At 47.4% G+C, this 115,343-nt stretch carries 102 protein-coding genes and 3 pseudogenes (1 of these 105 cut by a window edge); 59 read left to right on the top strand and 46 right to left on the bottom strand.

Annotated features, from left to right (window positions below; all coding sequences use genetic code 11):
• Positions 1-487: 487 nt before the first annotated feature.
• Both polA and spfP read left to right on the top strand, forming a co-directional pair.
• Positions 488-3,283 (top strand): DNA polymerase I, encoded by a 2,796-nt coding sequence (polA, locus tag AOT11_RS06360; RefSeq protein ID WP_026050264.1) that lies wholly within the window; start codon positions 488-490, stop codon positions 3,281-3,283.
• A 193-nt stretch (positions 3,284-3,476) separates the two neighbouring features.
• A complete protein-coding gene (gene spfP / locus AOT11_RS24265) occupies positions 3,477-3,524 on the top strand; it encodes a small protein SpfP (protein ID WP_438356636.1) in 48 nt (15 codons plus the stop codon).
• Between the two features lie 577 nt (positions 3,525-4,101).
• Here spfP and yihA read toward each other — a convergent pair.
• On the bottom strand, positions 4,102-4,752 hold the full coding sequence (gene yihA / locus AOT11_RS06355; protein WP_017420519.1) for a ribosome biogenesis GTP-binding protein YihA/YsxC: 651 nt from the start codon (positions 4,750-4,752) through the stop codon (positions 4,102-4,104).
• A 158-nt stretch (positions 4,753-4,910) separates the two neighbouring features.
• On the opposite strand from yihA, the gene AOT11_RS06350 reads away from it, so the two are divergent.
• The 5 genes from AOT11_RS06350 to hemN all read left to right on the top strand — a co-directional run bounded on the left by AOT11_RS06350 (position 4,911) and on the right by hemN (position 9,484).
• Positions 4,911-5,528 carry a c-type cytochrome gene (locus AOT11_RS06350; RefSeq protein WP_017420518.1) on the top strand — a complete coding sequence of 206 codons (618 nt, stop codon included), beginning with the start codon at positions 4,911-4,913 and terminating at the stop codon, positions 5,526-5,528.
• Between the two features lie 739 nt (positions 5,529-6,267).
• A complete protein-coding gene (locus AOT11_RS06345) occupies positions 6,268-6,906 on the top strand; it encodes a class I SAM-dependent methyltransferase (protein ID WP_026050265.1) in 639 nt (212 codons plus the stop codon).
• Entirely contained in the window at positions 6,906-7,451 is a 546-nt protein-coding gene (gene yihI / locus AOT11_RS06340) for a Der GTPase-activating protein YihI (RefSeq protein WP_011078963.1), read from the top strand. The genes AOT11_RS06345 and yihI overlap by 1 nt, the downstream gene beginning before the upstream one ends.
• An 8-nt stretch (positions 7,452-7,459) precedes the next feature.
• Positions 7,460-7,948 (top strand): DUF2489 domain-containing protein, encoded by a 489-nt coding sequence (locus AOT11_RS06335; protein ID WP_011078962.1) that lies wholly within the window; start codon positions 7,460-7,462, stop codon positions 7,946-7,948.
• Positions 7,949-8,092: 144 nt separating this feature from the next.
• On the top strand, positions 8,093-9,484 hold the full coding sequence (gene hemN, locus AOT11_RS06330) for an oxygen-independent coproporphyrinogen III oxidase (protein ID WP_017420516.1): 1,392 nt from the start codon (positions 8,093-8,095) through the stop codon (positions 9,482-9,484).
• A gap of 77 nt (positions 9,485-9,561) precedes the next feature.
• Here the strand turns inward: hemN and gepA are convergent, their stop codons facing one another.
• The 5 genes from gepA to glnA all read right to left on the bottom strand — a co-directional run bounded on the left by gepA (position 9,562) and on the right by glnA (position 16,969).
• Entirely contained in the window at positions 9,562-12,093 is a 2,532-nt protein-coding gene (gepA, locus tag AOT11_RS06325; protein WP_017420515.1) for a phosphodiesterase GepA, read from the bottom strand.
• 123 nt (positions 12,094-12,216) lie between these two features.
• The gene (gene glnG / locus AOT11_RS06320) at positions 12,217-13,626 is read right to left on the bottom strand and encodes a nitrogen regulation protein NR(I) (RefSeq protein WP_017420514.1); all 1,410 of its coding nucleotides are present in this window, start codon (positions 13,624-13,626) and stop codon (positions 12,217-12,219) included.
• Between the two features lie 18 nt (positions 13,627-13,644).
• Positions 13,645-14,697 carry a nitrogen regulation protein NR(II) gene (glnL, locus tag AOT11_RS06315; protein WP_017420513.1) on the bottom strand — a complete coding sequence of 351 codons (1,053 nt, stop codon included), beginning with the start codon at positions 14,695-14,697 and terminating at the stop codon, positions 13,645-13,647.
• 128 nt (positions 14,698-14,825) lie between these two features.
• Positions 14,826-15,362 carry a DUF4124 domain-containing protein gene (locus tag AOT11_RS06310; protein WP_017420512.1) on the bottom strand — a complete coding sequence of 179 codons (537 nt, stop codon included), beginning with the start codon at positions 15,360-15,362 and terminating at the stop codon, positions 14,826-14,828.
• 197 nt (positions 15,363-15,559) lie between these two features.
• A complete protein-coding gene (gene glnA / locus AOT11_RS06305; RefSeq protein ID WP_017420511.1) occupies positions 15,560-16,969 on the bottom strand; it encodes a glutamate--ammonia ligase in 1,410 nt (469 codons plus the stop codon).
• 530 nt (positions 16,970-17,499) lie between these two features.
• On the opposite strand from glnA, the gene typA reads away from it, so the two are divergent.
• Positions 17,500-19,329 carry a translational GTPase TypA gene (gene typA, locus AOT11_RS06300; protein WP_011078955.1) on the top strand — a complete coding sequence of 610 codons (1,830 nt, stop codon included), beginning with the start codon at positions 17,500-17,502 and terminating at the stop codon, positions 19,327-19,329.
• A 76-nt stretch (positions 19,330-19,405) separates the two neighbouring features.
• Positions 19,406-19,927 (top strand): AAA family ATPase, encoded by a 522-nt coding sequence (locus AOT11_RS06295; protein WP_017420510.1) that lies wholly within the window; start codon positions 19,406-19,408, stop codon positions 19,925-19,927.
• Between the two features lie 65 nt (positions 19,928-19,992).
• Here the strand turns inward: AOT11_RS06295 and AOT11_RS06290 are convergent, their stop codons facing one another.
• Positions 19,993-20,634: a DUF2959 domain-containing protein gene (locus tag AOT11_RS06290; protein ID WP_017420509.1), complete on the bottom strand. Its 642-nt coding sequence runs from the start codon at positions 20,632-20,634 to the stop codon at positions 19,993-19,995.
• A 131-nt stretch (positions 20,635-20,765) separates the two neighbouring features.
• On the opposite strand from AOT11_RS06290, the pseudogene AOT11_RS06285 reads away from it, so the two are divergent.
• The 3 genes and pseudogenes from AOT11_RS06285 to AOT11_RS06275 form a co-directional block, all read left to right on the top strand.
• A pseudogene (locus tag AOT11_RS06285) lies at positions 20,766-21,531 on the top strand (virulence factor BrkB family protein); the annotation flags it as partial.
• A 63-nt stretch (positions 21,532-21,594) separates the two neighbouring features.
• Entirely contained in the window at positions 21,595-22,029 is a 435-nt protein-coding gene (gene dtd / locus AOT11_RS06280; RefSeq protein ID WP_013572578.1) for a D-aminoacyl-tRNA deacylase, read from the top strand.
• 42 nt (positions 22,030-22,071) lie between these two features.
• Positions 22,072-22,998, top strand: a complete 927-nt coding sequence (locus AOT11_RS06275; RefSeq protein ID WP_017420507.1) for a bifunctional GNAT family N-acetyltransferase/hotdog fold thioesterase — start codon at positions 22,072-22,074, stop codon at positions 22,996-22,998.
• A 15-nt stretch (positions 22,999-23,013) separates the two neighbouring features.
• On the opposite strand, the gene AOT11_RS06270 is transcribed toward AOT11_RS06275, so the two are convergent.
• The 4 genes from AOT11_RS06270 to hslR form a co-directional block, all read right to left on the bottom strand.
• Positions 23,014-24,954 carry an AsmA family protein gene (locus AOT11_RS06270; RefSeq protein WP_017420506.1) on the bottom strand — a complete coding sequence of 647 codons (1,941 nt, stop codon included), beginning with the start codon at positions 24,952-24,954 and terminating at the stop codon, positions 23,014-23,016.
• A 123-nt stretch (positions 24,955-25,077) separates the two neighbouring features.
• Positions 25,078-26,706, bottom strand: coding sequence for a phosphoenolpyruvate carboxykinase (ATP) (gene pckA, locus AOT11_RS06265; protein WP_017420505.1), 1,629 nt, complete (start codon positions 26,704-26,706; stop codon positions 25,078-25,080).
• A 334-nt stretch (positions 26,707-27,040) separates the two neighbouring features.
• Positions 27,041-27,916 carry an Hsp33 family molecular chaperone HslO gene (gene hslO, locus AOT11_RS06260; protein ID WP_017420504.1) on the bottom strand — a complete coding sequence of 292 codons (876 nt, stop codon included), beginning with the start codon at positions 27,914-27,916 and terminating at the stop codon, positions 27,041-27,043.
• Positions 27,917-27,947: 31 nt separating this feature from the next.
• Entirely contained in the window at positions 27,948-28,334 is a 387-nt protein-coding gene (hslR, locus tag AOT11_RS06255; RefSeq protein WP_011078946.1) for a ribosome-associated heat shock protein Hsp15, read from the bottom strand.
• A 384-nt stretch (positions 28,335-28,718) separates the two neighbouring features.
• Between hslR and gspC the strand changes: the two genes are divergently transcribed.
• The 12 genes from gspC to AOT11_RS06195 are packed head-to-tail and all read left to right on the top strand — an operon-like array spanning position 28,719 to position 39,984.
• Entirely contained in the window at positions 28,719-29,594 is an 876-nt protein-coding gene (gspC, locus tag AOT11_RS06250) for a type II secretion system protein GspC (protein ID WP_157401904.1), read from the top strand.
• A 36-nt stretch (positions 29,595-29,630) separates the two neighbouring features.
• The gene (gene gspD, locus AOT11_RS06245; RefSeq protein ID WP_017420503.1) at positions 29,631-31,652 is read left to right on the top strand and encodes a type II secretion system secretin GspD; all 2,022 of its coding nucleotides are present in this window, start codon (positions 29,631-29,633) and stop codon (positions 31,650-31,652) included.
• Positions 31,652-33,151 carry a type II secretion system ATPase GspE gene (gspE, locus tag AOT11_RS06240; RefSeq protein WP_011149205.1) on the top strand — a complete coding sequence of 500 codons (1,500 nt, stop codon included), beginning with the start codon at positions 31,652-31,654 and terminating at the stop codon, positions 33,149-33,151. The genes gspD and gspE overlap by 1 nt, the downstream gene beginning before the upstream one ends.
• Positions 33,151-34,368 carry a type II secretion system inner membrane protein GspF gene (gspF, locus tag AOT11_RS06235; protein WP_017420502.1) on the top strand — a complete coding sequence of 406 codons (1,218 nt, stop codon included), beginning with the start codon at positions 33,151-33,153 and terminating at the stop codon, positions 34,366-34,368. The genes gspE and gspF overlap by 1 nt, the downstream gene beginning before the upstream one ends.
• A gap of 53 nt (positions 34,369-34,421) precedes the next feature.
• Positions 34,422-34,865: a type II secretion system major pseudopilin GspG gene (gene gspG, locus AOT11_RS06230; protein ID WP_017420501.1), complete on the top strand. Its 444-nt coding sequence runs from the start codon at positions 34,422-34,424 to the stop codon at positions 34,863-34,865.
• A complete protein-coding gene (gspH, locus tag AOT11_RS06225; RefSeq protein ID WP_017420500.1) occupies positions 34,792-35,496 on the top strand; it encodes a type II secretion system minor pseudopilin GspH in 705 nt (234 codons plus the stop codon). The genes gspG and gspH overlap by 74 nt, the downstream gene beginning before the upstream one ends.
• On the top strand, positions 35,489-35,851 hold the full coding sequence (gspI, locus tag AOT11_RS06220) for a type II secretion system minor pseudopilin GspI (protein WP_017420499.1): 363 nt from the start codon (positions 35,489-35,491) through the stop codon (positions 35,849-35,851). Before gspH ends, gspI begins: the two co-directional genes overlap by 8 nt.
• Positions 35,838-36,539, top strand: coding sequence for a type II secretion system minor pseudopilin GspJ (gene gspJ, locus AOT11_RS06215; RefSeq protein WP_017420498.1), 702 nt, complete (start codon positions 35,838-35,840; stop codon positions 36,537-36,539). The genes gspI and gspJ overlap by 14 nt, the downstream gene beginning before the upstream one ends.
• Positions 36,532-37,554 carry a type II secretion system minor pseudopilin GspK gene (gene gspK / locus AOT11_RS06210; protein ID WP_026050269.1) on the top strand — a complete coding sequence of 341 codons (1,023 nt, stop codon included), beginning with the start codon at positions 36,532-36,534 and terminating at the stop codon, positions 37,552-37,554. The genes gspJ and gspK overlap by 8 nt, the downstream gene beginning before the upstream one ends.
• Complete coding sequence (gspL, locus tag AOT11_RS06205) at positions 37,523-38,722, top strand: type II secretion system protein GspL (RefSeq protein WP_017420496.1); 1,200 nt, start codon at positions 37,523-37,525, stop codon at positions 38,720-38,722. The genes gspK and gspL overlap by 32 nt, the downstream gene beginning before the upstream one ends.
• Positions 38,723-38,729: 7 nt before the next feature.
• Positions 38,730-39,221 carry a type II secretion system protein M gene (locus AOT11_RS06200; protein ID WP_017420495.1) on the top strand — a complete coding sequence of 164 codons (492 nt, stop codon included), beginning with the start codon at positions 38,730-38,732 and terminating at the stop codon, positions 39,219-39,221.
• Position 39,222: 1 nt separating this feature from the next.
• Entirely contained in the window at positions 39,223-39,984 is a 762-nt protein-coding gene (locus AOT11_RS06195) for a type II secretion system protein N (protein WP_017420494.1), read from the top strand.
• 116 nt (positions 39,985-40,100) lie between these two features.
• On the opposite strand, the gene cysQ is transcribed toward AOT11_RS06195, so the two are convergent.
• The 4 genes from cysQ to AOT11_RS06175 all read right to left on the bottom strand — a co-directional run bounded on the left by cysQ (position 40,101) and on the right by AOT11_RS06175 (position 43,038).
• Positions 40,101-40,928, bottom strand: coding sequence for a 3'(2'),5'-bisphosphate nucleotidase CysQ (gene cysQ, locus AOT11_RS06190; protein ID WP_017420493.1), 828 nt, complete (start codon positions 40,926-40,928; stop codon positions 40,101-40,103).
• 14 nt (positions 40,929-40,942) lie between these two features.
• On the bottom strand, positions 40,943-41,497 hold the full coding sequence (nudE, locus tag AOT11_RS06185) for an ADP compounds hydrolase NudE (RefSeq protein WP_011078932.1): 555 nt from the start codon (positions 41,495-41,497) through the stop codon (positions 40,943-40,945).
• A gap of 115 nt (positions 41,498-41,612) precedes the next feature.
• The gene (nfuA, locus tag AOT11_RS06180) at positions 41,613-42,197 is read right to left on the bottom strand and encodes a Fe-S biogenesis protein NfuA (RefSeq protein WP_026050270.1); all 585 of its coding nucleotides are present in this window, start codon (positions 42,195-42,197) and stop codon (positions 41,613-41,615) included.
• A gap of 130 nt (positions 42,198-42,327) precedes the next feature.
• Complete coding sequence (locus AOT11_RS06175) at positions 42,328-43,038, bottom strand: ComF family protein (protein WP_026050271.1); 711 nt, start codon at positions 43,036-43,038, stop codon at positions 42,328-42,330.
• Positions 43,039-43,126: 88 nt separating this feature from the next.
• Here AOT11_RS06175 and bioH point away from each other — a divergent pair, with 88 nt between their 5' ends.
• Together bioH and AOT11_RS06165 are read left to right on the top strand one after the other, a co-directional pair.
• Positions 43,127-43,894: a pimeloyl-ACP methyl ester esterase BioH gene (gene bioH, locus AOT11_RS06170; protein ID WP_026050272.1), complete on the top strand. Its 768-nt coding sequence runs from the start codon at positions 43,127-43,129 to the stop codon at positions 43,892-43,894.
• A gap of 137 nt (positions 43,895-44,031) precedes the next feature.
• Entirely contained in the window at positions 44,032-44,502 is a 471-nt protein-coding gene (locus tag AOT11_RS06165) for a hypothetical protein (RefSeq protein WP_011078928.1), read from the top strand.
• 215 nt (positions 44,503-44,717) lie between these two features.
• On the opposite strand, the gene AOT11_RS06160 is transcribed toward AOT11_RS06165, so the two are convergent.
• On the bottom strand, positions 44,718-47,042 hold the full coding sequence (locus tag AOT11_RS06160) for a Tex family protein (RefSeq protein WP_017420490.1): 2,325 nt from the start codon (positions 47,040-47,042) through the stop codon (positions 44,718-44,720).
• A 235-nt stretch (positions 47,043-47,277) separates the two neighbouring features.
• On the opposite strand from AOT11_RS06160, the gene greB reads away from it, so the two are divergent.
• The 3 genes from greB (at position 47,278) to envZ (ending at position 50,072) form a co-directional block, all read left to right on the top strand.
• Complete coding sequence (gene greB / locus AOT11_RS06155; RefSeq protein WP_011078926.1) at positions 47,278-47,760, top strand: transcription elongation factor GreB; 483 nt, start codon at positions 47,278-47,280, stop codon at positions 47,758-47,760.
• Between the two features lie 201 nt (positions 47,761-47,961).
• On the top strand, positions 47,962-48,681 hold the full coding sequence (gene ompR, locus AOT11_RS06150; RefSeq protein WP_011078925.1) for an osmolarity response regulator transcription factor OmpR: 720 nt from the start codon (positions 47,962-47,964) through the stop codon (positions 48,679-48,681).
• 92 nt (positions 48,682-48,773) lie between these two features.
• On the top strand, positions 48,774-50,072 hold the full coding sequence (envZ, locus tag AOT11_RS06145) for a two-component system sensor histidine kinase EnvZ (RefSeq protein WP_017420489.1): 1,299 nt from the start codon (positions 48,774-48,776) through the stop codon (positions 50,070-50,072).
• 76 nt (positions 50,073-50,148) lie between these two features.
• Here the strand turns inward: envZ and AOT11_RS06140 are convergent, their stop codons facing one another.
• From AOT11_RS06140 to AOT11_RS06080, 13 genes are all read right to left on the bottom strand, one after another.
• Positions 50,149-51,555, bottom strand: coding sequence for a uracil-xanthine permease family protein (locus AOT11_RS06140; protein WP_017420488.1), 1,407 nt, complete (start codon positions 51,553-51,555; stop codon positions 50,149-50,151).
• Positions 51,556-51,808: 253 nt separating this feature from the next.
• Entirely contained in the window at positions 51,809-53,890 is a 2,082-nt protein-coding gene (gene recG / locus AOT11_RS06135) for an ATP-dependent DNA helicase RecG (protein ID WP_017420487.1), read from the bottom strand.
• A gap of 126 nt (positions 53,891-54,016) precedes the next feature.
• The gene (gene trmH / locus AOT11_RS06130) at positions 54,017-54,703 is read right to left on the bottom strand and encodes a tRNA (guanosine(18)-2'-O)-methyltransferase TrmH (RefSeq protein WP_017420486.1); all 687 of its coding nucleotides are present in this window, start codon (positions 54,701-54,703) and stop codon (positions 54,017-54,019) included.
• 87 nt (positions 54,704-54,790) lie between these two features.
• A complete protein-coding gene (gene spoT, locus AOT11_RS06125) occupies positions 54,791-56,911 on the bottom strand; it encodes a bifunctional GTP diphosphokinase/guanosine-3',5'-bis pyrophosphate 3'-pyrophosphohydrolase (protein WP_017420485.1) in 2,121 nt (706 codons plus the stop codon).
• 34 nt (positions 56,912-56,945) lie between these two features.
• Positions 56,946-57,218: a DNA-directed RNA polymerase subunit omega gene (rpoZ, locus tag AOT11_RS06120; RefSeq protein WP_017420484.1), complete on the bottom strand. Its 273-nt coding sequence runs from the start codon at positions 57,216-57,218 to the stop codon at positions 56,946-56,948.
• A 127-nt stretch (positions 57,219-57,345) separates the two neighbouring features.
• A complete protein-coding gene (gene gmk / locus AOT11_RS06115; protein ID WP_011078918.1) occupies positions 57,346-57,969 on the bottom strand; it encodes a guanylate kinase in 624 nt (207 codons plus the stop codon).
• Positions 57,970-58,254: 285 nt separating this feature from the next.
• A complete protein-coding gene (locus tag AOT11_RS06110) occupies positions 58,255-59,472 on the bottom strand; it encodes a tetratricopeptide repeat protein (protein ID WP_017420483.1) in 1,218 nt (405 codons plus the stop codon).
• Positions 59,473-59,482: 10 nt separating this feature from the next.
• A complete protein-coding gene (locus AOT11_RS06105; protein ID WP_011149230.1) occupies positions 59,483-60,115 on the bottom strand; it encodes an energy transducer TonB in 633 nt (210 codons plus the stop codon).
• Between the two features lie 4 nt (positions 60,116-60,119).
• Positions 60,120-60,527, bottom strand: coding sequence for an ExbD/TolR family protein (locus tag AOT11_RS06100; protein WP_011078915.1), 408 nt, complete (start codon positions 60,525-60,527; stop codon positions 60,120-60,122).
• An 81-nt stretch (positions 60,528-60,608) separates the two neighbouring features.
• Positions 60,609-61,136, bottom strand: a complete 528-nt coding sequence (locus AOT11_RS06095) for a MotA/TolQ/ExbB proton channel family protein (RefSeq protein ID WP_017420482.1) — start codon at positions 61,134-61,136, stop codon at positions 60,609-60,611.
• A gap of 9 nt (positions 61,137-61,145) precedes the next feature.
• A complete protein-coding gene (locus AOT11_RS06090; protein ID WP_017420481.1) occupies positions 61,146-62,507 on the bottom strand; it encodes a MotA/TolQ/ExbB proton channel family protein in 1,362 nt (453 codons plus the stop codon).
• Between the two features lie 2 nt (positions 62,508-62,509).
• Positions 62,510-63,274, bottom strand: a complete 765-nt coding sequence (locus tag AOT11_RS06085; RefSeq protein ID WP_026050274.1) for a DUF3450 domain-containing protein — start codon at positions 63,272-63,274, stop codon at positions 62,510-62,512.
• A gap of 83 nt (positions 63,275-63,357) precedes the next feature.
• Positions 63,358-65,946 carry a TonB-dependent receptor gene (locus AOT11_RS06080; protein ID WP_017420479.1) on the bottom strand — a complete coding sequence of 863 codons (2,589 nt, stop codon included), beginning with the start codon at positions 65,944-65,946 and terminating at the stop codon, positions 63,358-63,360.
• 833 nt (positions 65,947-66,779) lie between these two features.
• Here AOT11_RS06080 and AOT11_RS06075 point away from each other — a divergent pair.
• The 7 genes from AOT11_RS06075 to AOT11_RS06045 all read left to right on the top strand — a co-directional run bounded on the left by AOT11_RS06075 (position 66,780) and on the right by AOT11_RS06045 (position 74,140).
• Complete coding sequence (locus AOT11_RS06075; protein ID WP_017420478.1) at positions 66,780-67,805, top strand: ABC transporter permease subunit; 1,026 nt, start codon at positions 66,780-66,782, stop codon at positions 67,803-67,805.
• 1 nt (position 67,806) lies between these two features.
• Entirely contained in the window at positions 67,807-68,850 is a 1,044-nt protein-coding gene (locus AOT11_RS06070; protein ID WP_017420477.1) for an ABC transporter permease, read from the top strand.
• A gap of 41 nt (positions 68,851-68,891) precedes the next feature.
• Positions 68,892-70,718, top strand: a complete 1,827-nt coding sequence (locus AOT11_RS06065) for an extracellular solute-binding protein (protein ID WP_017420476.1) — start codon at positions 68,892-68,894, stop codon at positions 70,716-70,718.
• A gap of 26 nt (positions 70,719-70,744) precedes the next feature.
• On the top strand, positions 70,745-71,614 hold the full coding sequence (locus tag AOT11_RS06060) for an ABC transporter ATP-binding protein (protein ID WP_017420475.1): 870 nt from the start codon (positions 70,745-70,747) through the stop codon (positions 71,612-71,614).
• Between the two features lie 10 nt (positions 71,615-71,624).
• Positions 71,625-72,464: an ABC transporter ATP-binding protein gene (locus AOT11_RS06055; protein ID WP_080586378.1), complete on the top strand. Its 840-nt coding sequence runs from the start codon at positions 71,625-71,627 to the stop codon at positions 72,462-72,464.
• A 143-nt stretch (positions 72,465-72,607) separates the two neighbouring features.
• The gene (locus tag AOT11_RS06050) at positions 72,608-73,033 is read left to right on the top strand and encodes a phosphate-starvation-inducible protein PsiE (RefSeq protein ID WP_026050275.1); all 426 of its coding nucleotides are present in this window, start codon (positions 72,608-72,610) and stop codon (positions 73,031-73,033) included.
• Positions 73,034-73,135: 102 nt separating this feature from the next.
• Positions 73,136-74,140 (top strand): YecA family protein, encoded by a 1,005-nt coding sequence (locus AOT11_RS06045; protein ID WP_017420472.1) that lies wholly within the window; start codon positions 73,136-73,138, stop codon positions 74,138-74,140.
• Positions 74,141-74,337: 197 nt separating this feature from the next.
• On the opposite strand, the gene AOT11_RS06040 is transcribed toward AOT11_RS06045, so the two are convergent.
• Entirely contained in the window at positions 74,338-75,510 is a 1,173-nt protein-coding gene (locus AOT11_RS06040) for a MerR family transcriptional regulator (protein WP_017420471.1), read from the bottom strand.
• A gap of 229 nt (positions 75,511-75,739) precedes the next feature.
• Here AOT11_RS06040 and AOT11_RS06035 point away from each other — a divergent pair.
• A pseudogene (locus AOT11_RS06035) lies at positions 75,740-75,931 on the top strand (hypothetical protein); the annotation flags it as partial.
• A gap of 148 nt (positions 75,932-76,079) precedes the next feature.
• On the opposite strand, the gene AOT11_RS06030 reads toward AOT11_RS06035, so the two are convergent.
• Positions 76,080-76,946 (bottom strand): YicC/YloC family endoribonuclease, encoded by an 867-nt coding sequence (locus tag AOT11_RS06030; RefSeq protein WP_017420469.1) that lies wholly within the window; start codon positions 76,944-76,946, stop codon positions 76,080-76,082.
• A 192-nt stretch (positions 76,947-77,138) separates the two neighbouring features.
• Here AOT11_RS06030 and rph point away from each other — a divergent pair, with 192 nt between their 5' ends.
• Complete coding sequence (gene rph, locus AOT11_RS06025) at positions 77,139-77,855, top strand: ribonuclease PH (RefSeq protein ID WP_011078901.1); 717 nt, start codon at positions 77,139-77,141, stop codon at positions 77,853-77,855.
• A 228-nt stretch (positions 77,856-78,083) separates the two neighbouring features.
• Positions 78,084-78,725 carry an orotate phosphoribosyltransferase gene (gene pyrE, locus AOT11_RS06020; RefSeq protein WP_011078900.1) on the top strand — a complete coding sequence of 214 codons (642 nt, stop codon included), beginning with the start codon at positions 78,084-78,086 and terminating at the stop codon, positions 78,723-78,725.
• A gap of 162 nt (positions 78,726-78,887) precedes the next feature.
• Here the strand turns inward: pyrE and AOT11_RS06015 are convergent, their stop codons facing one another.
• From AOT11_RS06015 to coaBC, 3 genes are all read right to left on the bottom strand, one after another.
• The gene (locus tag AOT11_RS06015; protein ID WP_017420468.1) at positions 78,888-79,826 is read right to left on the bottom strand and encodes a Kdo(2)-lipid IV(A) acyltransferase; all 939 of its coding nucleotides are present in this window, start codon (positions 79,824-79,826) and stop codon (positions 78,888-78,890) included.
• 3 nt (positions 79,827-79,829) lie between these two features.
• On the bottom strand, positions 79,830-80,420 hold the full coding sequence (gene slmA / locus AOT11_RS06010) for a nucleoid occlusion factor SlmA (protein ID WP_011078898.1): 591 nt from the start codon (positions 80,418-80,420) through the stop codon (positions 79,830-79,832).
• A gap of 150 nt (positions 80,421-80,570) precedes the next feature.
• A complete protein-coding gene (coaBC, locus tag AOT11_RS06005; protein WP_026050276.1) occupies positions 80,571-81,776 on the bottom strand; it encodes a bifunctional phosphopantothenoylcysteine decarboxylase/phosphopantothenate--cysteine ligase CoaBC in 1,206 nt (401 codons plus the stop codon).
• Between the two features lie 283 nt (positions 81,777-82,059).
• On the opposite strand from coaBC, the gene AOT11_RS06000 reads away from it, so the two are divergent.
• The 7 genes from AOT11_RS06000 to AOT11_RS05970 all read left to right on the top strand — a co-directional run bounded on the left by AOT11_RS06000 (position 82,060) and on the right by AOT11_RS05970 (position 88,907).
• Complete coding sequence (locus AOT11_RS06000) at positions 82,060-83,727, top strand: methyl-accepting chemotaxis protein (RefSeq protein ID WP_038969595.1); 1,668 nt, start codon at positions 82,060-82,062, stop codon at positions 83,725-83,727.
• Between the two features lie 113 nt (positions 83,728-83,840).
• The gene (gene radC / locus AOT11_RS05995) at positions 83,841-84,515 is read left to right on the top strand and encodes a RadC family protein (RefSeq protein ID WP_017420465.1); all 675 of its coding nucleotides are present in this window, start codon (positions 83,841-83,843) and stop codon (positions 84,513-84,515) included.
• Between the two features lie 311 nt (positions 84,516-84,826).
• A complete protein-coding gene (gene rpmB / locus AOT11_RS05990; RefSeq protein WP_011078894.1) occupies positions 84,827-85,063 on the top strand; it encodes a 50S ribosomal protein L28 in 237 nt (78 codons plus the stop codon).
• Positions 85,064-85,078: 15 nt separating this feature from the next.
• On the top strand, positions 85,079-85,249 hold the full coding sequence (gene rpmG, locus AOT11_RS05985) for a 50S ribosomal protein L33 (RefSeq protein ID WP_011078893.1): 171 nt from the start codon (positions 85,079-85,081) through the stop codon (positions 85,247-85,249).
• A gap of 197 nt (positions 85,250-85,446) precedes the next feature.
• A complete protein-coding gene (locus AOT11_RS05980) occupies positions 85,447-85,944 on the top strand; it encodes a hypothetical protein (protein ID WP_017420464.1) in 498 nt (165 codons plus the stop codon).
• Positions 85,945-85,973: 29 nt separating this feature from the next.
• Positions 85,974-86,783, top strand: a complete 810-nt coding sequence (mutM, locus tag AOT11_RS05975; RefSeq protein WP_026050278.1) for a bifunctional DNA-formamidopyrimidine glycosylase/DNA-(apurinic or apyrimidinic site) lyase — start codon at positions 85,974-85,976, stop codon at positions 86,781-86,783.
• A gap of 147 nt (positions 86,784-86,930) precedes the next feature.
• Entirely contained in the window at positions 86,931-88,907 is a 1,977-nt protein-coding gene (locus AOT11_RS05970; RefSeq protein WP_017420462.1) for an LTA synthase family protein, read from the top strand.
• Between the two features lie 76 nt (positions 88,908-88,983).
• On the opposite strand, the gene coaD is transcribed toward AOT11_RS05970, so the two are convergent.
• Positions 88,984-89,478 (bottom strand): pantetheine-phosphate adenylyltransferase, encoded by a 495-nt coding sequence (coaD, locus tag AOT11_RS05965; protein WP_017420461.1) that lies wholly within the window; start codon positions 89,476-89,478, stop codon positions 88,984-88,986.
• A gap of 86 nt (positions 89,479-89,564) precedes the next feature.
• On the opposite strand from coaD, the gene AOT11_RS05960 reads away from it, so the two are divergent.
• Positions 89,565-90,599: a glycosyltransferase family 9 protein gene (locus AOT11_RS05960; protein ID WP_017420460.1), complete on the top strand. Its 1,035-nt coding sequence runs from the start codon at positions 89,565-89,567 to the stop codon at positions 90,597-90,599.
• Here the strand turns inward: AOT11_RS05960 and AOT11_RS05955 are convergent.
• Positions 90,568-91,368, bottom strand: coding sequence for a glycosyltransferase family 2 protein (locus AOT11_RS05955; protein WP_017420459.1), 801 nt, complete (start codon positions 91,366-91,368; stop codon positions 90,568-90,570). The two genes, AOT11_RS05960 and AOT11_RS05955, sit on opposite strands and share 32 nt — an antisense overlap.
• Positions 91,353-92,414, bottom strand: coding sequence for a glycosyltransferase family 9 protein (locus AOT11_RS05950; protein WP_017420458.1), 1,062 nt, complete (start codon positions 92,412-92,414; stop codon positions 91,353-91,355). Before AOT11_RS05950 ends, AOT11_RS05955 begins: the two co-directional genes overlap by 16 nt.
• 101 nt (positions 92,415-92,515) lie before the next feature.
• Here AOT11_RS05950 and AOT11_RS05945 point away from each other — a divergent pair, with 101 nt between their 5' ends.
• From AOT11_RS05945 to AOT11_RS05935, 3 genes are read left to right on the top strand one after another with little or no spacing between them, the layout of a single operon-like run.
• The gene (locus AOT11_RS05945; protein WP_026050279.1) at positions 92,516-92,908 is read left to right on the top strand and encodes a diacylglycerol kinase; all 393 of its coding nucleotides are present in this window, start codon (positions 92,516-92,518) and stop codon (positions 92,906-92,908) included.
• A 3-nt stretch (positions 92,909-92,911) separates the two neighbouring features.
• Positions 92,912-93,619: a 3-deoxy-D-manno-octulosonic acid kinase gene (locus tag AOT11_RS05940; protein ID WP_017420456.1), complete on the top strand. Its 708-nt coding sequence runs from the start codon at positions 92,912-92,914 to the stop codon at positions 93,617-93,619.
• A gap of 47 nt (positions 93,620-93,666) precedes the next feature.
• Complete coding sequence (locus AOT11_RS05935; protein WP_017420455.1) at positions 93,667-95,502, top strand: DUF3413 domain-containing protein; 1,836 nt, start codon at positions 93,667-93,669, stop codon at positions 95,500-95,502.
• Positions 95,503-95,542: 40 nt separating this feature from the next.
• Here the strand turns inward: AOT11_RS05935 and AOT11_RS05930 are convergent.
• Positions 95,543-96,872, bottom strand: a pseudogene (locus tag AOT11_RS05930) (IS4 family transposase).
• A 119-nt stretch (positions 96,873-96,991) separates the two neighbouring features.
• Here AOT11_RS05930 and AOT11_RS05925 point away from each other — a divergent pair.
• A protein-coding gene (locus AOT11_RS05925) for an IS3 family transposase (RefSeq protein WP_392396600.1) occupies positions 96,992-98,526 on the top strand; the annotation gives its coding sequence in 2 pieces (ribosomal slippage) (positions 96,992-97,454 and positions 97,454-98,526; 1,536 coding nt in all).
• 140 nt (positions 98,527-98,666) lie between these two features.
• On the opposite strand, the gene AOT11_RS05920 is transcribed toward AOT11_RS05925, so the two are convergent.
• Complete coding sequence (locus tag AOT11_RS05920; protein ID WP_140398710.1) at positions 98,667-99,410, bottom strand: hypothetical protein; 744 nt, start codon at positions 99,408-99,410, stop codon at positions 98,667-98,669.
• On the opposite strand from AOT11_RS05920, the gene AOT11_RS05915 reads away from it, so the two are divergent.
• The 8 genes from AOT11_RS05915 (at position 99,399) to pseI (ending at position 109,224) form a co-directional block, all read left to right on the top strand.
• On the top strand, positions 99,399-100,736 hold the full coding sequence (locus tag AOT11_RS05915) for an IS4-like element ISVvu3 family transposase (protein WP_011149570.1): 1,338 nt from the start codon (positions 99,399-99,401) through the stop codon (positions 100,734-100,736). The two genes, AOT11_RS05920 and AOT11_RS05915, sit on opposite strands and share 12 nt — an antisense overlap.
• A 555-nt stretch (positions 100,737-101,291) precedes the next feature.
• Positions 101,292-102,299 carry a UDP-N-acetylglucosamine 4,6-dehydratase (inverting) gene (gene pseB / locus AOT11_RS05910; RefSeq protein WP_017420730.1) on the top strand — a complete coding sequence of 336 codons (1,008 nt, stop codon included), beginning with the start codon at positions 101,292-101,294 and terminating at the stop codon, positions 102,297-102,299.
• Positions 102,300-102,307: 8 nt separating this feature from the next.
• Complete coding sequence (gene pseC / locus AOT11_RS05905; protein ID WP_017420729.1) at positions 102,308-103,471, top strand: UDP-4-amino-4,6-dideoxy-N-acetyl-beta-L-altrosamine transaminase; 1,164 nt, start codon at positions 102,308-102,310, stop codon at positions 103,469-103,471.
• The gene (gene pseF, locus AOT11_RS05900) at positions 103,471-104,166 is read left to right on the top strand and encodes a pseudaminic acid cytidylyltransferase (protein WP_017420728.1); all 696 of its coding nucleotides are present in this window, start codon (positions 103,471-103,473) and stop codon (positions 104,164-104,166) included. Before pseC ends, pseF begins: the two co-directional genes overlap by 1 nt.
• Positions 104,166-105,290: a UDP-2,4-diacetamido-2,4,6-trideoxy-beta-L-altropyranose hydrolase gene (gene pseG / locus AOT11_RS05895; protein ID WP_017420727.1), complete on the top strand. Its 1,125-nt coding sequence runs from the start codon at positions 104,166-104,168 to the stop codon at positions 105,288-105,290. The genes pseF and pseG overlap by 1 nt, the downstream gene beginning before the upstream one ends.
• Entirely contained in the window at positions 105,277-107,466 is a 2,190-nt protein-coding gene (gene pseH, locus AOT11_RS05890; RefSeq protein WP_017420726.1) for a UDP-4-amino-4,6-dideoxy-N-acetyl-beta-L-altrosamine N-acetyltransferase, read from the top strand. Before pseG ends, pseH begins: the two co-directional genes overlap by 14 nt.
• A gap of 10 nt (positions 107,467-107,476) precedes the next feature.
• The gene (locus tag AOT11_RS05885) at positions 107,477-108,178 is read left to right on the top strand and encodes a VOC family protein (RefSeq protein ID WP_223848411.1); all 702 of its coding nucleotides are present in this window, start codon (positions 107,477-107,479) and stop codon (positions 108,176-108,178) included.
• An 8-nt stretch (positions 108,179-108,186) separates the two neighbouring features.
• On the top strand, positions 108,187-109,224 hold the full coding sequence (pseI, locus tag AOT11_RS05880) for a pseudaminic acid synthase (RefSeq protein ID WP_017420724.1): 1,038 nt from the start codon (positions 108,187-108,189) through the stop codon (positions 109,222-109,224).
• Between the two features lie 33 nt (positions 109,225-109,257).
• Here the strand turns inward: pseI and AOT11_RS05875 are convergent, their stop codons facing one another.
• The 7 genes from AOT11_RS05875 to rfaD form a co-directional block, all read right to left on the bottom strand.
• Positions 109,258-110,262 (bottom strand): polysialyltransferase family glycosyltransferase, encoded by a 1,005-nt coding sequence (locus tag AOT11_RS05875; protein WP_017420723.1) that lies wholly within the window; start codon positions 110,260-110,262, stop codon positions 109,258-109,260.
• Between the two features lie 4 nt (positions 110,263-110,266).
• Positions 110,267-110,560 (bottom strand): hypothetical protein, encoded by a 294-nt coding sequence (locus AOT11_RS05870; RefSeq protein WP_017420722.1) that lies wholly within the window; start codon positions 110,558-110,560, stop codon positions 110,267-110,269.
• Between the two features lie 150 nt (positions 110,561-110,710).
• Positions 110,711-111,190, bottom strand: a complete 480-nt coding sequence (locus tag AOT11_RS05865; protein ID WP_017420721.1) for a glycosyltransferase family 2 protein — start codon at positions 111,188-111,190, stop codon at positions 110,711-110,713.
• A 1-nt stretch (position 111,191) separates the two neighbouring features.
• A complete protein-coding gene (gene waaA / locus AOT11_RS05860) occupies positions 111,192-112,454 on the bottom strand; it encodes a lipid IV(A) 3-deoxy-D-manno-octulosonic acid transferase (protein WP_017420720.1) in 1,263 nt (420 codons plus the stop codon).
• Positions 112,448-113,506 (bottom strand): lipopolysaccharide heptosyltransferase II, encoded by a 1,059-nt coding sequence (gene waaF / locus AOT11_RS05855; RefSeq protein ID WP_017420719.1) that lies wholly within the window; start codon positions 113,504-113,506, stop codon positions 112,448-112,450. Before waaF ends, waaA begins: the two co-directional genes overlap by 7 nt.
• Before the next feature lie 2 nt (positions 113,507-113,508).
• Positions 113,509-114,489 (bottom strand): lauroyl-Kdo(2)-lipid IV(A) myristoyltransferase, encoded by a 981-nt coding sequence (gene lpxM, locus AOT11_RS05850; RefSeq protein ID WP_013572539.1) that lies wholly within the window; start codon positions 114,487-114,489, stop codon positions 113,509-113,511.
• Positions 114,490-114,633: 144 nt separating this feature from the next.
• A protein-coding gene (gene rfaD / locus AOT11_RS05845) for an ADP-glyceromanno-heptose 6-epimerase (protein ID WP_011078866.1) crosses the window boundary here: on the bottom strand, positions 114,634-115,343 show its 3' portion. It continues 232 nt past the right edge of the window; only the last 710 of its 942 coding nucleotides appear in the window; its start codon lies beyond the right edge, outside the window — the gene reads right to left on this strand; the stop codon is at positions 114,634-114,636.

Below are 115,343 nucleotides of genomic sequence, written 5' to 3'. Positions count from 1 at the left end.
ATGATACAAATTGCTCTGAACTTGCACGAATTCTTTTTGACACGACATTGCTCACATTGCTTCCAGTGTAATTTATAGCTTTATGGTTAAGCTGCCGTATTCAACGAATTAGCTTCACCGCAATTTTGCTAGGCGACATCAAACGATGTCGCTTTTTTTATTGGTTTTTTTCTGTACAGAAAGACTTATTTTTTCTCAGTGATTATCTTTGTCCACAATGGAAGATCGCTAAATGATCGTTTTTCCTTGGTTCGATCTTGATATTTTGTCTTATTTTTCAATGGCATATTTGTATTTTTATGTTGATTTTAATGACTTGAATATCCGGTGGATAATTAATATAAACAGACTTATCCACAGCGGGAGAGGGAAATGTGAGCGAATTGAGACATCTTAGCTAACGGATTTTATGCGAGAGCGTGGATTCACTGGATTAGACGTGGCATCCTTAGCAGATGATTTTATTCTCTGCTGGATAACGACAACTATGGCCACTATTCCTGAAAATCCATTAATTCTTATTGATGGCTCTTCTTACCTCTATCGAGCGTTTCATGCCTATCCTGGCACCATGAGTAATGGTGATATCCCAACCAATGCGGTCTACGGTGTAGTGAACATGCTGCGCAGCATGATGCGTCAGTTTGCTTCTGATCGTATTGCGGTGGTATTCGACGCCAAAGGCAAAACCTTCCGTGACGATATGTATCCGGAATATAAGGCCAACCGACCACCGATGCCGGACGATCTGCGTTGCCAAATAGAACCTCTTCACCAAGTTATTAAAGCGATGGGCCTTCCTCTTATTGTGATTGAAGGGGTAGAAGCGGACGATGTGATTGGTACGCTGGCCTATCAAGCCTCCCAACAAGGGATGCCAGTGCTGATCAGTACCGGTGATAAAGATATGGCTCAGTTGGTGGACGACAACATTACCCTGATCAACACCATGACCAATGTCGTGATGGACAGAGAAGGGGTCATTGAGAAATTCGGTATTCCACCTGAATTGATCATCGATTATCTCGCGTTAATGGGTGACAAGGTCGATAACATTCCTGGTGTGCCTGGAGTGGGTGATAAAACTGCTACAGCATTGCTTCAAGGTATTGGTGGCTTGAGTAAATTGTATGACCACCTTGATGACATCGCCGCGCTCGGTTTCCGCGGCTCAAAAACCATGGCGCAGAAGCTGGTGGACAACAAAGACAATGCGTCGCTGTCTTATCAGTTAGCGACGATCAAGCTTGATGTGGCATTGCAAGAAACACCAGAATCCCTTTTAAAAACAGAGCCAAATAAAGATGAGCTGATCAAGCTCTATGGCCAACTGGCCTTTAAATCTTGGCTCAATGAGCTACTCGAAGGTGGCAGTGGTGTCGTTGAAGCGGATGAAAAAGCACAAACATCGGCACGCAGTGGCGCTTCTCCTGTTGAAAGTGAAATCAACAATGCGGCGGCGAATATTGACCGTAGCCAATATCAAACCATCTTCGATCAAGCGACATTCGACATTTGGTTGGACAAACTGAAAGCGTCAGAGCTGTTTGCCTTCGATACCGAAACGGACAGCCTTGATTACATGGTCGCTAACTTAGTGGGCCTGTCATTTGCTGTGGCAGAAGGTGAAGCCGCCTATGTGCCTGTCGCGCACGATTATCTGGATGCTCCGGAGCAACTTGATCGCGATTGGGTGCTGGCTCAGCTTAAGCCATTGCTGGAAGATGATACCAAGGCAAAAGTTGGCCAAAACTTGAAGTACGATGCCTCAGTGCTGGCTCGCTATGGTATTGAGATGAAGGGCATCAAGCACGACACCATGCTGGCTTCTTATGTGTACAACAGCGTGGGCGGCAAGCACGACATGGATAGCTTGGCACTGCGCTTCCTACAGCACAGCTGTATTTCGTTTGAGCAATTGGCTGGCAAAGGCAAGAATCAGCTGACTTTCAATCAAATTGATCTAAATGAGGCCGCGGTTTATGCCGCCGAAGACGCGGATGTCACCTTGCGCTTGCACAACCGCCTGTTTGCCAATATTGAACAAGATGAGAAGCTCAAAGCCATCTATCAAGAGATTGAAGTGCCATTGGTGCCAGTGTTATCGCGTATGGAGCGGACTGGCGTGTTGATTGATGACATGAAACTGTCTGCGCAATCTCAAGAGATCGCCGTGCGCTTGGGAGAGTTAGAGCAAAAAGCGTATGAAATTGCAGGCCAGCCATTCAATATGAATTCGCCAAAGCAGCTGCAAACCATCTTGTTTGAGCAAATGGGCTTACCTGTTATCAAGAAGACGCCGTCAGGTTCCCCTTCCACAGCAGAAGAAGTGTTGCAAGAACTCGCGTTGGACTACCCACTGCCGAGCGTCATTATGGAATACCGTGGCTTAGCGAAGTTGAAATCGACTTACACCGATAAGCTGCCGAAAATGATTAACCCACACACAGGACGCGTACATACGTCTTACCATCAAGCTGTGACGGCGACTGGCCGTTTATCGTCAACCGATCCAAACTTGCAAAATATTCCAATTCGTAATGAAGAAGGACGCCGTATTCGTCAAGCGTTTGTAGCGCCACATGGCTATAAAATTCTTGCGGTCGACTATTCACAGATTGAATTGCGTATTATGGCGCACTTGTCTGGTGACCAAGCACTGCTTGATGCCTTCCAGCAAGGTAAAGATATCCACGCGGCAACCGCGGCAGAAATCATGGGCGTGTCGATTGAACAAGTCTCCAGTGAGCAGCGTCGTCGAGCCAAAGCCGTCAATTTTGGTCTTATCTATGGCATGAGTGCGTTTGGTCTAGCGAAACAGCTTGGGATTCCACGTGGTGAAGCACAAGCTTATATGGATAAATATTTCGAGCGTTACCCTGGTGTCATGCAATACATGGAAGACACACGCTCAAATGCTTCTCAGCATGGTTATGTTGAAACCATTTTTGGCCGTCGTTTGCATCTACCGGAAATTACCTCTCGCAATGTGATGCGTCGTAAAGCAGCAGAACGTGCGGCGATCAACGCTCCAATGCAGGGAACAGCAGCAGACATCATCAAGAAAGCGATGTTGTTGGTGGAGCAGTGGATTCAAGAGGAAGGCAATGGTCGAGTCAAATTGCTGATGCAAGTACACGATGAACTGGTGTTTGAAGTGGAAGAGTCCTGTTTGACCGAAATTGAAAGTAAAGTACAACAATTGATGGAATCTGCAGCACAGCTAAATGTTCCGTTGGTGGCGGAAGCTGGCCATGGTGACAACTGGGATCAAGCACATTAAGCATTTTTTGTACAAAAATGAATGAATATCATGAGCCAGAGCACAAACTCTGGCTTTTTTTTATCATCAAAAAAGTTTGCAGAAATATTGTTTAGTTGTAGTTAAATAAAAAATTCATGAAAAAAAACTACAGAAAAAGTTTGCAATTCTGACCAATTGTTGTACATTAGTACGCGTAGGGTACAGAGGTAAGATGTTCTATCTTTCAGACCTTTTGTTTCACGTTATTGGATTAGGCTGATTCAGCCGCCCCAGTCAGGTTATTTGACTGGGGCGTTTTTTATTGGGCTAAATAAAATTTCAATTAAATCATATCTATATCGCATCTCCATTCTTAACGCCTCTTGTTTGTTTCTTTTTATACGGTTTCAGATTGAAAAACGAACGCAACAGAGTGTTATATCAATATGTAAATTTACACCACTCACACTCTGATTATTTCTCTTGGAAAACTAAGTGCATATATAAATAGGATGTTTTTGATGTATTTCTTATTTTTATCAGTCAGTTAGATGTGCTTCTTGGGGTGAAAACTTAGAGGGAGTGTCATTTTGAACAATGACTGAGCTATTGAAATAGAAACAAACATCGGTAATGCTTCAAAGCATAACAATAACTACCGATTTTTCTCTCCCGTTTCCCTGCCAGGATGGCGGGGATTTTTGTATCTAAAAGAGAGAAATTTGCGCTGAGCAATGACTGAAAGGCGTATTCAGTGATGACCAATCAGCAAAGGAAGAAGAGACACAAAGAACTGTTTATAAAAAACCCTGCTTATAAACAGCAGGGCTTTGAGAGCGAAGCGATGGTTATCCGTTTTACTCGGCTGAGTTTGACCCTTCTGCGTCTTCCTGCAGGTGAGCAAGCGCAGGTGCAAACCAGGTATCCAGTTTGGCTCTAAGCTGATCCACCCCAAGCCCTTTGAGGGAAGAATAGACATCCACTTGTACGTCACCACCGAAGGTTTCCGCCAACTTGCGCACTTTGAGCAATTCCGCTTTACGCGCACCGCTCTTCAGTTTGTCAGCTTTTGTTAGCAGTACTTGAACAGGGATACGACTTTCAATTGCCCAAAAGATCATCTGTTGGTCGAGATCTTTCATTGGATGACGAATGTCCATCAGTACCACTAAGCCCTTCAAGCATTCGCGTTTTTGCAAATACTCACCAAGTGATTTTTGCCACTTATTTTTCATTTCAAGTGGCACTTGTGCAAAGCCGTACCCAGGTAGGTCGACAATGTGGCAACCTTCTGTGACTTTAAACAAGTTAATCAACTGAGTGCGACCTGGGGTTTTCGAGGTCTTAGCTAAGTTTTTCTGATTGGTTAAGCGATTCAGTGCACTGGACTTACCAGCATTTGAGCGTCCTGCAAACGCAATTTCGATCCCTTCATCAGCGGGTAAATGGCGAATATCGGGTGCACTAGTGATGAAATGCGTGTTTTGGTAATGAATTTTTACGCTCACTGTTAACTCCATCTCGACTTTGTGTAGTCGATTGATTACTTTTTTGTGAAATTGTGTAAAATAACCGTGCTCGGCATAAGGTCGCCTATTGTACCATGAGTGTACTCGGTATGTTCACATCCGTGGTACTGGAAGCTTGATAATTATAATGGAATGTCATGAAGAAATTAGCGCTAATTTTGAGTCTTATAGCCAGCTGCTCAGTATGGGCCCAAGGTAATATTGAAGCTGGTAAAGCAAAATCCCAAACGTGTGTTGCGTGTCACGGTGCTGACGGCAACAGTGCAATCACTACTTACCCAAAACTGGCAGGTCAACACGCCAAATACCTTGAGAAGCAGTTGAAAGATCTCAAATTAGGTATGGAAAGTGCTGGTAAGCAAGGTCGTTACGATCCGGTTATGAGTGGCATGGCGATGCCATTAAGTGAACAGGACATGGCGGATCTCGCGGCTTATTATGCCTCACTGCCAATTTCTCACAACACCACACCAGAAAATGTGGTGGAGCAAGGTAAAGTGCTTTATACCGCAGGCGACGCCAAGCGTGGTATTGCAGCATGTATTGCTTGTCATGGCCCTCGTGGTAACGGTACTGAGCTTTCAGGTTTCCCTAAAATTTCAGGTCAGCATGCTGACTACATCAAAGCTCAACTTGTTAAATTCCGCGACGCGTCACGTGGCAATGATATGAATGCAATGATGCGTGACATCGCAAAGAAACTGACCGACGAAGACATTGAGATTCTGTCTAAATACGTTGGTGGTCTTCACTAATTAGCCTGAACCGCTCGAGCAAAGGTTGTATGAAAACGCCCTGGTACTGCTGTACTAGGGCGTTTTCTTTTTTGAGAACCAGGCACCCACATGGCTTAGCTAGAAAAGAAGAGAAAAGACAAATTGCCTTAGTCTTTGTAAGACATTTGCCATTTCTTTTCCCGCCTTTGTCTAAGCGCTTTTCTTAATGCATTGATAAATAGAAAAAAATAAAAATTGAGTCAAAAACGTCGACGAAATCGTTTTCACTCGCTTGTTTCATTTTGATGACAAGGTAAATTAGGCATCACCAGCAGGGAGTTGGTGAAGGATTCAGACCAAGATGGTCTCCAAGGATGCAAGCAACGGATCGCTTGGTAGTCGGAGAAAAGGACGTTAGACCTGTAGGATACTGGTCAGATAAGGATGGTCATCTCGTCTAAAGGTTAAGACAGGGTAAAGGATCAGGCTTAGGGAGTAAGCCGTGATACAGGAAGTCGATGGAAAGCCAAAAATCATCAGGAAGATGACGAACAACACCTTTTGGCATGGAAAGCACGAAAAACAAATGGATTATTGGTGCACTGAATGAGTGCAACACAGTTTTGGCCACTCAGTGGCCGTTCGGAAAGCGACAGCATGGCTGTCGCTTTTTTTATTTTGGCCGTTTTTTTACGAAATTGGTGATTATTTACCCGTTGGCTCTCCAATCTGGGTCGACTTTCTGGTATGTTTCGCATCCCTATTTGAGGAAGTCCGAATGCATACTTGTCCTTTATGTCAGCATGATCAGATTCTGCGCTATTTTACTGACAAGCGTCGTGAGTATCTGCAATGTGCGCGGTGTGAGTTAGTGTTTGTTCATCCCGAGCAACGCTTGGATGCAAAAACTGAAAAATCTCACTATGATCTGCATGAGAACAATCCATTGGACCTCGGTTATCGCCGCTTTTTATCGCGTATTACCGATCCTCTTTTAGAACGAATCGCACCCCAATCAAATGGACTGGATTTTGGTTGTGGACCCGGGCCAACGCTCTCACTGATGCTAGAAGAGCATGGTCACGTTATGTCGTTGTACGATCTCTATTATCATCCAGACCGTTCAGTGCTGGGAAGAGAGTATGACTTCATGACGGCTACTGAGGTGATCGAGCACCTCTATGAACCCAATGTGGTGTGGCAACAATGGTTGAATTTAGTTAAACCCAGAGGCTGGATCGGTTTAATGACCAAAATGGTGATTGATCGAGAAGCGTTTGCGAACTGGCACTATAAAAATGACCCCACTCATGTGATCTTTTTTAGCCAGGCAACGTTTCAGTATCTGGCAGAGCGAGATAAGCTCGAACTTGAATTTATTGGCAAAGATGTAATTTTACTGAGGAAGACCCAGTAATGAGTCGTAAGAAAAAATCGAGAAAGCCGGGTGCCGCTGGCGCCCCAGAATTTATGGTTACCCGTAATCGTTCAGAATCAGATGTCGCTGGTCGTTTACGCAAGAAAGATAAAAAACGTAAAGGCCTAAAAGCGGGCGGTCGCAATTCGGAAGAAGGTGCGCAGCAAAAACACGGTTCTTCGCAGGTTCGTGATCCGCGTTTAGGCAGCAAAAAGAAAATTCCATTGATTGTTGAGCCAGCGAAAAAACTGACGAAACAAGAGCGTCGTTTGTCTGCAGAGCAAGAGCTTGAGATGCTCGAAAATGATGCGAAACTGAACGTGTTGCTTGACCGTATCGAATCAGGTGAAAACCTAGGTCGTGGTCTACAGCAATACGTGGATGAAAAACTGGATCGCATCGAACAGTTGATGAGCCAGCTTGGTCTGCTCGAACCAGAAGCGGAAGAAGAGTTTGAAGAAGAAGCGCCTGTGCGCAAATCACGCTCTGATGATGATCTGCTGGCGGATTTTGAAGACTTTGATATGGATGATTACAAAGGATAAGCGAACGGATGAGTGTAACCCTACTGGCCATTCTTGGTGGCGCAATCATTCTTGGTTTAGCGTCGTATGCTGGTTACCTTCTACTCCAGCTTAAAAAGCAAAAGGAGTTGCAGCTCCAGCATCAAAAATTGGCGATAGAGAAGCGCAACGCCAATATCTTTGATAGCGTAAATACCCTATGCCTTGCGGGCATTCAGGGTCAGTGTGACTTATCCGAAATTGCGATTCGGGTTTATTGCATCATGGACTACGTTCAAGGTGAGGAACGCGTCGACTTCGATGCCACTTATCCCGCCATTGCGGAGCTTTACCACATCGTAAAAGATATGGCGCGTGGTGAAGAGAGACAAAAGCTGGAGAAACAGCAACGCATGAAGCAAAACCTTGAGCGCCATAAAGCGGAAGGTCGCCTCAGCGAAGCGGTGATTGAAGAGTTAAAAACTCTGCAACAGAAAGTGAAGCCGCTGAATAATCAAATTCATATTCAGATGATCTAATCCATAGCCCTGCTTTTGAGTAGGGCTATCGTGATCAGGCTAGCACTTCTAAAAATTGGCGATAAAAAAGCCATATCACAGCGCCATGAGCGTCTCATTGATGTGGCAAAATAGCGCCCCACAGCATTTTATGGAAGTACCACCATGTCGAATCAGAACCTTGAATCGAACCAACAAATTGTTTGGGACCAAGCGGTATTAGACAAATATAACTATTCAGGTCCGCGTTATACGTCTTACCCAACGGCGCTTGAGTTTCATGAAGCATTTACCATTTCTGACTACGATATGGCTTGCACGCAATACCCAGAGCGACCGCTGTCCCTGTACATTCACATCCCGTTTTGCCATAAGCTGTGCTACTACTGTGGCTGTAATAAGGTGATAACACGTCATTCGCACAAAGCGGATGAGTATTTGGATGTGTTGGAGCATGAGATTCGCCAACGTGCGTCTTTACTGCAAGGTCGTCGCGTAACGCAATTGCATTTTGGTGGTGGTACACCAACATTTCTCAGTGCCAAGCAAATTACCCGCTTGATGACACTGCTGCGTGAAGAGTTCACCTTCACAGCGGAAGCCGAAATCAGTATTGAAGTTGACCCACGAGAAATTGCGTTGGAAATGCTGGACCATCTACGTGCAGAAGGCTTTAACCGCCTGAGTATCGGCGTGCAAGACTTCAACAAAGAAGTGCAAAAGCTGGTCAATCGCGAGCAAGATGAAGCGTTTATTTTCGCGATGGTTGAGCGCGCGAAGCAGCTCGGCTTCCGTTCGACCAACCTCGACTTGATTTACGGTTTGCCTAAGCAAGATCGAGATTCTTTTGCCAAAACGCTGGAACAAGTCCTCACCATGCAGCCTGGCCGATTGTCGGTGTTTAACTACGCTCACATGCCTCAGCTTTTTGCTGCGCAGCGCAAAATCAAAGATGAAGATTTGCCGAAAGCGGAAGAAAAAATGGCGATTCTGCAAAACACCATCGCGACGTTGACTGATGCGGGTTATCAATTCATCGGCATGGACCACTTTGCGTTGCCCGACGATGAACTGGCGGTGGCTCAGCGCAATGGCGTGCTGCATCGCAACTTCCAAGGCTACACAACGCAAGGGGAGTGTGACTTGGTTGGCTTTGGTGTATCGGCCATTTCCATGATTGGCGATGCCTATGCGCAAAACCAAAAAGAGCTGAAAAAGTACTACGCACAAGTGAATGATTTACGTCATGCGCTGTGGAAGGGGGTTGCGCTGGATGGTGACGATTTATTGCGTCGAGAAGTGATCAAACAGCTGATTTGTAACTTCAAACTCGACAAAGTGGCGATTGAGAAGCAGTTCGCTGTGACGTTCAATCAGTACTTTAAAGAAGACTTACAATTGCTACAGACCTTTATTGACGATGCGCTGGTGGACGTTGACGAACAAGCGATCCGCGTGACACTTCGTGGCCGTTTGCTAATTCGCAATATCTGTATGTGCTTTGATAAGTACTTGCGAGCCAAGGCGCGTCAGCAGCAGTTTTCTCGCGTGATCTAAACACAGCATCGATGCCTCTTTAAATAAAAATGCCAGCGAAAACGCTGGCATTTTTAATGTATCTCAACGGTTTGTGCTTATAGCGATGGCCACTCATCAAATGGCACCGGGCGGCTATAGAGATAACCTTGCGCTAGGGTGCATCCTAATTCCATCAGCAGTTCGGCTTGCAAGCTGGTTTCAACCCCTTCAGCCACAACATTAACATTGAACCCTTTTGTAATGTTCACCACCGCGGCGACAACGGAATTGTTCATTTCTTGGCGATTTAATTTTTCGACAAACGTTCGGTCTATCTTCAGGCAATCAAACGGCAGCGAATGCAGATAGGCGAGAGAGGAATAGCCGGTACCAAAATCGTCAATGGCAATGCCGATGCCCAAAGCACGGAGCTTGTGCATGTTGTCCAATGTGCCATGCGCGCTTTCAACCAAGCGCGATTCGGTGATTTCTAACGTAAGGTTAGTGGCGGCTAACCCCGTTTCCTGCAAAATTTGTGAAACCTCAGCGACAAAGTCATCGCGAAGCAGTTGATTGACGGAAATGTTCACATGCAATTGAAAGCGAGCATCCCAGCGCTGAGCGGCGATCGCTTTGGCGCAATCATGGCAGGCTTGGCGTAAAATCTGACTGCCAATTTTTTGAATCAGGCCACTGTCTTCTGCGATAGGGATAAAATCGAGGGGGGAGATAATCCCTTGTTTGCTAAGCCAGCGTGCCAGTGCTTCAGCACCGATCACTTTGCCGCTCTTAAGCTCAATAATGGGTTGGTAATAGGGGATAAATTCTTGGCTGTCGATACCATCTTGGATTTTTGCCAGCATTTGAGTGCGAAATTTCGAAGCGTCGGCCATTTCAGGACGATAGTAACTGACACCCGAGACATCTTGTTTGGCATTGCTCAGCGCGATGCTGCCATTCCGTAGCCAGCGTGTCATGTTGCTGTCACTGTCGGTGATCACGACACCAATCGACACCTTTATCACCACACTTTCATCATTCATATAAAACGGGGCGATGAAGAGTTGCTGAAGGCGATTCACCGTCAACGTTACTTCTTCGCTTTGATTGATATGGGGAGCGTATATCGCAAATTCGTCTCCTCCAGTGCGAGCGAGCAAAAACTGATCGTCAAACAAGGTTTGGATTCGTTCAGAGACTTTGATCAGCAGTTGGTCACCGTTGTGATGCCCCAAGCTGTCGTTGATATCACGAAAGCGATTCACTCCAAGCATAAATAAACTGCCAGACTCAGTAAGTTTGCGCTTACTTACATCAATCAATCCTTCTCGGCTGTACAGCTTGGTCAGAGAATCAAACACCAGTTGATTATGCAGGGCTTTAAAGGACGCTTTTAGGTTATTGGCCATTTCGTTAAAGGCGTTGACCAGTAAGCTGGTTTCACGAATGCGGCCAGGTTTTGGCATCGAGCTATCCCAATTGCCGTTGGCCAAATTTCTTGCTGCCGTGGCGGTGGTCGTAATAGGACGAGTGATACGGCTGAAAATGACTAAGCAGAAAGACATCCCAATCGCGCTCACCAGTATGCCGATCAGCCAGCTTTGCTGTTGCGACTTCGGCAATACGCCAAGAAGCTCGGTTTCAGAGATGGAAATGCCAATAAACCACGTGAGGCCATATTGGTCGGTGTATGGCGACAAGAGGCTGAAATAACGTCCGTTTTTGGTTTCGAACTCAAACTGTTGTGCATCTTCGTGTTGCAACATGCGTTCTGCTTTCGCTCGTTCTGCGTGCTGCTTAATGATGGGGTCGGCACTTTCGGTGGCTAACAGTCGGTCGCCTTTTTTCGACCACTCAGTACCCCATGACACCACGCTGCCTTGAGCGGAGTGTGCGACGAGGCGCTGGTCGTTATCCATGATGTAGACAGTCGCCTTGGTTTTCTCTTGCAAGCGATTTAAAAACGCGTTGAAGGTATTGATGCGAATGTCGGTGACCATCACGCCGACAAACTGTTGCTTGTCGTAAACCGGCGAGAGGGCGGAAAGGGTGATTTCTTGGCGCTCGTCAGCATTGGCATAGATGGATGACCACATCACCTGGCGCTTTTCAGCAACGGGGGCGTACCAAGGTCGCACGCGCGGATCGTAGTTGGGGATCACCGAGACAATCTCTTTGCTGATTTTATCGCCGCGATAAATGACCAATTTGCTGTCGGTGCGGTCATCTTGAATCATTAATGTGTGCGTGCCATTGCTCTCTTTGCGAAAGCCGATGTAATCCGCCGCTTCCGAGCCAAAACCGATCACATCCAGTTGTGGGATATCGGCGTACAGGGTTTGAAAAGCATTCAAGAAATAGTCTTGCAACTGTGAGGTATCATCAGCTTTGTAGAGGTGATTGAAGCTGATGGTGTGTGCCATCGCCAAACCGGCATCAAACGGTGCGCCTAAATACTCAGTGAGATGAGTTTGTACATTCTCCGTTAACGCAGAGAGTTGCTTGTTACTGAGATCAACCACGGCACGTTCATAGCTGTGTCGTTGAACGAGGATGACCAAGCTGATCGATAAGAGAAAAATCACCACAAAAGGGGTGATGACGGCTGCTTTGAGAGAAATTTTGCTGCTGTCGTTGAGTTCGTACATAGAAAAAGCGTCTCTCCTTGAGTGCTTGGGTTTTGCACCGGTGTTCGAACGTGTCGAAACAGAGGCGCAAAACCGAATAAGCCAAATGGGCAGACGCGACGGTACGGTATCGGGCGAGTGTGGTTAGTACAGCTCTTTTAGTTTTCTCGTCAACGTGTTGCGTCCCCAGCCTAAAACCTTGGCGGCATCCTGCTTGTGTCCATTGGTGTGCTTTAGTGCTGCTTCTAATAGTATACGTTCGAATTGAGGAAGTGCATAAGCCAGCAGTTCTTTTTCTCCAGATTCCAAAGCATGCTCAGCCCAGTTCGACAAGGTTTCTTGCCAAGTACCAGAAGCGTTGTTGTCATCCACCACGCGTTTTTCATTGACCAACTCGCTCGGCAAATCACTTGGCAACACTTCGCTGCCACTGGCCATGACGGTAAGCCAGCGACAAATGTTTTCCAACTGACGTACGTTGCCTGGCCAGTTCAAACGGTTAAGTATTTCCACCGTGCTACCATGCAGTGTTTTGGCTTCTACACCGAGCTCTTCTGCGGCTTTCAGCAAGAAGTGCTGGGTCAGTTTTTCGATGTCTTGCTTGCGCTCGCGAAGGGCTGGGATCTGCACGCGAATGACGTTGAGGCGATGAAAAAGGTCTTCACGAAATTTGCCTTGTTGCACCAAACGTTCGAGATTTTGGTGGGTCGCCGCGACAATACGTACATCCACTTTAATTGGTGAGTGGCCACCGACACGATAGAACTGACCGTCTGCGAGCACGCGCAGGAGGCGGGTTTGAATATCAAGCGGCATGTCGCCGATCTCATCGAGAAACAGCGTGCCCCCGTTGGCCTGTTCAAATCGACCTTGGCGCACCGAGTTGGCACCCGTAAACGCGCCTTTTTCGTGGCCAAACAGTTCGGACTCAATCAAATCCTTTGGGATGGCTGCCATGTTCAACGCAATAAAGGGTTTGCTTGAGCGAGGGCTGTGGCGGTGCAAAGCATGGGCGACGAGCTCTTTACCAGTGCCTGACTCACCATTAATCAGCACTGAAATGGAAGAGCGAGACAGGCGACCAATGGCGCGGAAAACCTCTTGCATCGCCGGTGCTTCACCGATGATTTCTGGGGTATGCGCGGTGTGGGTCTGCGCTGAAGCCATTTGTTCACGTTTTTGCTCTTGGCCATGCGCGATGGCGCGCTCAACCAGCGTCAGCGTCTCATCGATATCAAAGGGTTTTGGCAGGTACTCAAACGCCCCTTTTTGGTAAGCGTTAACCGCTGCATCCAGATCCGAATGTGCGGTCATGATGATGACGGGCAAATTCGGGCACTTCTCATGCACTTGACGCAGCAGTTCAATGCCATCGATACCTGGCATGCGAATATCGGAGACTAAAACATCCGGGACTTCACGTTCTAGCGCCATCAACACACTTTCGCCGTTGGCGTAGGTTTCGCATTTGATGTTGGCAGAGGATAAGGTTTTTTCCATTACCCAGCGAATCGAACTGTCGTCGTCGACAACCCAAACATAGCCTTTACTCATGACGTATTCCTTGCAGCGTTAAATTGGCAGATAAATCGTAAAATTGGTGTGTCCTGGCCAGCTTTCGACATCAATTTTGCCGTTATGCTGATCAATCAGGTTTTGTGAGATAGAGAGACCTAATCCTGTGCCGCCTTCTCGACCACTGACCATGGGGTAAAACAAAGTATCTTGAAGCTCAACGGGGATACCTGGCCCGTTATCCATAATTTCAATCCGGGCTGCCACTTTGCAGCGTTGACCATGGATATTAGCCTGATGCACCGTTCTGGTGCGAATGGAGATTTTTCCATCCTCTTGGTGAGCCAAAATTTGCGAAGCATTGCTAACGATATTGAGCATCGCCTGCTCTATTTGGTCAGCATCAATGTAAATATCGGGCAAGCTTGGATCATAGTCTCGCTCGATGACCAGCGTTTGTTCGGACTCCAGCTCCACAAGTTGCCGAACTTTTTCGAGAACTTGGTGAAGATTGGTTTGTTGTTTTTTGCCCGGTTTTTGTGGGCCGAGTAGTCGATCGACTAACGCGCGCAATCGGTCTGCTTGCTCAATAATGATCTGGGTGTATTCCGTTAATGAAGGATCGGGCAGCATTTTTTCCAGCAGTTGTGCTGCGCCACGTAGACCTCCTAGCGGGTTTTTGATTTCATGAGCTAGGCCTCGCACCAAGAGCTTTGCGGCTTGTTGTTGGGCGTGCTGGTTCATCTCCTGAGTGATTCGGCGCTGTTGGTCGACTTTACGCATCTCCATCAAGAGCATCAGCTCTCTTTCGATTGAAATCGGGCTGACCGTCACCTCCAGCAACAAAGGTTTGCCATCCACCACGAAAGTGACGTCACTGTCGGTAATGCTTTGTCCGCTTTGTAATGGCTGTGAAAGCAGGGCGAGATCGAGCGACGCATGCTGAATCAACTGCGAGAGTGGGTGGTGCACAATGCGCTTGGCACTTTGAGCAAACAATTGCTCTGCCGCAGGATTGGCGTGGTGTATTTGCAGCTCATCATCCAAGATGAGCGTCGCAGTCACCATGTTGCTGAGTATGGTATTTGAGAGAGCGGAATTCACCTTCACATCCTTGTCTTTGTTATCTTCTGGTGCATTGCACTAAGTTGGTGCAAATGAATTCAGTATGGCGGATTACAAAGACAAGAGAAAGGAGAATTTCCGTCTATCAGCTACTTAATATTGCCTGTAAGCCGCTATTTTATCTTGGTGCGATGAAGATGCACTGATATAGGGCTAGTTGATGCAATAAGCTTGCCGCTTCGTACGGCCTGAATGGCAATAATGTGCGTGCCGCGGTCGATGTTTTTGAGCTGCCACAAGGTTGAGGTTTGTGGAGCACCGTAGCGATTGCCATCAAACACCAGTTGCAGTTGCTCGCCAATGTCCAGCTTACGGTTGGTTTGAACCTGAATGGTGATGATCCCTTGATTACTGCGAATGGTGGCATCGTGGCTGGGAGACGCCAGTGTCAATGCAAGAGGTACCGCCTCTTGCTGTTGGCTTTTCGGTTTCTCTTTGGCCAGCTCTGCCGGTTTATCGAGTGATTGGGTTGATTCCACTTGAGGAGGGGGAGCGCTGGCTTCGAGATCAGGAAGTTTGACGGTTTTAGCGCCATTGTTGGGGGTATCGCTCATGTGGAGCACACCGTTGTCATCGACCCAAGTGTAGACAGTTTGGGCGCACACCAACGGGGCGCTCAAAGAGAGAACCAGAGCAAAAAGCAATTTCATTGTTCACCTCCAAAGAGATGCGAGTTCACGTTAATAAAACGAAGCCTCTGCGGAGCGCAGGGTTCCGATATCGTTTTTGTTATAGCAAGGTTATGTTATTACTCGGTTTACATTTGGAAAATAAAAGAAAGGCTCGCCTGCGAGGCGAGCCTTAAAATTGATGTAACTAAGGTTACAAAGTTTACATAGTGAGCAAATTATACTGAGTAGTATAGTTCGAACTCTAGTGGGTGAACCGCAACGTTTACGCGCTCAACTTCTTTTGTTTTCAGCTCGATGTAAGAATCGATGAAATCATCAGAGAATACGCCACCTGCAGTTAGGAACTCACGGTCATTGTCTAGGTACTCTAGTGCTTGTTTTAGCGATTCCGCTACTTTTGGAATCTCTGCCGCTTCTTCCGCTGGTAGATCGTACAGATCTTTGTCCATTGCTTCGCCTGGGTGGATCTTGTTCTTGATACCGTCAAGACCAGCCATCAGCATGGCTGCAAACGCTAGGTATGGGTTTGCAGCTGGATCTGGGAAGCGAACTTCGATACGACGTGCTTTCGGGCTTGGTACCACTGGGATACGGATAGACGCAGAACGGTTACGCGCAGAGTAAGCCAGCATTACTGGTGCTTCGTAGTGAGGAACCAGACGCTTGTACGAGTTGGTCGCTGGGTTAGTGATCGCGTTCAGTGCACGTGCGTGCTTGATGATGCCGCCGATGTAGTAAAGCGCCATTTCAGAGAGACCGCCGTACTTGTCACCCGCAAATAGGTTCACGCCATCTTTGGCTAGTGATTGGTGAACGTGCATACCAGAACCGTTGTCGCCGACGAGTGGCTTAGGCATAAAGGTTGCTGTTTTGCCAAATGCGTGTGCAACGTTGTGTACCACGTACTTGTAGATTTGGATCTCGTCCGCTTTAGTCGTTAGTGTGTTAAAGCGAGTTGCGATCTCGTTTTGACCCGCTGTTGCTACTTCGTGGTGGTGCGCTTCAACAACAAGGCCCATCTCTTCCATCACTAGACACATTGCAGAACGTAGGTCTTGTGAAGAATCCACTGGAGCTACAGGGAAGTAACCACCCTTCACGCCTGGACGGTGACCTTTGTTACCGTTTTCGTAGTCAGAACCTGTGTTCCATGCTGCTTCTACGTCATCGATCTTGAAGAAAGAACCCGACATGTCAGTTGCGAATTTTACATCGTCAAACAGGAAGAACTCTGGCTCTGGACCAACTAGAACGGTGTCTGCAAGGCCAGTAGAGCGCATGTACTCTTCAGCGCGTTTCGCGATAGAGCGTGGGTCACGGTCGTAACCTTGCATCGTTGCAGGTTCTAGGATGTCACAACGGATGTTTAGCGTTGCTTCTTCAGTAAATGGGTCTAGAACCGCTGAAGATGCGTCAGGCATCATCACCATGTCTGATTCGTTAATACCTTTCCAGCCAGCAACAGACGAACCATCGAACATTTTACCGTCTTCGAAGAAGTCAGCATCGATTTGGTGAGAAGGAATAGAGATGTGCTGCTCTTTACCTTTAGTATCGGTAAAACGCAGGTCAACAAACTTAACTTCGTTTTCTTGGATCAGCGATAAAACGTTTTCTACTGACATCTTGGATAACCTCCAGTGTTATTAAAGCGGTAATAGTCAGATTCGGTTTGGAATCCAGCATTGATTAATTTCATTTCATTCTTATTAATCGATGCTGATTCTTACAAAGCTAAAAGCGTGCCAATTTTTTAAGTTCATATTAATCATGCACTTGCTTTGTTTTGTGTGCGTTTGCTCTTCCTTTATGCACCAAAATGATCCTCGAGCGCACCTTAATGGTGCGAAACAATGTTCGTTGCACCATTGTGAATCATAAGCGCGATCCATTTCGCCCCTGTTTGTTGCTTTTGTCAACGATCGTGTGCTCATCTTTGCATAAAAGCTTGATAGAGTGAGGCGGCTCGAGAAATGGTTGGGGTTGAAGAGGGGCGATTAGCGTCAATAAAAGAAAAATACTCACGAATAGATCACATATTTCTGGGTTTTTTATCAAAATCTGGTACATTATGGCCGTTTTTTTAATCAAACTGGGCTTTGTTTAAAAAGTGAACGGTTTGAGTAATATTGTCTAAACAAGTGAATCAGAATCCATGACGACTCCACAGATTGATAAATTAAGAAATATCGCGATCATCGCGCACGTTGACCACGGTAAAACAACACTGGTTGATAAATTGCTGCAGCAATCGGGCACTTTACAATCTCGCGGCGATGTAGAAGAGCGAGTCATGGACTCGAACGACATCGAAAAAGAGCGTGGCATTACCATTTTGGCGAAAAACACCGCTATCCGTTGGAATGACTACCGCATCAATATCGTAGATACCCCGGGACACGCGGACTTCGGTGGCGAAGTTGAGCGTATTATGTCGATGGTAGACTGCGTGCTACTTATCGTTGACGCAGTAGATGGTCCAATGCCACAAACGCGTTTTGTAACGCAAAAAGCATTCGCACACGGCCTTAAGCCAATCGTTGTAATCAACAAGATCGACCGTCCAGGTGCGCGTCCTGATTGGGTTATGGACCAAGTGTTTGACCTATTCGACAACCTAGGCGCAACTGATGAACAGCTTGATTTCAAAGTGGTTTATGCTTCAGCACTTAACGGTTGGGCTTCTCTAGAAGAAGGCGAAACTGGCGAAGACATGGAACCACTATTCCAAACGATCGTTGATGTGGTTGATGCGCCAAATGTTGACCTTGACGGCCCACTACAGATGCAAATCTCTCAGCTCGATTACAGCTCATACGTGGGTGTTATCGGTGTTGGTCGTGTGACTCGCGGTAAAGTGAAAGCAAACCAACAAGTGACCATCGTTGGTGCTGATGGCAAAACACGTAACGGTAAAGTGGGCACGGTACTGGGTTACATGGGCCTTGAGCGTCACGAAGTTGAACAAGCAACCGCGGGCGACATCATTGCAATCACTGGTCTTGGCGAGCTAAAAATCTCAGACACCATCTGTGATGTAAATAAGCCAGAAGCGTTGCCAGCATTGTCTGTTGATGAACCAACCGTCACCATGACGTTCCAAGTAAACACCTCTCCGTTTGCGGGTCTTGAAGGTAAATACGTGACTTCACGTAACATCCTTGAGCGTCTTGAGAAGGAACTGGTTCACAACGTAGCACTGCGCGTTGAGCAAACAGAAGATCCAGACAAATTCCGCGTTTCAGGCCGTGGTGAGCTTCACCTATCTATCCTGATCGAGAACATGCGTCGTGAAGGCTTTGAGCTTGCAGTATCGCGTCCAGAAGTAATCCTGAAGGAAGAAAACGGCCAGCTAATGGAACCGTTCGAAACCGTAACCATCGACGTTCAAGAAGAACACCAAGGTGGCATTATGGAGAAGATCGGTATGCGTAAAGGCGAACTGAAAGACATGTCTCCAGATGGTAAAGGCCGTGTTCGTTTGGACTTTATGATGCCATCTCGTGGTCTGATCGGTTTCCAAACGGAGTTCATGACACTGACTTCAGGTTCAGGTCTTCTTTACCATACGTTTGATCACTACGGCCCACACAAAGGCGGTAACATCGGTCAACGTATCAACGGTGTATTGATTGCGAACGCAGCGGGTAAAGCGCTAACCAACGCGCTATTTAACCTGCAAGAGCGTGGTCGTCTCTTCATCGGTCACGGTGTGGAAGTGTACGAAGGTATGGTTATCGGTATTCACAGCCGTGATAACGACCTAACCGTAAACGCACTGAAAGGTAAGCAGCTAACCAACGTTCGTGCTTCTGGTACGGATGACGCACAGGTGCTAACGCCACCAATCACGATGACCCTAGAACAAGCACTAGAGTTCATCGATGACGACGAGCTAGTAGAAGTAACGCCGGAAAACATCCGTATCCGTAAGAAGTTCCTAACGGAAAGCGATCGTAAACGTGCTTCTCGCGAAGCGAAGTAATTACGCTTTCGGTTAATTAAATGAGAAACCCTGAGTTGGCAACGACTCAGGGTTTTTGTTTAGTTAGGAGCAAAACATGGATTTGGTGATCATCAGTGGTGGCCCTGGAGCGGGTAAAACCACATTAATTAATGCGCTGTCGGCGCAGGGTTACATGACTTTTGCGGAAGGCTCTCGCACATTGATCGAGGAGCAAAGTGTACGCGCTGACGGCATTCTGCCCTGGACCAATCTTCCCGCTTTCGCTGAGTTGTGTTTGGCGTTGATGAGTGAGCAAAAACGGCAAGCCAGTGGTGCCACCGTCGCGTTTTTCGACCGCGCCATTCCCGATATTATTGGCTACCTCAAAATGGGGCGCTGTGAGGTACCCACCGCGTTGCATCACGCCAGCCAGGGTTATTACGCCAAAGTGTTCGTCTGCAAACCAGAGTCGTCCATTTATGTCCAAGACGAAGTGCGGCCACACACGTTTGCCGAAGCGCTGCAGATTCATCAAATGTTGGTGGAGTGCTACCGTGAGCTAGGCTATCAAGTGGTGGAAGTGCCGTGGGGAAGTGTGGCTGAGCGGGTGGCGTTTATTCTGCAGCATGTAGGGTGAACACGGTTAACCGACCCTAGCGAGGCACAACTAAAAACCTCCCGAAAGTGGGAGGTTTGAGAAGCTTACTGCTGGTTGAGTTTTTGCAAGAACTTGTCGGATTCGGCTATTGCAGCGTTCATTTGCGAGATGGCATTGGCGATCTCTTTTTCCAAGTTCATGAACTCGCCTTGCAACGAACCAACGGCGCTGGCGTTGAGGTTGTGTTTCAAATACAAGGTATTGTCGCGCAGCGTGTTGAGCACTGGCGTCATTTTTTGCTCTGCTCGTTTCATCGCTTTGAGCATCTGTTGGTAAGAGGCTTTGGTCTCCTTGAGCTTTTGTTCGCTAGAGCGGCGCAGCTTGGCATTGGTGTACAGTGCGAGCTCTTGTTGCCATTCATCGAACAAAGCATCCGAGACATCTTCAATCGCAGCAATGCGATCGCGTACTTCCTGCGCGGCTTTTTCACTGTCTTGGTACTGGTCGTTGATTTGGTTATACACCTCCTCCAATTCACCGCCATTAAATTGGGTTAGGCTGGATAAAGCCTGTAAGGCGCTGGTAAACTCTTGTTGGGCCTCTTGCTGAGATTCTTTGGCGTCTTCGACTCGGTCGACCATGATCTCACGTTTGTGGTAACCCACTTTTTCCATTGCAGAGTAGTATGCGGACTGACAACCAGTCAGGGCAAAAACCGTTAGTAGTATGGTGATTAAATAAGGCATGCTTATTTCTCAATGATCTATTTAAGTTACGTATGGTTAGGACTATGAACCAGTTGTTTGGCAGAGACAAGTTGAGATTGCCGCAAAGGGCGCAAGCGGGCATTGCATTTGTTCGTTATTTGATAGCGCGCATGAATCATGACCGAACTAATGTGAATGCCGGTTACTTGGCGTATATCACGTTACTTTCGATTGTACCTATGCTCACTGTTCTCTTATCCATTTTGTCGAAGTTTTCCGTTTTTGAGAACGTTGGTAGCGTATTGCAAAGTTTCATCATCAATAACTTTGTTCCCGCATCGGGAGACGCTGTTCATGCGGCATTGCAAGATTTTGTCGCGAACACGGGCAAAATGACGGCGGTGGGGGCGGCGTTTCTGTTTGTGGCAGCGTTGATGCTGATTTCCAACATCGACAAGAATCTCAACTATATTTGGAGAGTGAAGAAGAAGCGTCGTGCGGTGTTCTCGTTTTCGATGTATTGGATGGTGTTGACGCTTGGGCCGATTTTGGTCGGAGCCAGTATTGCGGCCACCTCTTACATCACCTCACTGCGTTTACTTGATAGTGAAGCGATCTCGACCGTTTACGATCAGTTGCTGCGTTGGCTGCCATTTATCCTCTCTTCTTCGGCCTTCGTTGGCCTTTATTTGTTGGTGCCGAATAAGAAGGTGCAGTTTTCTCATGCCGTCGTTGGTGCCATGATTGCGGCGGTGTTGTTTGAGCTTAGTAAAAAAGGCTTTGCTGCGTACATTACACAGTTTCCGTCGTATCAACTGATTTACGGCGCTTTGGCCGCCATTCCGATTCTTTTTGTTTGGGTGTATCTCTGCTGGTTGATTGTTTTAATCGGTGCTGAAGTCACCGCTGCACTCGGTGAGCGGGAGCACTGGAGGCCAACGGTGGACGTGATACAATCGCCGCCAGACAATGACACAGAATTAGAAAAGGATACTCAACGTGATCGCTTTGATTCAGAGAGTTAGTGAAGCAGCTGTACGCGTCGATGGTGAAGTGGTTGGTCAGATAGACAAGGGACTTTTGGTGTTGCTCGGCGTAGAAAAAGACGACGATGAGGCCAAAGCCAAGCGTTTGATGGAGAGAGTCACGACCTACCGCGTGTTTGAAGACAGCGAAGGCAAAATGAACCTCAATGTGCAGCAAGTGGACGGTAAGGTGTTGGTGGTATCGCAATTTACTTTGCCTGCCGATACCAAAAAAGGCACGCGTGCTGGTTTTTCTCGTGGTGCGCATCCGGCTGAAGCTGAGCGTTTATACGACTATTTCTCCGACTTGTGTCAGCAAGTGCTACCAACGGAGCGTGGACGATTCGCTGCGGATATGAAAGTCTCGTTAATTAACGATGGCCCAGTGACGTTTTGGTTACAGGTATAGTGAGCCAAAGAACGGGCGAATAATGCATGGAAAAGGAATTTTATGTTTAAACTGATCACCCCAGAAACGGACAATCAACTGAACAAGTATTTCCACTTCCGTTGGCAAATGCTGCGTGAGCCTTGGCGCATGCCGATAGGCTCTGAGCGCGATGAATACGATCCGATGAGCCATCATCGCATGATTGTTGATGGCCGAGGTCGTCCGATTGCGATTGGCCGTCTTTACATCACGCCGGACAATGAAGGGCAAATTCGTTATATGGCGGTCAAAGGCAATCGCCGCAGCAAAGGCATGGGTTCATTAGTGCTGGTGGCGTTAGAGTCTCTAGCGCGCCAAGAAGGGGCGAAACGCTTGGTGTGTAACGCGCGCGAAGATGCCATTTCCTTTTATCAAAAGAATGGTTTTGAACGTCGCGGCGAGCTGACCGATGAGCGTGGGCCTGTTCGTCACCAACAAATGGTGAAACCACTAGACCCGATGGCGAATGTGCTGCGTAAACCAGAATGGTGCACCGAGCTGCAAGACCGCTGGGAAAAGCAAATCCCGATCGCCGACAAAATGGGCATCAAAATTAACCAATACACCGGTTATCAATTTGAGTGCTGCGCGCAGCTCAATCCCAATCTCAATCCCCACAACACCTTGTTTGCGGGTTCAGCCTTTACCTTGGCGACACTAACGGGGTGGGGGATGGCGTGGCTGCTACTCAAAGAGCGTGGTTTGAAAGGCGATATCGTGTTGGCAGACAGCAACATTCGTTATCGTCATCCCGTGGATAAGACCCCGATTGCGAGCACTTCGCTCGATGGGATCAGTGGCGATTTAGATCGCCTTGCCAGTGGCCGTAAAGCGCGCATTGTTATCTTGGTGACCATTTACAGTGGCGATGTTGCGGCGGTGGAGTTTACTGGTACGTACATGCTGCTGCCGAACTATAAAAAGCAGTTGCAACAGCAGCAGGCGTAATGAAGTTTGAGTGCATTAAGAGGCCGCGTTTGCGGCCTCTTCTGTTTGGGCTGGCGGAGTTTCTTGTGCCGCTTGGCTTTGCTCTGGGCATTGATTTACGCGTTGATGTTCGTCTGACATCATATCGCCACTCAATTGTTGGCAGCCCATTTTCACCTGATAGCGAATGCCACCTTGTTCCGGCGCAGTAAGATCGCTCGCACCACCGATCGTGCCCTCGATATCGGGCCCTTGCAGTTTGACGGGGGCGAGGGTGAGTTTGCCTCTCTCCATACTTAAGCTGATTTCAGAGACTTGCAGAGGGAGAATGTTTCCTTCATCAAATGGTGTGTAGGCTTCGTGTAGGCGAGCATGAATGCCACCTGTCAGTGAATGGGAAAACATTGCCCAGTCGCCACCCAACCCCGTTGCACTGACATCAATACTGCTGATGGCATTGAGATCAAAAGGCAACGGCAGCTGTGACAGCAATAAGCCCATGGGTAAACCATCGGCATTAAGTGTTGCTTGCCATGGTTTGCTTAAACTATTGAGCTGCAATTGACCATAAGCCTCAATATAACCCTGTTTGAGCGGTGCAAAGAGACGGTCAAGTTGCCAAAGCCCATCGTCGCTGTGCATTTCCACCAGAGGATGGGAGCTCAATATATCTTGATAACTGGCGTTGGCCGCGGTAGCCCGCAGCTTGCCTTGCCACAATCCGAGTTGTTGCTCTTGTTTGAGCCGTAATTTTTCCCCATCGATATTGAGACCAGAGAGCTGCCAGTATGGCTGGCGAATCAGTTGTATAAACTGACTGCGCTCGATGTTCAAGCGTTCTACGCTCACGTATGACGCATTTTCAAGCCATTGCCAAAGCCATGCGCCTTCGCCAGGTTGCTCTGCCGCCCATTTCACGTTGTTGACCATGAGCTGATCCAGCGCTATCGCATCGGGTTTGATCGTGCCAGAGAAGAGAAGGTTCCCTTGCTGCCACTGAGCAGACGCTTCCTCGACGTTGATTGTGTTGGGATCGAGGGTGAGTTTGATACGCGGCTCTACCCACACGTTGTGCTGATCTTGCACGCTCTCTGCTGAGAAGGAGATGAGCCCCTGTTGCTGCTGCCAAAGTGAAAAAGGCAAGGTCAAATTTTCACTGCTCAGTTCAAAGTTGATCAAGCGGTAATCTTCTAACGCGAGTGAACTGCGCAAGATGTCCAAGCTGTTGATGTGGGTAATCTGCGATCCAAACCTCTCCCATGGCTTCGCCAAAATGGATGTGAGTTGCTGCTGTGACAAATCGAGACCTTCAACGGTGACATTGACCAATGACCAACCTTGCGGGTATTGCTCCGCTTGTCCTGAGACTTTCGCGCCACGCCAAGATAAGGACAGACCATAAAGAGTGCTGTCTTGGGGTTTGTAATCGATATCGAGCAAAGGCTGGTTAAACGCTTCGCCCTGCCAGTAAAGCTGCTCTGCGGAGAACTGAATCTCACCGAAAGGAATGAACTGATCGCTGCGTTGCCATTGAGGTTGCTTTACCTGAAACTTAATACCGCGCGCACTCAACTGGTTGTCGGCGTAATCGAGGTTTGAAATGGCCAATTGGTGAATCTGAACGGTGCTGGGAATAAACGTTTTTGGCGAGCGAGAAAGACCCGTTTGTAGACTCAAACCATCCAGTAACACACTGGCAACTTGCACACGTCCGTTGGCATACAGCTCTGGGCTTAGCCAAATCTCCAACTGTTCAACGTAGCTCATTTCATTATGCGTAAAAGAGACATTCTTAAACGAAAAATGGTCAGGATACTGATAGTGGACCGACTCAGCTTGCATACCAAGCCCGCTGAACTGACTGAGCTGATTAAACACTTGGCTGGCATAGCGCGTTTGTAAGCTCACTAGAATGCTGATTGGAATTAGAGCGATGACAATCAACAAAAGCGCGACACTGATTAGTGCTTTTTTCATCCCTGCCTACTGATCACTAACGTTTGCAAATAAGTGCAGATAAGCTTGGCTTAATTTTCGCAACGATTCAATAAAAAAGCCCCTCAGGAGAGGGGCTTAAGTTTGCTTTTCGTAGCTAGGTCACTAATCGAGTTGTGGGCCTGCAGCCACAAGTGATTGACCTTCCGCATTGTCGGTGTACTTAGCGAAGTTGTTGATAAAGCGCTGAGCAAGGTCTTGCGCTTTGCTTTCCCACTGTAGCGGGTCAACGTAGGTGTCGCGTGGGTCAAGGATGGTTGGATCCACACCAGGCAACGATGTTGGTACTTCTAGATTGAAGATAGGCACGTGTTTGGTTGGTGCTTCTTCAATAGAACCATCAAGGATCGCATCGATAATACCGCGCGTATCTTGGATTGAGATACGTTTGCCACTGCCATTCCAACCGGTATTGACGAGGTAGGCTTCTGCGCCTGCTTCTTCCATACGTTTTACCAGTACTTCAGCGTACTTGGTTGGGTGAAGCGTCAGGAACGCAGCACCAAAACACGCAGAGAAGGTGGGTGTTGGTTCAGTAATACCACGCTCAGTACCAGCCAACTTCGCAGTAAAACCAGAGAGGAAGTGATACTTCGTCTGTTCTGGAGTCAGTTTAGACACGGGAGGCAACACGCCAAACGCATCGGCAGAAAGGAAGATCACTTTGTTCGCATGACCGCCTTTTGATACGGGCTTAACGATGTTTTCAATATGATGGATTGGGTAAGAAACGCGAGTATTTTCGGTTTTTGAACCATCATCAAAGTTGATCGAGCCGTCATTGCGAACGGTCACGTTTTCTAGCAGTGCATCGCGGCGGATGGCATTGTAAATATCAGGCTCAGCTTCTTTGGACAGCTTGATGGTTTTCGCGTAACAACCACCTTCGAAGTTAAACACGCCGTCGTCATCCCAGCCGTGCTCGTCATCGCCAATCAGTGCGCGTTTTGGATCGGTCGACAGCGTCGTTTTACCAGTACCAGATAGACCGAAGAAGATCGCCACATCACCTTCTTTGCCCATGTTGGCAGAACAGTGCATCGACGCAATGCCTTTAAGAGGCAGGAAGTAGTTCATCATCGCGAACATGCCTTTCTTCATCTCACCGCCGTACCAAGTACCGCCGATCAACTGCATGCGCTCAGTTAGGTTAAACACCGTGAAGTTTTCAGAGTTCAGACCGTGCTCTTTCCACTTTTGGTTGGTGCATTTTGCACCATTCATCACCACGAAATCAGGCTCAAAGCTGGCCAATTCTTCTTCGGTCGGACGAATGAACATATTCTTAACGAAATGCGCTTGCCACGCCACTTCGGTGATGACTCGAATGCTAAGACGGGTATCAGGGTTAGCACCACAATAACCATCAATGACAAAAACGCGCTTGCCAGAAAGCTGGTTAGTGACCAGTTGTTTTAGGTCATTCCACACTTCTTGTGTGATTGGCTTGTTATCGTTTTTTACCGCATCAGTGGTCCACCACATATGTTCTTCGGTGGTGGCATCCTTCACAATGTATTTGTCTTTTGGTGAGCGGCCAGTGAAGATGCCTGTGTCTACAGCCACCGCGCCGAGCTCTGTCACTACGCCTTTTTCGTAGCCTTCGAGATCAGCTCGAGTCTCTTCTGCAAACAGTATTTCGTAACTTGGGTTGCGTACAACCTCTTTTACGTTGCGAAGACCATGCTTGGTTAGATCAATTGATGCAGCCTTTGTATGTTCCATAACGGTCATAGGTGCTCCTTATAGGATTTTTGTAGGGATTTTGTAAGAATTTATTAATTTTTTCTGCTCACCATGCTAACAACGGGTGGGGGAGAAAACAGGGATATAGTTCAAAAATTGCCCTTAATTTTCCTATGGTTTTAGGTGTCCCGTCACATATTGGCTGAGATAGTTTATCGCGCACGCAAACCTTTGCGCTAGATCAAAAGAATTATTAATTGCCAAAAATTAAGGGGTTATTTAATTACGTATAAACCCATGTTTTATCGGGTTTTGATCACAAAAAGGCCAGCATAAGCTGGCCTTTTGATGGGTAAATTACGTGCTTGGTAAAGCGGGTAAATTAATGCAACGTTTTTGGCTCCGATGCTGCCTCTTCGTACAGCTTGTTGACGTCAGATTCATCAAACGAATAAGTCGTGCCGCAGTAATCACAATGTAAAGAAACGGATCCATCAGACGCCAAAATGTCATAAATTTCATTTTTGTCGACGGTCACGATCGCCGCGCCACTGCGTTCACGTGAACAACCACAACGGAACTCGACATTTTGCGGTTCAAACAAGCGCACTTGTTCTTGATTGTAGAGACGGTAAAGCAGCTCGTTTGCTGGTAGCGTGAACAGCTCTTCATTTTTTACCGTATTGGTCAATTGCTCCAGATGCTCGAAATCATTTTCTGAACCAGTGCCGTCAGGCACTACTTGAATCAGCATACCCGCTGCGTGTGCTTTGCCTTCGTGCTCGCCCGTGCGGATCCAGATGCGAGTTTTCAACTGCTCAGAGCGTTCAAAATAGCCTTCCAGAACTTGCTCAAGGTTGTCACCTTCTAGGCCAACAATACCTTGGTAACGCTCGCCTTTTTTCGGTTCGATGGTGATGACCATATAACCTTTGCCCATCATGTCGTGTAGGGTTGCGTCGTCGGCAATATGGCCTTCCCAGCGAGCCACACCACGAATTTTCTGCTCATTGTCACCATTGATCACGGCCAGTGAAACAGGGCCATCGCCTTGTAGCTGAATGGTGATAGAGCCTTCAAACTTTAAAGTTGCAGTCAGAAGAGTGGTAGAAACCAATAGCTCACCAAGCAGTTTTTGTAGGGCTGCCGGATAATCCTTGCTAGAAATAATTCGCTGATACGCTTCATCCAGTTGTACCAACTCGCCACGTACTGAAAGATCTTCAAATAAGTAGCGATTCAAAACATTGCTTGCCATTTAGCGATTCCTCGTAGGTATTTTCCGGCTTTTACTGGTGTTTAAATTTGATAATGTCGCGGCGCTGCTTTTTATCTGGGCGGCGGTCTGGACTTGGGTTATGCGCGTTGAGTTTACGTTGCATTGCTTGTGCTTCGCGCTTTGCTTGGCTCTCTTGCGTTTCGCTATAAAGCGTCTGTGCTTCTGGTGCGCCACGTCGCTGGGTGGATAGCTTTTCTATCACAACCGTTTTTTCTTCATTGCCTTGGCGAAGTTTCAATACCGCGCCTACTTCGACAATCTTACTGGGCTTTGCACGTTGGCCATTATAGTGGACTTTACCGCCATCGACCATATCGCGAGCGATTGAACGGGTTTTGTAAAATCTTGCAGCCCACAGCCATTTATCGAGCCTAACGGCTTCATTTGGGGAACTCATGGTCACTTTTACTCTCTAATCACTGCTGTGAATGATTGAATCTTGCACTTTACAATGGTGACTTACCGCAAATTTTTCAAGGCAGTTGGCAAAATCGTAATCAGAGAGGCGTGTCACAAGCAAGCTGTGATATAGTGCAAAGCTCTGTGTCGAAGCGAGATTTATCGACGCAACAACAGCATAACGTGCTGTTTTAGGAGAGCATTTTTCCACCTTGATCAGGAAAAGTGCGAGCGATTTTCTTCAGTCGAATAAAGAAAGATAGATCGCAGTGCGTTCAAGCAAAGAAAGCGAGAGCGCAAAATTTAAACAGTGAAAGGAACCGATTGAGTGAAACCATCAGAGCTGAGTGCCGGATTGGCCAATAGCCCATTGCTGACGCGGATGATTGCCAACAACGGCATGATTCAGAGTCGAGCGAGTGCTTTATTAGCTGGCGTGCTGGTGGCTTTGACAGGCTGGACTTTAGGACAAGTCGTCTGGCTAACACAAGAGAGCAATACGCAGATCGTCGCTTGGCGACCTGCACCGCAGCAAAACGCACAAGGTAAGCAAGGTGAGCGATTAAACCTTGCTGATCTGCAAGCCATCAACTTGTTTGGGGTTTACAACGAGAATAAACCTAAGCCTGTTGTCAGCCAACCGGTGGTGCAAGACGCGCCTAAAACGCGGCTAAATTTGGTGTTAGTTGGGGCGGTGGCGAGCAGCAATCCTCAAACCAGCTTGGCCGTTATCGCCAACCGTGGTCAGCAAGCAACCTACGGGGTTGGGGAAGAAATCGAAGGCACTCGCGCTAAGTTAAAAGCGGTTCTGGTCGATCGTGTGATCATCGATAATGAAGGGCGTGACGAGACCCTGATGCTTGAAGGCGTGGAATACAAGAAATTGTCTGAATCTGCTCCGCGTGTCATTCCGTCATCGACGATCGCTAAGAATAACCCGCCAGATACGGATGAACAGCTAGCGCAAATTCGAGAAGAAATTACCGCCGATCCGCAGAAGATTTTCCAATACGTGCGTTTGTCTCAAGTGAAGCAAGAAGACAAAGTGATTGGTTATCGCGTGAGTCCGGGAAAAAGCCCACAACTGTTTGAAGCCGTTGGGTTACAAGATGGGGATATTGCCGTGCAGTTAAATGGCAACGATCTCACCGACCCAGCCGCCATGGGCAAAATTTTTAATGCTGTTTCAGAGCTCACCGAGTTGAACCTCACGGTGGAACGAGACGGACAGCAGCATGATATTTACATCCAGTTTTAACACTTAGGCTCAAAGCGTAAGTTCAGGGAGATAAACGTGAAACATTGGTTTAGCAAAAGCGCTTGGCTACTCGCAGGTACCTTAGCCTGCTCAAGCGGCGTGCTGGCAAACGAGTTTAGTGCAAGCTTTAAAGGCACCGATATTCAAGAGTTCATCAATATTGTCGGTCGAAACTTAGAAAAGACCATCATTGTCGACCCTTCGGTGCGAGGCAAAATTGATGTACGCAGCTACGACGTATTAAATGAAGAGCAGTACTACAGCTTTTTCCTAAACGTACTTGAAGTGTATGGCTACGCGGTGGTTGAAATGGAAAATGGCGTACTGAAAGTCGTCAAATCCAAAGATTCCAAAACCTCCGCCATTCCCGTGGTCAGTGATGACACCGTGAAGGGCGACAATGTCATTACACGCGTGGTTGCGGTGCGTAATGTCTCTGTGCGAGAGCTGTCTCCTTTGTTACGCCAACTGATTGATAATGCGGGCGCTGGTAACGTGGTGCACTATGATCCGGCCAATATCATCTTGATCACGGGCCGTGCAGCGGTAGTGAATCGTTTGGCAGAAATCATCAAACGCGTGGACCAAGCGGGCGATACGGAAATCGAAGTGGTAGAGCTAGGTAATGCGTCGGCGGCGGAAATGGTTCGTATTGTTGATGCGCTAAACCGCACTACCGATGCGAAAAACACCCCAGAATTTTTGCAGCCAAAATTGGTGGCCGATGAGCGCACCAATTCGATTTTGATTTCGGGTGACCCTAAAGTCCGTGATCGCTTGAAGCGTTTGATTCGCCAACTCGATGTGGAAATGGCGAGCAAAGGCAACAACCGTGTTGTTTACCTCAAATACGCCAAAGCGGAAGATTTGGTTGATGTGCTTAAAGGGGTCTCTGATAACCTGCAAGCAGAGAAAAACTCTGGTCAAAAGGGCGCGTCTTCACAGCGCAACGATGTGGTGATCGCCGCTCACCAAGGCACCAACTCGCTGGTACTGACCGCGCCACCCGATATTATGTTGGCGTTGCAAGAGGTGATTACTCAGTTAGATATTCGCCGCGCACAAGTACTGATTGAAGCCTTGATTGTCGAAATGGCAGAGGGCGATGGTGTGAACTTGGGTGTGCAATGGGGTAACTTGGAAACGGGTGCTGTCATCCAATATAGCAATACCGGTACGCCAATTGGCAAAGTGATGGTTGGCCTGGAAGAGGCAAAAGATAAAACAGTAACAGACAGTCGTTGGAATAGTGACACTGGTAAGTATGAACCATATTCACGTACAGAAGCTGGAGACTATTCGACCCTTGCTGCAGCACTCGCTGGTGTAAACGGTGCGGCAATGAGCCTTGTTATGGGGGACTGGACAGCCCTGATCAGCGCTGTTTCGAGTGATTCCAACTCCAATATTCTGTCTTCACCAAGTATTACCGTGATGGACAATGGTGAAGCGTCTTTCATTGTTGGCGAAGAAGTTCCTGTTATTACCGGTTCAACCGCGGGCTCGAACAACGATAACCCGTTCCAAACCGTCGATCGTAAAGAAGTGGGCATCAAGCTTAAAGTGGTACCGCAAATTAACGAAGGCGACTCGGTTCAGCTTAATATCGAACAAGAAGTATCTAACGTTTTGGGTGCTAATGGGGCGGTGGACGTTCGTTTTGCTAAACGTCAGCTCAATACCTCAGTGATTGTGCAAGATGGCCAAATGTTGGTGCTTGGTGGTTTGATCGATGAGCGTGCGTTAGAGAGTGAATCAAAAGTACCGCTACTGGGCGATATTCCAATTTTGGGGCATTTGTTTAAATCCACCAATACTCAAGTAGAAAAGAAAAATCTAATGGTGTTCATCAAGCCGACCATCATTCGTGATGGTATGACGGCGGATGGTATTACCCAGCGTAAGTACAACTACATTCGCGCCGAGCAGCTCTACAAAGCAGAGCAAGGGCTAAAACTGATGGATGATGGCCACATTCCTGTGTTGCCGAAATTTGGTGAAGACAAACGCCACCCGGCTGAAATTCAAGCCTTTATCGACCAAATGGAACAGCAGTAATGGTAGATATACTGGATACGGCGCCATCGTATCGCCGTTTACCGTTTAGTTTTGCTAACCGCTTTAAAATGGTGCTGGAAATCGAGCATCCAGAAAGGCCGCCGGTACTTTACTACGTTGAGCCTCTCAATGCGCAGGCGTTAGTTGAAGTGCGTCGTGTGCTCAAACAGACCTTTGTCCCTCAAGCCATTGCCGCTGAAGCGTTTGAAAAAAAACTGACCGAAGCGTACCAACGCGACTCGTCAGAAGCGCGTCAGCTAATGGAAGATATTGGCTCGGATGATGACTTCTTCTCTTTGGCCGAAGAGCTGCCGCAAGATGAAGATTTGCTCGAAACGGAAGACGATGCACCGATCATCAAATTGATCAACGCCATGTTGGGCGAAGCGATCAAAGAAGGTGCGTCGGATATTCACATCGAAACGTTTGAGAAAATTTTGTCGATTCGTTTCCGTGTCGATGGCGTTTTACGCGATGTGTTGTCTCCGAGCCGCAAACTGGCGCCGCTGTTGGTCTCTCGCGTTAAAGTCATGGCCAAACTCGACATCGCGGAAAAACGAGTGCCACAAGATGGTCGTATTTCACTGCGTATCGGTGGTCGCGCGGTCGATGTGCGTGTATCGACCATGCCTTCATCACACGGAGAGCGTGTGGTGATGCGTTTGCTCGACAAAAACGCCACTCGTCTTGACCTGCATAGCTTGGGCATGACGCCGGTGAACCACGACAATTTCCGTCATCTTATCTCGCGTCCTCACGGCATTATTTTGGTCACAGGTCCAACGGGTTCGGGTAAATCCACCACCTTGTACGCTGGCTTGCAAGAGCTGAACAGCAACGAGCGCAACATCTTAACGGTGGAAGACCCGATCGAATTTGATATTGATGGCATTGGCCAAACCCAAGTGAACCCAAAAGTCGACATGACCTTTGCACGCGGTCTGCGAGCCATTTTGCGTCAAGACCCAGACGTGGTGATGGTCGGGGAAATTCGTGACTTGGAAACCGCGCAAATTGCCGTACAAGCGTCATTGACCGGTCACTTGGTGATGTCAACCTTGCACACCAACACCGCCGTAGGTGCGATTACCCGTCTGCGAGACATGGGCATTGAGCCTTTTTTGATCTCATCTTCACTGCTGGGCGTGCTGGCTCAGCGCTTGGTGCGGACCTTATGCCAAGATTGTAAAGAGCCGTATGAGGCCGACAAAGAGCAGCGCAAACTGTTTGGCGCGAAGAAGAAAGATGCGCTGACTTTATATCGTGCCAAGGGGTGTGAAAAATGTAACCACAAAGGTTATCGTGGCCGTACGGGTATCCATGAGCTGTTGATGGTGGACGATAAAGTCCAAGAGCTGATCCATGCAGAGGCGGGAGAGCAGGCGATGGACAAATACATTCGTGAACATACCCCGAGCATTCGCAGCGATGGTTTAGACAAAGTGTTGCAAGGCGTGACCTCACTGGAAGAAGTGATGCGAGTGACCAAGGAATCTTAATGGCGGCGTTTGAATACAAAGCGCTCGACGCAAAAGGGCGCACCAAAAAAGGCACCTTGGAAGGCGACAATGCCCGCCAAGTACGCCAGCGCTTGAAAGAGCAAGGCATGGTGCCCATCGAGGTGATGGAAACCAAAGCCAAGTTGGCTAAAAGCAAATCTTCAGGTGGCTTTAAGCGTGGCATTTCCACTCCCGAACTGTCGTTGATTACTCGTCAGATCTCTACCCTAGTGCAATCGGGTATGCCGCTGGAGGAGTGTCTCAAAGCGGTATCGGATCAAGCAGAGAAGCCTCGTATTCGAGGTATGTTGGCAGCGGTGCGGGCCAAAGTCACCGAAGGTTACACCTTGGCAGACAGCCTGTCAGACTATCCGCATATTTTTGATGAACTGTATCGCTCTATGGTGGCGGCAGGGGAAAAATCGGGTCATTTGGATGCGGTGTTAGAGCGCTTGGCCGATTACTGTGAAAATCGCCAGAAGATGCGTTCTAAGTTACTGCAAGCAATGATTTACCCGGTGGTATTGGTGGTGTTTGCTGTCACGATTGTGGCGTTTTTGCTCGCCACTGTGGTACCCAAAATCGTCGAGCCGATTATCCAAATGGGTCAAGAGCTGCCACAGTCGACACAATTTTTGTTGGCGGCGAGTGAGTTTGTTCAAGAGTGGGGATTATTGCTGTTGGGAAGCATCGTGTTTGCCATTTACCTACTCAAAACGGCCTTGAAAAAGCCTAATGTTCGCATGGCGTGGGATCGCCGCATACTGAGCCTGCCACTGCTGGGCAAAATATCGAAAGGGTTGAACACGGCACGATTTGCTCGCACTTTATCCATTTGTACCTCCAGTGCGATTCCCATTTTGGAAGGGATGCGTGTGGCGGTCGATGTAATGTCGAACCAATTCGTCAAACAACAGGTCTTATTGGCGGCAGAAAGTGTGCGTGAAGGGGCCAGTCTGCGTAAAGCTTTGGATCAAACTCGCCTTTTTCCACCAATGATGTTGCACATGATTGCCAGTGGAGAACAAAGTGGTGAGTTGGAAAGCATGCTGACGCGTGCCGCGGACAACCAAGACCAAAGTTTTGAATCAACGGTCAATATCGCGCTGGGTATTTTTACCCCAGCGTTAATTGCGTTAATGGCGGGATTGGTGTTGTTCATTGTGATGGCGACACTGATGCCGATGCTGGAAATGAATAATTTAATGAGTGGCTGATTTTGGGGTGCTGAGTGGCTTGGTCATTCGGCCTCATTATTCTGGAGAAAACAATGCAAAATAAAGCAAAAAAACAGGCGGGTTTCACCCTGCTTGAAGTCATGGTTGTGGTGGTGATTCTGGGCATTTTGGCCAGTTTCGTTGTCCCTAACCTGCTAGGTAACAAAGAAAAGGCTGACCAGCAAAAAGCCATTACCGACATCGTCGCGTTGGAAAATGCGCTGGACATGTACAAGTTAGACAACAGCGTGTATCCAACTACCGATCAAGGTTTGGAAGCGTTGGTGACTAAACCAAGTAGCCCAGAGCCACGCAACTACCGCGATGGTGGTTACATCAAGCGTTTGCCAAAAGACCCTTGGGGCAACGAATACCAATACATGAGCCCTGGCGACAAAGGCACGATTGATATCTTCACCTTAGGTGCAGATGGTCAAGAAGGCGGCGAAGGCGCGGCGGCAGATATTGGCAACTGGAATATGCAAGACTTCCAATAATGGGACGTCGAGTCGAAGAGGCAACCACTTGAAACCACGTTTTTCATCCCGCTTAGCGGGTTTTACACTGATCGAAATTCTGTTGGTGCTGGTGTTGTTGTCTCTGACTGCGGTGGCGGTTATCGCCACCCTTCCCACTCGCAGCGACGAGCGGGGCAAGAAATACGCGCAGAGTTTTTACCAACGATTACAGCTACTCAACGAAGAAGCGGTACTCAGTGGTAAAGATTTTGGTGTTCGGGTAGAGGAAGAAAAATCGCGCTACACCTTACTCAAATTGGAAGCTGATGGTTGGCAGACGTTGGAGTTGAATAAAATTCCAGCCACTACCGAGCTTGAAGATGAAGTAGCGATGCAACTGACCTTAGGGGGAGGGGCATGGCAGCAAGACGATCGCCTGTTCAAGCCGGGCTCTCTGTTTGATGAAGAGATGTTTGCCGAAGAAGAAAAAGAGAAAAAACAGCGACCGCCGCAGATTTTCATTTTATCCAGCGGAGAATTGACGCCGTTTTCATTGTCTTTTTATCCCGACGATCAGGACGCGACCGAAAATGGTTGGCGAGTACGAGCCAAAGACACAGGGCAGATTATTCTGCTGGCTCCCGGTGAAGAAGAGCAAGACGATGGTTAAACGACGCAAATACGCAGGCATGACCTTGCTTGAGGTGCTGGTGGCGTTGGCGATATTTGCCACTGCGGCGATGAGCGTGATCCGTGCCGTTAGCCAGCACATCAACACCGTCGGTTATTTGGAGCAGAAGATGTTTGCTGCCATGGTGGCAGACAATCAAATGGCGATGGTCATGCTCAACCCCAAAAATCTAAAAGCCAGCAACGGTGAAGAAGAGTTAGCGGGGCAAACTTGGTATTGGAAAGTGACTCCTGTAGCCACGACTCAACCGCTGCTGAAAGCGTTTGATGTGAGCGTGGCAGCAGAAAAGCAGGCCAGCCCAATGATTACGGTGAGAAGCTATGTGGCGAAGTAAAACGTGGCGAAAGAAAAGCACGCGCCAACGTGGCTTTACCCTCATCGAAGTGTTGGTGTCGATTGCCATTTTTGCCACCTTAAGTGTGGCCGCTTATCAGGTGGTCAATCAGGTGCAACGCAGCAATGAGTTATCACAAGAGCGCACCGGACGATTGAATGAACTGCAACGAGCCTTGGTGATGATGGACAGCGATTTTCGCCAGATAGCGCTGCGTCAAACCCGCACCAACGGTGAAGAGCCGAGCAAAAAACTGCTGCATTGGGCGGATTACCTCTTAGATTCAGACAGCAAAGGCATCATGTTCGCGCGTTTAGGTTGGCACAATCCGCAGCAGCAATTCCCTCGCGGGGAGGTCACTAAAGTGGGTTATCGCATCAAAGATGAGCGCTTAGAGCGAGTATGGTGGCGTTACCCAGATACCCTTGCAGGGCAAGAAGGGGTCGTGACTCCGTTACTCAGTGACGTGGAAGAGCTCAATGTGCGTTTTTATGACGGCAAACAGTGGAGCAATGAGTGGAGCAACGAGTTAACCTTACCTGCGGCGATCTCGGTAGAGCTGACGTTGAAAGATTACGGAAAGATCGCGCGAACCTACCTCACTCCAGAGGGAAACTTGCAAAAACAAGCGTCAGGTAGCGAAGACTCCGGGCAAAACAATAGTGGTGGAGCAGGCAACAATGGCTAAATCGAACCGCTCGCGCCAATCTGGAGTGGCACTGATCATCATTTTGCTGTTGCTGGCCATTATGGCGACCATCGCCGGCAGTATGTCTGAGCGTTTGTTTGCACAGTTTAAGCGCGGTACCAACCAGATCAGCTATCAGCAAGCTTACTGGTATGCGATTGGTGTGGAAGCGTTGGCGAAGGTGGGTATTGAGCAAAGTTACAAAGACAGTGACACCATTAACTTAAACCAGCCTTGGGCATTGGAAGAGAAAACCTATCCCTTGGACTATGGTCAAGCGAAAGGACGTATTTTTGATAAGCAAGCGTGCTTTAATCTCAATGCCCTCTCTCCCGTGGTGATGCAAGACGCAGCGGTAGAGCGTCCTTATTTGGTGAAAGTCTTTCGTGCTTTGCTCGAAGAGTCAGGCGTAGAGAGTTATGAATCCGAAGTGATTGCTGACTCCATGTGGGAGTTTGTCGATCCCAATGATGCGGTGCGCTCTGCTTCTGGGGTCGAAGACTCGACTTATGAAGGGATGAAACCCGCCTATTTGGCGGCGAATGGGTACATTGCCGACAGCAGTGAACTGCGCGCGGTTTACCAAGTGTCGGGTGAAATGATGGCAACGCTGCAGCCTTTGGTCTGTGCTTTACCGACCGATGAGTGGCGCTTGAACGTCAATACCATCAGCGCTGAGCAAGCCGCTTTGCTGGTGGCGCTGTTTTCACCTGCGTTGAGTGAATCTGATGCCAAGCAACTGATAGAAAAACGCCCCTTTGATGGCTGGGTGAGCATTGATGCTTTTCTTTCAGAATCCGAAATGGCGGGCATCAGCGAAGAAATCAAAAAACAAGCAAAAGCGTATCTTGGCGTTGATAGCCGATACTTTGAATTGGATGCACAGGTGTTAGTCGAGGACTCTAGGGTGAGAATTCGCAGCCTTATGTACAGTAAAAACAGAGAAACCGTGACCGTTGTGCGTCGCCGTTTTGGAGGAATCAGTGAGCGAGTTTCTGACCGTTCGGCTGAGTAGCGAACAATATAGCCCCATTCCTTGGTTGGTTTGGTCATCAAGCCAACAAGAAGTGATCGCCAGTGGGGAGTTGTCGGATTGGCAACAACTGGACGATCTCAAAAATTATGCCGATCAGAGGCCGATTGTGGTGCTGGTCGCGGCCAGCGATGTGGTGTTAACCGAAGTGGAGATCCCACCGGGTGCCTCACGTCAGTTTGAGTCGATGCTGCCTTACTTGCTGGAAGATGAAATCGCCCAAGATGTGGACGATTTGCATTTCTCTGTGTTGGCCAAAGAGAATGGTAAAGCGCAAGTGTGTGGTGTGGATCGCCGTTGGTTGCAACATATGCTTGATGCATTTCGCGCTCAAGGTTTAGATGTCAAACGCGTGCTGCCAGACTCATTGGCGCTGCCACTCGACGACGAAGGCATCAGCGCCGCGCAATTGGGGGAGCAGTGGTTGTTCCGTCATTCTGCGTGCCAAGGCAGTGCGGTAGACGACAGCTGGATGCCCGTCTATTTGAATGCCCTTGCCGGCGAGCAACCCCTTTCTGTGGCCTGTTTTAGCTCGTTGCCTGAGCAGCAAGGTCAGGCTCATTGGCTAAGTCGCCCAGTGGAAATGACCATGGCGTTACTCAGCCAAGGCGTTGCCGATGGTAAATTCTCGCTGTTAACCGGTGAATTTAAGCCGAAAAGCTCGTTCTTTAAGCACTGGAAAGTGTGGCAGAAGGTCGCGATCAGTGGCAGCTTATTGATTGCCGCGTTGGTCGCGCAACAAGTGCTCACAATTCAGCGCTATGAGTCGCAAGCGCAAGCGTATCGAGAAGAGAGCGAGCGCATTTTCCGTCAAGTGATGCCGGGCCGAAACAAGATCCCAACCGTGAGTTACCTCAAACGCCAAATGGAAGACGAAATTCGCCGTTTGTCTGGAGGTGGCGCGGGTGATTCGATGCTGCAGTGGATGGCACAATTGCCGGGTACCATTGGCCAAGTGAAAAACTTTGAAGTGCTGAGCATCAAATACGATGGTAATCGAGGTGAAGTCCGCATTCAGGCGAAAAGTAACGATTTCCAAATTTTTGAGCAGGCACGCGTGAAGTTGAGCGAGCAGTTCCAAGTGGAACAAGGGCAGCTTAACCGCACTGGCGACGCTGTGATTGGCAGCTTTGTGTTAAAACGTAAGTGAGGAGCAGATGACAAATTTACTCAATATGTTCCAAGCTTGGTGGAGCAGCATTAGCCAGCGTGAGCAACGTTTAGTCGTGGTGTGTGGTGTATTCGGTCTTATCGGGCTGATTTACTGGGGTGTTTTGCAGCCCATCAATGCGCGCGCTGAACAAGCTCAGTTACGCATCCAAAGTGAGAAACAGCTACTCAGTTGGGTGAGTGAGAAAGCCGATGAGCTCACCGGTTTACGTGCCAGTGGCGGCGTGTCGTTTTCCGATCAGCCACTTAACCAAGTCATTGCTTCGTCCGCGCGTCAATTTAAGGTGGAGCTACAACGCGTTCAGCCCCGCAATGAGATGTTGCAAGTGTGGGTCGCTCCGATGCCATTTAACCGTTTAGTGGACTGGTTGGCTTTTTTGAAAGAGAAGCAAGGCATTGAAGTGGAATTCATGGACATCGACCGTGGTAAAGAGTCCGGTCTAGTGGAAGTTAACCGATTACAGTTTAAGCGAGGCTAGGGTGAAGCGCGCGATTATTTACAGCCTGATTTTTGTTCTCTTTTTTAGCATCAGTTTGCTGTCGAGCATTCCAGTTAGCTTTGTGCTCAATTACTTGCCGCCAGTGCGTGGCCTGACGATTGAGGGCACCTCTGGGTCGGTGTGGCAGGGCAGCGCAAGCACCATTCGTTGGCAAGGTCAGAGCTTTGGCGAGGTGCATTGGGATTTTCAAACCAGTAAATTGTTCACCGGTAACGTGCAATACGCATTGCGCTTTGGTCGCGGGAGCGATTTGAATCTGCGTGGTAAAGGTTTGGTCGGCTATGGTCTTGGCCAAGGGGCGTATGTGGAAAATCTTGTCGCTTCGTTACCCGCGGAAAAAGTGGCCTCACGTTTGCCCATGCCTTTGCCTCTGCAAGTGGAAGGGCAATTGGAAGTGAATGTGCGTCACGCGGTTTACCAAGCACCTTGGTGCGTCAGCGGCACGGGCACGTTAGTGTGGAGTGCCAGTAAAGTCGGCACCCCGATTGGCGCATTGGATTTGGGGCCGGTGATTTCCGATTTCACGTGTGAAAACAGCCAATTGTCGGTGAAGGGCGAGCAGCAAAGCGCCCAAGTCAGCGCGCAATTCAGTGCTCAAGTGACGCCAAATCTTCAATACACGACCTCGGCTTGGTTTAAACCAGGTGCAGAATTCCCCGCGGCGATGAAATCACAGCTGAGCTGGCTAGGGAACCCGAATGGTCAGGGGCAATATGAGTTTGACTACCAAGGGCGTTTTTAGCGAGCTTGCCTTGGCGTTGAACGCAAAGAAAGATTCATGACACAAAAAAGCGAGCAGAGCTCGCTTTTTACTTTTCAATCGGCACTTTTTGTCGGCAGCGACTGGGTCATCAGACCCTAGCCTTTGACCTGCAAAATGTCGTTCCACGGTAAGTCGGCATCGCCTAATACGATGAAGTTCGGATTTTCCAAGGTGTCTCGTTCGTTATAAGAAAGCGGTTCCAAGTAGGTGCTGAGGATGCGTCCACCGGCTTCTTCCACGATACATTGTGTCGCCGCGGTGTCCCACTCCCCAGTCGGACCAAGGCGCAAATAGCAATCCACGGCTCCTTCTGCGACCAAGCACGCTTTCAATGCCGCTGAGCCTAACGGCACCAAATCGTAATTCCAACTGCTGCTCATACGGTTGGTGATGCGATTGATGTCCTGACGGCGGCTGATGGCAATCGCAATGTTTTGTCCGGGCAGTTCATGTTTGTGGGTTTGAATTTTCAAGCTTTCGTTCATCTCGGGGATCTTCCATGCGCCTTTGCCTTGATACGCATAGTAAGTTACGCCTGAAACCGGACCATACACTACGCCCATTACCGGCTTGTTGTTCTCCACTAAGGCGATGATGGTGGCAAAATCGCCACTGCGGGCGATAAATTCCTGCGTCCCGTCAAGAGGGTCCACCAGCCAGTAACGGTTCCATTGCGCGCGTTTTTCCAAGCTGATATCCGCTGCTTCTTCAGACAGCACTGGAATGTCTGGGGTTAACTCACTCAGTCGTTGGGTGATCAGTTTATGCGCGGCGAGATCGGCGCTGGTGACCGGCGTCTCATCGCTTTTGGTGTATTCTTGGTACTGCTTACTTTGGTAGATATCCAGAATCAATTGCCCCGCGGTGCGAGCAATATCGATAACTTGCGGCAACAGTGCCGATAAATTCTGTGAGGTAGGCATAGCTCTCTTCCTTACTACTTGGCCGGTCGAAGTGCTCTCAGTGCCAATAGTAGCGCTGTGATACTGCGGGATTCACAAAAATCTAAGTGATGAAGAAGTTCTTCTGCCTGCGCGAGTGGCCAACGAACCACTTCAAGTGGCTCTGGCTCATCGCCTTCCAATGTTTCTGGGTACAGATCTTGTGCCAAAAACAGCGTCATTTTGCTTGAGAAATAGGAAGGAGCCAGCACCACTTGCTTCAATGGCGTTAATTGTTTCGCGCCAAAGCCGATTTCTTCTTTCAATTCCCGATCCGCTGCTTGTTCGGCGCTTTCCCCCTGATCAATAAGCCCTTTAGGGAAGCCAAGCTCATAGCGCTCTGTACCTGCAGCATACTCTCTCACTAATAATAGGTCACCTTGCTCAGTAACGGGAACCATCATTACAGCATTTTTACCGCTCGGTTTGAGGCGTTCGTAAATTCGCTCTTCGCCGTTGGAGAAACGCAGTTCAAGGCTTTCGATAGAAAAGAGTCGTGATTGGGCAACGACATTACGATTGAGAATATCGGGTTCTTTCCTTCTGCTCATGACGTTGATTCCTCCTGCAAAACATTGATGACTGGAATATATACTAAAAGAAAAGGTTGGCCCAAGTGTGCCAACCTTTAAATTTCGTCTCAGTTATAACCAAAATGAGAATAACTTAGTAGTATGAGTGATCGCCGCGATCGTGCTCTGTGGCATCGCGAACCGCTGTTAGCTCACCTGAGAATTGTTGTAGTAACTCTTTCTCGATGCCTTCTTTTAGCGTCACGTCGACCATTGAACAACCGTTACAGCCGCCACCAAAGGCAACAATCGCCACGCCTGCGTCAGTGATTTCCATCAGTTTTACGTGGCCGCCGTGACCAGCAAGTTGTGGGTTTACTTGAGTTTGAATCGCGTATTCAACGCGCTCAAGCAGTGGCGCGTCGTCCGCGACTTTACGCATTTTGGCGTTGGGTGCTTTCAGCGTTAACTGTGAGCCCATTTTGTCGGTCACGTAGTCAATTTCCGCATCTTCTAAAAACGGCAAGCTGAGCTCATCAACGTAGGCAGAAAAGCTTTGGTATGGGATTTCGGTATCGGTAGCTTCTACCGCTTCAGGTGGGCAGTAAGAGACGCCACATTCTGCGTTTTGTGTGCCTGGGTTGACGACGAAAACACGAATGTTGGTTCCATCAGGCTGCTGGCCCAATAGATTGGCAAAATGAGTTTGTGCTGCTTCAGTGATAGTAATATTTGACACGACGAATACCCGAGTAAATTTGTAGGTTATTGACGCCATTTTACTCCTGATAACGAAAGGATCTAGTGTTTTGATGAGAAAACATGCTTTAGAGCGCACACCACACCGTCAAGCGGCAGTGACATCCAACTCAATCCTTCTCGGGAGTTCGGCAGAGGCAATAAATATCAATGCTTTCCACGCCGACTGCAAGCAGTAATTGACATAATTGTCGTACCGTACAGCCCGTCGTGACCACATCATCGACAATCGCGACATGCTTGGGAATCGCATGGGGCAGCGCTGAGCGATTGAGGCGAAAAGCACCTGCTAAATTGCGCTGACGCTGCTGTTTATTGAGCCCTTGCTGTGGCGGAGTGTGCAACAAACGAGTAAAAGCGTGAGCAAGGAATGGGCGATTTAATCTACGGGCCAGTTGCGCCGCCAATACATCGCTTTGATTGAAGCCTCGCTGCCATTGCCGACGCCAATGCATCGGCACAGAGAGCAGCAGTGGCGCGGGGTGGTCAATGCGTTGGATGAGCAAAGGAGCCAAGCTGGCGCAGTACCAGAACTTGCGCTGATGTTTGATTTGATTGACGTAGTGTGAGGCCGGGAAGCGATACGGCGTGAGGCAGTAAAGCCTTTGCCAAGGGGGTGGAGATTTCAGACATTGGCCGCATTGGGGGACAACCGTTAACGTCGGCAGCCCGCAACGTTGGCAACGCGGTTCGGCATCGAACAGGGTTAGGCAGTGCCGGCACCAGAGCGGGTGGTGGTCGTGATTCATCGGCAAGCCGCACAGATGACAGAGGCGAGGAAGAGATCGGAGTATTTTTTCACTAAGCCAATCGGTTAACATACGGGCAGTGGGGCGAATGAATCGTGTCGCTAGCGTACTCGACCACACGTGACGCATGAGGCTGGAAAAAGTAGGAGTAAGAGGGAAGATGAGCACAGATTTACACTGGCAAACACAAGGTCAGGGGCCCGATTTGGTGTTGCTGCATGGCTGGGGCATGAATGGCGCGGTGTGGCAGCAGGTGGTTGAAAGGCTGGAGCCGTACTTTCGTTTGCATGTGGTGGATCTGCCTGGCTATGGCCACAGCGCCCATCTTCATGCGGCAAGTTTAGAAGAGATTGCTCAGCAGCTTCTCGAGTATGCACCGAAACAAGCCATTTGGGTTGGCTGGTCATTAGGTGGGCTGGTGGCGACGCACATGGCGCTGCATCACGCCGATTATGTCAGTAAGTTAGTGACGGTGGCGAGCTCACCTAAGTTCGCCGCAGAAGCGCGTTGGCGTGGCATTCAGCCACAAGTTCTGAGCGCCTTTACCGAGCAGTTGAGTGAAGACTTTCACACCACGGTAGAGCGTTTTATGGCGCTGCAAGCAATGGGCAGCCCTTCGGCACGACAAGATGTGAAAAACCTCAAACAAGCGGTGTTTTCGCGCCCGCAACCCAACCCTCAATCGCTTTTAGCTGGGCTGCAAATGCTGGCGGAGGTGGACTTGCGTGACCATCTGCCGCACTTAACCATGCCGATGTTGCGTCTGTATGGCCGTTTGGACGGGTTGGTGCCGATCAAGGTGGCGCAGGATCTGGAGAAAGCCTTACCAACGAGTGAGCAGTTCATTTTCACCCAGTCGTCACATGCGCCCTTTATCACTGAACCAGAGAGCTTTTGCCATCAGTTGCTGAGCTTTGCAGGCAAGTAAGCGAAAAATAAAATTAAACCTGTTCAAATATTGGTCGATACAAGAAGTAACCAAGGCAACTTACTACGGTTAGTGAAGCGGTTTTGGGGCTGTGCAATGATGTGCATGGTATGGCGATTCTTTGAGGAGGTATCGCGATGATAGTGTCACCGACCACTGTGAGTGTGCCACTGATCGCCCCATCGGTAAATGTGCAGACAGAGCAGGCCGCGCGCGACAACAGAGTGCGTGAACCTGTGGCGCCAACCGTTGCGTTGGCCAAATCTAACGCGGAACGTAAAGTCAAAAGTGATGATAAACGCCGACGTCAATCTTCGTGGGATCCTTCAGAGCACCCTGGCTATGAGATGGAAACCAATACGCAAGAGATCTCGGTCTATCATGAAGACCCTAAAGATACGCTTGAGCGGCTTTTTGGACTTCTGGCACTGCGAAGTTACAGTGAAGAACAGGGTAAAGGCTACGCAATGCGCTATCGTCTGCCCAAACGTATCTTGGATGCGGCGATAAGAGAAGGGATCATGGAGAAGCGTCGAGCGATCATCAAGTACCATTACGGTCACTCTGTCGCCCCTCATACCCCTTCAGAAGTGATTGCGGTGTTATAGCAAGCAAACACCACCGCAGTGACTGACGATAAAAACCCACTATGGAAACATAGTGGGTTTTATTTTCGTTCAGTAACCTATACCCTTCTTGCTTGAAGCTGCAGCGGTGTTGGCGACGTTCGTTCACCCCAATTACATAGTTCATCTATGCTCATGGGGATTCACTCACTTGCCGCCTACCTGCAACTCCAAGCAATTTGGGTATAATGAGGTTGTTACTTTTTCGCTTTGGCAAACGCGGCGGCAAATGCGCCGCCCATGGCACCGCCAAGCGTATTGTCGTTGTCTTGGCGACGTGGCGATGGGGCGCGGCGCTCTTGCTGGCCACGTGGTGCGGTGGAGCGTTGGCTGCGATTGTCTTGCCCCGGCTCATCATTGAGACGCATCGACAGTGCGATACGCTTACGTTGCACATCCACTTCCATCACTTTGACTTTGACGATGTCGCCCGCTTTAACCACTTCACGCGGATCAGAAACAAAGCGATCGGTCAGCGCTGAAATGTGCACCAAGCCATCTTGGTGAACACCGATGTCAACAAAAGCGCCAAAGTTGGCCACGTTTGACACCACCCCTTCAAGAATCATCCCAACTTCCAGATCGGACACATTATGAATGCCTTCAGCGAAGGTGGCGGTTTTGAATTCAGGACGAGGGTCACGGCCCGGTTTATCCAACTCTTTGATGATGTCGGTCACCGTTGGCACACCAAAGTGCTCGTCGGTGTAATCCACTGCGCGCAATCCTTTAAGGAAGCTCGAATCGCCAATCAGCGCCTTGACCGCTTTTTGGTTCTTCTCGGCAATCGCTTTGACCACAGGGTAGGCTTCAGGGTGAACCGAAGAAGCATCGAGAGGGTTTTTGCCATCCATAATACGTAGGAAGCCCGCACACTGTTCAAACGCTTTTGGCCCTAAACGTGGCACTTTTTTCAATGTGGTCCGGCTGTCGAAACGGCCATTCTCATCACGAAAATCGACAATATTCTGTGCCAACGTGGTCGAGAGACCCGCCACGCGGGTCAGCAGCGCGGCAGAAGCGGTGTTGACATCCACACCGACCGCGTTTACACAATCTTCCACCACCGCATCAAGGCGTTTCGCCAGCATGGATTGGCTCACGTCGTGCTGATATTGGCCCACACCGATTGATTTCGGATCGATTTTCACCAACTCGGCCAGTGGGTCTTGCAGGCGACGAGCAATCGACACCGCGCCACGCAGTGACACGTCCATATTCGGGAATTCTTTGGCCGCCAGTTCTGAGGCAGAGTAGACCGAAGCGCCTGCTTCGCTGACCATGATTTTCTGTACTTTGAGATTGCCACGTTTAATCAAATCTGCAGCAAAGGCATCGGTTTCGCGTGAAGCAGTGCCGTTACCAATCGCAATCAAATCGACGTTGTGTTGCTTGATCAACGCGGCCACCGTTTGCATGGCGCGATCGTACTGGTTCTGCGGCACGTGTGGGTAAATGGTATCGGTGGCCAGCACTTTACCGGTGGCGTCCACCACCGCGACTTTACAACCGGTGCGCAGGCCAGGGTCAAGGCCAAGCGTTGCGCGTGGGCCCGCAGGCGCAGCCATCAACAGATCTTTGAGGTTAGTGGCGAAGACTTCAATCGCTTCGATTTCTGCGCGCTCTTTCATTGCCGCCATCAACTCGGTTTCCATGTGCATTGAAACCTTGATGCGCCATGCCCAACTGATGACCTGTTTGCGCCAGTTGTCTGCAGGGGCGCTGCTCAGCGTCACACCATAGTGATCGGCAATCAGGGTTTCGCAATAGGATTGGCGCACACTTTCTTCTTGCTGTGGATCGGCATTGAGCGTCAGGCTCAGGAAGCCTTCGTTTCGGCCGCGCAACATCGCCAAAGCACGGTGAGAAGGCACTTTGCTGATCGCTTCGTTATGCTCAAAGTAATCTTTGAACTTCTCGCCTTCTTGTTCTTTGCCCGCCACCACGCGTGACACAATTTCAGCATGACGATTGAGGTACTGGCGAATTTTCTCCAGCAAGTTTGCGTCTTCGGCAATGCGCTCCATAAGGATAGCACGTGCGCCATCGAGCGCGGCCTTGCTGTCTTCCACCCCTTTTTCGCCATTAATGTAGCGGATTGCTTCACTTTCAGGCTCGGTTTGTGGGTGGTTCCAAAGTGTATCGGCCAGTGGCTCTAGGCCTGCTTCAATCGCGATTTGCCCTTTGGTACGGCGCTTTGGCTTATAAGGCAGGTACAGATCTTCAAGGCGCGTTTTGCTATCGGCCGTGAGGATTTCACTTTCCAGCTTTGCGGTGAGTTTGCCTTGCTCTTGAATCGACTTAAGAATGGTTTGGCGACGGTCATCCAGCTCGCGCAGATAGGACAAACGGCTATCGAGGTTGCGCAATTGGGTATCATCAAGCCCACCGGTTACCTCTTTACGGTAACGGGCGATAAAAGGAACGGTGTTGCCATCATCAATTAGGGTAACGGCAGCAGTGACTTGCTCAGGGCGAACATTCAGCTCTTGAGCAATCAGACGACAGATAGCTTGGCTCATCCGTGGGATCTCTTTGTTCTTCGTTAGTGGGTCTAATATGGGGACAGTTCGCGTCAGTTTCTACCCTTGTGGGAGAGTGGCTGAGTGACATGCGTTCATGTTGGTGATCAATAACACGTTTTGCCGCCGCTTTTGAGAGTATTGCGTCAAATCTTCGCAGGTGACTGGCAAAGCGCGGCAAAACTCGTTACTTTTCGCTCCATCTGATTCCGTTCGAGCCATTAAGGGAAAGTTCGTGAAAACCAAAATGATTACCCGCGAAGGGTATAACAAGCTCAAGCAAGAGCTCGATTATCTATGGAAAGAGCATCGGCCTGAGATCACGCAGAAAGTATCGTGGGCGGCGAGCCTCGGCGATCGCTCAGAAAACGCCGACTACACCTACAACAAGCGTTTGCTGCGTCAAATTGACCGACGTGTACGTTTCCTGAGTAAGTTTTTACCGGAAGTCAAAATCGTTGATTACGCGCCACAGCAAGAGGGCAAAGTCTTCTTTGGTGCGTGGGTGGAAATTGAAAACGAAGCGGGTGAAGTGATGAAATTTCGCATCGTCGGCCCTGAAGAGATATACGGTGACGCCAAAGGCTACATTTCGATTGATTCACCGATGGCGCGCGCACTGCTGAAAAAAGAAGTCGATGACGAAGTGCAAGTGCCAACCCCAAGCGGCATCAAAGAGTGGTTCATCAACTCGATTGAATACGATAAAGGGGAGTGATTTCTCTTGTCGCCTTTTCAAACCCGCCTTGTGCGGGTTTGCTTTATCTTAACGATTAGTGACGTATGACGTTGCAAGTGGGTAGTGCATCCGCTAAAAAGTAATAAAGATTAACAATTCTTTGCGCCACATTCGGATGATTGGTGTTACATTTTACCGAACCAAATTTGGTGGAAGCTTATGAAATAGGTGGACGGACACATGCAAGAGAATTTTAAAATTTTAGTGGTTGATGATGATGCTCGCTTGCGTGCGTTGTTGGAGCGTTATCTATCAGAGCAAGGTTTCCAAGTGCGCAGTGTCGCTAATGGAGAGCAGATGGATCGCCTATTGACCCGTGAAAACTTCCACTTAATGGTACTGGATTTAATGCTGCCTGGTGAAGACGGTCTTTCGATCTGTCGTCGTCTGCGTAATGCCAACAACATGTTGCCTATCCTGATGCTAACAGCCAAAGGCGATGAAGTTGACCGCATCGTTGGTTTAGAAGTGGGTGCGGATGACTACCTGCCAAAACCGTTCAACCCACGTGAGTTACTTGCGCGTATTAAAGCGGTGTTGCGTCGTCAAACCATCGAGCTGCCAGGCGCGCCAAGTGCGGAAGAGAAAATTGTCGAGTTTGGTGAGTTTCGTTTGAACTTGGGCACGCGTGAAATGTTCCGCGGTGATGAGCCGATGCCACTCACCTCGGGTGAATTTGCGGTACTGAAATCGCTAGTGACCAATGCGCGTGAACCGATGTCGCGCGACAAGTTGATGAACATGGCGCGCGGACGTGAATACTCCGCGATGGAACGTTCCATTGACGTACAAATTTCTCGCCTTCGTCGCATGTTGGAAGAGGACCCAAGCAAACCTCGCTACATCCAAACTGTATGGGGCTTAGGTTATGTGTTTGTTCCTGATGGCAAACCAGCTTAATCTGACATGATGATTCTTCTCCAATCCCTGGCTTTGACCAGGGATTGTTGTTTATTCTACCTTCGTACTCTACCTAGCTGCCGAGGTCTTTGATGCGTTTTCGTAGTTCCTTTACCCAATCGATCTTTATCTTCATTACGTTGCTGCTCGCCAGTCAGGTGTTCTCCTATTACGCGGTGTTCAACTACGCGCTATTGCCGAGTTTGCAGCAGTTCAACAAAATCCTTGCCCATGAGCTGAACTTGGTGCTCGATGATGATAGCGCGCTGATGGCGGATGCGCCGTTGCGTCGGCAGGTTCTGGAGCAACTGGGCGTGACGGTGCACGCGGCCGACAGTGAGCAAGCCAAAGAGTTTGAGCATGCAATGACCATCGATCTGATGAGTGAAGAGATGACTCATGAGCTTGGTTCGCCAACCGAAGTGCGTCTGCTGTTGGGCAGTGAAAGCTACATTTTGTGGATGCAAATTGACGCCTTGCCGGGTTCGCTGATCCGCATTCCGCTCTCTGAACTGCAAGAAGAAGATTTCGCTCCACTGTTTCGCAATAGTTTGATTGTGGCGCTGTTGATCATCGCTGGCGGTTGGCTGTTTATCCGTCTGCAAAACCGACCACTCATCGCACTGGAAAAAGCCGCTAAGGAAGTCGGTCGAGGGGAAATCCCGCCACCGCTGCCAGAAAAAGGGGCTACAGAGATCCGTGCAGTGACGCGCGCGTTCAATCAAATGTCTCGCGGCATTCAAGAGTTGGAAGCTGACCGCGCGTTGTTGATGGCGGGTATTAGCCATGATTTAAGAACGCCGTTAACACGAATTCGCCTTGCGACTGAAATGATGTCACCAGAAGACAGCTATTTAGCGGAAGGGATCATCAGTGATACTGAAGAGTGTAATGAGATCATCAGCCAGTTTATGGACTACCTCAAACCAGTGAATACGCAAAGTTTCACCGAGGTCGACATCAATGGTATTTCTGGGGATGTAGCGAGCTCCGAAGGGGGTTACGAAGTGCAGATTGAGACCGCCTTTCAGCCTTCGATTCGCACCGCTTTTGGCAGCCCGATTGCGATTAAGCGTGCCGTGAGCAACTTAGTGGTCAATGCACTGCGTTACGGTAATGGATGGGTGAAAATCAGCACGGGGATGACCGCAGACAGCAAGTTGGTGTGGGTGTGTGTGGAAGATAACGGCCCAGGGATTGAAAAATCACAAGTGGCGAAGTTGTTTGAACCTTTCACCCGTGGCGATACGGCTCGTGGTAGCGAAGGAACAGGCTTAGGGCTGGCCATTGTCAAACGTATTGTCAGCCAGCATCACGGCTCGGTGGTGGTGAACAACCGCAGTGAAGGTGGGCTCAAAGTACAGCTGAGCTTTCCGACCAGCGAACGTTAGTCGTAACCTTATTTAGGAAGGGTCATTGGGTTAAAAAAGGGTTGCCACAGTCGGCAACCCTTTTTCTTTGTGTAGATTAGCGCTTTACAGTTGCGGGCTCGTGCGCCTTTTCCTCTTCTTCGTCCTGAAGCTTTTCAGGCAGAAGAAGGTTAAGCACAATCGCGGTAATGCCACCAGCAGCAACGCCGGAAGAGAAAATGCTCTTAATGAACTCAGGCATAAACTGCAAAATCTCCGGTTTCTGCGCAATGCCTAAACCCATCGAGAACGACAGTGCCATGATGAGAATGGCACGGCGATCGAGGTCAACACGAGAAATGATGCGCACACCTGCAGCGGCGATGGTGCCGAACATCACGACGGTTGCACCGCCTAAAACCGGTTCCGGAATCAACTGAACAAAACCAGCTACGCCAGGGAACAGCCCAAGCAGTACCAACATGCCGGCGATGAAGTAACCGACGTAGCGGCTTGCGACACCCGTTAGCAAGATCACGCCGTTGTTTTGGCTGAAAGTGGAGTTTGGGAAACTATTGAATACCGCCGCGATTGCCGAGTTAAGACCGTCGGCCAATACGCCGCCTTTGATCCGTTTCATGTACACCGGGCCTTTGACTGGTTCGCCAGACACTTCCGAGGTGGCGGTAATATCACCAATCGCTTCCAGCGCGGTGATGAGGAAAATCAGGACCAGTGGAATAAACAGCGACCAGTCGAAACTCAGACCAAACTGCATCGGGATTGGCAAGGCAACCAGTGCGCTACTTCTGCTGGCTTGGCGAGTGTCTACCATGCCCATGAAGTAGGCCATGACATAGCCCACCAACATGGCAATCACAATCGACGCCACGCGTACGTAAGGGTTCTTGGCGCGATTGAGTAACACAATCAGGCCCAGTACGGTTCCCGCCAGCGCCAACTTATCGAGGCTGCCAAAAGTGCCATCGCCCAGTGCTGCGTAGCCGCCGCCCATCGATACCAAACCGACTTGAATCAGGGTCAAACCAATTAAGGTCACAACGATGCCAGAAACCAATGGAGTAATGATGCGACGCGCGTATTCCAACACGCGCGAAAGGAGAATCTCTGCAAACGAGGCAACTAAAATGGTGCCAAAAATCGCCGCCATCATGCTCTCAACGCTGGCGCCGCCTGCCTTCAGCGCCAAACCAGCACCGATAATCGGACCTAAGAAGTTAAAACTGGTGCCTTGTACGGACAGAAGCCCAGAACCAATCGGGCCAAAAGTACGGATTTGAATAAAGGAAGAAATGCCCGAAGCAAACAGCGACATGCTGATGATGGTGTTGGTTTGTTCGGCAGACACGCCAAGGGCTTGGCAAATAATCAAAGATGGGGTGATCACAGCGACAAACATCGCCAGCAAGTGCTGCAGGGCAGCAAACAAAGTTTGCGGCAAAGGTGGACGATCATTGAGTTGATAGATCAGGTCCGTTTTACGCGTCGGGTTCGGCGTTGTCATGGTATTTTCCTAATTGTTGTACGCAGACTTAGCGCTCGCTGAATGGGAGGCCAAGGTGAACGGATGTCATCATCTGTGATTGCTGTTACTCAGAAATCCGCTCTGGTTGGGAAGGTGAGAAAAGTCATCCTCACAATTTGTGCGGCATTATAGGGCGATTATTCTAAAAAGCAATCGTTTGCTATTTTCTGTTGACTAAACAGGATGATTGATTCGACAGGGAGCGAAGAGAGTGGTCAATGAAAGGCGTGGATCACGCCTTAGAATAAATATCACGTTCGCCCAACCAGCGTTCAATAATCGCGGCGGCATTTTGTGGGTAATTGTGGTGAATGTAGCGTGCGGCGCGCTGAACTTCGGGAATCAGGCGCTGATCGCGGACGAGATCGGCAATTTTGAAATCCGCCAAGCCAGTCTGTTTGGTGCCAAGCAGTTCACCCGGCCCGCGGATTTCAAGATCGCGTTGGGCAATGACGAAACCATCGTTACTTTCGCGTAGCACCGAGAGGCGCTTTTGCGCTGTTTTGGACAGCGGAGCGTGATAGAGCAATACGCAGTGGCTTGCTACTGAGCCTCGACCGACGCGACCGCGCAACTGGTGCAATTGTGCGAGACCCAAGCGCTCGGGGTTTTCGATGATCATTAAGCTGGCGTTGGGCACATCGACACCGACTTCGATCACTGTGGTGGCCACCAAAAGATGCAATTCATTGTTTTTGAACGCTTGCATCACCGCTTGTTTTTCAGCCGGTTTCATTCGGCCGTGCACCAAACCAATGCGCACATCAGGCAATTTACGTTGCAGCTCTTCGGCGGTTTCTGCTGCCGCTTGGGCTTCCAATACTTCCGATTCATCAATCAAGGTACAGACCCAATACGCCTGCTTGCCCTCATTGAGGCAGGCATGACGAATGCGCTCGACAATGTCTTCGCGTTTGGTATCGGGAATCGCGACGGTTTGGATCGGGGTTCGCCCCGGCGGTAACTCGTCGATCACCGACGTTTCCAAATCGGCATAGGCGGTCATGGCCAATGTGCGAGGGATCGGAGTGGCAGTCATTATCAGTTGGTGTGGGTAAGCACCTTGTTTGGCGCCTTTTTCACGCAGCTCCAAGCGTTGATGTACGCCAAAGCGATGTTGTTCATCAATGATCACAAGCGCAAGATGGTCAAACACCACGTGTTCTTGGAACAGCGCATGCGTCCCAACCACCATTTTCGCTTCGCCACTGGCAATGCGGGCTAACTCGGCTTCTTTGGTCTTGCCTTTGAGCTTGCCTGCTAGCCAGCCAACGGGGATGCCCATTTTTTCAAACCAATTAGCGAAGTTGATCGCGTGCTGCTCGGCCAGCAGTTCGGTGGGCGCCATCAGCGCCACTTGGTAGCCATGTTCGATAGCGCGTACCGCCGCCAATGCTGCCACTAAGGTTTTGCCCGAACCGACATCCCCTTGCACCAAACGCATCATCGGATGCGCTTTTTGCAAATCTTCTTCAATCTCTTGCACCACCCGCGCTTGGGCATTGGTCGGTGAAAAAGGCAGCTGGGCTAACAGCTGTTGTTTAAGCTGGTGGACGGGGGGCAGTGGCAACGCGACATCTTGCTGACCTTTGCTGCGCACGGCGAGCATGGATAAGTTCTGAGCCAACAACTCTTCCATAATTAAGCGGATTTGGGCTGGGTGCTTTCCTTCATCGAACAGTTCCAGATTCATCTCCGGCGAAGGACGATGGATAATGTGCAGCGCTTGCCCCATGGTCAGTTGTTGGTCATACAACCCGGCAGGCAGTAACTCTTGAACCGCGGCTTTATCGAGCAGGGCGAGGGCTTGGTCTGTGAGGTTACGCAGCGTGATTTGCCTTAAGCCATCGGTGGTAGGATAAACAGGCGTTAAGCTCTGTTCCACATCGGGCTTCTGCGTTGGGGCGAAAAACTTGTAGTCTGGGTGAACGATCTCCAGCCCCATATTGCCGCGCTTAATTTCGCCGTAAGCGTGTACTAACTTACCTTCGGCAAAATTGTTTTTCATTGCCGCGGTAAAGTTGAAAAAACGCAGCGTGATGGTGCCATTCCCGTCGCTGAGTTTTACCGTTAACATCTTGCGTTTACCAAACAAGGTATCCACTTGCATCACATTACCCTGCACAGCGGCCCACAATCCAGCATGCAATTTGGCAATCGGGTAGATGCGGGTACGGTCTTCGTAACGAAGTGGCAAGTGAAACAGCAGATCTTGCACGCTGCTTAGGCCAATTTTCTCCAGCTTTTCAGCCACCTTAGCACCGACCCCGCTGAGGGACGTGAGGGGGACAGCAGATAACAGTTGGGCAGACATATTGGCCTCAAGACAATGATAAACATAGCGTTATGTTAACCATTAAGCTGTGTTTTTGTACAGGAAAAATAGGCTCTAGAAAACTAGAAAACTAGAAAACTAGAAAACTAGAAAACTAGAAAACGACTATTTCTTTTGCATGTCTGCCCACCAGTCAGGATCCGCAACAATTTGTCCGGCATCATCCAGTGGTGGGTAAGCGAGCCCTTTTCGTTTGGCGACCTTGGCCAGCACCGGGTGACCGCGCTCAAACAAAATACGGTTGATGGTTTCGGCATCAATCGAGCTTTCGTCGTTTTGGTACATACCTGCGGCTTCACGTTGGCGCTGCGCTTCATACAGAATCACCGCGCACGCGACCGAAACGTTGAGAGATTGCACCATGCCCACCATAGGAATAATGATATCTTGATCGGCCAGCGTTTTGGCTTGCTCGGAAACGCCAATCTTTTCGCTGCCCAAAATGATCGCGGTCGGTTGGGTGTAATCGATTTGGCGAAAATCGACGGCGCTATCAGAGAGGTTGGTTACCAACACTTGCATGCCTTGTGCTTTTAAGGCGCTCACGGCGTCTGCGATGGAATCATGCGTATCCACTTCCACCCAGTTTCTTGCACCAGCAGAGGTGTTTTTCAATGTCTTCATTCGCTCGGTGGGCCACACGGCATGCACTTTGTGCAATCCCGTGGCATCGGCAGTGCGGATCATCGCTGACACATTATTGGGTTTATGCACTTCTTCAAGGCACAAGGTGAGATCGGTTTGACGTGCTTTTAAAACTTGTTGGATTCTCTGATAACGTTCTTCATTCATAACATTTTGAATTTGGCTTTCTGATAAAAATAAAAAGCCCTTGAAACCTTGATTTCAAGGGCGATGAAAAGCGATCGAATGCGGTGATCAGTTCTTGCGACGACGCACGCGTGAACAAGATGGCATGACGCGAATCTTCTTCATGATGCCTGCAAGATGCACACGATCTTTGGTGGTCAGTAGCACCGTTACGGTATACAAACGGCCATCACGCTCTTCAGTCGACAGGCCATGGATGTTTGAACCCGTTTTGGAAATCACGTTAGTCAGCTCTGCCAAAGCACCTTGATGGTTAAGCATGTCGACTTTAAGTTCCGCGATGAACTCTTGATCGTAATCGTCTGACCATGCCACCGCCATGTACTTGTCGGGCTCGCGTTGGTAGCCACGTACGTTTGGACAGGTCTCACGGTGAACCACCAAGCCTCTGCCCGGTGACACATGGGCAATGATGTGATCATCTGGGATCGGATGACAACAGTTGGCAAACGTGAGCAGTAACCCTTCTGAGCCACGAATTGGTAGTTTCTTCTTGTTCTTGCTGTCGTTTGAACGCAGTTCCGTGAGCTCGTCTGCATCGCCTAATAAACGACGCGCAATCACGATGCTCATACGCTCACCCAAACCGATGGCTGCAAGCAGATCATCCAAAGATTGGATTTTGAGATCGCTCAAGACATGGTTGAGATTTTCTGTGCTGATGTCGGCAAGTGAGTGCTCACCGAGCGCATGATTCAACAAGCGGCGACCAAGGGTAATCGACTCTTCACGACGCATGGTTTTCAGCACTTGGCGAATCTTAGTTCGTGCACGAGAAGTCACCACATAGTTGAGCCAAGCTGCGTTAGGACGGGCACCTGGTGCACTGATGATCTCAATGGTTTGACCATTTTTCAGCGCTTTGCTCAGCGGGTATGGATTGCGATCGACACGTGCACCAACACAGGTATTACCGACATCGGTATGCACGGCATAGGCAAAATCCACCGCCGTCGCCCCGACAGGCAGTTCAACAATGCGGCCTTTCGGTGTGAAGACGTAAATCTCATCCGGGAAGAGATCCGACTTAACGTTCTCGATGAATTCGAAGGAGTTACCTGCGCTCTGCTGAAGTTCCAGCAAACTTTGCATCCAGCGCTGCGCCTTCACTTGCGCTGTGGTGCCAGTGCGTTCGCCATTGCCCTTATAAGACCAATGTGCCGCGACCCCTTTGTCCGCCATTTGGTCCATGTCTTCGGTGCGGATTTGCACTTCGACCGGAACGCCATGAGGGCCGACCATCGAGGTATGCAGCGATTGGTAGCCGTTGGCTTTAGGGACCGCGATGTAATCTTTCATACGACCAGGGCGAGGCTTGTACAAGCTGTGTACCTGGCCGAGTACGCGATAGCAAGTGTCGGCGGTATCGACCACGACACGAAACGCGTAAATATCCATGATGGTGTGAAAACGTTGCTCTTTGGTTTTCATCTTGTTGTAGATGGAAAAAAGATTCTTTTCACGACCGACTACGCGAGCTTTCAAACCCACTTCTTGCAAGCGGCCTTCAATTTCACTGTGGATACGTTGGATCATCTCTTTGCGGTTACCACGTGCAGATCGAACGACTTCCTTTAACACGCGGTAGCGATTGGGATAGAGGGCTTCAAAGCCGAGCTCTTCCAATTCGGTTTTAATATTGTGGATACCAAGGCGATGAGCCAAAGGTGAATAGATTTCGAGTGTTTCGCGGGCAATTCGGCGTTTTTTGTCTGGGCGAAGTGCGCCCAAGGTACGCATGTTATGAGTACGGTCGGCCAATTTGATCAGGATAACGCGAATATCTTGCACCATCGCCAGCACCATTTTGCGGAAGTTTTCCGCTTGTGCTTCTTTGCGATCGCGAAACTTGAGTTTATCTAGCTTGGAAACCCCATCGACTAACTCTGCCACCGTGTGGCCAAATTGTGCTTCGAGATCTTCTTTGCTGACGTCACAATCTTCAATGACATCATGGAGTAAAGCTGCTTGTAGAGTTTCAACATCCAAGCGCATGTCGGCCAGAATGCGCGCTACTGCGACTGGGTGGATGATATACGGTTCGCCGCTTGAGCGGGTTTGCCCTTCGTGGGCATCTCGCGCTACCACATAAGATTGACGCAGAGCCTCAAGTTGAGGCTCTGTAAGGTATTCTTGGGCAACGTCTTTGAGGCTATCGAATAGATACAAATTATGGGCCCGGGATGTTGTGTTTTAAGGCGTATTAACGGTTGCGAGCGATGCTGCTAACGGCCGCTAACTCAGCTGCTTCTTGTTCTTGTTGCTCTTGACGCTCACGTGCATCAAGTACATCTTTAGTGATAAGGCCTTCTTCAATTTCGCGAAGTGCGATAACAGTTGGCTTATCATTCTCTTCCGGCACTAATGAATCTTTGCCGCCAGTTTGCATTTGACGAGCGCGGCGAGCCGCAATCAGAACCAAGTCGAAACGGTTGCCAACTTTTTCAACAGCGTCTTGAACAGTTACGCGTGCCATGAGAACTCCAAATTAGTTAACTAAATTTTTTTGAATGACGAGAAAGTATACAGGCTCTCAGTTCTCAGTGTCTAGCTTGAGGTACCTTGAGTTGTATTATTAGTGCCACAGAATGCTTTCTGGGGTCTTATTCCGCTAAAAGCGCGTCAAGCATACCGCTATATTTAGCAGCTTGTTTGTCTTGCTTCAATCTTTCTGCTCGGATAATGGCCTTAAAGTCCATTAAAGCAGTATCGAAATCATCATTGATGATCACGTAATCGTATTCGTTGTAGTGCGAGATTTCGGATTTCGCTTCTGCCATGCGCTTGGCGATCACCGCTTCGCTGTCTTGACCGCGCGTATTAAGACGACGCTCAAGTTCACCATTAGATGGTGGTAAGATAAAGATGCTCTTGGCATGTGGCATTTGCTCACGAATTTGACGAGCGCCTTGCCAATCGATATCGAGAAAAACATCAATGCCTTTATCTAGGGTGTTTTCAATCCAAACACGTGAGGTGCCGTAGTAGTTACCAAACACTTCTGCGTATTCCAGAAACTCACCTTTGGTAATCAGATCTTCAAAATGCTCTTTCTCGACAAAGTGGTAGTGCACGCCATCTTGTTCACCTGGGCGCATGCCACGTGTGGTGTGAGAGACCGACACTTTCATTGCGTAAGTCGGGTTTTTCTCCAGCATCGCGGAGATTAAGCTGGATTTGCCTGCACCGCTTGGAGCAGAGACGATGTAAAGAGTACCTTTGCCCATCTGTTTTAGTCCACGTTTGGTTTGGATTGAGAGCGGATAGGGAATATCTGCTACTAAAAGATAGCACTGACCAGCGAAAGTTCACCAGTTGATGACTTTTCGGCCAGAAAAATGGAGGCGAAGAGTATCACGAACTGAGGGTGGTTGCCAGTTGAAGTTGTCTCCAAAATGAACACGATTTGCCAGTGGTGTAGACGAAAAAAGGGGAAGACAAGCTTCCCCAGACACGTGCGACTGACTCACACTTAACCAGATGCCAGAATTACTAACAATTCAGACGTTTGGTTATCCTTGACCCGCCAGATATGTGATCCAAGGGCTAACCACTTGGCGCATTTTTTCTGACTGAGCAGCACTTTGCATTGAGCGTAACGCACGCTGAGAATCTTTCAGTTCAAAGTAAGCAAGGCCACGAACGTATTCCAACTCTGCTTTTTGATCTAACTTGGCATCGGCCGCTGGCGTGCCAGTAAACTCAGTGGCTTTATCAAACTGCTTATCTTGAAGCATCAAACGCGCGATGCGAATTTGGCTTTTGGCACTAGGGGCCAAAGCATACGCTTGTTGATAAGTGTCGATCGCTTTATCCAGTTCCTTTGCTTGTTGCCAAAAACTGGCTAAACGCTCTAAATTGTCCTGATTTCGCGTGATATTGCCGTTATCCAGTTCTGTTTGCAGCGTTTTCGCCGCTCGGTATGGAATGTTTTGGTACGCTAAGAAATTCACCAAGCGAAGAAACTCTTTCTCTTCATCAAGTAGCCTCATTTTGTAAGCCATTTCGAGTGCGGAAAGGGCATTGCGCTCTTGGTTGAGTTCCATATAGGTTCCCGACAACTGCATCCAATACCGTTTTTTCTCTGGGTATTTTGTGGTGAGTATTTGTAAAACGCCCACCACTTCTTTCAGTTGCTTGAGCTCGTAGTGCGATGCCATCAACAGCAGATACCAGGATTCACTTGGATTCTTACTCATTGCGATGGCTTGCTTGGTAGGCGCAATCGCGTTTTTGTAATCATCCATCTGAACGTAGGCACTGGCTAGGGTGATGTACGCATGGGCTTGAGGCTTTTCATCGGTGGTTTTGGCGATTTCAAACCAGGTTTTCATCGTCTCTACCGACTGTTTGTACTTTTCTTCAGAAAGGTACAATTGGGCCAAGCTATAACGCACTTGCTGAGCCACAGGAACAGGCAAAGCCTCCAGTTTTAACGACTCTGCGAAGTATTTTGCCGCATTTTTGTAATCCTCTTTGAGGGAGTACAAAAAGCCCGTTTGTTGCAGCAGTACCGCGCGATCATATTTTTTGGTGGTGCCTTCCAGCGCGTCAGAGAGCTTTTCCAATGCCGCAGAGTATTTCTCTGTTGCGATCAGTTCCTGCACCTTATTCACAGTACGGAAGGTACGGTCAGACAGTTCCGGAGCTTCTTTCGCTTGCGCTGGTGTGAGTATCACACCAGCAATCAAGGTGAGGGAAGCCAGGACATTTTTGAATGATTTCATCATGTTTGACTCCTTAGTTTACCGAGAACTCAATTTCCTGAGCCATGCGAGAGCTGACAGGTTTGCCATCGACCATCTTGGGTTTAAAGGTCCACTTAGACACGGTTTTCCGTGCTTCTTTACCCAAATCCATGCGGCGAGGTTCCTCTTTGAGAACTTTAATGTCTTCCACCCCGCCACGCTCGTTGACGGTGAACTCGAGAACAACCAAGCCTTTTTCCAATCCCGCCTTGGCGGCTTTACGCGGCATTTGCGGCTGGAAAGTCGCTAATGGCATCGGCCCACCAGTGCCGGCTACTTGCGCCCCGCCACCTTGGGAATAATGACCAAGAACGGAACCACCAGTAATGTTGACGGGCAGATCCAGCTTAGGCATGTCCATTGGGATCTGTTCCATCACCGGTTTTACTGTGGAGGTGATCTTCATCTCCGGCGGTGGTGGTGGACGTTTCGGTGGTGGCGGTTTGGGTAGCTCGCGTTTTTTCTCCTGTACTTTTTCTTCGGGTTTGACTCGAATGAAATCCACCATGCGCAGATCATCGTTCGATGCCAGTTCGTGGCGCTCTTTATTTACCAGCTTGTCCATCCCCCAGAACAATCCGAGGGAGACAACGAGCGCCAGTGCAATTGAGGCCAGATAACGCATAAGCTTAATCCTTGTTGGTCGCGGCGATGGAGATATTGGCTACACCAGCCATGCGTATCTGGTCCATCACTTTTACAACCACACCAGCATTCGCTTCTTCATCCGCTTGGATGACCACTGCACCATCTGGGCTTTCTGCACGCAGGCGTTCAACGTTGGCTCGGACCGCATCGACTTCGACGCGTCGCTTATCGATCCAGACATCGCCCGCCGCGCCAACCGCGACCATGATGTTACCTTTGGCGACGGTTTGCGCCGAGTTGGCACTAGGGCGATTCACATCGATACCCGCTTCTTTTACAAATGACGTTGTTACAATAAAGAAGATCAACATGATGAAAACGATGTCGAGCATCGGGGTCATATCAATGGCCATTTCATCATTACTGTCACTGCTATAGCGTCTTTTCATGACCTATACCTCTAATTCCATTTATTGATACCAAATCAGCCAGAGCGATAGAGAGAAAAGGCGACCGCTCTGTAATTGGTATTAGGCAATATGCTTCAACTTATCTTCCAGTTTACGAGTGGTGACTTTCGCTAAGTGATCCAGTCGGGTGCTAAAGAACAACCCTGATAGCGATGCCACCATTCCTGCAAGTGTTGGAATGGTTGCCTTTGAGATCCCTGACGCCATGGCGCGAGGGCTTCCTGTTCCGACGATGGCCAAAATATCGAATACTTGAATCATGCCCACCACGGTGCCTAAAAGGCCAAGCAGTGGACAGAGGGCGATCAACACTTTGACGATCGGTAACCCCTTTTTATTCTCGATATCCTGACGGGAGATGATCTCCTGCCTGATCATTTTGGCGTTCCAGCTGGTGTGTTCCGAGCGCTCAGTCCAAGTGGCAACGGCTTGCTTCATGGCACGAGGAGCGACGGCAATAAAGTAGAACCAGCGTTCCAACAGTACGACCCACAGCATGAAGCTGAGGACAAAGATCGCGACCAGTACGTCGCCACCCATGCCAAGGAATCGTCTGATGGACTCTAACTCTTCAATTAACCACCACATAGCGCCTCCTTAGCGTTCGGCTGTGTGCAGTTTTTCCTGGTAGCGAGCAATAAAGCCTGCGCTTTGCTCTTCAAGGGTTTGCACTAAACGACGGCCTTTACTGTGCACTAAGGTGTAGAAGAACAGCAGTGGGATTGCCACAACCAGACCAAGCATGGTGGTCACCAGCGCTTCAGAGATACCGCCAGCCATCAGTTTCGGGTCGCCAGTACCAAAGAGAGTGATCGCTTGGAAGGTACCGATCATCCCCATTACCGTACCCAAAAGGCCCAGTAGTGGTGCAACGGAAGCAAACAGTTTAATGGAGACAATGAATCGCTCGATCTTAGGCGCGTTGCGTAGAATGATTTCATCCAGTTTCGCTTCTAGATCTTCCAAGTTGTCGCCTTTGTGATCTTGATACGCTTGAATCACTTCACCCAGAGGGTTGCCTTCAATCACCGCATCGGATTTGGCTTGCTTACGCATTTTGCCGCCGATCACCAGTAAGCGTAGGTAACAGAATAGGGCAATCAATGCGCCTAATGCACCCATAGCGAGAATCACGTAACCCACGATACCACCTTGGTCGATGCGCTCTTTTACGGTCGGGCTTTGTACCAGTAGAGACAAAATGACGCCGCGAGAAGGGTCAATAAATAGCGGCTCATAGCTTGAAGAGGTGGATTCAAATCCCGCTACGTGACGTGTGATATTGGCACGAGGTTGACGAGACAACTCTTCGAACTTGCCGGTTTGAGGTACGTAGGTAACGTATTTACCATCAGCGATGGCGTTAAATTCACCCACTAAGGTGACGTCACGTACGGCTTCTTTACCTTCGCCGTAAACCACGGTAGCGGGTGTGGTTGAGGTTTCCCCTGAAACAATGATCTGTTGCAGCACGGTGTGCCAGAACGACTCCAGTTCTTCGGTGGAAGGCAGTTCTTTGCTCTCGGCCAGTTTGGTGAGCAAAGCGTCACGTTGTGGGAACTGAACTGCGTTCTGTGAGGCGTTGAATAGGCCTTTGAATTCCCCAGCATACTGACGAACCACACCAAACATTTCGCCCAAAGTGCCTGAACGTTGGCGCAATGTTTCGGTCAGTTCGGTCAGCTTTTTGTCGTTGTCGTCAAAGGTGGCTTTCAGTTGCTCACCCAGCGCTGTCTCGGCTTTGAGTTGGGCTTTCGCCTGCTTGAGTAGCTCTGCTTGTTTGTTGCGGTCGGCAAGAAATTCTTGCTCACGCGCTTTGTTTTCTTTTGACTCAACGATACTTTCCGATTTGACGTTTTTGAGCAGTTCGTTGAGTGACTTTGGTGCTTCCGCTTGCGCGCCTGAGACCATAAACAGGCTAGCCAGTAGTGCGGCTGCGATGGTTTTGAATCCTTTCATGATTATTCCTCCCCAGCAAACACTGGCAATTTGATCAGAGCCGGTGGCGCTTGTTTCTTCGCGATACGAATCCCTTGCTGTACGGCAATACGGTAGCTTTCAGGCAGCGCTTCCCATTGGCGGGTTTGCTGGTTCCACATACCGGTTTCAACGCCGTCTGGAGATTGGTAGAGCAACGCGGTACGACCGATGCGCAGGAAGTCGTAAGTCACCACTTCACCATTGCGATCTAAGCTGGCTTTGTAAGATTCGATAGAACGAGAGAAGCCTTCTTCGATTTGGTACGCTTCCATCACTTTGCGGAATTTTTCCGAGGTGGTGACGTCTGCGCGATCCATCAGCTCGCGTAGTTCGTTGATTCGTTTGTTGCGTTCTTTGGTTTGGAATGGCAGATCGAGCGTGACGATTTCGTCGAGCGCATCAATCATTTTTAAAGTCAGTGGTACGACTTCCATCGCGGTTTGGTCAATCTGCGCGATTTGGCGATCTAATGAATCCAGTTCGCCTTGCTGCGATTGCACCATGCGATTGATCTGCTCGTTGTAGACTTTCATGCTGTCTACTTGGCGCATAATGGCCTTGTATTCGGCGAGCATGGTGTCGGTGCTATCCGCGTAGCCATCGATTTTGTTTTGAGAGGCTTGAGCGGCTTTATTCGTGCCTGCCTGAGTGGAAATCACGCTTCCTGCGTCTGCGGCTAACGCGCTGCCTGTTAGGCTCAGCATCGCTACGGTGAGTGCACTCACGCCAAATTTCTTTAACGTCATGGTTGCATCCTTGTCAGTGTTTTTGTCAGTCGAAAAGGGCGCAGGCATTTCCCGCGCCAAAAGGGTTTACAAAGCGTGGCTATTTAGAAGTCGTAAGACGCCTCAACATACACTTGGCGACCAATTGGATCGTCATAACTGTCCGCGTAGAACGGAGAAGTATCGTTTAGAGGATCTTTTGGTGGCTCTTTATCAAACATGTTGATGATGCCTAGAGTGACACGACCACTTTCGTTGAATTGGTAAGACGTTGTTAGGTTCCACGTTGTCATACTTGAGATCTTAGTTTCGTAACCCGCTTTTTTCGCAGCGTCACAATCTTCGAAGTAGTAGTCGTTCGCGTAACTTGTACACATCTCGTCGCGGAACTTACCAAATAGGTTCACGTTCACGTCTTGGTATGCCCAGCCTAGGTTCAATGTTGCTGTGTATTCCGGTAGGAAGTCACGTTCATCGATCACTGGCTCACTGCTGCTTTCTTGAGATTCTGCAATCAAGATCTTAGTGATAGAGAACTTGGTTGAGAATGAACCCATGTTTGCCGTGTCGTACGCATAACCCAATGACAAGTCGATACCTGAGCGCGTTTCAAACGCTTGGTTTACTGGGCCATAAATAACGGTTTTGATGGTGCCATCTGGGTTACGAACCACTTGGGTACCTGGGTACTTAGACGGATCGTTGATAACGTCTTGGTAAGAAGGGGCAGACACCACGTTTTCCATTTTGATGTGGTACCAGTCAACCGTTAAGCCAAGATCATCAACAGGTTCCCACGCTAGACCCAAGTTGATGTTGGTGCTGGTTTCTTCTTCAAGCTCGGCGTTTGGACCGTTTACCGTATCAAAGTACTGTGTTGAACACTCAGGAATGGTGTCGTTAGGGCCAGTACCGCCTACAGAAGCACAAAGTTGTGGATCGAAGCCTGAGCCAAACGCTTTGGTTTCTTCACCAAACAGACGTTTTAGGTCTGGTGCGCGGAAACCAAGGCCGTAGCTACCGCGTAGCAATAGGGTATCGGTAGGACGGTAAGCGATCGACGCTTTCGGTGTAAAAGCACCGCCAGTCGCTGAATCATCAAAGTAGTGGTCATAACGACCCGCTAGCGTTACTTCTAGGTCTTCCAGTACTGGGATCAGCACTTCCACACCTAAACCGATTTGGTCACGCTCACCACCACCAGAAGTGCCGCCTAGACCAGAGAATCCACCTGCTTTGGTGATCGCATCGATAGATTCGTTGTAATCGGTACGGTTCCATTCACCGTAAACCGCAAAACCAGACATACCTGCAGGCAGTTCCACTAGATCGCCAGCAAGTGATCCGTTGATAGAGTAGAGTTTTGAGTACGCTTCTTTGGTTGAGCGACCGCTGTATTTGGCAACGTCGGCAGCTGAGATCGTATCGAGTAGGTCGATGTCACCGTTTTGAACCGCTTGATCGAGTGTGTTTAACACCGCAGGGTTGTCGGTCTCGACTTTTTGCTCAGAATAACTGGCGTACACTTCCCAATCGTAGGTATTTGCCAGTAAACCCGTTAAACCTGTGGTTAAGCCGAACGCGTTCGCTTCCGTGTTGCTTTCACGTGGGCCAAATTCCACCAAGCGACGAGTGTATTTACCTTCGCCACGGAAGTGTGTTGCGTCCGTTTCAATGTCGTATGGGTTCGGTTCGAAAATGGAAGAGGTAGATTTGTAACCGAAACGCGCTTCTGCCATCGCAGTTAGATCATCATTAAGATCCATTTCACCACGAAGTAGTAGGTCAACTTGTTTGTTTTCCGGTTTTAATGAGCGATACGCTGAGCGGTTAAAACCACACTTGCCATCGGCGCGATCGATACCATGTTCACCCACAACGTCTTGACACGTTTTGTTATTGACCGCAGGTGTTAGAACGTTGCCGGTGCCTTTTTCAACAAAGCTCGCACCGTAGCTAGAGTAAGCACCGAAGGCAGAGCGATCGGAGTTATCGTCACCCGCCCAGCTTCTGTCGCTTTGTTGCAGCATTTCGTTGCCCGCTAACTGCGCAACAAACAAAACACGCTTATCTTCCATGTCTTTACCCGCAACGATATCAAGACGGCCGTTTTCGTAGCCACCTTCAGTCGCATCGCCATAACGCGCTTTCACAGACACGCCGTCGAAATCTTTCTTGAGGATAAAGTTAACCACACCGCCGATCGCATCAGAACCGTAGATGGCCGAACCTGAGTCAGTCATCACTTCCACACGCTCAATCGCTGATACAGGGATTTGGCCAATGTCTTGGAAGTTTGAAACGCCGTTTTGTGCCAGCGGGTACTGCGGCATACGACGACCGTCGATCAAAATCAACGTACGTGAAGCGCCTAGGCCGCGAAGGTTAACCGACTGCGCTGCTGGAGTGAACGAGAATGAGTTGGTTTGTGCGAGTGTACCACCCGTGTTTTGCGTCAAGCTGTTGAGAATATCTTGTGCGCTGTTAAATCCTTTCGCCGCAATATCTTTGCTGGTAATGACGGTGACAGGAGAAGGTCCTTCCATCTCAGTAGTTGAGATTCGTGAACCAGTGACTTTCATCTTTTGTAGTTGCTCGACTTGCTGCTCTTCTGCGAAAGCTATCGGGGACATGGCTGCTGTACCCAATGCAAGGCTGATCGCAACGGATAAGGCTGTTGTGTTTTTATACATCCGTGTTGCTCCGTGTTGCTTAATTCCTATGTTTGGTCTGAACGACGACCAAATGTGACGTTAATGTTTCGTTAACGTTTCGCGACAGATATACATGAGATGAATTTTGCAAGTCAAACCAGTGGGATGCGCGGCTAATAAAATGTAAAAAATATGTAAAATTTTAAATTAAGTTGTATATGCAGCATGATTATCTGTGATTTGGTGCACTTTATTGTGAAATGTTTCAATAAAACACCGTATTTTGTGTTGTGCGCATTATCTAATGGTATGTGTTGGAGGGTGGATCTATTGTAGTGAAATATGTTGGGTAATTTTATTTGTCTGAAGCTTTAAACTGAATGATGTATTATGCTTCATTTTTGTGCAAACTGGTAAGATGAGTCTGATGGTATCAAATTATGATACCCCTTGTATCATAAGGGCTCATCATGGTTTTTGCGTTTTTTAACTGTTAGAATGGCTGACTGTTTATTGTGCAATATTGCATTTTTATGTAGTGCAAAAGCCCCATTCATTACAGTTTGATATTCTGTGATGGGAAAACGAGCAGTTTTTTATATTTTTTTACAAATTTATTTATAGAATTTAGATGTAGTTGGTAATTTGTCATGCTTTCATCACAAATACTTGAAGCTTTGGTTATTTCAAGATACATATGGCGCTTAATATCTGGCGTTGAGCTTGAATTCCAGAGATTGAAGCTGTTCAGGATGAACATTTCGACCGACTTATTTCAATTAAGTTCCTAATTCTCTAGATAAGTTAGAATTTGATTATTTATTAAATTAACAAACTCTAATTTATAGGCAGTCGACATGGAGTAGTTGTATATGCTGTCATATTTTCTGCGCCGACTGGCGCTGGTCATTCCTACTTTCCTAGGAATTACTATTCTTATCTTTGCTATTACCCGTTTTGTTCCTGGTGGCCCAGTTGAACGCATGCTGTCTAAAATGCAGGCACAAGGTGACGGCGCTGCGGCGATGACCACCGCAGGGGGCAACTCGGCACTCTCTGAAGAGCAAATGGCGGAACTCAACGCCTTTTATGGTTTGGATAAACCTGTTGCACAGGCGTATTTGGATTGGCTAAGCAAGCTGATTAGGTTGGATTTTGGCGAGTCCACTCGCTATTACGAACCAGTGGGAGACATGATCGCAGAGCGTCTTCCGGTTTCCCTCTTCTACGGTGGCATGACCTTTTTTATCAGTTACTTCATTTCTATTCCACTGGGCTATTACAAAGCGCTCCGGCATGGTTCGGTTTTTGATTCCGCCTCGTCGATTTTAATTTTTGTTGGCTATGCGCTGCCCGGTTATGTGGTGGGTGTTCTGCTGATCACACTCTTTTCCTACCACCTAGAATGGTTCCCGATGGGGGGCTTTGTCGGCGATGATTTCGATGATTTGGAGACGTTTTTTGAGCGTGCGAAAGACGTCATGTGGCACGCGGTCTTGCCGCTTATCTGTTATTTGATTGGTGATTTCGCCACGTTGACGTTGACGATGAAAAATAACCTGATGGAGAACTTGTCATCGGATTATATTCGTACCGCAATCGCCAAAGGCTTGCCGTTTAAAACGGCAGTACGCAAACACGCTTTACGAAATAGTTTAATTCCTATTGCTAGCCATTTTGGTAATTCCTTACTCTTCTTTATGACTGGTGCGTTCTTAATTGAGGTTATTTTCAATATCGATGGCATAGGTTTATTAGGCTATGAGTCGATCATTGAGCGTGATTATCCTGTTGTAATGGGTATTGTGGCAATTAATGCGGTGCTTCTCCTGCTAGGAAATATCATTTCCGATGTTTGTGTTGCGCTGGTCGATCCTCGTGTGAAGTTTGGAGCTTAATATGATCAAAGTGAGTCCGTTAACTCAAAAGAAAATAAGAAGCTTCAAGGCGATCAAGCGTGGCTATTGGTCTTTCATTCTTCTTTCTGCAATGTTGGTGTTATCGCTGTTCGCTGAATTGCTGATCAACAGCAAAGCTTTGATGGTGAAATACGATGGCCATTATTACTTTCCCGTCATCAGTGATGTGAGAAGTGGCAGTGAGTTTGGGCAAGAGTCTGCGGGTGAAGCCAACTATCGCCAGTTGCAAAAACAGTTTGCAGCGGATGAGTCAGGCAACTTCGTGATCATGCCGATTGTGCCGTGGAACCCCTACGAGCAGGACTTCTCGGGCGATTTTCCGCCGACTGCGCCCAGTGCAGAATCAAAACACTATCTCGGCACCGATGTGATTGGTCGCGATATTCTCGCGCGACTGGTGTACGGTTTTCGGACCGCGATGGGGTTCGCACTGCTGACGATGGCCATCTCTTATACAATTGGTACTGCGGTGGGCTGTGCGATGGGCTATTGGGGCGGCAAATTTGACCTGTTTGTCCAGCGACTGATAGAGATCTGGTCGATGGTACCGTTTTTGTACGTCATCATGATTTTGGTCTCGATTGTGCAACCGACTTTCGCGCTCTTTGTTGGCATCAACGTGCTATTTGGTTGGATGGGCATGACGTGGTACATGCGCACCATGACCTATAAAGAGTCAGCGCGCGAATATGTACTGGCGGCCAAAGCGCTTGGTGCTTCAACTTCGCGGATTCTCTTCCAGCATATCTTGCCAAATACCATGGTGATGATCGTGACGCTAGCGCCGTTTACCATCGCTGGCAATATTACGGCATTAACGGCGTTGGATTACTTAGGACTAGGATTGATGCCGCCAACGCCAAGCTGGGGTGAACTGCTACAGCAAGGGAAATCAAACTTGGATTCGCCTTGGATTGTGGCCTCAGTGGTGAGCTCTATCGTTGCTGTGTTGGTGATGGTGACCTTTATTGGTGAAGCCATTCGTGCAGCCTTTGATCCGAAAAAATTCACCCGTTACGTTTAGATGGTCAATACTGTTGGAACGGATAATATAGGGACATAATGATGAAAAAAACGTTACTAACCACAGCGTTATCGCTGATGAGTGCTGGTGTTTACGCCACCACTTTACCTGCGGATGTGAACTGGCAGACCAACTGGGATGAGCCGTTGTTTGCTTCTTCAGATGCCAAATTTGGCGGGACATTCCGTACTTTCATTCAAAGCTTTCCACAAACTTTACGCAGTGTTGGGCCTGATTCTAACTCAGGGTTGCGTTCGTTTTTCCTCGATGAAACCCCTGCGCTGGTAGACCAACATCCAGACACGTTGGAGTGGATCCCGGCCTTAGCCAATGAATGGGCCTTCGCTGGGGATAACCGCACGGTTTATTTCAAATTAAACCCCAATGCCAAATGGTCGGACGGCAAACCCGTGACGGCCGATGACTTCGTTTTTATGCTCAAGTTTTACCGCTCAAAAGATTTGGTAGCACCTTGGTATAACGAGTACTACACCAATGTGATTGACGATGTGCAGAAAATTGATCAGCACACCTTCGCGGCGGTGAGCAAAGTTGAGAAAAACCAAGAAGATCTTCTCTATACCTTAGGCGCGCTTCGTCCGCGACCTGCGCACTTTTATGCCAAGCCAGCAAAAGATGAAAATGGCGACGGCATCGACGATAACTTCGTGCGCAAATACAACTTCAAAGCTGAGCCAACCACCAACGCTTATTACCTTGATGACATTAAGAAGGGCAAAAGCGTCACCTTCAAACACGTTGGTCAAGATTGGTGGGGGTATAGCAACAAGTATTATCAACACCGTTACAATGTGGAGAAAATCCGTATCACGGTGATCCGCGATAACGACATCGCGATGAAGCATTTCGAAAAAGGCGATTTGGATACTTTTGGCCTAATTCTACCCGATTTGTGGCACGACAAATCCAACACAGAACCGTACCAAAAAGGCTACATCGAGAAGTTCTGGGGCTACAACCAAACCCCGCAAGGCGCGGGTGGACTGTGGATGAACGTTGCCACGCCTCTGCTGGATGATCTCAATGTGCGTAAAGGGATCATGCATGCTACAGATTACGATGGCATGATCGATAAGATCACCCGTGGTGACTACTCACGTAAGCCTCACGCGCTCGGTTCTGGCCATGGTAAATACGACTTGCCTAACCCAGTGCCGCCTAAGTTTGATCCGGAATTAGCCATTCGTTACTTTGAAGCGGCGGGCTTTAACCAAATTGGTGCCGATGGGGTGCGGGTTAACGATAAAGGGCAGCGTCTCAGTTTCGCCATCACCTATGGTTATGCTCACCACACGCCACGTATCGCGTATTTGAAAGAGCAAGCGAAGAAAGCGGGATTGGAGTTTGAACTAAAACTGGTGGATGGTTCCTCTGCGTTTAAATTCATCCTCGAGAAAAAGCATGAACTGGCGTTCTTAGATATGGGTACTTCCGATGTGCCAGCTTATTGGGAGTACTTCCATTCGGCCAATGCGAATCGCCCACAAACCAATAACCACACCAATTTCAGCACGCCTGAACTGGACAAGTTAATCATGGCGTACAAAAACGAATTTGATTTGGAGAAGAAGTACAGCTATTCCCATCAAATTCAGCAAATTATTAGCGATGCGAACCTGATTGTTCCAGGCTACATGGTACCGTATACCCGTGTGGGTTACTGGCGCTGGTTGAAGTACCCACAAAAGGCGATGACCAAAAAATCGGAAGTCTTATTTACCAGTGGTGGTGCGATTGGTTTAGGGACATTCTGGATCGATAAAGATGCGAAGAAAGAAACCGAAAAAGCCATTAAAGCAGGGAAGGCATTTGCTCCTGTGACGGTCATTGATGACACCTATAAATGATAAGTTGGCCACAAGAAGGAAGCGCGATGCAGGATGATGTGATTCTGAGTGTCAGAGATCTTGAGGTCTCTTTCACCACCGATGATGGCCCAGTCAAGGTATTGCACGGCGTCAATTTTGACGTTCGTGCAGGACGCACTTTGGGACTGGTTGGTGAGTCTGGCAGTGGCAAAAGTGTCACTTCCATGTCGATCATGGGGTTGTTGCCCAAGCCTTATGGTCAGATTGTGAATGGACAAATTCTCTATCGCGGCACCGATTTGGTGACGCTGCCTGCTGAGCAGATGTACGCGATGCGTGGTGATCGAATCTCCATCATTTTTCAAGATCCAATGACGGCGCTTAATCCAGTTCACACCGTTGGTCGCCAGATTAACGAAGTCTTAGAGTTACACCGCCCTGATTTGGATAAACGTGCTCGCAACGAGTACGCCCTTGAGATGCTGAAAAAAGTGAAAATTCCACTGCCAGAGAAGCGCCTCAATGAGTACCCGCACAACCTATCTGGCGGGATGCGTCAGCGCGTGATGATCGCCATGGCACTGGCGTGCAAACCGGATATCTTGATCTGTGATGAGCCAACTACTGCGTTGGATGTGACCGTTCAGGCCTCCATTTTGGAACTGATGAACGAGTTACAGCAAGAAACCGGTATGGCGATGATATTCATCACGCATGATCTGGGTGTGGTGGCGGAAGTGTGCGACGACGTCGCGGTCATGTACGGTGGTCGGATTGTTGAGTACGCAGAGATTTTTGAACTGTTTGATCATCCTAAGCACCCCTACACTGAACGGTTGATGGGCTTAATGCCAAGCTTGGACAGTGAGCCTAAGCAGCTCATCGACATTAAGCCGATGGATAGTCGCATGTTTGAAGTCAGTCAGAGGAGCTAAGGAATTCAGGATGAGTAAAGAAGTATTAAGGATTGAAAACCTCAAACAGCATTTTGTCTCTGGCAAAGGCTTGTTTCGCAAAGGCTATACCGTCAAAGCGGTGGATGGCGTCAGTTTATCGGTCAACCAAGGGGAAACCTTAGGTTTGGTTGGCGAGTCGGGTTGTGGCAAAAGCACCTTAGGGCGTACGCTGCTTAAACTGTATGAACCGACGGAAGGGCACATTTTCTTTGAAGGGCGCGATATCACCAAGCTTTCTCCCAAAGAGATGCGCCCGCTGCGCAAAGAAATGCAAATTGTTTTCCAAGATCCGATGGAGTCGCTCAATCAGCGTCATACCATAGGTATGATTTTGGAAGAGCCTTTTATCATCCATAAGGTTGGCACTCCGGAGGAGCGTAAAACTTGGGTGAAAGAGTTACTGGTGAAAGTGGGATTGCCCGCAGAAGCCGTTAATCGTTATCCACATGAGTTCTCCGGCGGCCAGCGTCAACGCATCGGTATTGCGCGCGCGATTGCGTTAAAGCCTAAATTGCTTATTTGTGATGAGTCCGTTTCTGCGTTAGATGTCTCTGTGCAAGCGCAAATTCTTAATCTGTTACTTCAGTTACAGCAAGAAATGAACTTGGCGATCATTTTCATTTCGCACGATCTGTCGGTAGTGAAACATGTCTCCGACAAAGTGGCAGTGATGTACTTCGGTAAAGTTGTGGAAGAGGGCTGCGCCAAAGAGATCTATGCCAATCCACAAAACGATTACACCAAAAAACTGTTGTCTGCGATTCCAATTACCCATCCCAAATATCGCAAACACAAACGCAAAGCCGAGCAGCAAAAAGACGTGGCGTAACGACGCTTACATCCAATCCAACTCAGCCAAAACCACGGCTTTTGTCGTGTTTGGCTGAGCCCAAACAGACGCTCTCTTCTGTTTGGCTAATACCGCATGTTACACTGCCAGCTCAGTTCATTGTTTTGCTTGGAATGTTACAAGTGCCGTCACATCTACCGAAATCATTCAGTCGCCCATTCTTAAAAATCTTTCATATCTTGGAAGCGGTCTTGTTGGTTGCCATTACGGTGGCCACGCTTTATGCCATGGTGCAAGAATTCATTCATGTGTTTGTGGAAAAGCGGGTGCTACTCACCGACATCTTATTAATGTTCATTTATCTCGAAGTGCTGGCGATGGTGCAGCAGTTTGTGGTGAATGGTAAGATTCCAGTCCGTTATCCTATCTATATTGCGATGATGGCGATTGCTCGTTACATCACTCTCGGCATGAAAGAGCTGGATGCGGTCCTCATTGTTTGGCTCTCTGTTGCTGCGTTTGTTTTGGCGGCTGCCACGTTGCTGATACGTGTGGGTCACCACTACTGGCCGTATGTAGATAGTTATACAGCAGAAAAAGATGAGTAACTCGATGTCTCGATATGAGTGAAGTTCTATTGTACACAGTGATCTCGGTGAGAGATCGCACAATCGCTGCCACGTAAGGCCAATTGGAGAGAGTGTGTAAAAATGAAAATCGGACGTAACGAACCTTGCTCCTGTGGCAGTGGCAAAAAATACAAGCGCTGTTGTATGAGTCGTTCAGAAAAAATACATAGTCAGCTGTCTGATGATGCCGAGCAACTGCTTGCCATGAACCCAGACTTAACACTCGATGAACTCAATCTAGTGATGCAACATAAAGCGAATCAGCTGAACAACACGCCCAATCCCGATTTTTGTGGTCTCAGCCCAACACAAATGGCCAATTGGCTTTATGCGCCTTTCAACGAGTTGCAGTGGGTGACAATCAGCACGCCAGACGATCTCTCTGCCAGCCCAGTGATGCGTTATTTAACCCTCATTCTTGATGAAGCGATGGCACAAGAGGGATCATTCAAAGCCACCAGTAAAGGCAATTTACCGACTAAGTTGGTTAAACAGGCCAGTGAGTTGTTGCCTGAGTTTGCCGTTGCTCAGTTCGAACGTGATCTCAGTATCAGCGAGTTTGCGGGTAGCAACGAGGACAAATTCAATGCCTTGCACTACACCAGAGTGCTAGCCGAAATTAGCGGCATTATTTATCAGCGAAGCGGTCGCTACCATGTAAAAAAATCAGCACAAAAGCAGTATCAAGCTCTAGGCATACAGGCTTTTTTCAAACCTATGTTAGAAGCCGCCATCAGCCAATATAACTGGGGTTATTTGGACGGTTTTGAGTTTGATGTCGACTTGCAAGCCTTTTGGTTGTTTATGCTGTGGCGAGTTCAAAGCCACAATAGTGTAGAACAGCTGGTTGAAGAGGTGATGACAGCTTTCCCCGATTTACTGCTAGCATTTCCGACGGGTGATTACTTCTCGCCAGAAAGAAACGTAAGCATGCTCATCGAATCCCGATTTATTGAGCGATTTTTGCAGTTTTGGGGATTTATCATCATCGATCCGATACGTTATTTAGATGGTGAGCCTGTATCTAGAATGGTTCAGACACAGCCGTTGTTAAAACAAGCCTTTCAATTCTCCATTGACGCATAGCAAGGTCGCCTGAGTGCTGCTGGCTGCAAAATCAAGCGACTAGAACTAGTGTCAGTGGTTACGGCGCGGCATCACGCTAACTTCTTAGCTGAACGCAGTCTATCAGTTTAAAGTGGATGAGGCGGCGTTTGAGCACTTTGTCGCGGCGAAAAATAGCCGTAAAGCGCTGTTCTATCTTCTCAAAGCAGGGCGATCCGTTATGCGCCTTTGCGTAGTACAAACATCTGATAGCCAAACGCGCCGAGGTCGCGTTCATAAATCGCAATTTCTTGCTCGAGATCTGCAATGGCGGTTGAATTTGGCATGCTGACTTTGACATCCGCAACCCGCGCTTTGAGTGGTCGATAGTAATCATGCCATGCTTGTTCACTCATAGTGAAATGATCAATCACATCAAAGCCGGCTTGGCGTATTTGTGTTAAGCGTTTTTCGATGGTTTGCATATCTGGGTATTCACCTGCCCAGAACGCTATCGCTTCTGGGTTTGGGTCATTCGTTAACCAGACTAGGTCACTCACTACCATGACGCCGCTATCAGTGAGCAATTTACGCCATTGGGCTAACGCTTTTTCGATGCCCATGATGTAGGCTGAGCCTTCTGACCAGATGCAGTCAAAGCTTTCAGGTGCGAAAGGCAGATTCGTCATGCTGGCGCAGCATAGAGTTACGCGGGTATCTAATCCCTGCTCCGTGAGGCGTTCACCGAGTTCATCAAGCGCACTTTGCTCGTTATCCACCGCCACAATATTTGCGTGGGTGTGCTTTGCCAATAAACGGGTTGAAAAGCCTTTGCCACAGCCAATATCAATAATTTTGCTGGGTGTTGTTGGAAGCGTGAAAAGTGCTTTTAGCGAATCGGCATCACAGCTCGGTCCCCAGCGTTCTAAGTGTTGAAATACCGTCATAAAGTCAGCCATGTATTGTTCGTGTTCGTTCATATCTTTTGATAACCATTTCAAATGTAGGGCTTGTTGTTCATTAAAGCCTTGCTGCTTTAACCAATCCAGATGGGCATCTGGCGCTAATTTATCGGTCTGTTGGTGCCAAAGCCGAAGCGAACCCTCACCAAGCAAGGCGGCAAGCAATGTGCGAGCTTGCTGCTTTTGAACTATTTCTTCGTCCAACTGCTGCAAGCGTTTTTCAAGTACAGAGCGCTGCACCTTGCTGTCCAAAAAGGACTTACATTCCTTCAGCGTTAAGCCGCCTGCTTGCAGTTGCAGCAACAAGTGCAACTGCTGAACATCTTTATCCGAATACAGCCGATAGCCGTTGGTTTGTCGAACACCTTGCAGCAAACCGAGCTTTTCGTAGTAGAGCAAGGTTGACCGTGACAACCCGACTTTTTCAGCTAACTCGGAAATGCGATACATGGATAGAACCTCCTTTAACAATGGCACGGCGGACTCAAACAGACCAGAACGCGAATGACGATAAACTATGAAGTTATAGACAGGTCAAATGTGGTTAGCAAAAAAAATTGTCCAATAAAACGCATGGATGAGCACTCAACTTGCATTCCATACTTTTATGCGCATAGAAGTGTTGTTTTTCTTGGTCGAGCATAAAAAAGAACCTAAAAACTCCCTTTTCTTCTTTGTTGGTAAGCGATTGTTTTTATTTGTGCGTGAACAAACCAAAGATGAATACGGCCGCACTATGGGTTTTGTGAATTATGGTGAAGTGGATTATGTATCACACACAGGCTCACAACCAATGAGTATTACTTGGCAGCTAAAAGAGCCAATGCCGCACTTTATGTGGCAACAAGCCGCGAAGTTGGCAGTGGGGTAATGTTGCTGACATCACATTGGTTGATTTGAGAATATCGGTAAACCGATTTGGTCCGGAAAAATTAAAAAAGCCCTGTATTTACAAGGCTTTTTTCCAGGAAATACAGAGCATTTAAGACATTCTTGGACGGGGTACTCCCCTCAAGAATCTATTCGATATTTTGGATCTGCTCGCGCATTTGTTCGATCAGCACTTTAAGCTCAACACCTGAAGCGGTGATGTCAGTGGCGATCGATTTTGACGCGAGCGTGTTGGATTCACGGTTGAACTCTTGCATCATGAAATCCAAACGACGGCCAACGGCACCGCCTTTTTTCAAAATGTTGGTGGTCTCTTTAACGTGAGAATCGAGGCGATCCAGCTCTTCTGCTACATCTGATTTCTGCGCCAAAATGATCAGCTCTTGCTCCACGCGAGAAGCATCCAGTTCCACCTTGGCTTCTTCGAATTTCGAGAACAGACGCTCACGCTGCCACTCAATGATCTCTGGCATGCGGGCACGTACTTTCACCACTTCTGCGGTGATGGCTGCTAGGCGCTGCTCAATCAAGGCTTTCATGTTGTCGCCTTCACGGCCACGCGCTTCGATAAATTCGTTGAGTGCTTGATCAAAAGCGGCCAACAATTGCTGATTAATGGCGTCCATATCTTGCTCTGGCGTTTCCATTACACCAGGCCACTGCATCACTTGGAATGGGTTGATGCGGCTATCTTCACCGGTGAGCTGCATGATTTGCTTTGCGGCACCAATCACTTGGCTCGCTAAGGTCTCATTGATCGTCAGTTCGCTGCGCGCCGCTGGGTTGGCTTCAAATCTTAGGCTGCACTCGACTTTGCCGCGAGCAAGGCGTTGGCGAAAACGCTCGCGCAGAACGGGTTCTAGACCGCGGAACTGCTCTGGCATGCGGAAGTAGGTTTCTAGGTAGCGTTGGTTAACACTGCGGATTTCCCATACCGCGCTGCCCCAATCGGCTTTGATCTCTTTGCGCGCGTATGCGGTCATGCTGTAAATCATCGAATTTTCCTGTTTTATCATCTTTGAAAATAACGCTTGGCAATAGTAGCACAGAATGGCGTTGCGGCTAGGCGTGAAGCATTGTTGCTAAAACTGTGAGCTAAAAACCGTGAGCCTTTCCCTAGTGCCTTGCGGTGGTTTCCGCTATACTTCACCCCCAATCAAATCGATCCCCAGAAAAGGTATTCATCCATGCGTCCAAATGATCGCGCGGCAGACCAAGTGCGCCCAATTAAAATTACTCGTAACTACACGGCTTATGCGGAAGGCTCCGTGCTGGTTGAGTTTGGTAATACCAAGGTGCTGTGTAATGCGACCGTGGAAGAATCGGTGCCTCGTTGGCTAAAAGGCCAAGGTAAAGGCTGGGTGACGGCGGAATATGGCATGCTGCCACGCGCAACTCATTCACGTACTCGTCGTGAAGCGGCCAATGGCAAGCAAGGCGGTCGTACCATGGAGATTCAACGCTTGATCGCACGTAGCTTGCGCGCGGTGGTGGATCTGGAAGCGATGGGTGAGTTTATGATCACCGTGGACTGTGATGTCATCCAAGCCGATGGCGGCACACGCACTGCGTCAATCAGTGGTGCTAGCGTGGCCATGGCGGATGCATTCCAGCATCTTGTTGACAGTGGCAAGCTAAAAGCAAATCCAATGAAAGGTCATGTGGCTGCGGTTTCAGTCGGCATTTTGGGTGAAGATGTTCTGTGTGACTTAGAATACGTGGAAGATTCGGCGGCGGATACCGACATGAACGTAGTGATGACGGAAGAAGGCAAGATGATCGAAATCCAAGGCACTGCCGAAGGCGAACCGTTTAGCCATGAACAATTGCTGGCTCTGCTCGAGTCGGCCAAGAAGGGCATTAGCGAGATCGTCGCGGCGCAGAAGGCGGCGTTAGCCAATTGATTTAGATAGCTCCCATTTGGGGGCTATTTTTTTGTTTTCTTCTTAGATAACTTAACCGCGTTGTTAGCTTCAACTTTTCACTCCATCACATAGCGCACTATGCTCAGGAGCTGAAAAGTCTCGCTGCCTAGCTGTAAAGCTATCTACTTTGAAAACACTCTTATAGTTTGAGTTATCTTTTCTAGGGACTAGATACTAGGCACTAGAAACTAATAAACGGAGAAAGTAATGAAAGCATACCAGCGTGAATTTATTGAGTTTGCACTAGAGAAACAAGTCCTTAAGTTTGGCGAGTTTACGTTGAAATCTGGCCGTAAAAGCCCATATTTCTTTAACGCTGGTCTTTTCAATACAGGTCGTGATTTGGCACGCCTTGGTCGTTTTTACGCGGCGGCGTTAGCCGATTCCGGCATTGAGTTCGACGTACTCTTTGGCCCTGCGTACAAAGGCATTCCGATTGCCACCACCACTGCTGTTGCGCTGGCGGATCACCATGATATCGACACGCCTTACTGCTTCAACCGTAAAGAAGCCAAAGATCACGGCGAAGGCGGTAACTTGGTTGGCTCGGCGCTAGAAGGGCGCATTATGCTGGTGGACGACGTGATCACCGCGGGCACAGCGATTCGCGAATCGATGGAAATCATCCAGGCCAATGGCGCCGATCTGGCTGGCGTATTGGTGGCGATTGACCGCCAAGAAAAAGGGAAGGGTGAGCTGTCTGCGATTCAGGAAGTTGAACGTGATTTCGCTTGTGCGGTGATTTCTATCGTTAGCCTGTCGGACTTGATCACTTTCTTGGAAGAGAAAGGCGATGCAGCGGAGCATCTTGATGCGGTGAAAGCGTATCGCGCCCAATACGGGATCTAAGTAAAAGGCAGAGGCTAGATTCTAGGAAAAGCAGATCCTAGAATCTAGTTATCTAGTTATCTAGTTATCTAGTTATCTAGTTATCTAGTTATCTAGTTATCTAGTTATCTAGTTATCTAGGCTTCTAGTCCCTAGTCCCTAGCAACCTAGAATCTATCCTAACTACTTATAACGAATGCCGCGTGGTTGGCTTGGGTCAGCCATGCTCTTAAAGCGTTTGTGCAGCCACATCCATTGATCTAATCCACGCAAAATCACTTTCTCAATCGCTTGGTTCATCACCGTTGCCGCGCCAACAGTGTCTTTACGTGGGAATTGGTCGCTGATATCCGGGTCAATTTCCAGCGTATAGGTTTCGCCTTTGCGGAAGCTAGAAGCGGTGATCACCGCACACTTACTCGCATCGACTAATACGCCTGTGCCTGCCGTTGTACACGCATCGGGTACGGCAAAGAAGGGGACAAATACCGCATGGTTGTTGCCATAATCATGGTCAGGTAAGTACCACAAGCGGCCACCGCCACGGAGAATTTTCAGCATGCCTTTAACGTCTTTGCGATCCACCATTTGGTTGCCACAACGGGTGCGACCCCAAGTTTGAATAAAGTCGTAAGCGGGGTTGTCATGTGGGCGATACACGCCATAACCGGGCGCAAACAATGAAAAGGCACGCGCGGTAATCTCAAGGTTAAGTGAGTGCGTACACACCACCAACACCCCTTTTTTATTGGCATCCAGTTCCATTAGTTCACGGGTGTCACCAAAGACAACATGACGCTTGATGCGCCAATCTGGCCAGAACCATGCGATACCCGTTTCAAATAGCGCTAAGCCAGTGTTTTTGAAGTTTTCAACCACAATGGCCTCGCGCTCTTGCTGGCCCATTTCTGGAAAGGCCAGCTCCAAGTTACGATGAGCGACATGCACACGGCTTTTGGCGAAGCGCATGGAAAATAGCCCAAGGCTACGACCCAGCCAAAGCTGTAATTTGTACGGCAGGATGGTGACGATGACGGCAAGTAGGCCAAAGCCCAGCCAAACTGGCCAGTATTTAGGGTGAAGCAGCGAAATTGAAAACGCAGGTTTTGTTGCAGTTGCCATAAATTACTTAATCTGTGCACTGAGCAATGCCCAGTATTCTTCAAAATTTTCAGTCGGTTGGTATTTAAAATCGGAACGAACGAAGCGATTCAAACTGCCTTCCACTTGGCCCAGTAACTGAGCGGCGAGGATTTTCTCTTCGACAGGGAAGGATTTCCCTTCACGCAATTTGCGCTCACGTAGAATCTGACGCAGCTGAGTTTCAATGCGTTCGAACAGCTGGTTGATGCGATCGCGCAGGCGTTCATTTTCAAACATCAGTGCATGGCCAGACATAATACGCGTTAACCCTGGGTTGCGTTCCGCAAAGGCGAGCAGCAGTTGCAGTACTAAACGAATACGTTCTAGCGTGTCTTTCTCTTCATCTAAGATACGGTTGATACGCGACATCAAGGCTTCTTCAATAAACTCAATCAAACCTTCAAACATACGCGCTTTGCTTGGAAAATGGCGATAAAGTGCCGCTTCTGATACGCCCACCTGTTGTGCCAACTTCGCGGTGGTAATACGCGATGCCCCTTCCGCAGACTCCAACATATGAGCAAGAGCTTGGAGGATCTCTTCACGGCGGTTTGATTTTTTACTGCCTGCCATTGATTAACTTCCTTTTGAATAGACGTTTTTTCGTCTGCGATTATATCAGCATGCCCAGTTCAAGACATCAGGTATCGATCAGGTTTTGTGAGATCGTTTAGCAAAAAGCTGTACGAATAACCTGATCAATAACGGAGGGCGATATGTCGATTAGTGACCCATCAGGGTTTGGATCTGTTTCAAGATCTCCACACTTAATGCCGCTTTGCTGTTGAGTGGCAGGGCTTTCTCTCCCTGTGACCAGTAAAGCGTAATCGCATTGTCGCTGCTGTTGAAGCCTTGCCCTTCAACGGACACGTCGTTCGCGCAGAGCAGATCGAGCTTTTTCTTTTCCAGTTTACGGCGAGCGTACACTTCAACGTCGTTGGTTTCTGCCGCAAAGCCGACCGTAAAAGGACGATTCTCCGTCATGGCGGAGACAGACGCGACGATATCGGGATTCTTCACCATAGTGATGGTCATCTCGTCGCTGTCATCGGTTTTCTTCAGCTTTTGCTCAGCAATCGTGGCTGGGCGGTAATCTGCCACGGCCGCGCAACTGATGAAGATATCGTGATCAGAGGCCTGAGCCATCACGGCGTCATACATTTCTTGGGCACTGTCGACGTTGATGCGGTTGACATTGACAGGGGTTGGCAGAGAAACCGGGCCGCTGATAAGTGTCACATTCGCACCCAACTGCATCGCGGCTTGTGCCAGCGCGTACCCCATTTTGCCTGAGCTGTGGTTGGTAATGTAGCGCACTGGGTCAATCGCTTCACGAGTTGGACCCGCCGTGATCAAAATCGATTTGTCTTGCAACGGTTTTGGCTGGAAGAATTGTTCGCACAATGCGACCAACTGCATCGGCTCTAACATACGGCCTGGGCCGACATCACCACACGCTTGCTCGCCAGCCGCTGGGCCCCAAATTTCCATACCGCGTCGGCTCAAAGTGGCGATGTTCTCTTGGGTTGCGACGTTGCGATACATCTGTTGATTCATCGCTGGAGAGACCGCAACAGGGGCGTCAGTGGCCAACACTAAGGTGGTCAGTAGGTCGTTGCCCATGCCAGCGGCCATGCGAGCAATCAGATCCGCAGTGGCAGGCGCAAGTAAAATTAAATCGGCCCACTTCGCCAGCTCTATGTGGCCCATTGAGGCTTCGGCGGCGGGATCAAGCAAGCTATCCGAGACTGGTCGGCCAGAGACCGCCTGCATGGTGAGCGGGGTAATAAATTCTTTCGCGGCTTTGGTCATCACCACTTGCACCTCTGCGCCTCTTTCTTTAAGACGTCGGGTGAGGTCTGCACATTTGTAGGCCGCAATACCACCACTGATACCCAGTAGAATCTTCTTTCCTGCCAATGTTTGCATTTGATTACTCTCCAAAATAACTGTTGCCGATCCTAACACAAATTGTCTGCTCAGGTGATTGAAAGATAGGCGATTGATAGTGCAAGGTTGGGATCGGATTGTTCACCTGAATAATAGAGAAACGACCAGGGCGGTTTTACTTCTCTAATTGAAGACAAACTCGACAAAGAGATCAGAGAAACAGCACGTTGCTCACAGACATTGACTAAATAGACACCAGATAATGTTTGCGATACACCTCTTAAAAATTAAAACAATCATATGGATAGCGACGGAACTTGTTATGAAGAGTCGGAACAAATTATTGCTGCTAACGTTAATCCCATTAGTGCTGCTGACAGCGATGGTGACAGCGGTTTTCTATTTTAACAGTGTAAAAAGCTTAGACGTTGAACTTAGCGAATATCGAAATGAGTTGATTGAAACGCGCAAAAGCGAGCTAAAAGCCTATTTGATGATGGGCGTCACCGCCATTAAGCCTTTGTATGACGCGGATGTGAATGGCAACAATCAACAACAAGCCAAACAGATTTTGAAAGCAATGCGCTTTGAGAGTGATGGTTACTTTTTTGCTTATGACTCCAAAGGCGTCAACACGCTGCACGCGATAAAGCCGGAGTTGGAGGGTAAAAATCTTTACGGCATGAAAGATGACAATGGTGTTGCGGTGATCGCGGGGCTGATTGACGCTTCACAAAAAGGCGATGGCTTTCTTTATTTCTCTTGGCACAAGCCGACCATCAATGCGCAAGCGCCCAAATTGGGGTATGCGGAATATCTACCAAAATGGGATTGGGTGCTCGGCACGGGGATCTACATTGACGATATCGACACGCAAGTGGCAGAGCATCGTGTACAAAGTATTGCCAGTTTGAATGAGCATACCTTATCGGCGATTGGATTCACGCTGGTGGGGCTATTGATTGCGTGTGGTGTGATCAGCGTGATTGTTTCTCGGGCGATTTTGCCGCTGCAACATATCGCGGCCTCATTGCAAGATGTAGCGGCAGGCGGTGGCGATTTAACCGCTCGTTTGAGTGTCGAAAGCCAAGATGAAGTGGGGGAAGTGGCCAAAGCCTTCAACCAGTTTATGGACAAATTGCATCCTTTGATGGTCGATATTCGTAATTCGGCGCAAACAGTGCAAAGCGCTGCCACTGGGCTGGATCAACAAACTTCGTTGGCCAGTAACCAAATGCAAACGCACTGTTTGGAGACGGATAAAGTAGTAACCGCCGTGACGGAAATGAGCGCCACGGCGAGAGAAGTCGCCAACAATACCCATGCCACGGCGCAGGCAATTGATTCTGCCAATGCGCAGATCTCAGAAGCGCAAGTGGAAGTGAATCACGCGATAGAAGGAATTGGCAAATTGGTTGACGAAGTGAACATTACCTCAGACGCCATTTCTCAGCTTAGCCAACAGACCGATCAAATCACCAAAGTGTTGCAAGTGATAGGCGAAATTGCTGAGCAAACGAACTTACTGGCACTGAATGCCGCCATTGAAGCTGCGCGTGCGGGAGAGCAAGGTCGCGGATTTGCCGTGGTTGCTGATGAAGTTCGTTCATTGGCCAGTCGCACACAAAACAGCACGCTGGAAATTGGCGATATGCTTAAGCAGTTGCAAAATGGGGTGGCCAGAGCGGTCACCACCATGTCTGCCAGTCAAGAGCGTGGTGAGCAAACGGCACTTGAATCTGTGCAGATCAAAGAATCTCTTGCCGGCATCCAGTCGGCGGTGGAAATGATCCGAGATATGGGGATTCAAACGGCATCCGCCGCTGAACAACAGAGCGCGGTCGCTGAGGACATCAACCAAAACCTCGTCACCATTCAGCAAATCGTCAATGAGATTAATCACAACTTACAAGAGTCGGAAACGATCAGTACGCAGCTCAGCACATCAGGCCAAGAAATGCATAAGTTGGTTGGGCATTTTAAGCTCTGATAAAAATCTCAGTTACATAAACCTCTTCTATGAATAGAGAACTGGCATTGTCATTCTGGACTTTGTCAGTTTTCTCGCTGCAATAGGCTCAATATGAACAAGAGTCTATCAGTATGAGCCTAAAAAACCTGCCTAGTGAATCCATGCCAAGGGAAAAGTTGCTTCAGCGTGGGCCTGAGTCTTTGTCCGATGCCGAGTTACTCGCCATCTTTTTAAGAACAGGCACACAAGGAATGAACGTGATTGAACTTGCCGATTTTTTATTGCGAGACTTTGGTTCGCTGAGAAAACTGTTTTCTGCCGATGAACAGAGCTTTTGCCGTCACAAAGGATTGGGGCAGGCAAAATACGTTCAATTACAAGCTGTTTTGGAAATGACGCAACGTTATTTGGCCGAAACATTGCAACGTGGTGATGCGCTTACCAGTCCACAGCATACTAAGCTTTATCTCTCTTCCATGCTGCGCGATCGCCATCGAGAAGCGTTTTATGTATTGTTCCTCGATAATCAAAATCGTGTCATTAAAGATGAGGTGATGTTTGAAGGCACCATCGATGCCGCCTCGGTCTATCCTCGGGAAGTTGTCAAAAGAGCCTTATACTATAATGCCGCCGCTTTAATACTGGCGCACAACCATCCTTCAGGCGTAGCAGAGCCAAGCCAAGCAGATCGGCGAATTACTCGACGTTTGAGTGACGCATTGGGCTTAGTGGATATACGGGTATTGGACCACTTTGTTGTCGGCGATGGAGAGGTAGTGTCATTCGCGGAAAGAGGCTGGATTTGAGTTGATAAAATCATCGCTCTTGACAGGCAAACTTTTTGTTGTTCATAAGTGAGTTTCTGCTACAATCCTCGCCACTCAAAATTTTTAACTTACATTCAGCTTGGACTACTTGAAAACGTGCTGTCTAAAAAAAGATCACGAAAACCTGTAAAAAGGATCTGTTCGGGTCTTGAGCAATGCATGGCAAGTTAGTATAATGCGCGACCTTTGATAGCCTTGTATGGATTTTCCATAATGGTATTTGACCTCTAATTGATGAGGTTCGGCCACCAAGGTTGATATCGAGCTGAAACGATTTGGAGAAGACATTCATGTCCCGAGTATGCCAAGTAACTGGTAAGCGTCCTGCAGTTGGTAACAACCGCTCACACGCACGAAATGCTACTAAGCGTCGTTTTCTGCCGAACCTACAAACTCATCGTTTCTGGGTAGAGAGCGAAAAACGTTTTGTTAAACTACGTCTGACTGCTAAAGGCATGCGCATCATCGATAAGAAAGGCATCGATGTTGTTCTAGCTGATATGCGTGCACGCGGCGAAAACGTTTAATAAGAGGAATTAGCAATGGCTAAGAAAGGCATTCGTGAGAAAATTCGTCTAGTATCTACTGCAAATACTGGTCACTTCTACACAACTGACAAAAACAAGCGCAACATGCCAGGCAAGTTCGAGATCAAAAAATTTGATCCAGTAGTACGCCAGCACGTTGTGTACAAAGAAGCGAAAATCAAGTAATTGATTAAGTCTCTTTGAAGATTGTAGAAAACCCAGCTTTCGAGCTGGGTTTTTTATTTGCTGTTTTTTAAGCTCCTCCTAGAACCTAGAACCTAGAACCTAGAACCTAGAACCTAGAACCTAGAACCTAGAAAACTAGTACCTCGCTTTTCCCTTGGTTGGTATACTTTGTTCAGTTATCAGTCAGGATTGAGAATATGCGGGTTTCACCAAAGCGTCGCCGGAGATGGAATAATATCCTCATCGCTGGCATCACCTTCTTTATTGTGATCATCAATGCCCCGACGTTGATCAAAACCTACTTACTTGACGATCAGAGTTCGACTCAGATTGAAAGTATCAACGGCTATCCTTCTCTATTGAATCCCAATGCTCAGTTACTTGCCATCCAGCTTTCCGATAATAGCTTAGAGTGGCAAAAGGGAGCGTGGGTTAGCACGCGCGAGCTCTCCATTTCTCCGCAAGAGTGGGCGCAGAGATGGCAATCGTTACTCGGGACACAACTGGATGACGCGACGATGCAAAAATTGGCGCCACAATTGATTGAGCCAGAAACCATCGAAGTGTGGTACCAAAATCAGGAAGAGCCACAAAGGATCACGTTTTATCGCCTTGCGGATTTTTGGGTCTTTAAGAATTGGCAAGACCAATGGATTGCCATTTCAGTTTCAACCGATTATTTGTTTCCCTACTAGACATTGAGCACTTTGATCTTGGAGCCAGCATGCCTGAATTGCCAGAAGTGGAAGTAAGCCGAATGGGCATTACGCCGCATTTGCACAATCAAACCATCCAATCACTGACTTTTCGCACCCCAAAACTGCGTTGGGTTATTCCAAGTGAGTTAAAAAAGTTGCAAGGGCAAGTGATTCGTCACATTGGCCGCCGAGCTAAGTATCTGATCATCGAAACCGACGTCGGCAGTGCGATTGTCCATTTAGGCATGTCCGGTTCATTGCGCGTGTTGGACGCTGACTTCCCAGCAGGCAAACACGATCATGTCGATCTCAAACTCTCTAACGGCAAAGTGCTGCGTTACAACGATCCACGTCGCTTTGGTGCTTGGCTTTACGCTGCACCAGGGGAAGAGCATGACGTGTTGGGCAATATTGGCCCAGAGCCGCTAACGGATGCTTTTGATGGACCATACATGGTTGAAAAGGCGCAAGGCAAACGCGTTGCGGTGAAGCAGTTTATTATGGATAACAAAATCGTAGTGGGCGTGGGGAATATTTATGCCAGCGAATCTTTGTTTCGCTCACGCATCCTACCTACCAGAGCGACGATGTCACTCAGTGCCAAGGAGTGGCAATGCTTGGTGAGCCACATCAAGCAAACCTTGCAAACGGCGATTGAGCAAGGTGGCACGACACTGAAAGACTTCTCTCAAGCCGATGGTAAACCGGGTTATTTTGCCCAAGAATTGCAAGTGTATGGAAAAGCGGGAGAAGCGTGTCCGGTTTGTGGGGAAGCGATTCAAGAGCAGAAGATAGGGCAACGCAATACCTTCTTCTGTCCTCACTGTCAGTGCTAATTGACCTAAAACTCGTTGAAAGCTGATATAGAGATGCCAATCGTTCGTGTGTTTGATCACTGCTTTGACACCTAGAATTGAGGTGCAGTTTGCTCTCTATGCTATGATGTGCGCCCCTTAGTGATCACCCGTTAGGTTTTTTAGTCAATGGATTTCCAGCCCAATGCGCACAGAGCGATGCGCATTATTTTCTCTTTAATCGTTGCGTCGTTACTACTGCTTACGGTCTCTCGTGGTCTTTTTCTACTGCTGGCCGCAGATTTCTCTGATCTTACTGGACTCGGCAATGATCTATTCCGAGCTTTTTGGGTCGGGGCGCGTTTTGATGCCAAAATCATTGCGATTGCTTTTGCGCCATTATTTTTAGCCGGACTGGTATTGGCGGCCTTTTCTCGAGGTTTTTCGCTTTGGCAACGTGCTGTTCCCAATTATGCGTTTGTCATTTTCTTTCTGCTTAGTGCTTTTTCCATTGGCAACTATTACTACTACGTCACTTATGGCAACTATATTGATGTGTTTGCGTTTGGCTTGTTCGACGATGATACCGAGGCCGTATTAGAAAATGCTTGGGAAGATTACCCGATCTTGCGTTCCTTCTTTGTTTCGCTTGCAGTGGCATGGTTGAGCCGAGTTGGCGCGCAGTGGCTGGTTGAGCGTTTACAAAAACGCCGTTTTACGTCTCGCCATTGGAGTTATACGACGGCAGTCATTGTGGTGACGATTCTGCTTTATGTGGTAATCGCAAGAGGCTCCATCGGTACCTTGCCACTTAAGCGTTATCACGCCAATGTGTCAGATAACAAGCTACTGAATATCATCACCCCTAATGCTTTTATGGCGCTCGATTGGGCAAAAAGTGACTATAAGAAGCAATCGAAATTTGAGCCTATTTCTGCTCAAGCGGTGGAAGCGCAAATGATGAAAGTGCTTGGACAACCGACGCCTTACTTTGTCACGCCAGAGAATGCCTATCTTGCGGAAAATCCCCCTCATGTGGTGATGGCTTTGATGGAGGGGATGGGCACCAACGTTCTGATTGAAGACGATGCTCAAAGTAACGATTTATTAGGAACATTACGTGAAAGCTTTGAGCAAGATTTTGTTTTCAAAAGCTTTATGGCCGGCACGTCGGCGACGATTGATAGCATCGTCATGATGCTAATGCACAGTGATGTTCCGACGATCAGCCATTCCAGTGCACAGAAAAAACCATTGGCATCCTCTGCCGTATTACCGTACAAGCAGGCCGGTTATCGCGTGGTGTTTATCTACGGCGGTAACGGGATGTGGCGTAACTTGTCCAATTATTTGCCGGTGCAAGGATTTGATCAGGTCTACGATGAAAACAGCATTAAAAACGCCTTTCCTGATGCCGCTAAGCATGCCGATACTTGGGGCGTGCCGGATGAGTTTACCTTCAAGTTTGCTCGAAAAGTACTTGATGATGCCACGCAACCAACGTTGATTTATATCATGACGGTGACTAACCATTCGCCATTTCGCGCCCCGAGCGATTATCAGGCAAAGCCTGTTAAAGCAAGTGAGCGATTAAAAACCTTGCTGGGTCCTATGGAAAAAGAAGCGGATGACTTGCTGCAGGCCTACCAATACGCGAATGATTCTCTCGGTCAGTTTGTTCAAGGTGTGAAGCAATCTCCATTGGCTGAGAAAACCGTCATTGCGGCCTCTGGCGATCATCGCGTGCGTTACCTCGCCATCGATGAAGAGGCGGAATTCGGCTTGACCTTCGGGGTGCCTTTCTATCTCTATGTGCCGGAAAGCATCCTACAGAATGTGGAACATCAATACGATCCAAGTCGTATCGGTTCTCATCGCGATATTTTTCCTACGCTCTACCATTTGAGTTTATCCGCGCAGCAGTACGTCTCTCTTGGTGGGGAAAATATGCTTTCAACTCACGGCGTGAGTAATATCGGTTTTAATGCGTCTCGAGTGATCACAGAGCTGGGGGCATATAGCACCTCGAAGCCTGAGCGACTTTACCCATGGGGAGAAGGGCTCTATTCGCAAGAAACAACCATTGCGAACCCTCAGCCTGAATGGGCTGCGGATTACCGTAAGTTGATGAATGACTATTTACGTTTGCAGGTCACGCAACCATAGCATTTTCAGCCCACGCAGCAATAAAAAAGAAAAACCCGCTGTCAGGTGCTTCCTCGGGCGGGTTTGGTTTTATTTTTCACACTTTTTTCTTTTGATGTAGTGCTTCTGCCACCGCGGTGGGAACGAATTGCGTTACATCGCCGCCATGAATGGCCACTTCACGTACGATGGTGGAAGAGATAAAAGCATGCTCTTCCGAAGGGGTGAGAAAGACGCTTTCAAGCCCTGGCAGCAATCGACGATACATATTGGTTAAGCCAAACTCGTATTCAAAGTCGACGGTGGTGCGCAGGCCGCGAATTAAGACATTGGCATCAACATCACGAGCAAAATCGACCATTAAACCACTAAAGCCTTGCGTTGTGACGTTATCAAGGTGATGGGTAACTTGTTGGGCGAAATCGACACGTTCTTCGAGGGTAAACATGGTGTTCTTACTCGGACTGGCCGCCACGGCGATGATCACCTCATCAAACATTTTTGCCGCACGCTCGATTAGATCGAGGTGGCCATTAGTAATTGGATCAAAAGTGCCTGGGTAGACAACTCTGGAAAGGGCTTTTTTCGACACGTTGGAATACTCTTCAGCTCAAAATGTCTACATGCTATCAATATGCATGTATCATGACGACATAAAAATCAAACGGCAGCAGAACAATGAAAAAAATACTGGTTATCCGGAATGATAAAATCGGCGACTTTATGCTTGCGTGGCCAAGTTTCGCTATGCTCAAGCAATCGATGCCAGAGGCGCACATTACCGCTTTAGTGCCGAGTTATACGCAAGAGTTAGCGCGACTTTGCCCATGGATTGACGATGTATTGTTGGACCCAACGGAAAAAGCCGGCAAAGAAGCCACGAAGCAGTTGGTTCAGGAGATCAAGTCACGTCAGTTTGATGCCTCAATCAACTTGTTTTCCACAACGTATAATGCGTTACTCGTGTGGAAAGCGGGCATTAAGTATCGCTTGGCACCTGCAACAAAAATCGCACAGATTTTTTATAACCGTAGAATTAAGCAGAAACGTTCGCAATCCGCCAAACCAGAGTATCAGTACAATCTTGACCTGATTCGTGCTTTCTTGAAAGAGCAAAACCTCTCGGCCGTTGAGCCGCAAGCGCCTTTTCTTTTGTTTGATGAAACCGAATTGAGTGTGCAGAAACTCAAGCTCAGTGAACAGCTCAGTATTGAAGCGCATAAGCCTTGGGTGATGGTGCATGCCGGCACGGGGGGCTCAGCCAATAACCTGACATTGGCACAATATGCTGAGTTGCTAAAAGGAATCGAGCAAGATTTTCAATTGATTGTCACGGCGGGGCCGGGGGAAACGGAAAAAGCACAACAGCTATTGAAAGAATACGCTCAGTTAGGTGGCCAAGGGGTGGTGTATGACAAGAATGAAGGCCTTGTCGATTTTACGCGCTCTATTGCCTGCGCTGATCTATTCATTGCTGGCTCAACAGGACCATTGCATATTGCGGCAACCTTGGATGTTCCAACTGTCGGATTTTTCCCAAGCAAGCGTTCTTCAACGCCATTGCGCTGGAAACCACTCAACTCAGAAGGACGCCATCTGGCGTTTTGCCCACCAAAAGGTGGCGGTGAAGCAATGGAAGCGGATATGAGCCGCATCGACATTGATGCGGCGCTGGTGCAGCTTAATCCTTGGGTTTCTCCGTACTTGTCCTGATCCACAAGTCCGCGTACTTCACCAATGTGGAGTGCGCGGAAAGCAGCGACAGTAGAAAGCCTTGCTTACCATCCAAAAAGCCCGCTTTGACAATGTACATTTTGACAAAGCACGCAATGGCATGCAGTACGCCTTGAGAGATACTGCTCTTTTTCCCTCGCTTCTCACGTTGCTCTGCCCATGCTTTGGCATAACCAGCAGACTTCACCAAATAATGGTGCAAGTCGTAGTAAGTGTAGTGGATGGCATCCCCTTGTAACTCTTTCACTTTCATTGCTTTGGTGATTTCCACCTTCTCATGCACCAGCGCATCGTCGTATTGAGTCAACTTGGTGGGGTAGAGACGCACCACACGATCGGGATACCAACCACAGTGACGGATATAACGACCAAATACCCAGCTTAGGCGACACATGCTGTAAAGGGTATTCGCTTCATTCGATTGTACCGCTTGTTGAATGCTCAATTTCAGCTCAGGCGTGACGCGTTCATCGGCATCCAGCCAAAGCACATAATCGGATTCAACATACTGCTGAGCAAGGCGGCGTTGTGGACCAAAACCGGGCCATTCTTTGTTAATAAAGAATTTGTCGGTGTAGCGTCTGGCAACGGCTTCGGTTTCGTCGCTGCTGCCTGAATCCAAAATAACGATTTCATCGACCCAACCTTCGACCGTTTTTAAGCAGGCATCCAAGTTCGCGGCTTCATTTTTGACAATCAGAGCCACGGCGAGCGTTGGCTTGTTTGCCTTATTTATTGATTCAGACATGCTGATTCCTTTTTCGTGATGTGGTCAAAGGTGCGAATCACATCGCTGACCGAGATTGCTTGCATAATATGATCGCCTTTAACACGAGTGCTCCAAGGCAGTGTTTCAGCCGCTTTGCCGTGTTGTTCGACAATAAACTGCTCATAGACGCTCACCACCTCGTTGAGGTTATTGTATGGTCCGGTGCGTTTTGGGTTGCTGTGTCCATAAAGGCCAATGACCGGTGTGCCTTGAGTCGTGGCAATGTGTGCGGGGCCAGAGTCGGGCGCCAGCACCACGGCAGCCTTGTTTAATACTGCGGTGAGTTGTTTTAGATTGGTTTTACCCACTAAATTCAGCGCGGGGTGCTGCATGTGGCGCACGATATCGGCAGCCAAGTTTTTTTCGCGTTCAGCGGGAGAGCCACAAATGGCCACTTGGTAGCCTTGTTCATAAGCGTAATCACCTAATGCGGCGTAGCGGTACGCCAACCAGTTACGCTCATCCTTACTGGCTGCCGGCGAAATGACAAGAGTCGGTTGGTCACCGAGGGTCTCTTGGGCAAAGTGATGATCAGCATCGCTGATGGGCAATTGCCATTGAGGAGGCGTTCGGGGCACACCCAAATATTCGATAAACGAGTAGAAACTGTCTAAGACGTGCGCAGATTCTGTATCGGAGATCTTGCGATTGGTGAACAGCCATTGCCCTTCTTTTGCACGTTTAAAGTTAAAGCCAACCTTATACGTGGCTTTGATGCCAAGAGTGACTATGCTTGCTCTTAGGGCGAGTTGCATATGAACAAGCGCATCAAAACGATGCCCTTCCAACTGGCGCCAAACGGCTTTCATGCCATCGAGCCCCTGTTTTTTATCAAAAACGATCAGCTCAACGCCTTCTAAACCTTGTAGCAGTTGCGCTTCGACTTTGCCAATCACCCAGGTCACTTTGGTGGAAGGCCAGTGGCGTTGTAGCGCCTGAACGGCAGCGACCGCATGGCAAACATCACCAATGGCGGACAAACGGAGGAAACAGACGGAGTTTGGGGCTTGTTCAAAAAGCGGCATAAGTTCTGCTCAAAAAAATATCTGGCTAAATTATGCAGATACCCAAGATAAATGTAAAATACCCCTCTTTCATTGATGGCAACGATAAGGCATTCCTTTCTATGACTCAGCCCAACATAGGCAAGCCAGGTAATACTGGTATTAAGCGCATAATAAAAGCCACAGGCTACTCGATTCAGGGCTTGAAAGCGGCATTTAAGCATGAGGCTGCGGTTCGTCAGGAGTTTGCTTTGCTCGTCGTTGCGATTGTGCTAGCGACTTGGCTTGATGTATCGATGCTTGAACGTATCACGTTGCTTGCGGTGGTTGTGCTGGTGCTGATTGTTGAATTAATGAATTCAGCGGTGGAAGCGGTGGTGGATCGCATCGGGGTGGAGCATCACGAACTCAGTGGCCGAGCTAAAGATATTGGCTCTGCGGCGGTGTTGGTAGCGTTGATTTTCGCCGGTTTTACATGGCTTTATATCGTGGGTAGTCATTATTATTGGTGGTAAAGCATGATTGAACAACAGCAGTTTGGTCAACGTCGCATTTGTTACGACAGCGAATGGGTGAGTTCGCCAGAGCTGGCTTTATTTGACCCGCAGTATTGGCAAGTACAAAACAAAGTGGTGGGAAGTGCCACCGGGCGCGGCACCACGTGGTTTGTGCAACTGCCCAAGATCACAGCAGCGCTGCGTCACTATCGTCGCGGCGGACTGTTCGGCAAGCTGGTGAAAGATCACTATTGGTTTCGAAGCTGGTCTGCAACTCGCAGTTTCGCGGAATTTCATCTGCTTAAGCAATTACGCGAAGCTGGGGTCAATGTACCGAGACCAATTGCAGCTTATGCAGTGAGAAAAGGGCTTTTTTACCAAGCGGATTTGCTGAGTGAACGCATTGCCAATGCGCAAGATTTAGTGACCATACTGCAAAAACAGCCACTGAGTGCGGAGCTTTACCAAAAAATCGGTGTCGAAATTGCGAAAATGCATCGCGTTGGTGTCAATCATACCGATCTTAATATTCACAATATTCTGATTGATGCGCAGGAAACGATCTGGATTATCGATTTTGATAAATGCTATCCGCAAGCCGGGGAGGGCTGGAAAAAAGGGAATTTAGATCGACTCAAACGCTCATTTAACAAAGAGCGAGTGAAGCGAAGTATTCACTGGCACGACGAAGATTTTCAAGCCTTACTGACAGGCTATGAAAGTCAGTAATAATCACTATTTTCGTAAATAGACACAAGTCTCAGGAAGTTAGTTACATGTCTTTTAAGCAAAAGCTGCACGCTCACGGCTGGTTTATTTTGATTAACGCTTTGGTGTTAATGTTGATTGCTAGCCGTTATTTCGCCTTTCTGCCAGAGTTCCCGACGGATCCATTAGGCATCACCTTTATTCTTGCTGGTACTTGGGGGCAGATGACGCTGCTTGCCGCCATCATTGGTTTAGTGACCATTCCCACCTTATTTTTGCCGAAACCATTTCGTAATGGTACCCAAGCTCTCATTGCTTCGTTAGGCGTTGCAACTTTGTTTATTGATACCATCGTGTTTGCACAGTATCGATTTCACATTAATGCAGTGGTGCTAGAGCTCGTGATGTCAGGCCAAATTGTTAGCTTTCCGTTGATCACTTGGTTAATGGTGATTGGCGGTGTCGCTTTGTTGTTGGCCGCTCAGTGGTGGACAATTCGCTGGCTAGAAAATGGTGCACCCGTCAGAGCGCTGAAACTTGGCCGCAAATTTGCGTTGTTGACCTTTGCCGCGCTACTGGCCACCAATGCTATTCATATTTGGGCCGCAGCGCATGCCTATCAACCGGTTACCACGGTGAAGCGTTATTTACCGCTGTTTTATCCTGCTACAGCAGATAAATTTATGCGCAAACAAGGTTGGGTGGATGAAGAGGCGCTTGAGCGTCAAAAGGCACTGGCGTTTAAACGCAAAAATGATTTGAATTACCCATTAGCTTCACTTCAAACACAACCTGTGGAGAAACCGCTCAATATTATGTTGCTGGTGGTGGATTCTTGGCGTGCTGATACCTTCAACTCAGACAATACGCCAAACATGTGGAAATACGCGCAGTCGGGTGTGGTTTTCAATAACCATATCGCGACAGGCAACGCGACCCGTACCGGGATCTTTGGTCTTTTCTACGGCATTCCGGGTACCTACTGGCATGGATTCCTAGCAAACCAACAAAGCCCGGTACTGATCGACCGTTTACAGGCTTTGGATTACCAATTAGGTATCTTCACTGCTGCTCAGTTACGTAAACCGGAGTTCAATCAAACGGTTTTCACCAAAGTGGAAAACTTACGTATTGGCTCTGAAGGTAGCCGCCCATCTGAGCTGGATGCTGACCTCACTCAAGATTGGTTAGCTTGGTACGATCAACGTGATAAGTCGAAGCCAACGTTCTCTTTCTTGTTTTACGATGCGCCACATGGCTACGATTTCCCTGCAGATTTTGAGCCGAAATACGAGCCGATGCTCAAAGAGGTGAATTATCTCAAGTTAAACAACGACACGGATCCGACGCCATTTTTCAATCGCTACAAGACCAGTGTGCGTTATGTCGATTCGATGGCAACAAAAGTGCTCGATAAACTCAAAGAAAGTGGCGATCTGGAAAACACCTTGGTGATCATTACCGGTGACCACGGGCAAGAGATGAATGACAACAAACTCAACTTCTGGGGGCACAACAGCAACTTTACCGATGCGCAGGTCAACGTGCCGTTTGCCATCTTTGGCCCTGGCGTTGATGCGGCGAAAATGCAGTGGAGTAGCGAAGCGCTCACTAGCCACCAAGATGTTGTACCGACGTTGATGAAGCACTATCTCGGGGTGACCAACGATGTGAAAGATTACTCGGTTGGCGAAGATTTACTCGGTGATGCAGTAAAACGTGATTGGATCATCTCCTCAAACTACAGCGGTTATGCCATTATTACCGATGACAATATCCTAGAAGTGAGTGGTGGTGGCCAGTACCAATTTATGGACAAAACTAATCGCCAGTTGAAAGAACAACAACCGAATTTTACCTATCTGCAGCAAGCCTTAGAGCAGATCAGTCGGTTTAGTAAGTAAGGTACATCAATAAAAAAGAGCCGTATTAGCCTAATGCCAGTCAGTTAAGCTGACTGGCTTTCTTTTTATTGGGGTATTTCTTTGCCTTTGGTTTTATTGCTCTCGGATATATCCGCTCTTCTCGTTTAATGGGCAAGACATGGTGTATCGCCTCATCTTGCAAGTGAGTAATGCGCTTAGGGATTGTTCCCGCTGACTCCAACCAGAACCCCAAAATTACGTGAATGATAGAGTGAGCACACGTTGTGAAGCTCAGTTGGTTGGGGTAGATACCAGGCACTGCTTTAGCCATGTTAACTATGTGATATCTAATAATGTTATAGCTAAGCAACAACCCCCATAGTTCTTGTTTTACCATCTCTGGCTTCTTACTTCTCAGTGTGAACTCGTTGTTCAGAAGTGAAGACTTCATTTCCCGATATCCCACTTCGATTTCCCATCTATGACTGTAAAGCTTTGCTATTTCCGCTGGCGGATAACGACGATGATCAGTCATCGAGGTCAAGATATTCACTTCTTTCCCTTTGATAGTTTTCTTTATCAGGCGAACTTCGATGGTTTCAGGTAGTGACAGGGACTTCTTTCTCGCTTGAGGTGTTGTGTTGATTTCGACAATCCGATCATTGCGACCCAGCTTTCTGACTTCAGTAAATTGAGTATTCTTGCGCATTGGCATTAGCCAATGCCTTTCAGTTCCTGTATTTTCCCAGCGATGAAGAAGACTAAGAGAGTAAAAACCTCTGTCGAACATTGTGAGGCTGTAGTCTGGTGTTGTTTCAATCAACTGTTCCGCCAATATCATCTCATTGGTTTTGTAACTCGCGAAAGCACTGGCGACCAGTATGTGACTGGTCAACTCCATCTGGCAAACCATGCGCACCTGAGGAAAGCTACCTTCACCATTCTGATGTGACGCAGATTGAAACGCATCGCGGTTTTCCTTGGTGTCTGGCGTTCGCCATACCACGCCATCGACAGCGAGGAGTTTTAATCCACACCAAGTCGGATGGTCAGCGGTTTCATTCCATAAGCTCTGGCTTTGATGGAATACTTCTTTTCATGGCATCAACCCCGAGCCGTTGTCTCGCTTGAACGATAGCACTCGGGGCAACCAGACTTCGTTTCCCAGGCAACATTAATTGCGCTTTGGAGACAATTGACCACAAAGGCTCTTGTCGGTAAAGCGACATAGCCACGACTGCCCAAACGGCCATGTCGAGAGGGATACGACGTTTACGAATAGTCGCCACACCAGAAGCGTCTAAGCATTGGTTGATGAAATCAGGGCAAAGAATGTCACTGAGTTTTCCAAGTTGTTCAGTATTGGGGGCATAACGATTGGCGAGTGTTAGGGCTGTAGTTAATTGCAAAATAAAAGGCTCAAAGTTTTAGAAACTTAGAGCTTTTACAAACCATCTACAGGATCCCCCTCTGGCAGGATAGTTGTCACTGTTAAAATTTAACCAGTTTGGGTGGTAATGAGTGAGTTTTGAATCGCATTCCAACAGAAAGAAAAGAAGCCATATTGAAGAAGCTACTGCCTCCTTATTCAATGTCTGTAAGCCAAGTAGCAAAAGAGGAAGGTATTAGCACAGCCACCCTGTATCATTGGCGGCAGCAACTTAGACGTTCAGGAGCCGCTGTGCCAAATAGTCATACTTCATCAGAGCAGTGGTCTGCTCAAACTAAACTCGCCATTGTCGCTGAAACTTACTCGATGACGGAGAATGAACTCAGTCAGTATTGTCGCGAGAAAGGCTTGTTCCCTGAACAAGTGCAAGGTTGGCGAAGTGAGTGTATGCAAGGGTTTATGTCTGCCAAAGAGCGTGAGGCTGAAGCCAAGAAACAAGCTAAAGCTGACAAACTTGAAATTAAAGAGCTGAAAAAAGAGTTACGCTTTAAAGAAAAAGCGTTAGCGGAAACGGCGGCGCTATTGGTGCTTCGAAAAAAGCTGAGAGCCTTTTACGGGGAAGAGCCAGAGGAAGATTAACCTCAACCGATGAAAGGCAATACTTGCTCACTCTTATCCACGATGCCAAGCGAAGTGGCTGCCGTCTAGAGTACGCCTGCAATGAAGTTCAAATCGACTTGAGAACGTATCGACGCTGGTATCAGCGAGGTGAAATACGGACAGACAAAAGACCGACCTGCGTTAGACCTGTGCCTGCTAACAAGCTATCACCGCAAGAGCGCAATGCGATTATTGAGGTGTGCAACCGCCCTGAATACGCAAGTTTACCACCAACTCAAATTGTCCCGACGTTGCTTGATAACGGTGAGTATATTGCTTCAGAGTCGAGCTACTATCGGGTTTTGAAAGCAGAAGGTCAGCTTCATACCCGAGGTCGTCAGCGAAGTCGACAAAGGCAGGCCAAGCCAACAAGTTATACGGCAACAGGTCCCAATCAGGTGTACACATGGGACATTACGTACTTGCCATCTGTGGTTAAGGGACAGCACTATTACCTCTACGTGATTGAAGATATCTATAGCCGAAAAATCGTTGGCTATGATGTCTACGAATGTGAATGCGGTGAGTTAGCGTCACAGTTATTGCAGCGGACGCTGATGCGCGAGCAATGCTTTAATCAGCCACTGGTACTTCACTCGGACAATGGTGCGCCAATGAAGTCACTGACGTTCAGAGCGAAAATGGATGAGCTTGGTATTACTTCATCATACAGTCGCCCGAGAGTCAGTGATGATAACCCGTATGTTGAGTCGCTGTTCCGCACAGTGAAGTACATGCCTAGCTGGCCAACAAAAGGCTTTGAACAACTCGATGCAAGTCGTAGTTGGGTTGAGGCGTTCGTACGTTGGTACAACACCGAGCACAAGCACAGTAAGTTAAATTACGTTACGCCATCAGAGCGTCACAGTGGTAAAGATAGCGAGATTTTAAGACGTCGTTCGGATGTGTTGTCGGTAGCAAGAGAGCGACACCCAGAGCGTTGGTCAGGCAAGATAAGGAACTGTGAACCCGTTGGTGAGGTTCATCTAAATCCAGAAAGAAAAGCCGCTTAATAACTAAGCGAATGATGACAACTACCTTGAAAAACGCCGGGATCGTTAAACCGATCATTTATCTCTTAACTGATCGGCATTAGCCGTATTAGGCTCTTTTTTATATCAATGAAGGTGTAGCGATAAGCGCTGCTGACTGACTATTCAAGATCTAGACTACGCAGATTTAATTGTTTCGCGACATTGTGAAAATTAATACCGAACGCTTCAACCATGTAATGTTGAATTGGAATGTTGAGGTTGATAACTGGAATGGATGGGTAAAGTTTTTCTAGACTAATACTGGCTGTCGAAGCTATGCCATATATTTTTGATAACGTGATTTTTTCTTGTGCGATTTCAAGCTCTAGAGGCATGGATGACTCATGATAGCTAAGCCCTTCGATCTGTTTTAATCTTTTTTTAACAAATTCTTTTTCAGTCCTATGCGGAAAGTAAATCATGTCGGCGCCATTCTGCTCGATAAGAGTGCGTAACATATTTTCGTAGTACTCAAGTTTGATGCCTTTTTCAGCAACCATACCTTGACCAATAAACCCAATTTGAGCTGTCTGACTGAAGCACTCCGAAGTACCCAACCGGCCTTGCAGGGTTGAGAGGGTATTGGTTGTTACCTTGAATTTACTTGCTGGAAGTGCAAAAAAAGTAAAAAACGAAAAGTTTTTTCTTGGGTAGATTTTGCGCGCTGGCTTCAAACCTACGAGCTTGAGTAAAAAATCACGACTTGGTTTATTGCGCGACACAACTAACTCTGGCTGGATTTTCTCATGAAACTCCCGGACTGTACCGCAATGTAGATCAGATAAGGATCGGTTGACCGATCCTTCTGATGAGAGACAATCGGAAACCTGTTTATAGGTTTCCGATTTTTTATGTCTATCCAAAACTATTTTGCTGACTTTCTTGAAGAGAGTCCTGTTGATGTCGCTCAGCTAACCACCTTCTCCGAGCATATTCCTGATGAGTGGGTTGCTAAAGCGGCAACACTTTCCGATAAAGCGACAATTCGTCGACGTCGTTTACCTAGTGATATGGTTCTTTGGCTTATTGTTGGAATGGCGTTTTTCCGCAATGAGTCTATTGCAGAAGTCGCACGGCGAATGAATGTCTGTGCCGAGGGCTTAGCCGATGAGGAACTGCTAGCTAAAAGTGCTTTAACGCAAGCAAGGCAACGCCTTGGTAAAGCTGCTCCAGAATGGTTGTTTAGACAATGCAGTCACACATGGGGTCTAGAGCGTTACCCCGAGGATACTTGGCAAGGCTTACAAGTCTTCGCTATTGATGGGGCTCTTTTTCGAACCGCTGATACATCAGAACTAAGAGAACATTTTGGGTCAGGTAATACATCCAGCGAGAGGCAGACACCTCATCCAGTACTTAGGGTGGTGACCATGATGAATGTTCGCTCACATGTCATTGTAGACGCAGCTATAAGCCCCTATCGTCGTGGTGAAATACCGCTTGCAATGCCCTTTATTGACTCTCTACCTGATAACTCAGTGACTTTACTAGATAAGGGGTTTTATGGCGCAGACTTACTTCTTTCTCTCCAAAATAGTGGCTCCAACAGGCATTGGTTGTTACCAGCGAAGAAAGGGGTGAAATTCAGACTTCTGGACGATGAAGAGAGCGACGACATGTTGGTAGAAATGAAAGTCTCTCCACAGGCTCGCAAGAAAAATCCTAACCTACCTGAAAAATGGCAAGTCAGAGCCGTTACTTATCAAGTACAAGGTAAGCACAAAACAGTGTTTACGTCTTTGCCTAGGGAAGAGTACGATGCGGAATCAGTAGCCGAGCTTTACCATGAGAGATGGGAAATTGAGTTAGGGTACAGAGACATAAAAAGTTCGATGCAGCACAACGCGTTAGTGCTGAGGAGTAAGACGGTCGAGCTTGTCTATCAAGAGTTATGGGGGCTGTTGCTTGGTTATAACTTGGTAAGACGAGAAGCCAGTCAAGCGGCCGTAGCACATGGTCGAATGGCCAATGAAATCAGTTTTAAATACGCTTGTCAGTTCATCGCTAGTCAACTGAAAGTAATGAGCAAAGCGGTATCTCCAGGTAATACACCGAAGCGTCTAAAAAGTCTGCGCGGAGACTTATCCATCCTTTTTATAGACAAACGCCCTAAGCCAAATCGGCCTAGGGCGGTAAAAATATCAAAGACCCGATATCCTGTTAATCGCAAGGCAGCTCCTCTTAAGTGAACTACATTGCGGACTGTACCGACACCGTCATCGAACATGACCTCATGCTTTACCTCAATATTATTCAACAGCACATTTGTTCGCCATGCTGAATAGTCGGCATAAAAAATGTAGAGAAAGGACAAACTGTTGTGAATAGACTTCAATTTACTATGAAGTTTTCTTGCCTCCCATACTTTACTTTTCCTGCCGATAAAGATGACATGATCCCATTCAGACTTATCAAGCAATACACGCATTTGTCGAACAGCACTTTGTGACTTTTCTTCTCGTACAATTAAAATATTATTGGATGTTCTAAAGTGATGTTTTGCTTCAATAGCACAGAGAAGTTGCAAAGGTGAGGTGACCAAGAACAAATTCATGACAGTTCCTAAAGTACGAGTAAATGAAGTAAGCAGGAGAAAATGATACTAGCTAGCTTAAAGTAGAGTGCAGAAACAAAGCAATACCAAACTGGTGTTGGTAGAGGTATACTGATGTAAACTATGACATTGTCATCAATTCACTGCCTATCGCTTGGGTAGAGAACAAATTTTTATAAATGGTGAAAACATGTTAAACAAAAAAACTGTATTAATTACCGGCGGTACCGGTTCGTTTGGTAAACAGTTCATTAAAACCATTCTTGAGCGTTACCCAGAAGTAAAAACTATCCGCATTTATTCTCGCGATGAGCTAAAGCAATTTGAGTTAAAACAAGAATATTCAGGCAATCAGAAGCTTCGCTTTTTCATTGGTGATGTTCGTGATCGTAACCGTATGATCCAAGCGTGTGAAGGCGTTGATGTCATCATTCATGCTGCTGCAATTAAGCAAGTTGACACAGCAGAATACAACCCTACTGAATGTATTCGTACCAACATTGATGGGGCTGAAAATGTCATTCAGGCAGCACTCCAGTGTGGTGTGCATGATGTTGTAGCATTATCTACTGACAAAGCATGCGCGCCAATCAATCTTTATGGTGCAACGAAACTCGCGTCAGATAAGTTGTTTACAGCAGCAAACAATATTAAGGGATCGAAAGATATCCGTTTTAGCGTTGTACGTTATGGTAATGTAATGGGCTCTCGAGGTTCAGTGATCCCGTTCTTTTTGAACAAACGTTCAGACGGTGTATTACCAATCACTCATGAAGAGATGACGCGTTTTAATATTTCACTGCAAGATGGTGTGAACATGGTGATGTATGCGCTTGAACACCATCTTGGTGGTGAGATTTTTGTACCTAAGATCCCATCTTACAAAATTTTAGATATTGCTGCCGCAATTGCACCTGAGTGTAAGACTGAGGTCGTAGGTATTCGCCCTGGTGAAAAATTACATGAAGAAATGATCACCGATACGGATTCTCTAAACACAATCGATCTTGGTAAGTACTACGCAATTCTGCCTTCAGTATCGTTCACTTATACAGAGCAAGAATATATCGAACACCACAAAGCTGAAAAAGTACCATTTGGTTTTAAATACAACTCAGGTACCAATACAGAGTGGGAAAGTATTGAAAGCCTACGCGAGCTAATTAAAGAGCACGTTGATCCAAACTTTACAGTGTGAGAATAGTTGTGATTCCTTACGGTAAGCAAGATATTAATCAACAAGACATTGATAGTGTTGTTGAGGTTTTGAATTCAGACTTTCTGACTCAAGGCCCTCAAGTGCCAGCCTTTGAGCAAGCATTGATTGAGCATACGGGCGCAAGTTATGCGCTGGCGGTCAATAGTGCTACGTCGGCCCTACATATTGCCTGCCTTGCGCTAGGGTTAGGAGAGGGAGATTGGCTTTGGACTTCTCCAATCACCTTCGTAGCGTCCGCTAACTGCGGTTTATACTGCGGTGCACAAGTCGATTTTGTTGATATAGACCCTGCTACGTACAATATGTGCCCAACGCGTCTTGAGGAAAAGCTGATTAAAGCGCAAGCGGAAGGCAAGCTGCCGAAAGTTGTAGTGCCAGTGCATTTATGCGGTCAGCCATGTGATATGGTCGCGATTGCAAAATTAGCCAAACAGTACAACTTCAAAGTCATTGAAGATGCTTCGCATGCCATTGGTGGCAAATATCAAGGCTTACCGATAGGGAATTGTGAATACTCAGATATTACAGTGTTCAGCTTCCACCCAGTGAAAATTGTGACCACTGCAGAAGGTGGCGCAGTTATAACTAACCAGAAAGCACTGTCTGACAAGATGGCTTTATTGCGTAGTCATGGCATTACCCGAGATCCAGAGCAAATGGAAGGTGAGAGCCACGGCGGTTGGTACTATCAGCAGATCGATTTAGGCTTTAACTATCGTATGACAGAGCTTCAAGCGGCGCTGGGAGTTTCTCAGATGCAACGCTTGGACGACTTTGTGGCCGCTCGCCATCACCTCGCAGACCGTTACAATCGATTGTTGCAGTCTTTACCAGTGGTATTGCCATATCAATTGGAGAATACCTACTCGGGTCTTCACCTTTATGTCATACGTTTGCAGTTGGACAAAATATCTTTAACGCACAAAGAAGTGTTTGATGCTTTGAGAGGTAAAGGGATTGGGGTGAATTTGCACTACATTCCCGTCCACACTCAACCGTATTATGAAAAAATGGGCTTCAGTACTGGGAATTTCCCAGAGTCCGAGCGCTATTACAGTGAAGCTATTTCACTTCCCATGTTCCATAGTATGACGGAAGAACAACAAGATACGGTTGTTCAGGTACTTACTGAAATATTGCAGGAGCGCTAATGAAAATAGCGATTATTCCAGCACGAGGTGGTAGTAAAAGAATACCTCGCAAAAATATTAAAGATTTTAATGGTAAGCCTATTATTGCTTATTCTATTGAAGCTGCGTTAAGTTCTGGTTGTTTTGACAAGGTGATCGTGTCTACAGACGATCAAGAAATTGCAGAGGTTGCAAAAAAATATGGTGCTGACGTTCCGTTTGTACGTCCCGCAGAGGTATCGAATGATTATGCAACGACAGCCGATGTTATTTTACATGCAATCGACTGGTTTGAAGAGCAAGCCATTTCGATAGAGTATATTTGTTGCATCTATGCTACTGCACCATTTATTGCTATTAAAGATATTCAGTTAGCTTATCAAATGCTTCTGAAAGATCCTGAAGCAAACTACTGCTTTCCTGTGTGTGAATTTCCTTTTCCAATTCAGAGAGGAGTTAAGTTAATAGCTGGCAATCGAGTGGAAATGTTTCAACCAGAGCATTTCAATACTCGCTCTCAAGATTTAGAGACTGGTTACCACGATATAGGGCAGTTTTATTGGGGTAAACCAAAGGCATATCGAGATAATGTCCCAATGTTTTCAAATACGGCTATTGCTTTGCCTGTATCAAGAAAACGAGTTGTAGATTTGGATACACCAGAAGACTGGGAGTTTGCTTTGCTTTTGTCTGAAGCTCTAAGAGGTCAAGACTAGTGTTAGTTGGTATTCGCGTTGACGCCTCTTTGAAAATGGGGACAGGACATACATTCCGAATGTTAACGCTTGCACATAAACTAAAACAAAGGGGTCATGAGCTCGTTTTTATTAGTCGGCAGCTTAAAGGGAATTTGATTGAACTGGTTAAAGCGAACTTTTGGGTTATCGAATTACCTACGCCCAACGTGCTTTTTACTTCAACTAATCATTGCGAGCATTCTGATTGGTTGGAAGTTGCCTATAAAGAAGAAATCGCCCAAAGTTTTGAGGCGATTCAATCTTACTTGAAAGTGAAAGGTCGGTCCCAATTAGATTGGTTGGTGATTGACCATTATGCTATTGAGCAACAGTTTCAAGTAGCATTGAGCCCATTATACAAACACGTCTTACAGGTTGATGATTTGGCTGATAGGCCACATGCCGTCGATCTCTTGCTCGATCAGAATTATTATCAATTAGGAGAGAGTCGATATAAGACTTATCTTTATGACTCTACTGTTCGTATGTGTGGCCCTAAATATGCTTTACTTAGAGACGAATTTGAACTATCTAGGCACACTTTACCTGCGTATTCATCTCGGTTGTTAGGACAAAGAGTAGTTCTATTTTTTGGTGGAGTAGATATCGCTAATGAGACCACTAAAGCCTTAAAGGGCTTGCTGAGTATAGATAGCCAAGATCATTTTGATGTGATCATTGGGATGAACAATCCACATCGAGCGACTATCGCTAAGTTATGCAATGAACATGTTGAACGAACAACATTGCATATTCAAGTTATTAATATGATGGATTTTTTTTCTGCCGCGTATTTGTATGTCGGTGCCGTTGGAGCAACAACATGGGAGCGATGTGTATTAGCTTTACCCGGCATCGTTTGCTCGGTTGCTGATAACCAAACGCAGGTAGCGAAGGACCTACATCAAATAAATGCTCATCACTATTTAGGGCTTAATTCGGAACTCACGTCACAAGATTATGCTAATGCGTATCAACGTTTAATATATCAGCCAATAGAATTGTACGCGCAGTCAAGGCTATGTGCTGAACTTATTGATGGGAAAGGTTGCGAGAGAGTCGTTAAACAATTAGAAGAGATGTCAAAAAATGACGGAGTTTAGTATTCGCCCAGCCACTGAAGATGATAAATGGATGGTATTAGATTGGCGTAATCACCCGGATGTAAGGGCGGTAATGCTAACGGATCACATTATTAAGCGAGAAGAGCATGAGGCATGGTGGAACAAAACTATGCAAATGCAGCAGCGGCAAATACTCATTTTTTCATCTAAAGAGAAGCCTGTAGGTGTTATTACTATTTATGCTTGGGATCTGGCGTCTGCAACCGCATGGTGGGGATTCTATCTTGACAATGCAAACCTAGATCAAAGTGAAAAAACGGCTGTTTGGTTGGAGTTAGAGCAAGCAGTTATTCGTTATGGAAGAGATGAATTACGTTTACATAAACTATTTTGTGAGTCATTGAAGACAAATCAACTGGCTTGGACGTTACATAAAAAATGCGGTTTTATTGAATGTGACGCGCCTGATAATGCAACTGAAACAGTAAAAGATGTTGTGTATATGAAATATGAGTATCCAGAGAATAAAGTGGATAAAAGGGCAGGTCTGTACCTTTTTGCCTCACATAACACCGACTTTCTAACAGAGCACTTACGCAAAGAGAGTAACAAATACGACCAATTTCCATTCCAAGTTAAAAAAGTTGAATTTGGTCGCTATCAATTTGAGTTGTTAGATTCTTCTAAATCTGAGCTCAATAGTAAAGAGTCTTGTTATGTGTTTGTTGAGCGTGTTGAAGATTTATTCTCTGATATCTATACCTTGCCAACGGAAGAATCATTACTTAAGACAGAGCAGCGAGTAGTCGAATATTTGTCATTCATTCGGCAAATAGCAGCACGAAGCCAAAATCGAGTATATGTTGCCGATTTCTGTATTCAGAAAGGTTTTCCTTACTCTTTAGAAGAGCGAGGTAATAGTTCAAAAATTCTAGGCTTAATTTACGAATGGAATAAATCTTTAAATGCTCTCAAAACTGAGGGGCTTATTGAGATTTTGCCATATTCTCAAATGATTCATAATGTAGGTCATTCATTTGCAAATAAATATTGGTACATGGCACGATCTCCTTTTTCTATTCAATGTCTAGAAGCGTATAGTCGTAACATTATAGGTACAATATTGTCTTCTCACTCTTTGTCTGCGAGAGCGTTAGTTCTTGATTTGGATAATACTCTCTGGAAGGGTGTCATTGGTGATGATGGAAAAAATGGAATTGAGTTGGGTGGTGACTATCCGGGCAATATTTATAAACAACTTCAATCACTTTTCTATGCCCTTAAAAAGCGTGGTATCTTACTCACTATTTGTAGTAAAAATACGGAAGAGATTGCGCTTGACGCAATAGAATCTCACCCGGAAATGCGTTTGAGAAAAGCTGACTTTGTGAGCTATCGTATCAACTGGAATCCAAAATCTCAGAATATAAAAGAGCTAGCTCAAGAGTTAAACCTTGGTGTTCAGTCTCTCTGTTTTATTGATGACAACCCAGTCGAAAGGGCTGAGGTGCGCCGTAATGTTCCAGGTGTATTTGTCCCTGAATTACCTGAAGATCCAGCGGATTGGTATGAATTTATTTGTCAGTTGCCAGAGCTTTATGTAACTCAAGTCAGCGAGTCTGATAAACGCCGAGCAGAGTTGTATAAGAAACGAGTTGATATCCAAAAGGCACAGTTGAGTTTTACTGATCGAACTGAGTTTTTGGCAAGTCTAGGAATAGAGATTAGTGTTGAGCCATTAAATGCCGTTAACCTTGATAGAACTTACCAATTATTCAATAAAACAAACCAATTCAACACAACCACGACACGCTATAGTAAAGAACAGTTAAAAGGTTGGATGGATTCAGAACTATATCAAGTTTTGCATGTTCGAGCTAAAGATAAGTACTCCTCCGAATATGAGGGTGTGGCTGCATTGGTCATTATTCGTGAGCAAACCAACTGGATTATTGATAACTTTGTTATGTCATGCCGTGTGATGGGAAGAGACATTGAAAAAGCGATACTGGATCAGCTCATTTTTAGCGCGCGCAAGGAAAAAGTTTGGTCAATTACTGGGCGTTATATTAAGAGTGAAAAAAATATTCCAGTTGAGCATTTATTTTTAAGTCATAATTTTGAAAGAAAAAATGCTGAGGAATGGCTATTTGATATGAGAATAAAACCAATTCCTGATAAAACAACCATCATGAAAATACAGTGGAATATATAGGGGTATTAGTATGAATACAATGTTTTCCGCTTTAGGTGTTTTGAATGTTGATCATTATGCTGTGACAACACGAGATATAATAGCAACACTCAAAGATTTTTTGTCGATTCCTAATTCTAAATTGTTACGTGGTCCAGGGGTCAACCCTGCTCAAGATGTTCATTATGCATTTGTCGAGCTAAATGGAATGGGGATTGTGGAAATTTTGTCCCCACTAAATGATGATTCTCCAATCTTAGGTCATTTAAGCAATGGTGGAGGAGCTTACCACCTCTGCTATGCTGTTAAAGACTTAGATAATGCCATTGAAGTAGCGCAACAAGAATTTGGAGCTAAATTGATTGTAATGCCAAAAGCTGACGGTGCGTTTGATGGCCGACGAGTTGCATTTTTGATCCATCCACTGCATGGTTTATTTGAGCTTCTTGAAGCGTTTCCGTCATCGATATCAATAGCGATGACGTCAAATGCAAATGCTGTTAATCACAGCTCTCAGAAAGAAAAACTACTCAGTATCTATCATAATGTCGTTGGTGACGCGGGGGCTACGTTTGATATGACTAATATGAAGAATTGCAGTGACTGGGATTCGTTCAAACACTTATTGCTAATTATGGAAGTGGAAAAAAAATTTGAAGTCAGTATTCCTGCCGAAGATATGTCATTACTAGATTCATTAGAAAAAATTGATGCTTACCTGACGAAGAAGTAGAGATAATTATGAAAATTGCAAACAGAGTTATAGGTAAAGGACAAAGGCCTTACATTATTGCCGAAATGTCCGGTAATCATAATGGTGATATTAACCGCGCAATCGAGCTTATTAAGGCGGCCAAAGAAGCGGGTGCTGATGCTGTTAAGTTGCAAACATATACGGCAGATACGATCACCATCAATCATGATAGTGAAGAGTTTATGATCCGAGGCGGCCTTTGGGATGGTTCAAAGCTCTACGATTTGTATGAGCAAGCGCATACACCTTGGAGTTGGCATAAAGCGCTTTTTGATGTGGCCGCTGAAGTTGGTATTACAATATTCAGCTCCCCATTCGATCATACAGCCGTCGATTTTTTGGAAAGCTTGAACGCACCTGCATACAAAATTGCCTCGTTTGAATTGATTGATTTGCCGTTAATTAGAAAGGTAGCTTCAACGGGTAAACCAATGATTATGTCTACTGGTAACGCTAACTTGGCAGAGATCGAAGAGGCGGTAGCTGCGGCAAAAGGTGCTGGTGCAGAAAATATCATCCTCCTCCATTGTACTAGTGGTTACCCTACACCTGCATCTCAGGCTAATATCACAACGATGGCAGTAATGCGTGATGCATTTGCTGTCGAGGTCGGCCTTTCGGATCATACGATGGATATTGGTGTGTCAGTAGCAGCCGTTGCGCTAGGTGCATGTGTTATAGAAAAGCACTTTACTCTTGCTCGTGCAGATGGAGGCCCTGATTCTGCATTTTCTCTCGAGAAAGAAGAGTTGAAGTCATTAGTTGTAAACTGTTCTATGGCTTATGAGGCGCTAGGTAAACCAAATTTTGTTAGTACGGAAGCAGAACTTCAGACGAAATGCCATCGCCGCTCTTTGTATGTCGTCAAAGACATCAAAAAAGGAGAGGTATTTACGAAAGAGCATGTGCGTTCCATTCGCCCAGGTAATGGTATTTTACCAAAATACCTAGATGAAGTTATCGGCTCTGTGGCTACACAAGATTTAAAATTTGGCACGCCACTACAGTTTTCACACTTCGCTTAATTCAATAGGGAGTTCATGTAACTCCCTCCATTTTTAGTTCTTTGGAGAAATGGTTGAAATACCATGTTTAGCATAGGCCATTTCAATCCTTTGACATCTCTTTTTCATGCTTTCTGAGAGCATATCAATTGAGGTTACTATCGTGTAAATCGGCATGTCCTTATAAATTAAGGATGCCGTATATTGAGCGGTAGATAATGCTCCAATAAGCTTAGACAACTTGATTTTTTTTTCGACAAGCTCAATTTCCAAAGGGTATTCACTCTGATGGTATGTTAGATTAGAGATATTTTTTATCGCCTCTTTTGTCTCTTCTGTTTCGGTCCTATGAGGGAAGTAGATGACACCTTGAGGATTGTTTAGGGCAAACGCTCTTACTTCCTCTACGTAAACTTCTTGAGTCTTTCTGCGCTTGTGCCCAATTGCTCCCTCACCAATAAAGCCTACAGGTGAGGTCGGATCGAATAGCTCTGTAGACCCTACTTTTTTCTTGAGTTCAGTAAGTGTATTCTTGACGATGACATGTTCAGGATTTTCTATATCAAAAATAGTGAATAGCTCTAATTTCTCGCTTTGTGGAAGCTCACCAATTGGTTTTATGCCTTGAAGTTTAAGAAAAAGATCATTAATAAAACGCTTTCTTGAATAAATTGCTTTAGAGCGTATTTCTTCTTCATATTCATTGATGGTGAGAGTCCCATCATCAAAATAAACTTCTTTATTTATATTCAAATTACGTAGCAGTAACTTAGTTCGCCAACCATTGTACTCAGCATGGAAAAAGTTTTTTATTTGTTTCTTTTTTGTTATTTCCCAAATTTCTTTTATCACTTTTGGTAGGTTTCGAGTTCTATTTGTCCTTGGGATTTTTATTATGTAATCCCAATCATTATCATCGACTAATTTTTTTTGTTGGCTCAAGCCTGGTTCAGACAATTGCTCAACAAGTAATAGAATGTTATTTTTGGTTTGATAATGAGCTTTTGCCTCTAGGGCACAGATATATTGAAATGGAGAAGTTACAGAAAATAAATTCATAATTTTACCTGTAAATTTTGTTTAATCTTTTTATACAAATGAGCAAGTAACCTAAATACCCTAAATTCTCTATACAAAAATAGAATACTGCTTTTTTAAGAGGAGTCTTTTTAGGCTTAACAATATAAAGTTTAGATAATTGTTCTTTTGTTTTAACATATAAAGTGTAGTTTGAAAAGTGTCTAAAACAAAGTGACATTGCTGGAATGTAAGCTAAGTTAAATGCTATTTCTCCCAAGTCTTTTTGGTATTTATCAAATGGTTTTAGAGATTTGGTTTTTTCTTGTAGATAGAGCATGGATTCTATTCGACTTGTTATGTGTTTTGGAGAGCTTGTATTGCTTTGACTTGATGATGAATATTGGTATATATAGCTCTTTCTCTATATGAATGCTATTTTCCTTATTCAGCTTCCATACCAAGAAACTGATGGCATTATCTTCATAGTTTATGCCTTCTGGAAAAAAAAAAGGCTATTTTTAATAAAGATAGAACGATTAAAGAAAGCACTTACCATTGGTCCTGGTGAACCTTTAGGATTTATTATGGAGTGTTTTTTTGATTTTAATATTTTTAGTATGTTAAATGATATTATGTCTTTTTCTTTGTTATCCAAAAGAGGTGATAAATAGTGTTCGTGAACTAGATCATCACTGTCAATAAAGGAAATGAACTTTGTTTTTGCTTCTTTTATTCCCTTATTTCTTGCGCCACCTGCACCAGTGTTTTTTTGAGATATTACGGTTAGCTTTTCATAATTAGATGCTAGTTCATTTAGTTTGTTAAAGGAGTTGTCCGTAGAGCCATCATCTATAGCAATGACTTCAGATATCAGGTCTGGATTTTTATTATCGGCTAAAATAATTGATTCAATACATTCTTTAATAGTTATTTCTGAGTTGTATACAGGTATGATAATAGTCAGCATTTTATTTTGCCTTAATAGTTTCTGAGATTGTTTTTTTTATTGACCCTTTAGCTTGCTTCACGAAAGCTTCTGCATTTTCCGATAACTCTTCTCTGAGCTGAATGTTTACTAGTAATTTTAGTATTGTCTCAGAGATGTTCACTGTGATTATGCTGCCTCCCCGAGTAACGAGAGTGTCGACCACTTCTTTAAAATTATAATAACTCGGTCCAATAATCACTGGTACCCCTAGTGCAGCTGGCTCTAACACATTATGCCCTCCGACTTTGTCTCCCACTAGGCTTCCGCCCATAAAGCAGACATCTGCTGCACCGAGTAAGACCAACATCTCACCCATAGTGTCACCAAGATACACTTGCGTGGAGTCTGCAATGATGTTTGCTTGTGTGCGCCTTACTGTTTCGAAACCTTGTGTTTGGCACAGTTCGAACACCGAGTCAAAACGCTCTGGGTGTCGGGGCACGAGTATTAAGAGTGCATTTGGATGCGTTTCTAACACTTGTCTATGAGCATCCAATACTTGTTCATCTTCGCCTCTGTGGGTACTTGCGGCTATCCATACCGGCCTTTGTTGGCCAAGCAGAGTGCGTAATTCCGCTCCTTGATGTTTGATTTCATCGGAGATATGGATATCGAATTTGATCGAGCCCGTCACACTGAGTTTGTTTGTCGGGATGCCGAGTTTGGCGAAACGATCGGCGTCCGCTTGAGATTGGCAAAGAACTTTACCCAAGCAAGGGTGGATAAGATTAAATAGCGGCTGAACTTTGGCGTAGTTTTGCTGAGATTTTTCTGATAAACGGGCATTGACTACGATAATCGGGATATTGGCTTTGTGTACAGTTGCGAGGGTGTTAGGCCACAATTCCGTCTCAATGATCAGCATCTTGGCCGGATTTATCGCTTTAAGGAAACCTCGAACCGCAAAGGCAAAGTCGATAGGCATATAGCGATGTTCAACTAAGTTGCCTAATTTTGCGATTTGTTCTGCGCCAGTGCTCGTGGTGGTGGTCACAACAATCACTTGGTCGGGCGTTTTCTCTTTAATTGCTTTAATTAGCGGAACTGCCGCGAGGCTTTCTCCGACAGAAACAGCATGGATCCAGAGTGGTTGGTTTTGCCCATCAAGCGTGGGGGTGATGCCAAAATGCTCTTTCCAACGTTTACCGAATTTGGGCTTGTTTGGCTTGCTACGATACAAACCAAACAGCAGCAAGGGGGCCGCTAAAGCCAGTAGGAGTGTGTAGAGCCATCTTACTAACATGCGTTCACCGCAATGGCGTCGAGTTTGCGAATACTGTCTAACACGTGTTTTGGTGTCAGTTCAGACAAGCATTTGAGGTGTTGGTATTGGCACTCGCGCTTAAAGCAGGGACGACACTCGATATCGGTGTGAACAATTTCTACGTTTTCTGCTAAAGGCGGTGTGTATTTTGGTGATGTTGAGCCATATACCGCGACGACATTGCACCCAACAGCCGCCGCGACGTGCATTAGGCCTGAATCGTTGCTGACAACCGTGTGACAAGCCGCCAGTAGATCCACCGCTTCAATTAAACTGGTTTCGCCAGCCAATACGTGAATTTGGTGATGAAATTCGCTAGGTACGCCTTGTTTAATGCCATTACAGGTATCGCGATCTTTTTGCGAACCAAACAACCACACTTGATGACCTTGCTGGCACATTGCGTGGGCGACTTCGGCATAATGATTTTCCGGCCATTTTTTGGCTGGTCCAAATTCAGCACCAGGACAAAGACCGATCACTTTGCTCTGCACCGCAAGACTAAACTTCGCTAGTGTTTTTTGCTGAGCATCAGTATGGATAGACAATTTAGGGCGAGGTAAGGTTTCTAGCCCACCTAACGAGGAGGAATCGATCATTTGTTCACGTGGGTGAGCTAAGGCCACATAGCGTTCGACCATATACTGAAAGGCTTTCTTATTAGGTCTAAGATCGTTCAGTAGCCCATAACGCATTTCGCCCCGCCAGCCGGTGCGTTTTGGAATATTTGCAAACCAAGGGATGAGCGCCGATTTGGCTGAGTTGGGCAACACGTACGCATGGTCATAAGCAAATTCGCGAAGGGATTTACCAATTTCACGGCGCCCTAATAGGTTGAACTCGCCATGCCCGAGTGGCATTTCAATTGCGCGGTTGACTTCGGGCATCCGCTCCAAGATCGGTTTACACCATCCAGGGGCAATGACGTCAATGAGAGCATCGGGATGTTGCTGTTTCAGCGTGGTATAGAGTGATTGTGACATCACCATATCGCCAACCCAAGAAGGGCCAATGATTAAAAATTTTGTCATAGCTAGTCCATATACCGTGGATCGCGATAAGGGTTGGGGGCGGTTTTATCTTCTTGAGTCCTCAAAAGTTGGAAAATCCACATATATTGCTCTGGGGACTCAGCGATCACATTTTCGATATGTGCATTCATCTTGCGCGCATCAGTCTCTTCATTCTCTGTAGGGAAGTGCTCCCATGCTGGGAAGAACTCTACGTCAAATTGCCCTGTGTCAACATTGAGTTTTGAGACCATGGGAACAACTTCTGCTTTGGCTACCTTGGTTAATTTACCCACTCCGGGTAGTGTCGCTTTAGTGGCAGCAAAGAAATCAACAAATACGCTTCGTTGCTCACGTCCATGATCTTGGTCGGCTAAATAATAGCCTAGATAGCCTTTGCGAATAGCTCGGATAAAGTGGTTTACACCCGCATCTCGCTCAAATATTTTTCCACCATATTGCACTCTTTGGCGATGCATTAGCCAATCTGTTAGTGCATTTTTTTGAGGTTTTGAAAAACCCACGACAGGGAGGCCTCTAGATGCTAGCACGATGGCAGGAATATCAATGGTCCACGTATGCGGTACCATCAAAATCACATTCGATTTTCGGTCTAACACAGTTTGGAGGTGTTCCATTCCTTTAATGTTGGTATTTCGTGTGAGCCACTTTTTGCTGCGAGTTGTTAAAGACGCGAAGGTCAGCAAATAAATGCCTGCAGTCTCTAAACAGCGAAACAGAATCTGTTCTCGTTCTTCGTGAGAGCGCTCTGGAAAGCATAGGTGCAGGTTTACCCATGCATTATGAATAGTACCTTTACGTTTCTTTATGAGTACTTTGGCAATCGTACGAGCAATTCGTCGTTTGATGCTTACTGGTAGAAATGTAATTGGAATAGCAAAGAGTATAGCAATCCAAGTCCCCCAGTATTTAGGAGCAAGAAAACCCCACTGGAAGGTGGGGTGATATGCTTTGGGATCGAAGTCGTTACGTTCAGTTTTCATGTTTCGCCAATAATCTAGTCATAGCGTCTGCTAAGATTCAATGAGTTAGTTCTTTACTTCTAGGTGCCAGAGATACACATTTTAGAACCTAGAACCTAGAACCTAGAACCTAGAACCTAGAACCTAGAACCTAGAACCTAGAACCTAACCATTAACAATCGCCATATACTCCGCTACTCCTTCAGCGACAGTCTTAAACTCAACATCACACCCAGCGGCGCGCAGTTTTGTGAGATCTGCCTGAGTAAACTCTTGGTAGGCGCCTTTTAGATGTTCAGGGAATGGAATAGTTTCAATCTCTCCTTTGCCGTGATGCTTGATCACTGCTTTTGCCACTTCTTCAAAAGACTCAGCGTTACCCGTGCCACAGTTGAAAATGCCAGAAACGCCATTTTGCATAAACCACAAGTTTACCTTACACACGTCACCAACGTAGATGAAGTCACGTTTGAACTGCTCGCTACCTGCGAACAGTTTTGGATTTTCACCCGCAAGGATTTGGTTGTTAAGGTGGAAAGCAACCGATGCCATGCTGCCTTTATGCTGCTCACGAGGGCCATAAACATTGAAGTAACGGAAGCCTGTGATTTGCGACAGTGTCTCGCCATGTTCTTCGGCATCTTGCCATAAGCGGCGAACGTAGTTATCGAATTGCTGCTTTGAATAGCCGTAAACGTTGAGTGCACCTTCGTATTCGCGTTCTTCTTTAAAGACAGTGGTTTCACCGTAAGTGGCTGCAGAAGAAGCATATAGGAATGGAATTTCACGCTCTAGGCAGTAGTGAAGTAACTCTTTTGAATACTCGTAGTTGTTGAGCATCATGTACTTGCCATCCCACTCTGTTGTTGCAGAGC

Origin of the sequence: Vibrio vulnificus NBRC 15645 = ATCC 27562 (assembly GCF_002224265.1) — a bacterium.
Taxonomy (GTDB): domain Bacteria; phylum Pseudomonadota; class Gammaproteobacteria; order Enterobacterales; family Vibrionaceae; genus Vibrio; species Vibrio vulnificus.
This window is presented reverse-complemented; position numbering and strand designations above follow the sequence as displayed.

Bases quoted from the DNA above. Each gene is read 5' to 3' on its own strand.
- polA (WP_026050264.1), top strand. From the start codon at position 488: ATGGCCACTATTCCTGAAAATCCATTAATTCTTATTGATGGCTCTTCT.
- AOT11_RS06350 (WP_017420518.1), top strand. From the start codon at position 4,911: ATGAAGAAATTAGCGCTAATTTTGAGTCTTATAGCCAGCTGCTCAGTA.
- AOT11_RS06345 (WP_026050265.1), top strand. From the start codon at position 6,268: ATGCATACTTGTCCTTTATGTCAGCATGATCAGATTCTGCGCTATTTT.
- yihI (WP_011078963.1), top strand. From the start codon at position 6,906: ATGAGTCGTAAGAAAAAATCGAGAAAGCCGGGTGCCGCTGGCGCCCCA.
- AOT11_RS06335 (WP_011078962.1), top strand. From the start codon at position 7,460: ATGAGTGTAACCCTACTGGCCATTCTTGGTGGCGCAATCATTCTTGGT.
- hemN (WP_017420516.1), top strand. From the start codon at position 8,093: ATGTCGAATCAGAACCTTGAATCGAACCAACAAATTGTTTGGGACCAA.
- gepA (WP_017420515.1), bottom strand. From the start codon at position 12,093: ATGTACGAACTCAACGACAGCAGCAAAATTTCTCTCAAAGCAGCCGTC.
- glnG (WP_017420514.1), bottom strand. From the start codon at position 13,626: ATGAGTAAAGGCTATGTTTGGGTTGTCGACGACGACAGTTCGATTCGC.
- AOT11_RS06310 (WP_017420512.1), bottom strand. From the start codon at position 15,362: ATGAAATTGCTTTTTGCTCTGGTTCTCTCTTTGAGCGCCCCGTTGGTG.
- glnA (WP_017420511.1), bottom strand. From the start codon at position 16,969: ATGTCAGTAGAAAACGTTTTATCGCTGATCCAAGAAAACGAAGTTAAG.
- typA (WP_011078955.1), top strand. From the start codon at position 17,500: ATGACGACTCCACAGATTGATAAATTAAGAAATATCGCGATCATCGCG.
- AOT11_RS06295 (WP_017420510.1), top strand. From the start codon at position 19,406: ATGGATTTGGTGATCATCAGTGGTGGCCCTGGAGCGGGTAAAACCACA.
- AOT11_RS06290 (WP_017420509.1), bottom strand. From the start codon at position 20,634: ATGCCTTATTTAATCACCATACTACTAACGGTTTTTGCCCTGACTGGT.
- AOT11_RS06275 (WP_017420507.1), top strand. From the start codon at position 22,072: ATGTTTAAACTGATCACCCCAGAAACGGACAATCAACTGAACAAGTAT.
- AOT11_RS06270 (WP_017420506.1), bottom strand. From the start codon at position 24,954: ATGAAAAAAGCACTAATCAGTGTCGCGCTTTTGTTGATTGTCATCGCT.
- pckA (WP_017420505.1), bottom strand. From the start codon at position 26,706: ATGACCGTTATGGAACATACAAAGGCTGCATCAATTGATCTAACCAAG.
- hslO (WP_017420504.1), bottom strand. From the start codon at position 27,916: ATGGCAAGCAATGTTTTGAATCGCTACTTATTTGAAGATCTTTCAGTA.
- hslR (WP_011078946.1), bottom strand. From the start codon at position 28,334: ATGAGTTCCCCAAATGAAGCCGTTAGGCTCGATAAATGGCTGTGGGCT.
- gspC (WP_157401904.1), top strand. From the start codon at position 28,719: ATGATTGCCAACAACGGCATGATTCAGAGTCGAGCGAGTGCTTTATTA.
- gspE (WP_011149205.1), top strand. From the start codon at position 31,652: ATGGTAGATATACTGGATACGGCGCCATCGTATCGCCGTTTACCGTTT.
- gspF (WP_017420502.1), top strand. From the start codon at position 33,151: ATGGCGGCGTTTGAATACAAAGCGCTCGACGCAAAAGGGCGCACCAAA.
- gspG (WP_017420501.1), top strand. From the start codon at position 34,422: ATGCAAAATAAAGCAAAAAAACAGGCGGGTTTCACCCTGCTTGAAGTC.
- gspI (WP_017420499.1), top strand. From the start codon at position 35,489: ATGGTTAAACGACGCAAATACGCAGGCATGACCTTGCTTGAGGTGCTG.
- gspJ (WP_017420498.1), top strand. From the start codon at position 35,838: ATGTGGCGAAGTAAAACGTGGCGAAAGAAAAGCACGCGCCAACGTGGC.
- gspK (WP_026050269.1), top strand. From the start codon at position 36,532: ATGGCTAAATCGAACCGCTCGCGCCAATCTGGAGTGGCACTGATCATC.
- AOT11_RS06200 (WP_017420495.1), top strand. From the start codon at position 38,730: ATGACAAATTTACTCAATATGTTCCAAGCTTGGTGGAGCAGCATTAGC.
- cysQ (WP_017420493.1), bottom strand. From the start codon at position 40,928: ATGCCTACCTCACAGAATTTATCGGCACTGTTGCCGCAAGTTATCGAT.
- nudE (WP_011078932.1), bottom strand. From the start codon at position 41,497: ATGAGCAGAAGGAAAGAACCCGATATTCTCAATCGTAATGTCGTTGCC.
- AOT11_RS06175 (WP_026050271.1), bottom strand. From the start codon at position 43,038: ATGTTAACCGATTGGCTTAGTGAAAAAATACTCCGATCTCTTCCTCGC.
- bioH (WP_026050272.1), top strand. From the start codon at position 43,127: ATGAGCACAGATTTACACTGGCAAACACAAGGTCAGGGGCCCGATTTG.
- AOT11_RS06165 (WP_011078928.1), top strand. From the start codon at position 44,032: ATGATAGTGTCACCGACCACTGTGAGTGTGCCACTGATCGCCCCATCG.
- AOT11_RS06160 (WP_017420490.1), bottom strand. From the start codon at position 47,042: ATGAGCCAAGCTATCTGTCGTCTGATTGCTCAAGAGCTGAATGTTCGC.
- ompR (WP_011078925.1), top strand. From the start codon at position 47,962: ATGCAAGAGAATTTTAAAATTTTAGTGGTTGATGATGATGCTCGCTTG.
- envZ (WP_017420489.1), top strand. From the start codon at position 48,774: ATGCGTTTTCGTAGTTCCTTTACCCAATCGATCTTTATCTTCATTACG.
- AOT11_RS06140 (WP_017420488.1), bottom strand. From the start codon at position 51,555: ATGACAACGCCGAACCCGACGCGTAAAACGGACCTGATCTATCAACTC.
- recG (WP_017420487.1), bottom strand. From the start codon at position 53,890: ATGTCTGCCCAACTGTTATCTGCTGTCCCCCTCACGTCCCTCAGCGGG.
- trmH (WP_017420486.1), bottom strand. From the start codon at position 54,703: ATGAATGAAGAACGTTATCAGAGAATCCAACAAGTTTTAAAAGCACGT.
- rpoZ (WP_017420484.1), bottom strand. From the start codon at position 57,218: ATGGCACGCGTAACTGTTCAAGACGCTGTTGAAAAAGTTGGCAACCGT.
- gmk (WP_011078918.1), bottom strand. From the start codon at position 57,969: ATGGGCAAAGGTACTCTTTACATCGTCTCTGCTCCAAGCGGTGCAGGC.
- AOT11_RS06110 (WP_017420483.1), bottom strand. From the start codon at position 59,472: ATGATGAAATCATTCAAAAATGTCCTGGCTTCCCTCACCTTGATTGCT.
- AOT11_RS06105 (WP_011149230.1), bottom strand. From the start codon at position 60,115: ATGCGTTATCTGGCCTCAATTGCACTGGCGCTCGTTGTCTCCCTCGGA.
- AOT11_RS06100 (WP_011078915.1), bottom strand. From the start codon at position 60,527: ATGAAAAGACGCTATAGCAGTGACAGTAATGATGAAATGGCCATTGAT.
- AOT11_RS06095 (WP_017420482.1), bottom strand. From the start codon at position 61,136: ATGTGGTGGTTAATTGAAGAGTTAGAGTCCATCAGACGATTCCTTGGC.
- AOT11_RS06090 (WP_017420481.1), bottom strand. From the start codon at position 62,507: ATGAAAGGATTCAAAACCATCGCAGCCGCACTACTGGCTAGCCTGTTT.
- AOT11_RS06085 (WP_026050274.1), bottom strand. From the start codon at position 63,274: ATGACGTTAAAGAAATTTGGCGTGAGTGCACTCACCGTAGCGATGCTG.
- AOT11_RS06080 (WP_017420479.1), bottom strand. From the start codon at position 65,946: ATGTATAAAAACACAACAGCCTTATCCGTTGCGATCAGCCTTGCATTG.
- AOT11_RS06075 (WP_017420478.1), top strand. From the start codon at position 66,780: ATGCTGTCATATTTTCTGCGCCGACTGGCGCTGGTCATTCCTACTTTC.
- AOT11_RS06070 (WP_017420477.1), top strand. From the start codon at position 67,807: ATGATCAAAGTGAGTCCGTTAACTCAAAAGAAAATAAGAAGCTTCAAG.
- AOT11_RS06065 (WP_017420476.1), top strand. From the start codon at position 68,892: ATGAAAAAAACGTTACTAACCACAGCGTTATCGCTGATGAGTGCTGGT.
- AOT11_RS06060 (WP_017420475.1), top strand. From the start codon at position 70,745: ATGCAGGATGATGTGATTCTGAGTGTCAGAGATCTTGAGGTCTCTTTC.
- AOT11_RS06055 (WP_080586378.1), top strand. From the start codon at position 71,625: ATGAGTAAAGAAGTATTAAGGATTGAAAACCTCAAACAGCATTTTGTC.
- AOT11_RS06045 (WP_017420472.1), top strand. From the start codon at position 73,136: ATGAAAATCGGACGTAACGAACCTTGCTCCTGTGGCAGTGGCAAAAAA.
- AOT11_RS06040 (WP_017420471.1), bottom strand. From the start codon at position 75,510: ATGTATCGCATTTCCGAGTTAGCTGAAAAAGTCGGGTTGTCACGGTCA.
- AOT11_RS06030 (WP_017420469.1), bottom strand. From the start codon at position 76,946: ATGATTTACAGCATGACCGCATACGCGCGCAAAGAGATCAAAGCCGAT.
- rph (WP_011078901.1), top strand. From the start codon at position 77,139: ATGCGTCCAAATGATCGCGCGGCAGACCAAGTGCGCCCAATTAAAATT.
- pyrE (WP_011078900.1), top strand. From the start codon at position 78,084: ATGAAAGCATACCAGCGTGAATTTATTGAGTTTGCACTAGAGAAACAA.
- AOT11_RS06015 (WP_017420468.1), bottom strand. From the start codon at position 79,826: ATGGCAACTGCAACAAAACCTGCGTTTTCAATTTCGCTGCTTCACCCT.
- slmA (WP_011078898.1), bottom strand. From the start codon at position 80,420: ATGGCAGGCAGTAAAAAATCAAACCGCCGTGAAGAGATCCTCCAAGCT.
- coaBC (WP_026050276.1), bottom strand. From the start codon at position 81,776: ATGCAAACATTGGCAGGAAAGAAGATTCTACTGGGTATCAGTGGTGGT.
- AOT11_RS06000 (WP_038969595.1), top strand. From the start codon at position 82,060: ATGAAGAGTCGGAACAAATTATTGCTGCTAACGTTAATCCCATTAGTG.
- radC (WP_017420465.1), top strand. From the start codon at position 83,841: ATGAGCCTAAAAAACCTGCCTAGTGAATCCATGCCAAGGGAAAAGTTG.
- rpmB (WP_011078894.1), top strand. From the start codon at position 84,827: ATGTCCCGAGTATGCCAAGTAACTGGTAAGCGTCCTGCAGTTGGTAAC.
- rpmG (WP_011078893.1), top strand. From the start codon at position 85,079: ATGGCTAAGAAAGGCATTCGTGAGAAAATTCGTCTAGTATCTACTGCA.
- AOT11_RS05980 (WP_017420464.1), top strand. From the start codon at position 85,447: ATGCGGGTTTCACCAAAGCGTCGCCGGAGATGGAATAATATCCTCATC.
- mutM (WP_026050278.1), top strand. From the start codon at position 85,974: ATGCCTGAATTGCCAGAAGTGGAAGTAAGCCGAATGGGCATTACGCCG.
- AOT11_RS05970 (WP_017420462.1), top strand. From the start codon at position 86,931: ATGGATTTCCAGCCCAATGCGCACAGAGCGATGCGCATTATTTTCTCT.
- AOT11_RS05960 (WP_017420460.1), top strand. From the start codon at position 89,565: ATGAAAAAAATACTGGTTATCCGGAATGATAAAATCGGCGACTTTATG.
- AOT11_RS05955 (WP_017420459.1), bottom strand. From the start codon at position 91,368: ATGTCTGAATCAATAAATAAGGCAAACAAGCCAACGCTCGCCGTGGCT.
- AOT11_RS05950 (WP_017420458.1), bottom strand. From the start codon at position 92,414: ATGCCGCTTTTTGAACAAGCCCCAAACTCCGTCTGTTTCCTCCGTTTG.
- AOT11_RS05945 (WP_026050279.1), top strand. From the start codon at position 92,516: ATGACTCAGCCCAACATAGGCAAGCCAGGTAATACTGGTATTAAGCGC.
- AOT11_RS05940 (WP_017420456.1), top strand. From the start codon at position 92,912: ATGATTGAACAACAGCAGTTTGGTCAACGTCGCATTTGTTACGACAGC.
- AOT11_RS05935 (WP_017420455.1), top strand. From the start codon at position 93,667: ATGTCTTTTAAGCAAAAGCTGCACGCTCACGGCTGGTTTATTTTGATT.
- AOT11_RS05915 (WP_011149570.1), top strand. From the start codon at position 99,399: ATGTCTATCCAAAACTATTTTGCTGACTTTCTTGAAGAGAGTCCTGTT.
- pseB (WP_017420730.1), top strand. From the start codon at position 101,292: ATGTTAAACAAAAAAACTGTATTAATTACCGGCGGTACCGGTTCGTTT.
- pseF (WP_017420728.1), top strand. From the start codon at position 103,471: ATGAAAATAGCGATTATTCCAGCACGAGGTGGTAGTAAAAGAATACCT.
- pseH (WP_017420726.1), top strand. From the start codon at position 105,277: ATGACGGAGTTTAGTATTCGCCCAGCCACTGAAGATGATAAATGGATG.
- AOT11_RS05885 (WP_223848411.1), top strand. From the start codon at position 107,477: ATGAATACAATGTTTTCCGCTTTAGGTGTTTTGAATGTTGATCATTAT.
- pseI (WP_017420724.1), top strand. From the start codon at position 108,187: ATGAAAATTGCAAACAGAGTTATAGGTAAAGGACAAAGGCCTTACATT.
- AOT11_RS05875 (WP_017420723.1), bottom strand. From the start codon at position 110,262: ATGAATTTATTTTCTGTAACTTCTCCATTTCAATATATCTGTGCCCTA.
- AOT11_RS05870 (WP_017420722.1), bottom strand. From the start codon at position 110,560: ATGCTCTATCTACAAGAAAAAACCAAATCTCTAAAACCATTTGATAAA.
- AOT11_RS05865 (WP_017420721.1), bottom strand. From the start codon at position 111,190: ATGCTGACTATTATCATACCTGTATACAACTCAGAAATAACTATTAAA.
- waaA (WP_017420720.1), bottom strand. From the start codon at position 112,454: ATGTTAGTAAGATGGCTCTACACACTCCTACTGGCTTTAGCGGCCCCC.
- waaF (WP_017420719.1), bottom strand. From the start codon at position 113,506: ATGACAAAATTTTTAATCATTGGCCCTTCTTGGGTTGGCGATATGGTG.
- lpxM (WP_013572539.1), bottom strand. From the start codon at position 114,489: ATGAAAACTGAACGTAACGACTTCGATCCCAAAGCATATCACCCCACC.